This is a genomic window from Paenibacillus sp. GCM10012306 (assembly GCF_042649265.1).
GTDB lineage: Bacteria > Bacillota > Bacilli > Paenibacillales > Paenibacillaceae > Paenibacillus_AQ.
The window spans coordinates 124,801-227,935 of record NZ_JBHRYW010000011.1 but is presented as its reverse complement, the minus strand read 5'-3'; the positions used below and the strand labels follow the sequence as shown (position 1 = coordinate 227,935).

Sequence of the window (103,135 nt, the reverse complement as noted above, 5' to 3'; positions counted from 1 at the left end):
GGTCTTCAGGCTTTTCGAACAGTGTTTGAGTCGTATTCCTTTTTACTGTAATTTTTTTCTATTGCAGTGATACAGGATTAGCTCTGGAGTCCGTTATCTTCCTGAATGGCTGAATTTAAAGGCAATAAGGCCTCTGGAGTCCGTCTTGAAGAAGTGAGTACTAATTTTAAGGTAGGTCCGAGTATATTCGTTTTTATTTTTCGCATGTGATAAATGTCATCGAAAAGATATAATTAAAATTTGAATAATAAAGGAGAGAGAAATATATTTAGAGGATCACTTGCAGAAGGGGTGTGGGATCGTTGGCAGCCAGCCGCGAATCTGTGGAACAGGATTTTATGATTGAACAATTGAAAGAGGTATTTCAAGTTACGGTATTATGGTCCGAAGGGCGTGCATGTCTGGAGTATGACACCGAGGAGCAATTGCAGAAAGTATCAGACTATGTCAGAGAACATTTTGACAGAGATCTCCTAGATGTATTCTTTACAGCTGTGGAGAGCCTTCCTGAGGATGAATAATAAGATTGAAGGAATATACTCCATATGGAGTTTAATGAAGCTTAATGGCTTACAAGAGTAGCTTTTTACGGGATAGCTGGGTGGTTTTTTGGATGCCAGTAAGGTCGAATAATGATTGATTCCTACTATGTAAGTAGCAAAAGAAAAGACACCCGGCAAGGTGTCTTTTTCAATTCCATTTAAGCGTATTTCACCACTGTTGCATGTCTAACGATTCAAAGGCTACTTTGCATGCTCGTCCGGCTGATGAATACCAAAAGTATTTCCTTCAGTGTCTATATAATACCCTTGCCACGCCATTCCAGGCAGTGCATACTTGGGCAACGCTAACTTGCCACCAAGACTAAGAATTTTGGATTCAGTGGAATCGTAATCTCCCACCCCAATAGTACAGGCATATCCATTTATAGGTTGACCAGGCTGGGGTGAAGCCCCTTGACGTTGCATCAAGGCCCCATTAATGCCGAGTTCATTTGCATCTCCTGTCGTAGCTCCCCAATAAGGCATGCCAGCATAATTACTCCAATCCTCAAAGGTCCATCCAAATACCTCGCCATAAAACTTTTTAGCACGTTCCATGTCATCTACATGAATTTCGAAATGAACTAGTCGACCCATAATCTCCTCCTATTTTTTGACTTCCTGTATTTCCCTCTTATTATACTTTCCTATTTCGCTAAAAATATAAAATTGAATGGAAAATCGATGGCTAGGCCTTGCGTGAGTGTCGTTATTCTCGTTAGGATAATGCTATATGTTTAAATCGGAGAGGAGCTGAATGGATTGAAACTTAACCAAATAAATATCGCTGTTGAATTGTCCAAGCTTAGCAAAGACGAACTGGTAACCTTACTTGTCAACTTTTCTGAAGATATTGATGAGGTGAAGCGGTCGCTTTCCTTGAGGTTTATGGATGACGATGATAAGAGCAGTTTTAATGAATATAAAAAAATTATTCGCTCCTCTATCAAACAAAATTCTGATCGCTATGGCTTCGTCGCGTATCGTTATGTTAGTTACGCTGTAGTTGGTGCCGAACAAGTAATGGTCAAAGCAGAGGATGCTTTGGAGGGCGGAAAAGCTATCCGTGCTGCTGAAATTTCGTTTTGCATTATGCACGAGATGGGGAATTTGCTGCAGAAGTGCGATGATTCCGGTGGTATTGTCGGAGATATGATACAGGCGTGCCTGCGCTTAGTTCGTAGTGTGACTACCGATATTGAAGAGAACGACCCGAAGGTAAAGTCGAAACTGTTTAAATTGCTTTTAAAAGAGGCAGGCCATTCAAGTATTAAAGGGTGGAGTGATTGGCAACTGTCACTTTTGGAAAGTGCTGTTCATGTGATGACAAGCTCTGCGGAAAAGGATTTATGGAATGATACCATTAAAAAATTAGTGAGCGAGGAAGATAATCACTTATCGAAAAACAGCTATTTTCTTGAACACTCAGCTTGGCTGTGGTATCAAATCATTGAAAGGTTCGACGGCGTAATCCAAGCACAACATTATTTACAAAGTCATCTTGAATATACGGTTTTTCGGAAAAAAGCGATTGAACAAGCAATCCAGAATCAAGACCTTGATAAAGCGCTACAACTAGCTAAGCAAGGAGAAAAAAAGGATAGAGCAAACAGATTTCATGGTTTAGTGGACGAGTGGAAGGCTTATCAATATGAGATCTATGGACTTACTAATCAATTAGAAAAGCAAATCGAAATTGCCGAGGAGTTTGTGTTAGACGGCGAATATCTGTATTACTCGCGTTTGAAAGGATTATACAGTGCGGATGACTGGAAAATTGCCTACGAGAGACTTTTGAACGAGCTGGACAAGAGCGACAGAAGTTGGAGTGCAGACTCATTATATAGACGTGTACTTGTTGAAGAGAACGAGACGCAGAGATTGCTGAATTATGTTAAAAAGAATAAGCGTGCTGTGTTAGAGTATTACCCGCATCTTGTTTCTAAGTATGCTGATGATGTTTTCGCATTGTTTACACAACTTATTTCGGAGGAAATTGCCGTATCATCGAATCGGAAAGAGTATCAAAAAGTATGTGGAATGATTCGCCATCTAATCAAAGCCGGTGGGAAACTTCAGGCCCAAATGATAATTGAACAGTTATGTAATGATTATCCGAAAAGATCCGCTATGATAGATGAGTTGCGAAAGATAAAGGTTTAGACTATATTTTGAGGAATGTTCCTTTGAGCAGATCACGTGTATTCTTTGGGAGCATTCAGCACACAATAATCAGTAAAGACACCCTTTAAAGGAACCTATTTCCTTTTAGCAGGCTGTGTGACTATAAGTGGTTAGATGTTCTGCTACAACCCTACAACGGCGAGGGTTTAGCACCTTTTTTTGGGATTTAATTTTGTTTGACAGAAGGGGCACATTCATACATAATCTATTCATACTAAGCGCATATGTTTTACTGCATAAGAGGGGGATTGACATGTCAAAGTTTAATGCATTTCAAAGAAAGAAGTCGTTCTGGGTTGGATCTTTAGTGGTTCTGTTAATGGTTGTTCTGGCAGGATGCTCCGGATCGAATAATGAAGCGGCTCAAAATACAGGTGCTAATCAAAGCACGAACCAAGGCGCGGATACAAGCAAAAACACAGAACCGCCCGCAACTGGTGGAACGTTCACTTACGGACGTCCGGCTTCAGTTACCTCGTTTGACCTGCACAATCAGATTACTGCAAATAACGCTTTTGCAATAGATAAAGTTTTTGAGCCACTGGTTGCGTTTGATAGTGAAGGAAAGATTGTGGATTGGCTAGCCAAGTCACATAGTATTAGCCCAGATGGCTTGACCTATACTTTTGTTCTGCGTGATGGGTTGAAATTCTCTAACGGAACTGAAGTGACTGCAGAGGATGCAGTGTTCTCCATTCAGCGGCATTTGACTGTGGGTGGCCCTCTGGCTATCGCGGCACAGGTTGCTTCTCTTAAGGCCGAAGATGCCAAAACGTTAGTAATTACACTAAAAGAGCCGTACACGCCATTTATTTCCGAGCTGACGAATTTCTCCAACGGTATTCTGCCTAACAAATTTGGCGGTGTAACTGAAGAAGAATTCTTTAAGAACCCTATAGGTACTGGTCCGTTTGTCGTTGAAAAATGGGACCCAGCGGGTGATCTGACGTTCAGCAAAAACCCTAACTACTGGCAGGAAGGCAAGCCATACATCGATAAGCTTGTCTACAAGCTGATTGAAGATGATAGCCAAGCAATCAACCAGCTTAAAGCGGGTGAGGTAGATGGTATTGAGACGCTTGCGCTTGGAAATGCCAATGAAGTGAAGCAAGGTGCTGATACGACAGTAGCGACTAACGGCAGTTGGGTAACGGAGCAGTTGTTCTTCAATACACTCGATAAACATTTCTCTGATGTCCATGTTCGTCGTGCCCTGGCGTTGGCCCTGGACCGTGATGGATTGACCAAGGCGCTTACCTTCGGTTATGCGCAGGTAGCGAATTCGCTATTGCCACCAGCCATCCCTTATAACACTAACGATACGATTAAAGCACTCAACCATGATGAGGCCGCAGCTAAAGCAGAGCTTGCCAAGTCGAAGTTCCCTGATGGCTTCACTACGAAGTTGTTGGTTGCTTCCGGAAACAGTACAAGAGCGCAAGAGGCACAGATCATTCAGGCTGCTGCTAAAACCATCGGTATCAATATTGAGATTGAATCGGTTGAGCTAGCTTCATTCCGTGAGCGTTTCTTTGCTTATGATTTCTCGGCTATGCTTAACAGTGGTCAGGCGGATTCTCCTGAAGCTAACTCGATCCTTGCCTTCCAGACCGATCCGAACGGTTTCAGCAAGTCTTATTGGACACATTACACGAATGATGAAGTGACCAAACTTCTGATCCAAGGCCAAAAAACACTTGATGGGGCAGAACGTGGAGATATTTACGCCAAGCTTCAGCAGATTCTTGCGGATGAAGTGCCTTACATTCCACTGTACTATCCAGATATTATTACTGGTGTACGTTCTTCCGTAGAAGGTCTGGTTGTGCTTCCTAACGGCAGTCTTCGCTTTGAAGATGTTCGTATTAAAAAATGATTAAATCTAACCGTTTATTCAAAAAATTTGCCGACAACGATTCACCGCGCAGGTGGCTCGTGCTTGCTCTCATAAGAGCGGCAGCCGTTATCACCTGTGTGGTGGCGGCTGTCTTTTTCCTTATACGGATTGTGCCGGGAGATCCTGCCAAAATGATCCTCGGGGAACACAGCACGCCTGAAGCTATCCAAGCCTTGCACCATTCACTTGGGCTGGATCTCCCGCTATGGGAGCAGTTCACCCGATTTGTACAAAATCTTTTCACACACGGCGATACCGGGGCTTCCATTGCTTGGGGAACGTCGACTAGAGAACTGATTGCGGAGCGCGCTCCGGTTACACTCTTGTTGATTGTGATGGCCAGTGTATTGGCAATAATAGTGGCGCTTGTGCTAGCTACGCTTGCAGCGACGAATAAAGACAAACTGCTGGATCATCTGATACGTATCTTTCCAACGATCACGCTCGGTATGCCGGTCTTTTGGGTAGGCTTATTGTTGATTTTGTTCCTGAGCGTTCGCCTGGGCTGGTTCCCGGTAGGGGGAGTTGGGGAAGGCGTGGCTGGAACCTTATACAGTCTCACACTTCCTGCGATTACCGTTGCCTTCTCACAAATTCCTACCCTTGTGCGGTCCTTAAGAGCACAGATGCTGGAAGTGTTGGAATCGGATTTTGTAGTCACCTTGAAGGCGGCGGGAATTCCTAACCGGGTGATCCTGACCAAGCATGTGCTGCGCAATTCTGCGCTGCCTACATTGATGCTGCTTGGCGTAAATATTTCTTATCTGATCGGCGGTACCTTGGTCGTTGAACAGGTGTTTGGTATCAAGGGGATAGGCAGTCTGCTATTCTCAGCAATCTCCAAACGGGATTTTCCGGTCATCCAAGGAATAGCTCTGTACTGTGCGATATCTGTGGTCATCATCAGTCTTCTGGTCGAGATATCCTCCTGGCTGCTTGATCCCAGAACGAAAGGAAAACAATGAACACTACACTACTGGACCTACAGCAAGAGAATCAAAGTGTCCTGAAAAAAATACTGAACACGCCCTCTCTGCTTGTCGGGAGTATTATGTTTTTACTCCTCATAGGCATAGCTGTATTTGCGCCGTTCATTACTCCCTTTGAGCCTTCCGAGCAGAATCTGTACGCGATTTTGCAGCCTCCTTCCTCGGAGCATTGGCTGGGGACAGACCAGCTAGGACGCGACTTGTTCACGAGACTGATCTATGCGGCACGGACGGATTTGAAAATCATGGTGCTGGCGGAGATCATCCCTTTTTGCACAGGTATCTTTCTGGGAATGCTGGCGGGGTATTACGGCAAATGGGTGGATACCGTTATTTCACTAGTGACCGATACTTTTATTGCGTTTCCCTTCTATTTAATTGTTATTATCGTGGCCTTCGCTAGTGGCGCAGGTCAAAAAGGTATATACATCACCTTTATCTTGGTGGGCTGGATCGTCTTTGCCCGTGTAACGAGAGGCCTAAGCGCATCGTTTCGCAAGCAGGAATGGGTTGCTTCTGCCCAAACGATGGGAATTCCAGGGGTGAAGATCATTCTGCGGCATCTTTTGCCCAATGTATTGCCTCAGGCCGTGGTCGTGTTAATGACCGATATGGTTGGCTTGCTTGTGGCGATCGTCACATTAGGTTATCTGGGTATCGGTATTGCACCGCCAACTCCGGATTGGGGAACGATGATTTCAGACGGACAATCCTTCATAACTACAGCCTGGTGGCTATCAGCTGTTCCAGGAATTGCGGTTGTATACACAGGGATCGCGTTATCCCTTGTGGGTGATGGCCTGGCAGACCTATGGAGGAGAAAATAATGGCTACAAATCCCATTTTGGAAATAGAAAATCTCTCGCTCGCTACGTCCTCAGGCAAACCATTGGTCACCAATGTGAGCTTCTCTCTTGGAAAGGGCGAAAGCTTGGGACTTGTCGGTGAATCTGGCTCAGGCAAATCGCTCACTTTGCGTTCCATCTTAGGGTTACTTCCGCGTGGGGTTGAGCAAGTGGATGGAGCCATCCGGAGTGATGTGAGAAGCGCCATGATCTTTCAAGATCCCAGAGGTGCTCTGGACCCGCTTTGTCCGGTGGTTAGGCAGCTTGCCGAGGTAGTTTACTACAGACAGAACGTGAGTCGGAAAGCTTCACGCACCATTGCTCTGGAGTTACTGGAGATGCTCGGACTTCCCGATTCCCTGAAACAGAAGGATCGGTATCCGAGCCAATTGTCGGGCGGTCAATGCCAGCGTATTGTCATTGCTATAGCTCTAGCATGCAAGCCAGGTATCCTCTTGTGTGATGAGCCGACGACTGCGCTTGATGTTACTGTACAGAAGCAAATTATTGACACGATTACGCGTCTGCAACAGGAACTGGGCTTTGCCATGGTTTTTGTTACGCATAATCTGGCGATTGCTTCTTCGATGTGTTCTACGCTATGCGTGATGAAAGAGGGGCAGATCATCGAACGCGGCGAATCTTTGCCTCTTCTGCAAAACCCGCAACATCCGTATACGCAGATGCTGATCAATTCGGTGCTACCTTTGCCGGAGCTTGAAAGGGGTGCGGGTGCATGAAGACAGCCTTGCAGATAGAAGACCTAACAGTGAAGTATGGTGAGTTCACCGCACTGGATAAAGTAAGCTTAGAAATACAACCGCATACTACACTTGGTCTCGTAGGCGAATCAGGTTCAGGCAAATCTACGCTCGCGCGGGTCATTGCGGGGCTGATTGCTCCTAGTAGCGGACAAGTTTCGCTGGGTTCCCAAGTGTTAGGGAAGAAACGCAGTCGGGAGCAGCATAAGGACATCCAAATGATTTTTCAGAACCCGGATTCCTCGCTGAATCCGAAGCATACGATCCGGCAAATTCTTGCCGAAGGGCTGCTTTTTCACAAAATTGTGGATCGTGCCGGTGTGGAACAACGTTGTAAGGAGCTTCTGAACCGTGTTCATCTTGACGAAAGAGCCCTCGGTCGATATCCGCACCAATTCTCTGGCGGTCAGCGTCAGCGGATCGCGATCGCCCGTGCCTTAAGCGTGGAGCCAAGTGTGATTATCGCTGATGAACCTACGAGTGCGCTTGATGTTTCGGTACAACGTAGTATGCTTGAACTCTTTAATACGCTCAAATCGGAGCTTAATCTTACAATGCTATTCATCTCTCATGACCTGGGAGTTATACATGCGATAAGCGATATTGTGGCTGTTATGCGTAAGGGGAAGCTTGTGGAGATCAATCCCAAGGATCAATTCTTTTCACGCCCTGAAACGTCATATAGCCACGAGTTATTGTCCGCTGTCCCCAAAATGCCAATATCCAATACAGCAGGAGGTTTGTCATGAATCAAGTTCATAAAGGATATTCGCCACTTACGATCTCGGAGTTCGAAACGCTCACTCAGTTGCTCTCTAGGCTCCTATCCACAGAAGAATCCCCGGTTATCATACCGGGCGAGGCCATCTTGGGCATTGAGGCTATCGCAGCAGGTATCTCTGCTCCCGGCCGTAAAATTCTGAATGTTGTGACCGGTCCCTATGGGGATATTTTCGGAAAATGGCTGGAGCGCGGTGGCGCAGAAGTGATTGAGGTTAAAGTACCTTTTGATGAAGTAGCCACTGTAAATGAAGTTGCTGCCGCAATCGAACACCATAAACCTGGCGCAATTTCTTTTGTTCAGGGAGAAGCGGTCACAGGGGGTTCTAATCCAACCAAAGAAATACTGGAGCTCGCGCGCCGTTCTAACCTAATCACCGTGATCGATTCCGTGTCGGCCGTCGGGGCTGAACCGGTGCTTATGGACGAGTGGGGCATTGATTTTGTAGCCATTGGTGCGCAGAAAGGGCTGGCTGGACCCAACGGGGTCAGCGCCGTAGGTGTGTCCCAGCGTGGCTGGGCGTTCCTGGAGTCCAACGAACAAGCGCCGCGCAATTCTATTCTATCGTTGCTTGATCTTAAGCGTCCAGATAACAGTACAGCTCCTGTGCGTGTTCCGGCTAACATTCCTACGTTAGAAGCCAGAGACCTTATTGTATCTCTAGAGCTTATTGAGCAAGAGGGCTTGGCCGCGGTCAACCGCCGCCATCAGTTAGCAGCATCAGCTATGATTGCTGGCGTAGAGGCTTTGGGGCTCGAACCGTGGCAAAGAAATAGCACTGGGTACTCCTCGCTAACCACAACGGTACGGGTTCCTGAAGGCAGTAATCTCCATATCGACAAGCCGATTGGGATTGTTGCTCCTGGAGATGGAGTATTGCATGATAAACTCTGGCGCATCAATCATTTTGGTGCGAATGCCAGTCAGCAGGGCGTTGAACAAGCGCTTGTGACGCTGGCAGGATTTGTGCAAAAGGATCCTTCCAAGGCCATTGCCGCCCAAAAAGCAATTTGGGAGAATGCAAAATGACCAATGGAACTCAACAAGACCAGATTTTTAATAATATTTTTATTGCCGGGACTCAAGGAAAACGATTCGATATCACGATACGTGCCGGCCGGTTCTCATCCATTGTCGAGTCTAATTCGCCGGATGCCCGGGATGCTAGCTCAGGCAGCGATTTATGGATCAGTCCTGGTGTGATTGATCTCCATACGCACTTGGCATGGACCGATTTCGATCATGATGACCAATTGAAGCGTGATGCCTTGGAGGTAGAGGTGCTGCAAGCCCAAGCCTTTGAGGCAACGCTCCGTACCGGGGTGACTACAGCACGTGATGCGGGCGGACTTCTGCCGAGTGTAGTGAAGCATATTGCGCAGCAATATAATCAGCCTTTAAGCGTACACACCTGTGGCGATATGCTGGGTGCCGGAGATGCAAGGGGGATTAAGCATCTGGAGCAGCGGGTAAGTGATATTATCCGTTCCGGGGCAACCTGGATTAAGATCCTGGCCACGGGCGGACTGGGAGCAGCGCCGGATACAGTGCTGAACCCAGCGTTTTCGGAGGAAGAATTCGCTTATATTGTGCGTACTGCCCATGCGCAGGGCGCCAAAGTATTGGTTCATACCTGGGGTGGACCGACAGTCGACTGGTCTATTGATGCAGGCGTCGAGTCTGTTGAGCATGGAATGTATTTGACTGAGGCACAAGCTTATCGGTTGGCTCAGTCTAAGACAGCGTTCGTACCTACGGCCTCTATCTATCGGATTGCCGCAGACCCTTCCGGCGTGCTTGGCCTGCCTGAAGTCATTCGGGATCGGGCCGCACGCGCTGCCGCAGCTCACCCGCAGGCGATCAGCTATGCCAAAAAAGCAGGCGTACGCATTGGTTTTGGTACCGATTATGCTACACCTGCACTCCACGGACACAACCTCGATGAATTGGATGTATTAATCGACTGTGGACTAACACGTGAGGAGGCATGGCAGGCAGCCACGTCGTCCGCCGCCGACATTTTGGGATATGGTGACAGCTTGGGACGTGTCCAAGAAGGCTTCACTGCCGATGCTATTCTTTTTAATGCAGATCCGTATCAGGCATCAAGCGCAGCAGACTTACAGAGAAGTATTGTATCCGTCATTAAGGGAGCTGCGAGGCTGGAATAGTCAGGCACTCTTGAAAATAGACAAAGAAGAAGCTCCTTGGGAATCTCCAAGGAGCTTCTTCTTGCATCACGCATTCGTGTCCAGCATGGCTGGCATATGAATCTCCTTCACACATGACGCTTTAGATAGAGTGATCACACATTTTACGAGCGAAACAATATCTTGAACTGGAATCCTGGCGCCATCATACAATGAAATTGCTTTGTCCGCGCCTTCCTCGTAAGGAATTTCTGCGGCAATTTCTCCGGGATTGATACAGGTGACGGCGATACCGTATTTCCTGGTGTGTTCACGTAAAGCACTGCCAATCCCGCGTAATCCGAATTTGGACGCTACAAAAGTCACTTGGTCATTATTCGTATGATCGAGTCCAGCTGTGGAACCGATGAGGATGATTTTCCCGTTGTCCGATTGCATCAAATGGGGTAGCAGCTTCTGGATGCAGGTAATGGGTGAGGAGAGATTGACCTGAATCATCTTTAGGATCTCCGTTGGATCATCTTGCTCAAAATTGTACTGCTCTGTAAAGCCTTCCTTTTCCCAAAGCCCCACATTGTAGATCAATACATCAAGCGGAGTTCCTTCCATCTCAGCGGCTATCTTCTCAGTTGAAGAGGGTAAGGATAAATCAGCCTCAATCCAATAACGGTGAATGCTGTCGTTCAAATCTACGCTTGGCGGACGAGTTCTGGAGACGATCCAGACACGGTCACCGTTCTCTGGCAAGCCTTTTACGAAGGCGTCTCCCAAACCTTGGCTCGCGCCGAAAATTATATAATTTTTCATATGTCCTCCTGAATTGAAAATAATCGAACACACTTATCCGCTGGAAAGTTGTTTATAAAATACTTCATAGACGGAACTTTGTAAACAAAAATGTTTATAAAGTTTAATAATTAACAAAAAAAAGCGGCCCAAATGGGTCGCTTTGCTATTTCTATAAATCGCCTATGGCAGAGTCCAAAGGCGATTTATATCGTAGGCTGGGAAGGGTAGAGACGTTTTCTTTTGCGTTGCTCCTCCAATAGAGACATCATGATTTGTTGAACCTCTTTGGTTTGCTGTGTGGCAAGTGTGGGGTGTGCGAGGTTATTTGCCTCCAGAGGGTCTTCTGTCAGATTGTATAATTCATATTCATCAGGAACTGGCTCGGTTTTGGTTGATAGAACCCATTGTTCGGGGTTGCCGCCCTCACCGGGCTGTACAGTAACATCCTGAACCCCCGGCTGGCTCCAGAATTGACTATTATCAAAATAGCGGGAGAACTTCCAGATATGCCGTTGTTTCCCCTTATAAAGAGGGGCGATGACGGTCTCGATGTGGTTAGGCTGTATAACCGAGGCATACGGTTCGCCTAATAGATTGACCTGATGCTGTCCGCGTGTAACATCGTCGTCAGTCATGAAATAGAGCGGCTCATCGGTAGGGGAGATTGCCTTATTTTCTAAAATTAAAGGGGTAAGGTTGCGTCCGACTAAGGGGCGGGTTTCGCTAAATTTGTGCTGTAGATCCCGCTGAATGTCAGTCAGGTTCACATTCGCTAATCCCAGCATGGTCGGCAGCAGATCTAAATGACTGGTCAGCGTGTGGACATTTTTCTGCTCCGGGAATAGATGCTTGTTATGAATAAGAAAAGGAACATGAAGGAATTCTTCATAGGCGCTGTACCATTTTTGATGGAGATTGCCGTGAGACCCCAGTAGATCACCGTGATCCGATGTGAAAATAACAATGGTATTGTCATAAAAAGAGGAGTGAGTCAGCGCCTTGAATACTTTGAACATTTGCCGATCGGCATTTTTTTGCAGCTGATAATATAACTGACGGTAGAACGGACCATCGCTAATAGGTTGGAGTGCCTTCGGGTATAAATCTCTGTAGCTAGCTTGGCAGCCCGGTTTTGTGTTTAGTTGTTCGTTTAGCGTCGGAGGAGGGGGAACGTCCGGTATGTTATCGATCTCAAATTTAAAATTAGGAAGTCTTGCGGAAATATCTCCATAGAGCACAATGTCGTGCGGGTTCACAAAGGAAGAAACGATTAACCAGGGGGAGTCATTATGGTGCGGTCCGCAGTTTTGGTCTAACACTTTGATTAGTTCAACAGTCTCTTCTGCGTAGACTACATCTCGCCCACTTAATCCAATAGCAGCGGAAGAGGCGGAGTTGCGAGGGTTTTTGCCTACAGGATCAGGGCCAACCCAACTGGAAAAGCCGAAGTCATCTAAGCGGTTGGCATTCAGATAGAGCTCTGTCCATCCCTGGTCGGGTACTCCGGTTAATGGATCATAGCTGGGCAGACTGTTATGGGTACCGGGAGCAATGATATCCTCATTGGATATATGCCATTTTCCTTTATAGTAAGTCTGATAGCCGGCAGCCCGGAAGTAATGCCCCATTGTAGGTACGGTGTTACGGTTCAACCAGAACATGTCGGAGTCAAAGGATTCTTTGGCTATGCCGACCGTTTGGCTGACCCCATGCAGGGATGGATACTGTCCTGTGAACAATGTTGCTCGGCTAGGGCAGCAGGCGGTGCTCCCGATATAATGCCTATGAAATTCCAGGCTATGAGCCTTCAGAAGTTCCTGGGTAACGAGATTCTGCTTGCGCCATTCTTGGATTTCTTGACTCTCATAAACAGGAGGATAACGCTCTTCATCCACTAGGAATACAAGGAAGTTAGGTTTTTTCATAGGTAGGGATGACACTGGGTTAATGTTCATGGGTTACACTCACCTTTGGTTAGGATTTACATTTTTCTTATATGGAACATCCTATGTGTGGCTTGTTTCGAATATCCTTGGAACATAAAGATTAGTTAGTGAAGGAATTCTTGCTCAACTAGGAACAATGATTGTGAAAGTAGGAATGTTTGAATGATATTATGCTAATTTTCGCCTAAAATTAAGGATGAAGTATTTTATTTTATAAACTATTGAGGGATATATTGACAAAATGCGAGTAATTTTATAGGGTAAACTAAGAATTTAGTTCTTTTATTAGGATAATTAGGAAGGGAGTCCTGTTATTAGGTAGTAATGTACAGATCATGGGTTATAAATATTCGAATAATGTAGGAGATGAAAGAATGCGTTCGAGAGAGTTTGCGAGATTTAGGAGAATGGTTTCAGTAGTATTGATATTGATATTATCTTTGCTGAGTGTGCTGGAGGTCTCGGCTGCTCCATTGAAGGTAGATGTGATTTCTGCCGACCGCGCTGTGGATAGTACACAGAAAATAGTGGTTAGTAGTGTGTTAGATGTGACCTACACAGATATTCCTACACTTCAGGATATAGAGTTTTCTCTATTTAAAGATGGAATAAAAGTTGGCAGTCAAATCAAGAATAAAGAAGATGTAAAACGGCGTACAATAACGGATACCGTATATTCTATGGAATTTACCAATCTTTCTTTTGAAGGATTAAAAGTTGGGGAGGCTTACTCTCTTCAGGCTCAATACATGGGTAAGGATGGCCTGGTGACGACCGAACCGCAGACCATTCGTGTTCCGGCTACAACCAAAATCAATCTGACTGTAGAACGGATGCCCAAGAATTCTAATACATATATAGCTGCTTCCACTGGGGAAATTCGCAGTGATGACCAGAAGCTCAGACTTACAGTTACGAGTGAAGGTGTTCCTCTAGTGCGTAGTAAAATCGTTGTGGATAGTTACTACTCAGAATACCGCTACGCGATTACAGATACGAACGGTCAGGTGGAATTGAATAAATCGGAGTTTAATGCAAACCGGCCTGTTCTATTTGTATTCATTAATCAGGGTACAGAACATTATGAGGCTTGGCCATTATATGTCACCGATCTCCAGCCAGCAGGCACGCATACTGTAGCGATACGTTACCTGGATGAGACAGGAAAACTTGCACAGTCACCGGCCAACAATATCAGCCTACCTTATGGGGCTTCAGACAGGGTTGCTGTTCCAGGTTATGATGTACTTACACTAAGTACAGGTTCCATCTCTGGTAGTTACAGTTCTTACATATGGCAGATCCGAAACCAAACCCTCCTGTTCCAGACTAGCCAAGCTGCACTGTTCTCTGCTGAGTCCGGAACGCATAAGGAAATCATACAGGATGCTAGTGATTTCAGTTGGTTAAGCTTTGATTACACCTGGAATGGAAAACCGTTGACGGTAGAGTCTTATTCCATTGTCTTTAACGATCAGTATAAGCAGATCACTAGAACAGCTGGAGCTTTTGAAATGAGAACAGCCGGAGTATATGTTCCGAAAAATAAAGAGTACGATATTACAGCGCTCGCAAGCCTTCCAGGAACGAAGGATAAAATTATCATCCGGAGTCAGGTCAGACCTGTCGATTCGGAGACAATACTGCATTCTGATGCTGTGTCTGCAGACTACAGCGCTTTGAAACTACAAATTCCAGATTTGTCCACGTCAGGTTTAGGAAAGGTCGAGTTTACGTACTTGAACAACAAGTATAATGTCAATCGGATCAGTACATATTTCCCGATACAAGCTACCTCTTTGTATGTTGAAAAAGGTGAAGAGATTCATAGACTGACAGCGACTGCTGTATCAAGTATTCCTAATAACAGCACTTGGGATGTCGATCAAGTGGTTATAGCATCTTTTTTCAGCCCAACCGATAGTGAATATGCATTAACGGCTGGAAGCACTTATGATACGAACATTGTTACAAGCGTGTCAGGATCAAATTATTATGATGGAGTGGAGACTCGCAACGAAATTGTATTAGGTGAGACCGTTGATTACCAAGTAGTCATGGAGGATGAATACAAGAATAGTTTGGATATGAGCAGCAATTATAGAGTTCGCATCGTGGATGAATCCGGAACGGTGATTGAAGATAATTCAATTTACTGGTCGATGGACGAAAAAGACGGGCAGCTTCGCCGTGCAGACAAACGCCAATGGAAGCCTGCCAAATCAGGAACGTATAAGATCCAGCTATTACCTTACTATTACTCTAGTGGAAAGTATGTTTATGGAGAGCTACTCCATGAAACAGTGCTGAAGGTTACATCAAAGCAGGAGCTCGATATTGAGATTAGAGGTAAAGATGGAAAATTGGTTGATTTGGTAGACGAACCATATTTGAATACAGATCAGTCAGAGAATATGACGGTCACAGTACGTCAGCACGTGACAGGAGCCCAAGGCCCGTTGCTGGCCGGAGTTGAGATTAGTCGATTTGGCGAGTTGATCGGTGTAACGGATAGCCAGGGGCATCTGACCCTTCCTCAAGGGGATGCAGGTTACTTTAGCGAATTTATTTTTAAGAAACAGGGGTATTTATCTAAAGTTGTCTCCCTAGCAATTATTGACCCTCAAACCCAGGCTGTTGTTCGTGTGCAAGGGTTGGACAAACCTGAAGGTGACAGCTACGCAGGCGGCGTTCCGCTAGACAACGCCTATGTAATGGCTAAGATCAAGAAGGAAGATGGAACTTTCAATACACAAAGTCGGTATATCGATGTAGGCAAACAGCAAGCATTCCTTGTTACGCAATCCCCTTCGGTGGTGGACATAGACTTTATTCGATACAGTCGCACCTATATGGGCGTTCAAGCTAAGTATGGTTACTATATGTATGGTTCGATAGTGACTGAACCTGGTAAAGAATATTCGATGGTACTCGATGCCAGACAGCCTCTTCAACAGGTTAGCAAAGTGAAACTGACTCAGGTTATGAATCAATTATCGCTTGTGCGAAAAGATATGGTGGGATCGAAATATGTCCCTTATGTCATCAATAACAATACACCGGCAGAAAACTATTTCTATGCTACAGAGGGAACTTATAGTGTACTGTCCCAACCCCAAAGTGACACATTTATATATCGTGATGATGTAATCATTGGAGCAGGAGATCATACACTTGTGATTGACGATTCTCTTTCTACATTGGCTACGCTGGTGGCGCCGGCAGCGGGGGCTATTTATAGTGTTGAATATGCTACACAGGCGGGTTCAACTATTGTGGGTTATGCATATGACGCTGCCCAGGTTCAATTGACTCCGGGAGAAGTTACTGTGCAGGTAGGGCAGTCCGTCGGTGGTAGGGAGTATCAATATGATATTCATTTCTCAGCTGGAATATTAAAGGCAGGCACCACTACGCAGCTTGCCCTACAAACTATTAGCGGCTTGGATATTTTTGATCTGAAGGATGGGAAGTTGGTTCTTCCTACCGGGGATAGCTGGTTTAAGATAGGGTTAATGGATACAGCCGGGAACCGTATTGGACAAATAAGAAAGCCATTGGTTCTAGTGTCCGGTAGGGGTTCTTCATCTGGCTCAACAGGTCTGAACCCGACTGCTGCATCGTATGAAATCCAGGATGTAACAGGAAAAACGCTATTTAAATCAACCGCAGATAACTACTATCCGCTATCCATTAGCGCCATTCAGGAAATTAATGATTCTTTTCAAGTTCTCCCTTCCGGGAATTATGTGCTTAAAGCCCAGATGACAATTGATGGGCAGACCTATACTTTGAATAAAACATTTGAGCTGGAGTCCAGCGGCGGAACGGTGGTCGATCCGGGAGGAAATAACCCGGGCAACGGCGGAGGAAACGGACCGGGTCCAGGAACTGAGCCAGGTCCAGGAAATAACCCGGGGCCAGGGACCAATCCAGGCCCGGGACCAGCCGGAGGAGGAGGCAATCCAGGTGCAATCCCTGCTGCTCCCACAGTAACTGTTAACGACAGTGTAGCTAAACAGAATGCCAAGCTTCAGGAACTGCTTAAGGACGGAGCAGCTACTGCAGCGGAGCGGGCTTCAGCAGCCCAAAGCGCGTTGGCAAGTATTGCTGAGTCTCTTAAGGCAGCCGCAACCTCTGAGGAGGCTGAGCAGAACAGCAAGAGTCTCTCACAGGCACTGGAGAGTGCAACTCAATTGCTCGGATCGATACAAGATGCTGCAGCGAAGCAAAAAATCGTTACTGCGGTTAGCGAATTGGTAGGCAGTGCACCTTACCTGCTGAACAAATTAGATACTGCAGACAAGGCTGTGAGCTTCGCCCAGACGCTGATCCAGAATGCGGCGGCTGTTCTGAAAAATGCTAGCGGCGTTCCTGCAGAAGAAATTCTGCAGTTGAAGAACGGTGTCATCTCTTCCAGTCAAGCGGCATTGAATAAAGCCGGAGAAGTGACTATTGCTAAGGAAGATGTATCAGTTACGGGAAGTACAGTTACTTCCCAATTGAGCAAGGACTTGATCAATAAGCAGATCGTCTCTGCGAAGCAGGCGCTGACTACCGTTACTGGTGAGCTTAATACCAAACTGGGTGCAGGGTCGGCTCAGGAGCTTAAACTGTCTCTGACAGTCAAGGTACCACCGATGGGCGAAGGTCTGCATAAGTTGAACACCACTTTACCAGCAGAAGTATTAACCTTGGTAAAAGAGAACGGTATCGACGGATTGAAGCTACAGATGGATCATACCGCATTTACCATTGCTCCAGATACCTTCGGGGCTGTAGAAGCGGGACAAAACATCACTTTAGCGGCTGAAGTTGTACAGAACGCTATAGTGAATAAACCAAATCAGGCAGAGCCATTAGCTAAGATTCCTGTGATGGAGTTTAGTGCCTCGATTGGAGGCAAGACGGTAGAGGCGTTTGCCAAACCGATGAAGGTTACCTTCGATGTATCTTCTATAGATCCGGCGAAATACTCAGGAGCTGATCTGGAGAAGCTGACCTTGTATGTCTTGAACGATAAGAGCCTGACGTGGGAAGCGGTTGGGGGTAAATATGATCCGATAACACAAACGGTAAGTACGCTGCGAGGACATTTTAGCCGGTATACCGTTATGCTGGGCAAGGCAGTTTCCTTCACAGATGTGCCGGCGACTCATTGGGCAACGAAAGAGATCCACGACCTGTTGACCAAGGGCATCGTAGACCAGGCCGGAGAGTTCCATCCATCCAAGCAGGTAACACGTATAGAATTCGCGAGCTGGATCGCAAGAGCTTATGGTTTGGAGGGTAAGGGGATTACCTTGCCATTCAAAGACATCGCTCCGAATAACGACCATTACAACGAACTGGCGGCCGTTTATGCTGCAGGGATCATCAGCGGAAAATCAACGGCTGTCTTTGATCCTGAAGCTAGCATTACCCGTCAGGAAATGGCGACCATGCTGGCCCGAGCACTAAAGACTTACAACGGAGTGAAATCCGTTGCTCAGCCGGACGTGGTGAACGGGGCCTTTACGGATGGGGCCAAGATATCCAAATGGGCAGCGGATAGTGTTGCTCTTACCAAGAGTACACAGCTGTTCGGAGGGTTCGAGGATAAGACCTTCCGTCCTAATCAGACTGCTAGCAAGGCAGAGGCTGCAGCCCTGATTTACCGTTTATATCGATTGAAATAGAGAGTATAAGATACACCTAAAAGGAGCCGCAGATCTGAAATGATCTGCGGCTCCTTTTTTGCGATATAAGAGAAAACAGCCCTGGGGAAACTGTTGCAGTGAAGCATACGAATCGGCGACGATTTACTTTCCGATCTTCAACGAAATTTCAAACTTCGCACCCGCGTCACCCACGAATACAATGGTACCGTTCTTCGGTAATACAACCGTATTTTTACCGCTGACTGCTGAATCGTTCACACACATGCCGGCTTCGTCATATACGACAACTGCGCTGTTTGCAGGTAGTTTGACGGACAGAGTCTTTTCTTTGGCAGCGGCAGGAACGCTGAACCATCTGGCAAGCCCGTCCGCTTGGATGGTGGCTGTGGATTGTTTACCAGTATAGAGCGGCTTTAAGATCTCTTCACCAGCATACAAGTAACCGCCTGTTGTTTTGACATACTCAATGCCATCCTTCGTAAAGAAATTGAATTCCATGCTATCTCTACCTGCTATAGTGGGAATTTGCAGCTGGCTGATCGCTTTGTTTGCATCAACGATTTTATTATTAACGATATAGCCAGGAGCTTCTTTGCTCGTCACAATTGGAAAAGCAGGCAAACCCGAGAAGTAGGATATCGATGAGTATTTCTCGTTCATCATGTAATATGTTTTGCCCTCACGTTTGTCCCATGCGGCAGCTACATCTTTGGATAATGGATTAGCTTCAAGCTTTTCGGCGGAGTATTCAGAGAATACGGTCTGCCCAAGTCCAGGTACGGATACATATGCGCTGGACCACAAGTAGGTGCGTCCATTTTTTTCGACAACAAATTTGAACTTTTCCGTGCCATCCGCACTCTTAAAAGAACCATCGGTAGTGTACACATACTTTTGACCAGGATCGCCTGGGAACAGAAGTGAGGTTAGTACCATTTCACCTGATGGGTTGATTGCTATCTTCATCAATGAATTGGAAGCGCCATAGATGCCTGCATAACGGGACATCTCTTGCGGCATTTTTGCCTTCACTGGGAGGCCGTGCGACTTCTCTGCCTTCTGCTCTTTAATTACACCCTTCGCTTGCAATGCGCTAAGCAGCAGTTCATTCGCGAGCAATTGATCGGTTGTGCTGGAGCCACCAGATGAAGTCACAGCAGCAGCCAGATTATACTCTGGGAGCACGACTAACGATGAATGGAACAGTGTCGTGTCTCCTCCTTTGGTAAGCGCCTGAATACCATAATTATTGAATGGGAAGAGATCTACGCTATCCCAGCCTAGTCCGTAGGCAAAGGTCGCATCGGTATTGTTCGGCCACATGCCTTTTTTATATTCTGCTTCGGTCATTGCCTTGACGGATTGTTTGGAAAGAATGCCGTCTACTTGTCCCGTGAAGATCTGTGAGAATTTCACCAAATCCTCAGCTGTGGAGCGAAGCCCTCCAGTTCCGATGACATTATAATTTTCTAAAGGAAGTGGAGCCTGAGAAGAAGGAATAAAGGTCCCGGCTATTTTGGCTTTGTCTATTTGATCTATAGGGGTCTTGGTATTCTTCATCCCTAAAGGCTCTGTGAAATTCTTGTGGATAAACGTCGTAAAGTCCAACCCACTGACTCTTTCCAGCAGGATTTCAGCTAGTGTAAAGCCGTCGTTAGAATAGACCGAGAATGCTCCCGGGTCTGCCTTCAAGCTTTGAGTTGCTAATTGCTCTAACAGATGATCGTGGGCATAGGTATCGTTATCATTGAACAATAGCGCACGGTTAAAGGAAGAACCTTCAATACCTGCAGAATGATTTAGCAGCATACGCGGCGTAATCTGTTCGTAACGGGCATCTTTCATTGTAAAGTCAGGAATATATCTCGTAAGCGGCAGGTCCAGATCCAGCTTGCCTTCATCCACTAGTTTCATAACAGCGGATGCTACAAACATTTTGCTGGTCGACCCTATGCCGTAGATTGTATCAGAGGTTAACGGCACATTCTTCGTCAGTTGGTTCTTGCCAGAATGCCCGGAGATGACAATGTTCCCTTGGTCTATCAGAGCGTATTGCAGGCTTGTAGTACCGTAGGTATCGGTTAGTAGTGCCGCCTTCTCTGCAGCTGTTTTTTGGGAAGATACATAGTTAGTCTTATTGCTGCTGCTGTCGGCCATCACACTCAGCGGAGCTAGCAGTGTTAGCGCGAGTGTCGTGCTTAAGATCACAAATCGTTTTGCTCTCATCTCATTACCCTCTCTCATTCATTTCTGTATGCCTTAGTTTTCGGTGTTGTGTCAGCATAATGGAGTGAGATGAATTCTACATAAACGTAACTTTAACAGAATCTTAACAGGTACAATTGCGCTTCCATTTTTTTATTGGGTTTAGCCAGGTTTACTACTATAATTGAAACTAACTGAATTCGTAAGCATGTCTCATTCCACTATGCAGGAACTAAGGAGATAGTCCAACGTGCCAGATCATCGAAACAAGCTTGGGAAATGGAAATTCCCTCTCGTTATCACCCTGTTCATCCTCCTCCTCACCGGCTCACGTCTGTTGTGGATGACATCGTTTAACAGCGTAGATCATGCAAAATCTGTGCGTGGAGTGATGGATTTGCGCGATTGGAACGCGCGACAGGGCGGCACCATTCTGCTGGATGGAGATTGGGAATTCTATCCCCATGAATGGTTATTCGGGCAAACATCTTATGAACGTCCCCTAAGCGATAATTCCCAATTTATACAAGTTCCGGGGAGTTGGAATCAAGCGCTGCAGCCGGGGAAAGATAGCCCCTTTGGCTATGGAACCTACCGTTTGACAGTTCTTGTGAATCCCGACCATGATTTAAATTACAGCATTCGCACTGCCAGTATCCGAAGTGCGTACACGCTATATATTGACGGCCGAAAGTTGGCTCAGTCAGGAGAGACAGGGGAGAACGGAAAGAATTATGTAGCCAGAAATGTACCTTTCACAGCAACCTTTGCTGCTAGCAGCAGTGGGGTCATCGAGGTCGTAATTCAAGTGGCTAATCATGTGGATGTTCGGAAGAGTGGGATTGTCCACTCTCTTACCTTTGGATCGGAATTGGCAATTGAACAGAAACAAATGTTAGCTATATCCATGCAGATGCTGGATGTCGTTGTATTTTCGATGCAAGCTATTTATGCGATTATTTTGTACCTGGTAGGCAACAGAGACAAGAGACCACTGTACTTTGCCCTACTTGCGGTTAGCATCATGCTGAACAATCTGCTTGTGAATGATGACAAATTTTTACAACATCTATTACATTTCAATTATGACTGGAGCTTTAGACTTGCCCATTTGTCTACTATGGGTATCATTTACGGGTTACTGCGAAGCGGGAAGCAACAGATGCAGTTCTACTGGCCCAGAGCCTACCAATGGTACACTTCGTTTTGTACAGTTGACGTCATAGTGGCGCTATTCCTCCCTCTACGGTATCTCCTGATCTATCATCCTATTGTTCTAGTATTAATGGCTTCTTCTGTATTTCTTACACTCACATCCATAATTCGGGCATCTCTCAAAAATCTGAAAGAGAACATTCCCCTTGTGTTGTCGTTAATCGCGTTGATGAATCATTTCGTCTGGCTGATCCTTTCATTCGCAGTTGGCTTCAAAATGGACTTTTATCCGTTTGATTTGATCATCGCCACGACCTACTTTGCTTCCCTCTGGTTCCGGCAATATTTCAAGATCTATGCGGAAACGGGGATGCTTGCGGCCAAGCTGCAGAGAACAGACAAGCTCAAGGATGAGTTTCTGGCGAATACTTCGCATGAGCTGCGCAATCCGCTGCACGGTATCCTCAACATCTCACAATCCATTTTGGAGCGGGAGCAGCATGTACTTACAGAAAAAAGCATCAAGGATCTGGGGACGGTGTTGTCTGTAGGACGCCGAATGTCACTTATGCTGCGCGATTTGATCGATGCCAAAAGACTGCAGGAAGGAACTCCCCAGCTGAATCTTCGGAACGTTTCTTTACATGCAGTAACCACAGGTGTATTGGATATGCTCGTTTTCATGACAGCAGGGAAGTCCGTTCGATTGGTGAACGATATCCCCGAGTTTTTTCCAGATGTGCATGCCGACGAGAATCGGGTGATACAGATTGTGTTCAATCTGCTTCATAATGCGGTAAAGTTTACGAATGAAGGAGAAATTGTCATTTCCGTAAGTGTGAGAGAAGGGTGGGCACACATTGTCATCTCGGATTCAGGCATTGGCATGGATGAAGAGACGATGCGCCGTGTTCTGGAGCCTTATGAGCAGGGAGAGCTTGGAAAAACAATGGTTGAGGGTGGGTTTGGACTGGGTCTCAGCATCACCAAACAACTAATTGAGCTCCATGGTGGGACGCTGCAAATCAGCTCGAAGCCCGATCAAGGTTCGGAATTTGTCTTTACGCTGCCGCTGAGTCAAGGGGCCACTCCAATAGGGGATAAAGCAGCAGAAATTTTTGCATCAGAGGCCCTAATCAATGCGACAGTGCCAGATGCTCGCACTCTACCTGCCCAAGTTTCTGTCCAGCCACTGAAGAAATATATGGATAGACCTCGGATATTAATTGTGGATGATGATCCGGTAAATCTGCAGGTTCTGGAGGCCATTCTTTCGTTGGAGCAATACGACATCGTGACGGTTACAAGCGGTAAACAAGCACTAGCGTTATTAAAGACTAGGGAATGGGATTTGGTTATTTCTGATGTCATGATGCCTCAAATGTCAGGGTATGAGCTAGCCCGCAGCATCCGCCAGCATTTTACACTGACCGAACTGCCAATCCTTCTGCTCACCGCAAGAAGCTATCCCAAAGATATTGAGAACGGCTTCCTTTCCGGTGCCAACGACTATGTAACGAAACCCGTGGAGTCTTTGGAAATAAGGTCACGGGTAAGAGCGTTAACCGAAGTAAGGCAGTCTGTACGCCAGCGGCTAGAGATGGAAGCAGCCTGGCTGCAGGCGCAGATTCAGCCCCATTTTCTGTTCAATACGCTAAATGCTATTTCAGCCTTAAGTGAAATTGATTTGGTGAGGATGCGCAATCTGCTCGAAGCACTCAGCAGCTTCCTAAGGGATAAATTCAAATTGCAAAATATGAATCAGCTTGTCCCAATTGAAGAGGAGCTAAGCATCGTCCGGTCCTATCTGTTTATTGAACAGGAACGGTTCGAAGAACGTCTGCATGTGGTGTGGGAGCTTGGTGAATGCAAGGAACTGCGAATTCCGATGCTGACCATTCAACCGTTGGTGGAGAATGCCATAAGACATGGCCTTATGAAGCGCGCTCGCGGAGGGAGTATCTGTATTCGGGTGCTGAATGAAGAGAGTTATGCAGAGATCACGGTTCAAGACGATGGCGTCGGGATGGATGAAGACATGCTGCGCCAATTATCGGGGGGACATCCTGGTGACAGGCCGGGCGTTGGTCTGTATAATACGGATCTCCGGTTAAAGCGCCAGTATGGGGAAGGGCTGCGGATTCAAAGCAAGCTAGGTCACGGAACTTCAGTTTCATTTATTATTCACAAATAGAAGTGAGACGAGAGGTTCCGTCTTTGTTTTTTGCGAGCGGGACTTGTATATTATTATGATAGCCACTATTCTTTATAGGAGCTTTACATAGAGACAGGTCTAGGAAATGAAGATCAGGAGGAAAGAAATTGAGTACACAGAATGTGGGAATTCCATTAGAGGGTTTTGCAGAATTTAGCCGGACGGTGGCCGCAGAAGGTGCGGTACTACTGAAGAATGATCATCAAGTTCTTCCGTTGCGCAGCGGTGACAATGTTGCGATTTTTGGTAGAACACAAGTGAATTACTATCGCAGTGGTACAGGTTCTGGCGGTAGCGTTCACGTTGCTTATACAACGAATCTGTTGAATGGTCTTCGCAGTAAAAACGATTTTATTGTGAACGAAGAGTTGGCAGCTGTCTATGAACAGTGGATTGAGCAGAATCCGTTTGATGATGGTGGAAAGGTCTGGGCTGCAGAACCTTGGCACCAGAAGGAAATGCCTGTAACTGCTGAGCTTGTAGCAGGGGCAAGAAGCAAGTCCAACAAAGCCATCGTAGTGATTGGACGTACGGCGGGAGAAGATCAGGACAATGCTGACGCTCCAGGCAGTTACCAGTTAACCGCGGATGAGAAGGATCTGCTGAAGCAGGTTACAACTTATTTTGAACAAACCGTTGTCGTGCTGAACGTATCCAACATCATTGATATGAGCTGGATTAACGATGAGAGCTATGTACATCCGATTGCGGGTGTGATCTATTCTTGGCATGGCGGTATGGAAGGCGGAAACGCGATTGCCGACGTGCTGAGCGGAGAGGTAACACCGAGCGGTAAACTAACCGATACCATCGCCTATTCGATCAATGATTACCCATCCACAAGCAACTACGGTAATGAGTTCAAGAACTTTTATCAAGAAGATATCTATGTGGGCTATCGTTATTTCGAGACGTTTTGTCCAGAGAAGGTTCAATATGAATTTGGTTACGGGATTTCGTATACCTCCTTCCAAGTGGAGCCAGGGGAAGCCAAGCTGTCAGTCAAAGACGGCCAAGAGCATATTGAGATTGATGTACTTGTAGCTAACACAGGAAACCACTATGCTGGTAAAGAGGTTGTACAGGTCTATTACGAAGCGCCGCAAGGAAAGCTGGGTCAACCGGCTAAAGTGCTGGCAGCATTCGGCAAGACCCGTGTCCTTCAGCCGGGTGAATCAGAGCGTCTTACCGTAAGCTTCCCAGTGGATATTATGGCCTCCTATGACGACGCCGGAGTAACAGGGCAATCTTCTGCCTATGTACTGGAAGCTGGAACGTACCACATTTATGCCGGAACCAGTGTCAAAATGCTAGCGGAAGTAGCTGTCCAAGGCCAAAACGGTTACGTTGTGGAAGCTCTGCGAGTTGTGGAGCAACTGCAAGAGGCGATGGCTCCTACAGAGGGCTTCTCAAGAATGATGCCAGGTGCCCGGAAGGCTGACGGTTCATACGAGATCGTCTACGTAGAAGTGCCTACGCGAAAGATTGACATGGCGGATCGTATCGAGAAGAATCTACCGGGGGCCTTGGAGCAGACTGGAAATAAAGGACATATCCTAAGAGATGTTTTGGATCAGAAAATCACTATGGAAGCCTTTATCGCCCAGCTCAGCGACGAGGATCTAGCCACCATCGTTAGAGGCGAAGGCATGAGCAGTCCGTTGGTTACACCGGGTACAGCTTCAGCTTTCGGCGGTGTAAGCGATCAGTTGTTCAATTACGGCATTCCTGTTGCTTGTACGGCAGATGGCCCGTCCGGCATTCGGATGGACAGTGGGGCAAAGGCAACCCAGGTTGCTATCGGAACCTTGCTCGCAGCCACTTGGAACGCAGAACTGGTTGAAGAGCTGTACGTCATGGAAGGCCGGGAGCTGCTGGGTAACAATGTAGATACTCTGCTCGGACCTGGTCTGAATATTCGCCGTAGCCCGCTGAATGGGCGTAACTTCGAGTATTTCTCTGAAGATCCGCTGATTTCCGGTGTCTTTGCGGCAGCATGCACCCGCGGTATTATGAAAGGTGGCTCTAACGCCACACTGAAGCACTTTGCTTGCAACAACCAGGAGAAACACCGCAGTAAGGTAGACGCGATTGTGTCTGAACGCGCCCTGCGGGAGATCTACCTGAAAGGCTTTGAAATCGCAGTGAAGCAGGCTGGCGCAAATTCGATTATGACTTCCTACAATCCTATCAACGGACATTGGGCAGCGTCTAACTATGACCTGAACACCACCATTTTGCGTGGCGAATGGGGCTTCAAGGGCATTGTGATGACTGACTGGTGGGCGATCATGAATAATGTTGTAGATGGCGGACCTGCGGATCGGAAGTACACGAACTGGATGGTTCGTGCCCAAAACGATTTGTACATGGTCGTTCCTAACTATGGTGCAGAAATCAACGGCTGGGAAGACAACACCATGGAATCTCTGGAGAATGGATCGGTTACCCGTGGTGAGCTGCAACGTTCAGCTATGAATATTTGCGAATTCATTATGCACGCACCGGTGTTCTCCAGAAAACATGAGATTGTAGAGACGGTTGTTGCCTTCACAGGTAATCCATCGCTGTCTTCCGAAGGGGCACATGTGCTGTCCGACAATGCGCAGGTTACACCAGCGACCACTGGTTCAACTTTTGTAAAAGTGGACGCGGCTGGCCAGTACCGGATTATTGTTCATATCATGTCTCCAGAGCCTGAACTGGCGCAAACCGCTTGCAACGTCACACTGAACGACCAATTGGTGACAACCATTCAGACGAATGGTACGGAAGGCAAGTGGATTAAGCAAAAGCTGGTTAAGATCGAACTGGAAGCAGGTCTGTATGAATTGAAATTGGACTTCGTTAAGCCAGGTCTGCAAATCGACTGGATTGAATTCAAGCAAGCCTAAGAGCAGGTGCCGAAGAACAGGTAGTTCTGATTTGTGAAAAAAAGGTCAGGAGTGTTGCAGGGATGAGAGGATATAACATCTGGCGTCCGCTGATGCTGATTTTGGTCGCGCTGGTGACGAGAAGCTTGGTTACCAACCTGGGCATTATGTTTGGTATGTCGCCCGATTCAGCAAGCAGCATCGCTGTACTTGCCATGATGATCGTGGCATTTACCATGTACAACCGAATGATGAAGAAACGTCGCAAATAAGGCAGAAGCCGACCCTTGGCTCCGTTATGGAACTAGGGAGAGTGCCTGTTTCAACCAGGCACTTTTCCATTGCCCGAGAAACCCGGATCATTTAAAGATCTAGGGTTTCTCTTCATATTCGACATTTATTTTAAAAAGAGCATTGTAATGAAAACGGTTTTATGTTAGTTTATATTTATAAAAACGTTTTTAGCGAGGTGAATCCTTATGGGGAAAATAACCATTAAAGACGTAGCGCGAGAGGCAGGCGTCTCCATATCTACGGTGTCTAACGCGCTTAATGATGTGGATGTGCTCAATCCGGAGACCAAGCAGCATGTACTGAAGGTGGCGCAGCGGCTCAATTATGTTCCGAATCTCAACGGTAAGCAGTTGAAGTCAGGAAAGACGAAAATGCTGGGTTTTTTCACCACAAGCGTGTCGGGTCCTTATTTCTATAAGCTGGTTGAGTCCATGGCCCGGGAGTGCGACCATATGGGGTATGGTCTGAATGTCTTTGTTACCAAGGACAAGCAAGTTATCATGAGCAATATCATGGGCCGCCGCGTTGACGGCGCCATTATCTATGAAGAGCTGAAGATTGATGATAATGATATCGCCATGATGCAGAAGGACCGAATCAAGGCTGTGTTCTTGGATCGGGAGATTCAGAATGAGACGATGGGCAGTGTTATTTTTGACTCCTATGTTGCAGGTTATGAAACAACCAAATACTTAATCAGTTTGGGTCATAAGAAAATTGCGTACATATCCGGTGTCGATACGATGTTTGACAGTGTCCAGCGGAAGGAAGGCTATCTGGCTGCGCTTCGGGAGTACAAGCTTCCGATCAAAGAGGAGTACGTGTTGCAAGGCTTTTTCGAAGAAGAAGGTACCTACAACGTTGTGAAATCATTCATAAACTCCCATTCCGACATTTTGCCGGATGCGTTCCTCGCAGGTAATGACATCAGTGCCATCGGCTGTATGCAGGCTCTGAAAGCCCATGGGTATGAAGTGCCTACTGATGTTAGTGTCGTAGGATTTGACGATATTGATATTGCTCAATATATCTCGCCCTCCCTGACGACAGTGCGCAACCAAATTGCGCGGCAAGGGATTCTCGCCATTGATCATCTGGTTCGAATGATCAAGGAGAGGGAACAGGGCAACATTCAGAAGTTGGCGGGAGAACTGGTGGTTAGAAAATCGAGCCAGGTAAAGATTGATCGAAAAGATTAGTGGTAATGCGGTGTTACAAGCTTCTTCGTTTTTTTCATAGTGAATCAAACAAGAGGATTTTATTGGCAAAAATAAAAACGTTTTTATGAAAGCGTAAGTCAGAGGGGAGAAAAAACGTGGCTAAACCATTAGCAATGCCATCATCTGGCAAGAGACCTATGGGAGAAAGAGTCAAAGAGTTTTTTGCAGGCTACTGGAGACAGAAGGAACTGCAATCGATGGTTCTGCCGGGGATTATTTTCATGATTATCTTTTGTTACATTCCCATTTACGGACTGACCATTGCGTTCAAGAACTACACGGTCATTGATACGTTGAGTTCAGCACCATGGGTGGGCTTTGATAACTTCAAAATCATCTGGTCTGACAAATATTTTTGGGACGCGGTCGTGAATACGCTGGGCATCAGCTTCCTGAAGCTGGGCATCGGATTTGTAATCCCGATTATACTGGCCATCATGATCTATGAAGTCAGCCTGACCCGATTCAAGAAGTTCGTTCAAACGATTTCGTATCTGCCACACTTTCTGTCATGGATCGTACTAGGCGGGATGTTGATTAACTGGTTCTCCACCACAGGCCTTTTTAATCAGATTCTGCTGGATCTAGGTCTGATCTCGAAACCGTCGAACATCCTGCTGGACCCGAGTAAATATTGGTGGATCGCCACCCTCTCTGATATTTGGAAAGAGGCGGGCTGGGGAACGATCCTGTATCTGGCCATTATGTCTAAGATTGACCCGACGTTCTATGAAGCAGCCAAGATTGACGGGGCAGGTCGTCTTCGTCAAATTTGGAACATTACCCTTCCCAACATGAAGCCTATCATCAGCTTGAATCTGATCCTTACTGTAAGCGGTTTGTTTGGCTCCAATCTGGACCAGACGCTGGTGCTGATGAACACGCAGAACCGTGAAAAGGCCGAAGTCATTAACTCCTACGTGTATCGTATGGGGATGACCCAAGGAGATTTCTCCTATGCAACGGCTGTAGGTCTCGGCGTATCCATCGTTTCTGTCATCTTGCTGGTGATTGCTAATAAAGTGACCACTAAGCTGAATGATAACCAATCCGTTTTATAAGAGGAGGCATTTTCCATGAATCGAAAGGCGATAAAGGGAGATCTGGACAGTCGGATCTTTAATGCCTTCAACATTGCAGTGCTTGTAATTGTTTCACTGGTCATTATGATCCCGTTATGGAATGTTATTATCTCCTCGCTCAGCTCCGGACGAGCGTTGGCAGAGGGTGGCTTTATTTTCTGGAGTAAAGAGTTCTCGTTCGAGAATTATCGTGCTGTGTTTCGGGACAGCAGCATTTGGCAGGCCTTCTTTATTTCCGTGGCCAAAACAACGATTGGTGTAGCCACTCACGTCTTCTTCTGTGCGATGGTCGGTTACGCGCTTAGTAAAAGGCATCTTCGCGGCCGTAAGTTGTATGTTGCCATGGGTGTCATCACCATGTTCTTCTCTGGCGGTATGATTCCTACTTACTTGCTGATCAAATCTTTGGGTCTATTGAATAGCTTCTGGGTGTACATTATCCCGGCGCTCTTCAGTTACTACGATGTTGTCATCCTGATGAACTTCTTCCGAAATGTACCGGACGCCCTTGAAGAATCCGCCAAAATCGACGGTGCGGGCGAATGGCGGGTGTTCCTGAAGATCTTCATTCCACTGTCCATGCCGGCTATGGCAACCATCGCCTTGTTCAACGGGGTGGGACAATGGAACGACTTTATGACAACAAAGTTATATATCACGGACCAAGCCTTGTATCCGCTGCAGATGAAGCTGTATGAGGTTATCGTGCAGTCTCAGACACAGTCCATGCAGAATATTGGCTCAGTCATGATTGAAACCACTACCAAAGGGGTTCAACTCGCGACCATTGTCATTACCACCCTGCCGATTGTGATCATGTATCCATTGCTGCAGAGATACTTTATCTCCGGTATGATGCTCGGCGCTGTTAAAGAGTAAGCTTTCTAGCTATATAAGATGAATAAGAGAAAGTAACAAAAAGCGAGAAGGAACGAAGGGGAAAGTTTGGAACTGTAGGAGCGATAGCGATCGCCTTTGTCTCCGGATTTCAACCGCTAGAGGCGGTTAACAAATAAGAAATCTGGGGACAACAGCGACCGGAAGTCCAAACATTCACCGTAGTAACGACCGAGCCTTACGTTGGTTTCTTAAATTCATCTTACATAGGCAAGACATGTGTATTTACCAAAATGGAGGTTACTAACATGAAGAGATTTGCAAAAGGAATTAAACTGGGTTCGGCTCTTCTGGCCGTTGCCCTGACCGTTAGCGCATGTGGTGGTTCAGGTGGATCAAACTCGGCAAGCAGCGAATTGCCAGCACTAGGTGATCGTTACACGCCAAATGCAGATACCCCGGCATGGCAGTTGGATACGAAAAAAGAGACCACTGACCTAACCTGGTATGTGAACGCAGAATGGTGGAATACCGATTTTGGCAAGGATTTGGTGACGAAGAAGATTAAAGAAGATTTGAACATCAACATTAAATTTATTACCGGTGATGATTCCAAGCTGAACACCTTCTTTGCCGGAGGCGACATGCCGGACGTGATTACAGTGTTCGATTCTAACTCGGCGGTAGCGCAGAAGGCATCCACTTGGGCTTGGCCTTTGAACGACCTGGCTGAGCAATATGATCCATACTTCAATAAAGTAGCCGCTCAAGATACCATCAAATGGTTCCAGCAAAAAGACGGCAAAACATACGGATATCCAGACTACTCCAATACACAGGCTGATTACGACAGCGGCGATATTCCTGCTAAACAAGCCTTCATTATCCGGAAGGATGTATATGAAGGAATCGGCAAGCCTAGCATGAAGACACCTGAAGAATTTGTCGCAGCTATGAATAAAATCAAAGTCCAATTCCCTTCGTTGGTGCCATTCGGCTTCAATGCTATCGGCAACGGCACTGGCTCATTGGGCGATGGATTCCAGGATTACCTGGGCGTACCGCTGGAAGATAAGGACGGCAAGTTCTATAACCGCAACCTGGACGAAAGCTATTTGACTTGGCTGAAAACGCTTAATACCATCTATCGTGATGGTGATATTAGTGACGATAGCTTTGCAGACGACGGTACTGCTTTTGATGAGAAAGTAAAATCCGGTAAATACGCTGCTATATACTTAGATGGTACACCACAACAAGGTGGTAACCTGCAAGTATTCATGAGTGCTAACCCGGGTAAAGAGTACATCGCTATCGATGGTCCTCAGAGCACCATTGGCAACCAGCCGCTCCTTAACCAGACTGGTATTACCGGCTGGATGATCAGTTACATCACCAAGAAGGCTAAAGATCCGGCGAAAGTAATGCAAATCTTCACCTACCTGCTTAGTGACGAAGGTCAAATGCTGATGAACTTCGGTATCGAAGGCGAGACGTATAAGAAGAATGCCGATGGTAAGGTGGAGTTCCTGCCAGCAATCAAAGATCTTCAGGAAAACAATGCAGATAAGTATAAAAAAGAGTACCGGATCGGCGAGTTTATCTTCTTCGGTCATGACCGTTACAAGGCCCTTAGCGATGATTCCTTCCCAGAATCTATCCGTCAGATGCAAGAGTGGGGTAAAGGCAAGCTGACACCACACTTCATTTTGGAAAATATCAATCCGGACCCAGGTACACCGGAAGCACGTTCTTTGACAGCGATCGACACGACTTGGTATTCCACAATGGTCAGCCTGATCCGCTCTAAGAGCGATGATGATTTCAACAAAACATTGGATGCCTACAAGAAGGTCCTTGACGACAATAATTGGTCTAAAATCGTAGAGATTCGCAGCGAGAAAATGCAGAGTAACAAAGAAAAGCTGGGAATGAAATAAGTTTGATCTAACGAAGGTGCCCCTATTGAAGGGGCCCTCCTTCGTTACCGGCAGGGTTGTCAACAAACTGTACACTAGTCTGGAGGGATAATGATGACTGAACTTATCATTTATGAGTCCAAGGGAGAAGGAGATCTGTTCGTTGAACGGACCGTGGAGACCTTGACTCCAGTTGTAGAGGAAGCGGGACATACGGAAATTAACCTGGACAGGAACCAAACCTATCAAGAGATGGACGGCTTTGGCGCCTCCTTCACCGATTCATCTGCCTATCTGATTCACCAGGTACTGAGTGCGGAGCAGCGTTCAGAAGCTATGACTCGTTTGTTCGATGCCCAGGAAGGGATTGGACTCTCCGTTCTGAGAAACCCGATGGGTGCTTCGGATTATGCCAGAATGTTCTATAGCTATGACGACAGGCCGGAAGGGGAGATTGATCCGTCACTGGAGCATTTCACCATTGCTCATGATGAGGAGGATGTCATTCCGCTAGTAAAAGAGGCTTTGAAGCTGAATCCAGCGATTAAGCTGTTTGCTTCACCTTGGAGTGCGCCAGCATGGATGAAGACAAGTGGCTCCATGAAGACCGGGGAACTGAAACAAGAGTTCTATTCTTCTTATGCCGATTATTTTGTGCGGTTTATTCAGGCCTATAAGGATAAAGGTCTTCATATTTATGCGGTAACCCCGCAGAACGAGCCTTTATATGAGCCGGCTCACTATCCAAGCATGCTGATGCTGCCAGAGGCACAGGCTGATTTCGTGAAGAATCACCTGAAACCGAGCTTCATCAAGAGTGGACTGGATACTAAAATTCTTAGTTACGATCACAATTGGGACCGGCCGGATTATCCGCTGACCGTAATGGAGCAAGCCAAGGATAGTGTGGATGGGGTGGCCTGGCATTGGTACGGCGGTAAGGCATCCGCTCAAAGTGAAGTGCTCGAAGCCTTCCCGGACAAGGAAGTACACTTCAGTGAAGGCTCCGGTGGAGAGTGGATTCCGCCATTTGAGGAAGCATTCTCTAACGTAATGCGCACGGGAATTGAAATTCTCCGCAATCACAGCAAGTCTTTTATTCTATGGAACATGGCGCTTGATGAGAAGAATGGTCCGACAGTACCGGGCTTTGGCAAAAGCACCTGCCGCGGCATCCTGCTAATTAATCAGCAGACCGGTGAACTGGAGTACACCTTGGATTACTATGCGCTGGCGCATTTCAGTAAGGTTATCCGTCCAGGCGCTAAGCGTATTGCATCGACTGCCAGCGCAGAGCATGTCCGTTCGGTGGCTTTCACCAACCCGGACAAGTCCGTTGGTATCGTCTTGTTCAATGACAGCGACGAAGCTCAAAATGTCAGCATCAAGCTGCAAGGACAAGAAGTTCTGTCCTGCAATCTCATTGGTAAGAGTGCCATTTCGGTTCTTGTACCACAGCAATAATTGACTTATTCGACTGTTGCTATGCTATGGCGAAACACCCTCGCAACCACTGATAAAGTGGGGACGAGGGTGTTTTTGTTTTAATGTGTACTTTTTATGGAATTAAAATTATTATATATAAAAATTTTAAAAAATACTGAGTCTTATTTACTAATTTTGCTAAAAAAATAATATTGAGGAAAAATACTTGTAAAGGTGTCTTTAAATCAGAAAATTACAGCCAATCCTAATCCTTCACTTCATAAAGGATTTTAGTTCCCCAAGGAAAGGTTGGATTGTTTTGATCATATTATAGCCCGTCTTCATCAGTGGCATGGTGCGTTGAATCATGCCGAATAAGCCCATCTGGCCGAAGCCTCCTCCTGCTGCTGTTGCCGCCTCTGTTCCGGCTTCAGCGGCCGTGGCAATGCTGGCGGCGTTAGGCGGACCAGTAAAGGGATCGAATATGGGGAAGAAGCCTGAGACTCCAGCTTTTTTACGGGGGGATGTCTTCTTGTAAGTTTGTCTTCTTGAAGCAGGTCTGCTTGGTCTGGAGAGAATCAAGGCTTCTTTCTCAAGTCCGGTTATCCATCCTACATATGAACGTCCATTGTGCAGGGTAATGCAGACAGGCCGGCCCTGAAGCTTCTGTGCCTGCTTACGGATCTTGGTTGAACTACCCATAGTGAATCACCTCCATTTATTTGATTTACTTTATAGTACTCAATTCATGACAGGTTGCCTGTGCAGACAACTATTTTTGGCTTGTTACATCAGTACTATGTTTACAGGGCATCTATGGTTCATAATTAATGGGTTAATAATCCAAAAAAATGGGATTCAGGAAGAAAGTGAAGAAAAAAATTTATTAATCAGTACAGTTCTCCTTCTATTTGTAATAGCGGGGTGTTCGGAGAAAAAAACGATGCAGCCCTGTATCCCGGCTGTCCCTGCAAGAACTGCAGCAATGAGTCCATATTCATATCCTGACATTAACATCGCTTTCGATGAAAGTAGTGGTGAACAGCCCAACAATTCATGGGAAATTACCCATTTCTCCACTATAATAAATGTATATAACCCATAGAAATGAGGCGGCAATATGTCAGCTAAGGCGGTTTGGAGCGGAGATACCAATCAGGCGATTTGCGCGTTTACGTTTGACGATGGGCCTTCCCGGCTTCCACTTGAATTGTGGCTGGATGTTCTGGAGGAAGAGGGCGCAGTAGGCACCTTTTTCTTCACAGGAGAATGGATGGATCGTCACCCGGACAAGGCGCGGGAGATTCTGTTCAGAGGGCATGTGCTCGCTCCCCATACCTACCATCACCGGCGGATGGCTCAGGTTCCGAAACCAGTGTTTCTGGAGCAGTTAAAACTGACCGAGCTGGCATATCAGGATGCAACCGGTCTGGCGTGTCCCAGCTTCATGCGTTTTCCGTACTGTTCGTTCCGTGAGGAGAATCTGGATTGGCTAGCCGATTGGGGCGGGTATCTGGATATTGAAGGTGTGGATTCGGGCGATTGGGCCGGGATTTCTGCAGAGGAGATTGTGGCACGTGTCGAGCCGGAGCTGAAGAATGGCACGATTGTAGTCATGCATAGCAATGATATCGCGACAGGATCACCAGAGGGTCTGAGACAGCTTATCCGTATCGCCAAGCAAAAAGGGCTTCAGGCCGTAGGCGTTCCTGAAATTCTGGACTCCATTGGTGCTGAGACCGAGTATAGACCATGGAAGATCACAGTGAAGGTTCCAGATGAGCTGGATCATCCGGTGGAGAAGTGGGTGCCGCTTCAGAATGATAGTCAGCTTACTGATCTGGCGACCCAGACGATCCAATGGAACACTCCACAGTACACCCTTCAATTCTCCTCGGAGAGTGAGTGGCTGGAACACCTGAAGACACCACTGGAGGAGTTTGGTGTGATAGAGGATCGAGAAATGTTCACCCTCAGGGAGTTCGATGGCAGCTATTGGGGATATCTGCGTGCTGGAGTCCGTGGCGATACGTTGGTATTACTAGACTTTGCGGCTAAGGAGGCACAGGCCGACACACTGGTGTATGTACTTCGTCTGGCAGCTGAAAAGGCGATGTCGCTCGGATTGACACATATTGAGGCCAGACAGGATCTTCGCAAGATGCACGAGATGTGCAGACAGCTCGGCTGGAGTGCAGAAATCGAAGAAGATCGTTAAGAAAGAGGAGCAGTGTCATTCGTGAGGACATTATCAAGCTATTATTTTTTATATTACCTGGCCATGTCTGTTCTGATGCCGTATACAAGTCTGTATTTCAGTGAGAGAGGCTTCAGCTTCACTGCCGTAGGCTTGATTCTGTCCTTATGGGCACTGGTAAGTGTGGTTGCTCAGCCGGTTATGGGGCTCATTAACGACCGGTTGGGCAATCCCAAACGAATCATGCTGATCTCTTCGATCCTTGCCGCAGTGCTGGGCTTTGGGTTTAACTTGATGGAAGGATTGACCGGGATCATTATCCTGTCTTTGTTCTTTGCCTGGTTTCAATCCTCTGTTGGTCCGGTGGGCGATGCGCTCGCGGTGGAAATTGCCAGCCGTGACGGCTTTTCTTTCGGTAACGTGAGGCTGTTCGGAGCTTTGAGTTATGCCATAGGTACATTCACTACAGGAATTCTGTATGAGCGATTCGGTTACAGTCATATTTTTGTCTATTATTTAGTCATTAGTTTGATCGTTTGCGTGACGATTCTGTTTCTGCCCACAACGAAAGTGTCCCGCAGCAGAAAGGTGACGCTCTTCGGACAAATGGGTGAGGTTGTTCGTAATAAGCCGTTTATGATATTTGTAGTCACCAGTACGTTAATGATGATGTCAGCTTCTATTAATTTGAACTTTCTACCACTGTACTTCAAGGAAATGGGCTTCAATAAAAGCTGGATCGGCAGCGCCTTCGCCATCGCGGCCATTATTGAAGTGCCGATGTTCTGGGTAGCCACTCGGCTTAGCAAGGCTATCGGAAGATACCCACTGCTGTGCCTGGCCGCTGCGATCTATGGCAGTCAATATCTTGTCATGTTCCTGTTCTCTAATGTATCGCTTACGCTCGCGGTTCAACTGCTGAATGGTGTTGCCTTTGCTTTTGCCGCAGGGACAGCTGTAGAGGTGGTTCAGAGTTATGCCGCAGAAGGGACCAAAGCAACATTGCAGACGGTCTATGCAGCAGTAACCTGGGGCCTCGGTGGCATTGTCGGAAATGCGGTCGGAGGTGTCGTCACGGACCATCTTGGTGCAAAGTTTCTGTACCTAATCCTCTTCTGCCTGTGCGCCACAGCTTCATTATTATTTATTGTGAACAGGCATCATCAGCCTTCGGTGGGTCAGGAGATTGGCTTGTAACAGAGGTTAGAGAACGAATGTTGAACAGAGGGGTTGTTGAGTGATTAAACAATCGCGAAGATAAGTTCCACAATGCTCACCCTTGATTTATCAAGAGTCTTTACTAGCACATGTGAAAAAAAGCTGCCCCATCACTCGCGGATTTGACCGCGTTGGGGCAGCTTTTTCTATCGGATCAAGTTCATTTATTGTTTGGAGGATACGGCCTCATTAGCGAAAAAATTAGGCAGATACTCCCTGTTGGCTTCCAGCATTTCATCCAACATCTTAATGGCCACTTCCACGGATGGAACCAGTGGATGATGGGCCAGTGCTTGAATGGCCAGCTCACGGCTGCCAGTCACAGCGGCTTCAATTGCCAGCTGCTCGTAGGTTTTAACTGCATGAATGAGTCCCTTAGCCATTGGCGGAACGGCTGTCAGTGGAAGTGGCAGTGGTCCGTTCTTCGTGACGACACAGTTCACTTCAATGCTGGCATCATCGGGCAGAAAATCCAGAATACCGTTATTGGCGACATTCAGCGTCTGGATATCATTCGCACCGTTATACAATGAGCGCATCAGGTTGACAGCTGCTTCTGAATAAAAAGCGCCGCCGCGTTGTTCGAGCTGCTTCGGCTTTTCTTTCAGCTCCACGTTGCTGTAGATTTCGAACAGCTCTTCTTCCACACGCTTTACGACCTCGGCACGGTTGCCGCCCTGCTTAAAGGATTCCAACTGTTCTTCCAGCATAGCATCGGTCATGTAGAAGTACTTCAGGTAATAGGAAGGCAAAGCATGAAGAGAGTGCAGGAATTCTGGATTCCATTCTCGGGCAGGCACATTCTTGGCACTGTACGCAGTTGTATCGGCTAGCATTTCATCAAGCTTGTTCTCGCCCTCAACATCAATGCGGGTAATCCAGTGCAGGTGGTTGAGACCCACAAATTCGGCGTATACCCGATTTGGGGCTACGTTGTATTTGGAGGAGACTTGCTTGATCAGGCCGATAGGAGCGTTGCATAGGCCGATGCTTTTGACATTGGAGTATTTCAGGACAGCTTCTGTGACCATTCCCGCCGGGTTGGTGAAGTTGAGCAGCCATGCGTTCGGAGCCAGTTCCTCAATATCGCGGCAGACGTCAAGAATCACAGGAATCGTGCGCAGAGCTTTCAACATGCCTCCGGGACCGGTGGTCTCCTGACCAATAACCCCATACTTGAGCGGGATGGATTCATCGCGGGCACGGGCATCCAGCATACCGACACGCATCTGTGTGCTGACAAAATCAGCACCTGCGATGGCTGCGCGGCGATCTGTCGTCAGATGGACTTCGATCGGGAGTCCGGATTCCTCAACCATCCGTTTGGCGAGGTTGCCGACAATGTTCAGCTTGCGCAGTCCTGGTTCAATGTCCACCAGCCATAGCTCACGAATAGGTAGTTCCTTGTGATGAAGAATGAATCCTTCTACGAGTTCCGGTGTGTACGATGAGCCTCCGCCGATGACGGCGATTTTCAGTCCTTGATTAGCTGTCATAATAATCACTCCTGTCTGGTAGTTTGTTTAATGGATTCGAATTCCTGAAAAACCTTCATCTTGTCATAGACTTCACTACTGATCGTCATCCCGTCACTTTCCATGGCTGACCATACTGCACCAACCACCGGTTCGGTAGTTAGGGTGACCACGGTTGCCTGTGGGGCCGCAATAGCTACGGCTTGTTCAATGGGATTGCGAATCCAGCCCCGGTCTCCGCGAGTCAACAGGCTTCCGGCTAGCACGACATCGAAGATGTCCTTTTCCATGCCTAGCCGGTGGATGACAGCGGCAGCCGATTTGCCCAGCTCGACACCTTGCCGATGCAGGATTTCCAGAGCAACAGCATCGCCCTCCGCTGCGGCCTCGAACAGCAGGCGGGCAGCATCTGTAGGCACGTGCTTCCCGTGGTCTAGAAAATCATTGAACATGCGCTCTACACTCTCATACCCTAGCATTTTTAGCAGCGGGGCAGTCAGGAGAGTCGGTTGTTCCCGCCCGTCCCAAGCCCGGATGACAGATCGGAACACTTCAATGTTAAGCGAGCCTCCGCCGCCAAAATCACCATACATATAGTCGAAGCCACCACACTGATAATGCTGTCCATGCAGATTTCGGCCAGCAGAATTGGTACCTGTACCGCAGATGAGGGAAACACCATATGGACGGTTAGTGCCTGCTCGTAGCCCAATCATGGTGTCACAATTGATGGTGTATCTGGTAAAACCGATATCGCGGATGATCGGGTGCAAAATCTCATAATCGGCATCACGGTCGGCACCCGCCAATCCCAGATAGGCGTGCTGAATGTCGTCCAAGCTGAGCCCGGCATCCGCCAAAGCGCCGAACGTAGCTTCACGAATACTACTAGCTGCCCGGGCGGCATCCACCTGATGATTGCCGTTGCCACTCTTGCCTTTCCCTAGTACATTGCCCTGTTCATCGCTGAGCAGGGCGTAGGTTTTGGTTCCTCCCCCATCGAGTCCCAAGTAGTAAGTCAATGGTCTTCACTCCTAAGTGAATATATATTATAGAAAAAAGACTGCGGCCGATCAGCGAATGGATGTCAGCCTAGCTGGAGATTGTAGATTCGCGAATGATCAGCTCAGGATCTATCCGTACCCCGGACCCGCGCTTCATCTTGCCAGAGATACGCCGCAGCAGCATATCTGCTGCAGCCTGCGCGATTTTGTCCGCAGGCTGCCGAAGGGTCGACAGATGCGGACGAAGCTGTGAGGCAATGTAATGATCATCATAGCCGACAACGGCTACCTGCTCCGGTACTGAGATCCCCGCCTCCATCAGCGCGTTGATAACCCCAAGGGCGATATTGTCGTCACCGGTGAATACGGCGGTAGGCAATTTTCCTTCGCTTAACCAGCGTTTACAAGTGTCATAGCCAAATTCGATTTCGAAATCACCCTGTACGATTTCAAAAGGAGTGATTCCCTTTTCCTGAAGCGCCAGTACAAATCCGTTGCGCCGTTCCCGTGTACTGCGGAACATCTCATGTCCGCACAGGTGCGCGATAGACGTATGCCCGAGCTCCAACAGATGGCTTGCTGCCGCGTAGCCACCCTTGAAATTGTCGATTGTGATCGAATAGGTATCATTCTCTGGCTCCTGATTATCAATCAGTACATATGGGATGCCGCGTCGTTTCAACTGCATGATATAATTCTCTTCTCCGATCGGCGAGAGCAGAATCATACCGTCTACCCGGTCTTCCTGAATGAGATAGTGATCCTCATCAGATTCAATACCTCTGGAGATGGCGATTGCCAGGAAATAGCCATGCAGCGCCAGTACCTCATTCAGTTCCTTAACAACAGCGTCAAAGAACGAGTCGTGCAGGGTGGTTACTACGAGGCCGATAATCCCCGTTTTTCCGCTAGCCAGGCTGCGTGCAGCCGCATTGGGGCGGTAATCCAGCTCCTTGATCGCATCCAGCACTTTCTGCCGATTCTTCTCGCGTACCGAGTCAGCGCCGTTCAACACCCGTGATACCGTCACGACAGACAGACCGGATTTTTTGGCTACATCAAATATGCTCACTTTCATGTCTTGTGCTCCTTGCAGCAGATTTTCCGAATGTATTATCTACCATTAGTATACAGGGTGGAGAGTCGGTCCGCTAAACAATAAGATTCCAAGCAAGGATACCGCCCCTTCCGGGACGGTATGCGGGCTATTAACGTTTGATGATCTCGGTCACTTTTTTCTGAATGGTGCCCATAACCTCTTCAAGCGTCTTATGTCCAGTCTCCACAGGCTGCATTTCATTGATGAACATGTCATTGATTTGCGAGTAGTGGGTGATCAGATGGTTGTAGGATTCATAGCCGTACTTCACAGCCCCTTCGTACACCTTCTTCACATCTTCAGGATCAATGCCGTCAAAATGCTTGTAGTAGGCTTCAGCCGCTTCTGTATTGACCGGCGGGTTGCCGCCGCTCAGCTCAATAGATTTTTCCTGGATTTCGGTACCCAGCAGGAATTTAATCCATTCAAAAGCTTCTTTAGGATGCTTGGAATCCTTCAGAATCAGCAGTGGGTCAACAAACAGGGTGCTGCGTACCTTGTCATTGCCACCCCATGGCACTGCAGCTACGCCGACTTTAAACGGAAAATCGTTGGAACCGGCAAGGTTCCACGAACCGCCCACAGACATGCCGATCTTGCCTGCTACGAACGGATCACCATTCTGTCCGGCCACACTTTTGCTCCATTCAGAGGTAGGGGAGACCTTATCCTTGAACACGAGATCGAACAGCTTTTGATAGGCTGCAATGACTTTTGGGGAGTCAAAATGAGTCTCAGAGGGAACACCGCCATTGGTCCAAGTATCCTCGGAATACGGCTCAGCTCCGAAATAGAGCGGACGCATATCACGTTCAGACCAAGTGAAGTCTACGCCGTACTGTGTTTTGGAGATGTCGCTGGAGACGACAGTCATCTTCTTGGCGTCCTCGACCATTTTGTCAAACGTCCAGCTCTTGTCCTCGTAGTCGCTTGGCGGATATTCCAGCTTCGCTGCATCGAACATGTCCTTGTTGTACAGCATGAGAGTCACATACATATTCACCGGAATGCCGTAGGTGCGGTCTTTAACCTTGTAGATCTTCATCAGGTTCTCAGGGATATGATAATCGTTGGCGTTGAAGCCTTCTTCTTTAATCAGATCAGTCAGATCAAGTAGCATGCCTTTATTGTAGTATTCGGCGAACCCGCCGTAACCGTAGTGGCTTGTAACGTCTGGCGACTTGCCTCCGGCAATCAGCGTTTGCAGCTTGCTGTCAAACTGCTCATAAGGCGCTTTTTCCACTTTCACCTTAATGTTCGGATGCTCTTTCTCGAAGTCGGGGATCAATTTCTCAACAAAAGTGCGGTCCTCTGAATCAATAGTGTAATAGGTAATCGTCACGGGTTCACCCTTGCCGCCGGAACCGTTATCGGGCCCTGATGCTACATTTCCTGCCGATTTTCCGCCGCTACAGCCTGATAGTGTCGTAAGGAGCAGCAAGCTTGCCGTGAGTAGAGATACAACGTTGTTCCTGTTCTTCTTCATGAGCTAATCCCTCCAGGATTCAGTGTATGATTCCGCCAGAGTAGGCGGTTTATTACTTAATGCCTGTAAGTACAATCCCTTCCACGAACTGCTTCTGTGCTACTGCAAATAGTGTCACGATAGGAACCATAGCCAGCACAGAGGCTACCATCAACAGATGCCAAGGCGGAATGCGGAACCGCGATGAAGTCAGAGAGGCCATGCCGACGGGAAGTGTGAATTTCTCAGATGAGCTTAAATAAAGTACAGGTGTGAGCAGATCATTCCAGCTATAGATGAAGGCGAAGATCGCCACGGTTGCCAGTGCCGGCGCAGAGAGTGGAAGGGCAATCTGGCGCCACATTCGCAGTTCCCCGCAGCCGTCGATTCGACCTGCATCGAACATTTCTTCCGGGAGCGTGGTGAAGAATTGGCGAAGCAGGAAGATGTTATACGCCGAGCCGAAGAATGCAGGGACAATCAATGGCAGGAAGGTGTCGATCCAGTTCATTTTGGAAAATAGGATAAACTGCGGGATCATGATCGCCGGATAAGGCAGCATCATTGTACTGAGCAGCATCATGAACCAGAACTGATTGCTCTTTCCTCTATATCTGGCGAATCCGTAAGCTACCAGGGCTGAGGAGATCAGGGTACCGATGACACTAAGGACGCCGATAATGAGACTGTTCTTGTAGAGTGTTCCGAATTGCAGGGTGTCAAAAATCTCCGTATAGTTGCTCCACTGCCAGCTCTCCGGCAGGAAGGTAGGTGGAAACTTCAGCATCTCCTTCTTGGACTTGAGCGAAGTGGAGACCATGAAGAACAGGGGAAGCAGCATCAGGAATGTTGTGATGACCAAAGTAATGAAGCTGATAATCTTGACTGGCCCAGCCTTTCGGCGTGAACGTGAACCCGATGATCGGGGCGTAATGCTTGGGATGGTGCTCATTTGCGTACGCCTCCTTCATAGTGAACATAACGGTTGGACAGCTTCATAATTAGGGCTGTGCACAGCATGACTACGATCAGCAGTACCCAGGCCAGGGCCGAGGAGTAACCGGCACGATATTCTTTAAAGGCGCTGGTATAGAGGTTATAGACGTAAAACCAGGTGGAGTAGTTCGGACCGCCCTGAGTCATAACAAAGGCTTGAGTGAATACCTGGAAAGAATCGATCAGACCCATAATCAATTGGAAGAGTATTACTGGTGAGATCATTGGCAGTGTGATGTGCCAGAAGATCCGGTGACGTCCCGCGCCATCCAGCTTTGCAGCTTCAATGAGGCTTGAAGGTACACCCTGCAGTCCTGCAAGGAAGAGGATCATCCCGGAACCGGCGGTCCAGAAGGACATAATAATCAGTGCGTACAGTGCGGTGTCCGGATTCATTAGCCAGGCTGGACCTTGAATACCGAACCAGGAAAGAATGTAGTTGAACAATCCGATCTGCGGGTTAAAGATCCAGTACCACAGGAGGGACATCGCTACACCGGATACCATGCTGGGGAAATACATTGCTGTTCGGAAGAAGCCACGGAGCGGAATCGTTTGGTGGAGCAGTAGTGCAAAACCGAGCGAGAGCAGCAGTTGAATCGGTACACCAATGAAAGTGTATTTGAGAGTGACTACTACTGATTTCCAGAACAGTTCATTGTGAAACATCTCTTTGTAATTGGCGAGACCGACGAACACAGGTGGATGAATAATGTCATAATCAGTGAAGCTGTAGTAAAACGATGACAGAATAGGATACAGAGCGAAAATAAAGAAGCCGATTAACCAAGGAGAAATAAACAAATACATAAAGAATGTCTGCCGCCGGCTCTCGCTATTGATCACGACCACACCAACCTTCCTGGTTTAAAAGTATAAGCGCTTTAACTTTAATTCGTAAATTAGCTGTGAAAATTAAGAATTAGGAGTGTTATCGGTACAAAAGTTAAAGTGCTTTAACTTTTGGTTCCTCCAATGTCATTATCATAGAGGATTAAATCGAAATAATCAATACCTATTTTCAAAAATAAAGCGCTACCAGTTATGTTATATGACATATAATATGATCTATTTTTATTATCAGGGCCATAATTGATGATATTCTTCGATATATATGTAATATTTTATTACGTAATAGGGCGATTTTTTATTTATATCTTGCTGTTAGAATGGTTTTTTCGAAAATATGTCAGGTTTTATGTGATGAGGGGATCGAAAAAAGTTCGGGAAACTGGGCGAAGCCCTATCCAAGGGACGAAAAGGTGTGAAGTATGGGGGGTGTCCGGTTATAATTATCGTGTGGCAAGGGGCCATAGTTCAAACTGGGTTTACCCCGGTTAGGAGGTGTGATCGGTCTGATTTATCTAATTAAATTTGTCTATAGCTTCGTACTCCCACCGGGACTGTTCGTGCTGCTGCTTCTGGTGCCGATTATCTGGTTGTGGAAACGTGAACGAAGGGTCTCGTTATTCCTACTCGTCGTTACCTTGTTATTCTATTTATCCTCTACATCACTTGTCAGCGATCTATTCATACGCGGGCTGGAGCGGCAATATGCGCAGCCAGAGGCTGCACAGGGAGATGTTATCGTTGTTCTTGGCGGTGGGGCCACACTTACAACGCCTGATCTGAATGGCAAGGGTAATATGCTGGGTTCAGCAGCGAACCGATTGCTGACCGCCGTACGGCTGCATAGGGCCACTGGCTTGCCAATTCTGTTTTCCGGAGGTCAGGTCTTCGCCGATAGCGGCAATGAAGCGAACATTGCAAAACGGCAACTACTCGGCCTTGGAGTGGCGGAGAGCGACATTCTTGTCGAAAATAGCTCACTGAATACCAAACAGAACGCGGTTAATACGGCGCTCATCCTGAAGGAACACGGATTTAACCACCCAGTACTCGTGACCTCTGCATTCCACATGCCACGGGCGGTGGTAGAGTTTGGCCAAGCTGGGCTCTCGGTGCAGCCTTTTCCAACCGATTATGTATCAGATAGCAAGTTCGTTTTTTACCCTGCCAAACTATCACCCAATGCCGGGGCGGTTAGCACTACAGGGCTGGCTTTGAAAGAGTATTTGGGTCTTTTTGTAGCCAAGATTCGTTGATCTACTAGATCTGAGAGGAGCAATAAAGTTCATGCAAGAGAAGCTGTCATTAGCAGAAGCCTTTAAAGAAGCTGCCTTTCAATTGCCGGCTCACGGTAAACGGAATGTGCAGGTGCTGAAAGAAGTTTTCGAGCAGATGGAGGGTCACCTCGATTCCGATATATATGGAACTGGAAAGATCATTGAGGATTTTCAAACGGATATGGCAGAAGTGCTGGGGAAGGAAGCGGCGGTGTTTTTTCCAAGTGGGACCATGGCACAACAGATTGCCTTAAGAATATGGTGTGACCGCAAAGGTTTGAGCAAGGTGGCCTATCATCCGCTCTGTCACTTGGAGATTCATGAACAAGATGGTTTGAAGAAACTGCATCATATCGAACCTGTGCTGCTCGCTGATAAGAATCGCTTAATTACGCTTGAAGATGTTCAGGGGATGCCGGAGGAGGTTGCTTGTCTGCTATTGGAATTGCCTCAACGTGAGATCGGTGGGCAGTTGCCGGATTATAGAGAGCTTGAAGCCATTTCTGCCTATTGCCGGGAAAAGGGAATTCATCTTCATCTGGATGGCGCAAGATTGTTCGAGATTTTACCGTATTATCAGAAGAGTGCTGCTGAGGTTTGTGCGCTGTTCGATAGTGTGTACATCTCTGTCTATAAAGGGATCGGTGGGATTGCCGGAGCTGTTCTGGCTGGCGCAGCGAGTTTCACAGCGGAAGCGAAGGTATGGAAGCGGCGGCATGGCGGGGACTTGATCAGCTTGTACCCTTATATCATCCCTGCCAATTTTTATTTTAAACAAAGAGTTCATAAGATGGAGAAGTATTATGAAGAGGCTAAGGAGCTGGCCGTTTTATACAATCAATGCCATGCGATCACTACGCTTCCGGTAGTGCCAGTGTCGAATATGTTCCATGTACATGTATCCCTGCCCAAAACGGTAGTTGAGGATGTATTAATCGATCTTTATCAGGCCACGGGGATTGGACTCACCTCTTATGTAAGGGAAGTAGATGAGTTCTCTTCGTATTATGAAGTGAGTATCGGAGACAATTATAGTGAGGTTCCCCAAGACAAGCTGCAATCATTATTCGCTATGCTGAACGAAAGGCTGCAACAAGCTTCTTCCTAAGGAACGGAGTGGAAGGTAGTTGTTTGTTCAGGGGAATAGCCATATATCTTTGTCTGTGAAAAAGAAACGCCCGTCCAAATCCCTATTGGGAAGTGGACGGGCGTTTAATGTCTGACTTGGCCTGGATTAGTCGATCAGGCCAGTTTTGCTCAGCAATTGATGCAAGGTAGCTGCAACTGTCTCGCGAGTAGCTGCTGCTGTCGGATTGAAGCTTGATCCGACTTCGCTGCTAATAACACCAGCAGTAGACAAGGATTGCACGCTATCCTTAGCGTATGGAGCAATCTTGGTGCTATCGGCATAAGTCGTGAATGATGGATTGGAGGCTTTCAGCTCCACACCTGTCAGTTTCACGGCTCTTGCCAGGATAACAGCAAGTTCTTGACGCGTAACTTGGGCACTCGGGGCAAATTTGCCATTGCCGATTCCCAGAATCAGTCCTGCCTCGGAAGCAGCAGCAACATCATTTGCATACCAGTCAGAGGACTTCACATCTGTAAAGGTAGAAGCCGAGCTAGAACGTAGTCCGAGCGAGCGGGACAGCAGCGCTGTGAACTCGGCACGGGTCAAGTTGCTCTTCGGCGAGAATGTTGTTGCCGAAGTGCCTTCAATGATCAGTTTGTTAGCCAGTGCTGTAATATCGGCAGCAGCTGGGGAGTTGGCGATGTCACTGAAAGTAACAGGGCGGCTCACCGCAGCGTAGACCGAGAACCCAGGGCGGCTAACCGTAACGAGAGTCGTGCCGTCTGCTTGTACTTTGAACACGGAAGATACCGGAGTAATCTTACCGTTCGCTTCGAACAGTACGCCAGCTGTGTTAGGTTCAACTTTGCCTGGAATTGTGAAGGATCTCTTAATGAAGACATTATTAGGTACCTTCAGAGTTGTGCTTCCGGAAGCTGTAGTCCAATTAGCTTCAAAGGCTACCGGAGCGCCAATAACTGTTGATCCAGCGCTTGTCGAGAATTTGGAGGATTGGTCATCCGCTTTCTTGATGATCAGATCCAGATTGGCATCGGCTGCACCGCCAGTCAGCAGGCTTACTGGCAAGGCGAATGCAGAACCTGCTGCATTTACAATAATTGTACTCTTCGCTGGTGCACCAGTGAGCAGCTTCACTTGCTCAGCAGTCAGAGCTACTTTAGCAGTTGCATCGGCGGTTACCGGAACATTGATCACAATCGCTGCCGGAGAAGCCGAAGCAGAGGCGATGGCTGCCTTCAGATCATCGTTAGTTACCGTAACGGTTGCTACGCCATTGCTGGAGGCTACAGCAGCCTTCACAGGCGCTTGCTTCAAGCTTTGGTCAATGACTGCATTGGCAGCGCCGCTAGCTGGAGCAGGTGCTGCAGATGGTGCTGGTGTGGCAACTGGGCCGCCTCCACCGCCGCCTCCATTGCTACCACCGGTGTTGGACTCAGGTGTGGCTGTCGGAGAAGGAGAAGGAGAAGGAGAAGGAGTTCCACCGCTCTCTCCGCCGCCTTCTCCACTGCCATCGTTAGGTGTAGGTGTTGTTGTTGGAGAAGGAGAAGGAGAAGGAGAAGGAGTTCCGCCTCCATTATCCGTGCCTGGGGTATTATCCACTCGGAAAGATGTATAGGCTTTGTACAAAATAGGATTGCCTTGTGCATCATTAACGACTCTATTGTTCTTCAATTGAGCGGCTACAATGTTGATTTTATATACGCCATCGTCCAGTTTCTTAATAACAAGGTCACCATTCTCGTCTTCGAGAGGTACGCCGTCTTCATCAACTGCAACATAAGTTCCGTCAATGCCCTTCAGACTGTAGAGTCCAGGTGCAAATAGTTGATTGGCTCCTACTGGAGTCCGTGCATCAAGAATACCGATCTGTTGGTCTTCCAGATTGATAAGATCCACTTCATAATAATTTGTATTTTTAGCTGACAATCTAAATGAAAGATCAGTAGTTTGTTTGCTGGTAGCATTAGGAGTAATCTTAGGGTTGGTCAACTTCACTTCCTGAATGCCAAATGGATTGGCTGGAAGATCATCTACTACATACAGACTGAATGGTAAATGCAAGGTAGGAACACCATCGGCAGTCAGGTTAACCTGTCCTTCATAGAACTTCCCTTTGACTGGATTTGTTAAGTCTAGATTTAGGTTAAAGGTCGTTGTTTTACCCCCGGCGGCAGTGATATCACTGCTGCTCAGAGAGGCAGTAATTCCGTCATGATCAGCATTGTGCCACTCAACAGAAGCGGAGTAGGTCAGGGACTCACTGCCTGTATTTTTGAGTTGCAGATTTTTGGAGACGGATTGTCCGGATAGAACTGTCCCGAAGCTGGCGGAAGAATTATAGTTGATAATATTTTGTGGATTGTAGTCCTTGTCCAGAATGGTGATCGGCTCAAGGGCTTGTAGCAGTGCTTTAGTCGAAATAGCATCTTCTACATTTACACGTCCGGCACCTTGTTGGAAAACATCGTACTCTTCGTTAGGCTCAGCGGTATTAGCCAGAGCTGCGCGAATATCAAATGGTGACCAGTCGGGATGAGCCTGCTTGATCAGCAACGCCAGTCCGGCAACGTGTGGCGTGGCCATACTTGTACCATTTAGACGCTCATATGCTCTGGCGTAAGAGACGTTAGGATCATCTTTGCCGTAGGCGGGATATGTGGATAGGATGCTCACTCCCGGTGCGGTAACATCTGGTTTGATACTCAGTTTGTCATCAGCGTTTGGACCCCAAGATGTGAAGCTAGCAAGCACATCGCCTTTGTCTTCTTGGGGATGGTAATCGGAATCAAATTTGAATTGAACCTTTGTACCTGGGTGACTGAGGATTCCACGCGCTAGAGCGCGACCTTCTTTACCTTTGATATCGAAGGTTGGGATGTTATCAAAACCGTCTCCAAGAAGGGAATTGATATAATCATCACGGTTAGCAATGCTTTCGCGCAAATCGACAGCTCCGTTTGCATCAGCGTTGCCGTTAAAGATCACGATCGCTTTAGCGTTGCGCTCTTTAGCGTTGGCGATCTTATCTGTGAACGCCAGCTGTCCACGAGATAACAAGACAATTGCTCCGTTCAGATCAGTTACACCGTGGTAATCTGCTTCAGCGCCTAGACCTGCGTATACTACATCAACTGGATCGGTGCCGATAATGTCTGCGAAGTTTTCTTTGCCAAGCTCCCAAGCCATCACTTTAAAGTCACCATAAGTGCTGTAAGTGGCAGTTGAAACCGTATCTCCTACGAATTCAGGAGTGAAATGTCCGGAATACTGCTTGCTTGGACTAGTTACTGCTCCGACAGAAATGCCCAATTGGGAAGTGGCAGGCGAGCCGAGGGTATATTGACCTGGCCCAGCATTACCATTAGCAATTACCGCTGTAACGCCCGAAAGCACAGCGTTGTTAATAGCGATGGCATCTGGAGAATTTACATCCTTCTCTTCATCGGAGCCAAGCGATAGGTTAATAACGTCCATATGATCTTTGACAGCGCGTTCGATGCCATCAATAACCTGTGCGGATGAGCCTGAAGCGGAAGAAGGGTTGGCTGGATTGTATCCGAGAACCTTGTACACATAGAGATCGGCATCGTACGCTACACCCTTCTGGGCAACTTCCCCTTGGGTATTAGCGAATTGTCCGATGATAGTACCGGAAACGTGTGTGCCATGAGAGGTGCCGGGGAAATTCTTGCTGGGATTCGGCAGCTCTTCATAAGGATCGTCATCATTGTAGAATGAGTCATATCCGCCTTTGTATGCATCTTTGATGTCAGGGTGGGTGTAATCTACGCCTGTATCAATTACGCCGACTTTTAGACCCTCACCGGTAAAGCCATGATCCCATGCCCAGTCTGCGTGGATCTGCTTCAGAGGGCCTTTGTCGTTTTTCGGAACGATTGCATCCTGAATGGCTGCATCAGCCTGCTCAACAGGCACTGGATACCAGGTGCTGTTCTTATGGATGGAAATAACGCCTGGAATTTTAGCCAGCTCAGGGATTTCATTCGCAGGAATTGTGACTTCAAAACCGTTCAGTACCGTGTTGTACTTGTAATTGACTTCAAGGTCCAGTCCAGCCTTAGACGCTTTGTTCAGGACATCGGTTTGTTGGCTGTTAACTGCGGCTTCGGTGGCTGTGGAAGCTAGCGAGGAGATACCTTGCTTCGCTGCATATTTGCCGACGGCTGCCGGCTGCCCGCTAAGTTGTACGATGACGCGAATGTCATCTGTGGATTTTGTATTGATCTGAGGCGAGATGAATGTTTTCTGAGAACTTTGAACCAATGAGAGTACGCTTTGGCCGATTTTAGGTTGCGCTGCTCCTGCTGCGGAAACTCCTCCGGGAATCGTGCTGATCGTCACTCCCGCGGCAAGTGCCAGCAGTGATAGTTTACGAGATAATTTGCCCCACTCCAAAAAAATCCCCTCTTTCATAATGATTTTTCAAAATATACTTTTTCCGGCTTCTCGGCGAAATCGCGGCAGACTCTCCTTTCCTATGAATTCAAAAAAATAATTCCACCCAAGTTAGTAGGAAAAAATGTTAAGAAGATTTTACCACTGGTAAAATGTAAAATCTATATGAAAATAAAAAATATTTTAGTAGATTTTCAACCCTTATATTGGAATATAAAGATTATGATGGGCAAAAAACGTTGGAAATGGCTCTGTAAAAGGGATTTTTGTTAACAAATGGTGTTATGTTAATACATACTCTTTTAATAGGAAATGAGGTTCACATCTCCGACAAATGACCCAATTTCTCGCACGAAACCAACTATTAAAACACATCATAAGACACAAAGTGAGTCGCCAAGCAACACGATTGTAACAAACATTGAATCGGAAATAGGGATAATTTCGTAGATATAAAGCAACGGTAAAATGCTGTTTTTAAGAACAGGAGAACAGATGCAATCACAGCTCGCAACCTATTAGGATTAGAAAAGGAAAAGCCTCGGAACCCTATGAAAAAGGGTCCAGAGGCTTTTTTAGAGGATAAAGAGCGGGGTGGGCACTACTTGGAAAGGAGATTAAACAGTACCTGTGCTACTTCTGCTCTTGTAGATACACTACCAGGGTTAAGCTTGCCGTTGTTTCCTGCAATGACTCCAGAGGCTGTAAGAGCCTGCAGGGCTTCTTTGGCGTAGTCTGCGATCTGGCTGGCATCGCTATAGCTGGACAGAGCAGGGCCATTCTTAGACGCTGGGAGCTCTCCCAAGACATCCAGAGAACGATACAGTAGCGTGAATAGCTCCTGGCGTGTGATTTTGCTGTCAGGCTTGAATTGATTCTCGCCGACACCTGTGGTAATACCTAGGCGTTTGGCAGCAGCCAGATAGCCGGTGTAATACGTGTTTCCGGCGTCAGCGAAGTTATCGGCAGCATTCTCGTCGGCATCAATGCCATAGGCTTTCAGCAGCAGAACAGTGAACTGTCCGCGGGTGACCGAGGCGTTCGGGCTGTAGTGGCTGTCGTCCGTTCCAGACGTGATGCTACGGGCAGCCAGGAAGCTAACGGCATCGTTGTACCATGCAGTTGCTGCAACATCGGCGAAGTCAACTTTGTTGTAAGCGACGATGTATTGGGAGAAGTGAGTAGTGACAAAATCCACAGTTCCCGCAGCATATTTGCCACGTACATTGTCGAGACTTCCCGACTCATTGATATGGTAGATGATGATAGAATTCGGCTCTTCACCGGCTTGCAGTTTGTAAGGAACGCTGATCTGCACTTTACCTCCACCGAAGCTGGCAACAGCAAGCTCGCCTGCTTTGACAGACAGATCGTAGACGGGTCTGTCACCAAGGACAGCTTTACCTTCGTCGGTGAGTGAAACCTTGGCGATCCGAATATGGATATCGCCCTCATCTTTAGCTCCGCTGATATTAGCGATTGCTTTGGCATCCAAAGTGATCGTTCCCACGTTGGCATAGTTAATCTTAACCTGAGCTTTTGTGCCGGAAGCAACTGCATTGAACGCACTTCTTGGAATGGTTAGCTCAGCGGTTTGAGTCTTAGCAGTAGTCTCAACCTTGATTTCTAGCAGTGCCGATTTTCCATCGGCTTCTGCTTTTTTAGCACTCTCTACAAGTTCCGTTACATCAGCTGCTGTAATGGAAGCTGTCGTAACACCCGTAGATTCATCAGTAGTAGCAACCGCTGTTTTAGAAGCGATGATTGTATTTCCTTGAGCACTAGTAACTGGTGCCGCACTGGCAGTAGGTGCCGGACTGCTAACTGGAGTCGGTGCAGGTGAGTTGCTGCCAGTTGATGGACCGGTATCTCCGCCACCGGTTGGTGCTTTGTACTCCGGTACGACTACATCAGTTACAGGGCTTTCTTTGTAGCCTTCTTTGGCAGCATATCGCACGTTATAAGTACCAGGCACAAGTCCTGTAATTTCGACATCTGTGGCGTATACATAATTAGTAACAGTGGACAGTTTATATTCCAGTGCTGGCGTTGTGCCGGTGATACGTCCGTCATTATTGGCAGATGAAGTAGGGGCGATACCGGTGAGGCCGGTCGGCGCTGCTTGCTCTGCGGTATAGGCTGGCACAATTACATCGGCTGCTCTGCCCGCTTTGAAGCCTTCCTTGGCTGCGTATCTAACGTTATAAGTACCAGGCACAAGCCCTGTAATTTGGACATCTGTAGCATAGACATAATCGGTTACGCCCGCCAGTTTGTATTCCAGTGCAGGTGTAGTTCCGGTGATACGTCCGTCATTATTGGCAGGTGAAGTAGGAGCAATGCCTACCAGTCCGGTTGGTGCCGCCTGCTCGCCGTATGCAGGTACCTCAACGCGAGTTACAGGGCTGGCACTGTAGCCTTCCTTGGCGGCATAGCGAACTTCGTAGAAGCCAGGCACGAGCCCTGTGATAGCTTCGCCAGTCACTGGAATGTAATCAGCAGCAGCGGCTGGCTTGTATTCCAGAGCTGAATTGGTTCCTGTAATTTGCCCGTCATTATTGGCAGGTGTTGTAGGAGCTACGCCGATCAGTTCAGTTGGTGCTGCTTGCTGGTGTGTAAAAGCTGGTACGACGATTTCGATGGCTTGACCCGGTTTATACGGGATTGCAGTTGCTCCTGCTGCATTAGTTGGACCTTGATAACCCGGTTTGGAGGCATATCTTACCTGATAGGTGCCTGGTGCCAGCCCAGTAATGGCTTCACCGGATACTGGTTTGTAGTCAGCCTCATCGGCGCGTTTGTACTCCAGGGATTTGTTCAGAACGCCTGTAATCTGTCCGTCGTTCGCGGTGGTCGAAGTTGGCGCTACCGCTGACAGTTCGGTTGGGATGGCTTCCAGTCTGGAGAAAATTTTATCTAACGCGTTCAGGTAGAAGCCATATCTTGCACCGATAGCGTAACCGTTGCTGATGTTATCGGGCTGGATATTTGTCCAGCTGTACATCAATTCGATGTGTCCAAGAATGGGAGCTGGTTGCCCGTTGTCATCCTTATTGTTTTTGCTGTAGGTAAAGAAATAAGGAACTTGCAGACGATCTCCATAGATTTGCGTACCATTTTGATCCACATAACTAATTGTGTTAGGTGGAGTTGCTGTGTTGTCTTGTGTCTTGATATTGGTCAAATAATTGTTTACGAGATCAACATACAGTTTAGCATAAGAATGCTTGGTGTCCCGGACTTGCAGCTCATTATTGGTGTGTGGATTTCCATCTTTGGAGGAATTGCCGCTATTGTTGTTCGGCACTCCTACCGTCACACCGGAATCAAGCTTTGTATCCCACAGGTATATTTTCTTGATGTTGTTCTTCTTGGCTTGCTCGTTAATGTATTTAATGACGGCCTGGGTATTCGGGCACCAGGAACCCCCGAACAGGAAGGCATAGTTGCCGTCGCTGGACAAGATTTCTTTTAATTGATGATAGGTAACATGTTCGTAGACGAGATCGCCGTCAGCCTGGGTAAAGATCGTTGGCTTGCCCGGATTCTCTCCTTCATAGTTCTTGTTAAATGCAGCTTTGATATACTCCGATTCATTGATCGTATCGTATTTCACAGCTTTGGCGAATACGGATCGAACCTGGTCCTTATAGGCGTTGACCTTGGTTTGATCAAGGGTTCCGTTAGTTTGGAACTGTGACCAGGATTTACTGTCATTAAGGTAAGAGACAATTGGAGCACTGTTGCCTTGGGCATCCTTGTTGTCCTTGTTGTAGACAAACAGGAACGGTGCTTCGATTTTGTTCGCCGAGACTGTGCTGCCGTTCTTGGCTGTATAGCTCACATTGTGCGCCGGGTCGTTTTTATCGTAAACATTCAGGTTCGTCAAATACTTGTTAACCAGATCTACGTACTTGTACGCGAATTTGTTATTGGTATCTGCGATTTGTAGTGTATCGCCATCCAGCTTGGTATCAAAATTATAAATAGTAGAAATGCCGTAATCCTTGGCAACTTCATTGATAAAGCCGATATCTGCTTGTGTATTCTCATCCCATGAACCGCCTACCAGAACGGCATAGGTGCCTTGGGTTTCAAACAAATGAACGATGTCCTCGTAAGTTGCTGTTTTATAGACATGGTTCGGATCGTTCAACTTCGGGTATACCTTGCTGAAATAATCAAAAGTAGATAGAGGAGTAGCAGCTGTAGAAACGGTTGTTTCAGCAGCCGCTGCCCGGCCTGCCTGAAGAGGCAGGACCGCCAGGGAGGCTGCCAGCAGCAGACTCACGATTTTTTTTGGCTTGAACTTGATGGCCATTGAATTTGCACCTCGATTTCTGTCGTTTTCTGAAAATATAGTTGGCTGGAGCTTAGCTCAGCGGCGATGATGCAGTAATCAAGGGCATACTTCTTCATCAGATGACGAAGCAGGTGCAGGTGCTGGTGCCTGATCAGAGGCAGGTGCCGGAGCTTGCACACTCTCTGTTGGGGCAGAAGCGCTTGATTTGGAATGAACGGGTTCCGCAGCTGGAGCAGCGGTAGCCTTGGCTTTCACCACTTCGGTCGTGGAGAAGGTGATTTTCTTGGCTGGAGCAGCTGTAGGCTCCGGTGCAGCAGTGGCTTTAGCTTTAGCTTCAACAGCTGGAGCTTGTGCTGGTGCTGCCGTCGGTTGGGCGGCTTTCACTGCTGGAGCAGTGGTAGCTGCCGGTGTGGTCTTGGAGACCACGGGCGCTACTGCGGCTGCAGGTGCAGTGGTTGCTTGCGGCTGTGCCGGTGCAGTTTGTGCGGCAGGTGCAGCAGTGGCTTGTGCTGGCGCAGCTACTTTGACAGCGGCGGTGGTCACGATTGCTGCTTCGGCAGCTGGTGCAGAAGCTGTCTTCACCTGTGCGGCTTGTGCTGGCGCAGGTGCTTCAGTTGCTTGTGGCTGTTGGGTATTAGCCACAGCGGTTTGGTCGGTAGTTGCGGTAGCGGCCTGTTCGGCAGGCGCGGCAGTGGCCTCAGCCTGCACAGTTTCAGCGACTGGCGCAGGAGTCGCTTCCGGTTGAACGGTCTCGGCTACAGTCTGCACAGCTGTCTGTGTGCCTGCAGCGGAGGCGGTATCAGTGGTTGCAGCGGTGGTATTGTTTTGGACAGGCGCAGCTTCCGGTTTTTTCTGATTGGCCGATACGGCGGCATAAGTCAAAGCGGAGAAGACTACAGCAGCAGTAACGATCGAAATAGTGAGCTTTTTCATAAGAGTAATCATCCTTTTCTTTGCGCCCTGGGCCAGGCAGACAAGACGGTTAAGCCTGTCGCCTCCGGGCTTATTTTTAGTGCGTTTTGCGAAAAACAATTTGGCTTCGAAAACATGTCTTGAGCAGTACGTGTATATCCATTCCTTCAAGCTGGGTTCCAGCGGAAACAGCAAAAAGACTCAGGCAGGTGGTGCTATGACATCACCTGCTGAATCTCTGGCTGTCCAGTAGACTCATTACTCCGCTAGTTATGTATGCTCATGCTGGATTGATCGGCTAAAGTTCCATCCCCCCTTTTTTACGCCAATAAAAAAACCAGAGACTCAAGAGAACGCATACCTAGCGCTCTAACTCGAATCTCTGGCTGTCCAGTTGATTCTATCCCTTTGGTGATCCAGCAAATGATGCATGCATCGTGTGATGTTTTTAATATTATTCAATGCCGAAAGTAGTTGTCAATCAATATTTATTTTTCATACCGAAATTATCGGAATTAAATAGGATTAACATATTATTACATTGACTTTCATAGATTTTGAATATACATTATTTTCATTATTCATATCAAATAAGTGGGGTATGGGAGGGTTTTAGAAAGAATGAAGAATATAGACAATAATCTACTCTCGGCGATTCAAACAAACTGGTACGGATTTGTAGTTTCCATCGTTGTTTTTGGAATTTTATTTCTTCTGGCACGCAAGCGGGTAGGTTTTGGTACCCGGGTTATCATCGGTTTGGTAATTGGACTTGTGGTCGGGATTCTCTTTCAAAAGCTGGAGTTTGAGACTAAGGCCATCAGCACCTTCGGCAGTATTTATGTAAGTCTGATCCGCATGCTTGTTATTCCTCTTGTATTCATTCTTGTATTGAACAGTATCGCATCTCTGACCAATCTGGAGTATTTGCGTAAAGTTGGTATCAAGACCTTTGCTTGGTTCCTGGGGACAACGGGAATCGCTTCTATTATAGGGCTGACGGTAGCCCTACTTTTCAACCCTGGTCAAGGTATCCAGCAGGAAGTGCCAGCAGACTTCACTGCACGTGAGATTCCAACCTTCTCGCAGGTCATTCTCGACCTCGTACCTTCTAACCCGGTGAATGAAGCAGCGACTGGCAAGGTGGTTCCACTGCTCATCTTCGCAGTCTTCCTGGCGGTAGCAATTATCAAGATTGGTGCTAAAAAGCCGGAGGCAGTAAAGCCTGTACGTGATCTGATCGAATCCCTGACCCTGGTTCTGCACCAGGTCGTCAAATTCATTATCCGCTTAACACCATATGGCGTGTTCGCACTCATTGCCGCGATTACGGCGCGTTACGGATGGGAGACGTTGCAAGAGCTCGGAAGTGTTATTGTTACCTCCTATGTAGCCTTGATTATCCATTTTGTACTGATCTTCGGTGGCTTGGTCTTCTTCGTAGCCAAGGTTAATCCGATTAAGTTCTTCCGCAAAATCTATCCGACCATCGCTGTAGCCTTCACCACTCGCAGCAGCTATGCTACGCTTCCGGTCAACTTGGAAGTTATCACTAAGCGCTTGCATATCTCGCCGCGTATTGCGAGCTTTATCGCTCCGCTTGGCGCATCTGTGAACTTCAATGCCTGCGGCGGTATCTGGCCAGCAATTGTAGCGGTGTTCACTGCTCAGGTATTTGGTATCAACTTGACCGTAACGGACTACATAGTTCTAGTGCTTGTTAGTATTATTTCTTCTATTGGTGTAGCCGGAGTTCCTGGTCCTGCGGTAATTTCTACTACAGTTGTATTAACTGCACTGGGACTGCCACTTGAAGGGATCGCGATTGTGGCAGGCGTAGAAGCACTTATCGATATGGGACGTACTGCCGTGAATGCGACAGGGACTACCGTTACAGCTCTGTTGGTTGCTAATTCGGAAGGTGAATTTGACCGTGAGGCCTTCAATTCGGATAACGACGACGATGAGATCGTGCTTGGTACGGCATAATTTAACCTAACATTAAAAACAACACTACAACCCTCCAGTTCCTGCACGTGCGCAGTGCTACTGGAGGGTTGTTTTGCACATCCATGGAAGTTGCAACGTACAATAACCTATATTTTAGAGAATACAGAGTCATGGGAGGTACAGCAGTGATTACGTTCTTGAGTGGCGATATCAACGACATTAACATGCCCGGTTTGTCCGGGGTAGAGCGGGAGATTGTGGCGGAGAAACAGAGAAGTCCGGAGAACTATGTGTACGAAAATCCGGCGGCACTGGAATTCGAGTTGAAGACAAGAAAGCACATTGTGGATGCAGCAAGGGCGCTGGATGCTAGCGGAGCGGAGTTTGCCTCCTTCGAGACGACTCGGGGCAACCCGAATTACTGGACCCGAACCAGCAAAGGCGGGCTACAGCTGAGAAAAGGGGTTCAGCCATCCGATGGGATCAACGACATTTTCCGTCACGGTTATCTTTATGCATTTGAATGCGCAACAGCTACAGTAGTGATTCTATACAAGGGCGTCCTTGATGCGCTGGGTCCCGCTGTATTTAACGCCTATTTCAATGATTTGCTCTTGTATGACTGGCATTATGATAACGATTTGCAGCTCACTACTATTAATAACAATCTGGAGGCCTATCCTGGCGATGTGCAATATTTCAAGAACCCCGATCATGATCCGAATAAACCTGAGTGGCAGGGTGAGAACGTTATCGTCCTGGGCAATGGAAAATATTTTGGTCATGGCATCGGGATCAGCTCCGGGCAGGGCATCATTGCTGCGCTGAATGAGGAAAGGGTACCGGGAAGCACAACGTCTGCGTATCTCTTAGATGAGACTTTTCATCCCGACTTTGAGTATTTGCGGAAATTATCCGAGGGGCAAAGCCGTTCGTCTTCTGGAGTCAGAGGTCCAGACCGGGCGGTTATCGCCAGAATTGGGGGTCATCAGTATATTTATATGTATAAAAAGGCAGACCTCCCTACCACATCGGTATAAACCAGCGAGTTTTAAACTATGAACAAGATCGCAAAGCATCAAAAAACCGGCGCTACGCTACGTCATGAACGTGTGCAGGCCGGTACATCCACCTTTCAGGAGGTCTCAGAAAGACAAGCATTCCCCCCAACCTATCAGAGATTGGAGGGCTGTCTTGTCTTTCTGACTTTTAAAGTTGGACAAAATCGTTACGGTACTTCTCAAAGTCTGCAATTTTACACTCCAGCGTCATCCGGGTACCATTTTCTTCATAGCTGACGGCTTGGACATGAGCGTTCTCGTTGAAGTAAGAGACTAAACGTCCCTGGTCAAAAGGCACGAGAATCTCGCATTGCATATAGTCATTGAACACATGACTGCGGATCAGCTCTGTCAATTCTGAGATGCCTTTATTCTGCTTCACGGACAAGTACAGGTTATCCCCTTCAACCAGCGGGTAGGACAGCTCTGTCAAATCTGCCTTGTTGTAGGCGTAGAGGACCGGAATCTCATTTGCGCCAAGCGCCTTCAGGGTCTCCTCCGTCACAGCCATATGCTGCTTGTGCTGCGAATCAGCGATATCAACGACATGAATTAGCAGATCCGCTTCGGTCACTTCTTCAAGCGTGGAGCGGAAGGCTTTGACCAGATGGTGAGGTAGCTGGCTTACGAATCCTACTGTATCCGTCAAGAGAAAGGTTTTGTGATCCGGTAAATCGATACTGCGTACCGATGTTTCCAGGGTGGCGAACAGCATATCCTTCGCGAATACCTGTTTGTTGGAACCTGGGTGGTAAGTCTCAACCATAGCGTTCATCAAGCTGGATTTGCCGGTATTGGTATATCCAACGAGACAGACCACAGGTATTTCATTCTTGTGGCGTTGCTTGCGTTGAATCTGGCGCCGGGCTACCTGCTGTGTAAGCTCAGTCTGGAGAGCGGTGATGCGCTCCTCGATTCTCCGCCGGTCGAGTTCAAGCTTCGTCTCCCCGGTACCTTTGTTCTTCATGCCGGCACCACCGCCCTGGCGTCCCAGAGATTCACGCAGACCCGATAGGCGGGGGAGCATATATTGCAGCTGAGCTACTTCCACCTGGAGCTGGGCTTCCTTGGTCTTGGCCCGTTCGGCGAAGATGTTGAGGATCAGAATTGTCCGGTCAATAACCTGTCGGTCCAGTGTGGATTCCAGATTGCGGATTTGGGAAGGGGATAATTCATCGTTAAAAATAACAAGTTCAGTATCCGCTGCTTCCATTAAAGCTCTCAGCTCTCCGATTTTACCAGTCCCGAGATAATGGGAAGGGTTGATCCGGCTGGTCTTTTGGCTTAATTCCCCAACAACCTCGATATTGCATGCGGCTGCGAGATTGCGCAGCTCTTCCATGGAATAGGCGAAGTTATGGTCTTGTTGAAGCTGGACTCCAACAATGATTGCGGTCTGCTGTGTAGGTTCCATCATATATAATCATCCTCCGTTATTTAGCAAAAAGTGAAAATCGAAATTCAGCAAAAATAAAAATCAAAAAAAGCACAGGCCATCTGCCTGTGCTTACAGTATCTGTAGAGGACTTCAGAACAAGGAACCAAGGGAAGACGTGCTTCCGCTGCGAGACCTGGTCTTCCATAGGATGCAGGACACAAATAACCTTCCGCATGAGGGTGGATGCGTGAAATCTCCCCTGCGATAGCAGGCTATGCTTGTGTTCATGGGTTACTATGGAGGTTCCTAAAGGCGGAATGCCGAAGAGCGTGAAGCTTCTTCGGACAGTCCATAGCTGTGGGTTACCTTTAAAAATGGCAGACCTATCCTGAGTCCTCTGCACATGGGCAGAGCTTGAGCGCTATTCAATTAGCCGCGCAACGTACGAACTCGGATAAAGTCTATCACACGTAACCCTCCGTTCAATCAAAGTTAAGTCGATTCTAACACATGCACTAATTTATGGCAAACCCGGTATGATCCCGGGTTCACTTCAAAGCTCTACATAATGAAAGAGAGCCTCCATGTCTGTAGCGTACAAGAAGATAAAACCTCACGGGCTTACGGATAGGCACACCACTTTACGCCATCCACTCCCTGCGCAGGGTAAACAAGTCCTTGAGCGCGTCTGTAGACAACTCGGTAATCCAGCCTTCTGAGCTGGAGATGACATTGTCGCTAAGCTGCTGCTTACTCTCCAGCATCTCATCAATACGCTCTTCGAGCGTGCCGAGGGAGATGAATTTGTGGACCTGAACATCCCGGGTCTGACCCATCCGGTAGGCCCGGTCGGTCGCCTGATTCTCAACGGCAGGGTTCCACCAGCGGTCGAAGTGGAACACATGGTTGGCCGCGGTCAAGTTGAGGCCAACCCCGCCGGCCTTCAGAGAAAGGATAAAGACGTTAGGCTGATCGGACGCTGCATCGGTCGAACCTGTTCGCGCAGGAGCTTGGAAACGCTCGATCATACGATCGCGTGACGTTTTGGAGGTGCTACCATTGAGATACAGCACCGGCTCTCCCAGCTCCTGCTGGAGCACAGCCTGCAGCATTTGGCCCATGCCGACATACTGCGTGAAGATGAGGCAGCGCTCATCCTCCTCGCGCAGCTCCCGTACCATGGCCATCAAGCGCTCCAGTTTGGCTGAACGCCCGATCAGGGCCGGGGCGTTCAACGGTGCCATCTCTCCTGAATCGGCGTCCATCTCCTGCAAGGCTTCCTTCGATAGCAGTGCTGGGTGATCACATAGCTGCTTGAGCCGGGTAAGTGCCGAAAGAATAGCACCCTTGCGCTCGATGCCTTCAAGCTTCTGCACACGTTCCAGTAGTTCGTTGACGGTCTGGTCATACAGTGCAGCCTGTTCTGCCGTCAGGTGAATATAGGTCTTCATTTCGTTCTTATCCGGCAGATCCAGCTGGATTGCCGGATCTTTCTTCTTGCGCCGCAGCATGAACGGCTTGACGAGTCGTTGCAGCTCACCTGTACGGCGCTCGTCATGCTCCTTCTCGATGGCATTGCTGAAGCGGTCCTGGAACGACTTGGAGCTGCCAAGGTAACCCGGCGAGATAAAGTCGTAGATCGACCACAGCTCGGAGAGACGGTTTTCGATCGGTGTGCCTGTCAGCGCAATCCGGTGCAGCGCCGGGAAGCTGCGCACGGCGACCGATTGCTTCGTCTGGGCGTTCTTAATATTCTGCGCCTCATCCAGGCAAATGCACCCCCAGGTGAACTGCTTCAGCAGTTCCTGGTCCAGCGAAGCCGTGGCATAAGATGTCAGTACCACATCGGCCTGCGAAGCGGCTCCATAGAAGTAGCCGGCTTCCAGACGTTTGCTGCCGTAATGCAGCATAACGTTCAGGGACGGGGCGAAGCGGGCCAGTTCTTTCTGCCAGTTGCCGAGTACCGAGGTCGGGCAAATAATGAGCGATGGCCAATCCGCAGGGGCCGCATGGGGGTCCCGTTTGACAGCCGCGTCCTGTTTGGAGGCGGCGGTATAGTGTTCTTTAAGGTGGAGCAGATAGGTGATCAGCTGCACCGTTTTGCCCAGGCCCATATCGTCGGCCAGGCAGGCGCCAAGCCCGAAGCGACGCAGGAAAGCCAGCCAGGCGAAGCCGTCGTGCTGGTAGCTGCGAAGCTCGGCCTTAAGGCCGGCCGGCACCTCGGGCTTCGGCCACTGGGCCTGTTGCCCGAGCTGGCCGATCAGGCCGAGCAAGTGCTCGTTCAGCTCCACCTCCAAGCGGAGCCGTGAGGCCTCTTCCTGAAGCTGCTCTTCAGCGGCTTCAGCGTTCTCGGCTTCATCACCTGCATTCAGGAGATGAAGCTGCAGAACATCCTGGAAGGACAAGCCCTGCGACTTGTCCATGCCAGCCATGGCCCGCTGAATCTGGGCCAGGAGGGTGGGGTCGAGCGAAATCCACTGGCCGCGGAAGCGGACCAGACGCTCGCCCCGGGCGACCAGCTCGGCGAACTCGGACTCCGAGAGGTCCGCGTCGCCGATGGAGATTCGCCAATCGAAGTCGATCAGCGAATCCAGCCCGAATAGCGACTGGCCGTTGCGCTCGCCCTCGCCGGAGCTGACCTTGGCGCGCAGTCGCGGCTTCTTCCGGCTGGCGGCTTCCCACCACGCCGGGAGCAGCACCTGCCAGCCCGCTTCCAGCAGCCGGCGGCTGTCCGCCGTCAAGAAGCGCCAGGCCAGCTCATTGCTAAGCGGCGCGCCTAGCACATCGGCGCCGTCCAAGAGCTGCTCGCCTGGCAGGCTGGCGCGCAGGCGGGTGAGCCAGCCTGCGGCGCGTTCGCGGACATGGGGCGTCCACGTCGCAGGCCACTTCCCGGCGGCTTCGCCCACGCCGCTCAGCTGTATCGGTACCAGCACGGACTCGTCAAACTTGTCCTGCAGGACAAGCCTCAGCACCCAGTGCGGATCATCCCTTTTCGGCTCCAGCAATTGCAGTGCTGGGCGGAATGGGGCGGTGTCGGTCTTCCAGCCGATGGAGATCAGCCAGGAGGCCTCATCCATCCCTGCCGCGCCTGAGCCGCTTTTATCGAACAGCAGTGGGTATTCGCTGCGCAAATCGCCAGCCGCAGCTTCAGTTCCGTAATATCGCTGAAACACCGCTGCTGAGAAGGCTGCACGTAGTCCTTCCGTGAACTCGGAATTCTCAGTAAGCATCTGGCGTAGAGTAGACGATTCGTTTCGGTCTGTGGCGATGCGTACAAGCGCGGCGTCTTCCCAGGTCCATTGCAACTGCCCTTTCCGATAGGCGGACAGACTTGGAATATACTTTTTCCCGTTCAGGCAGTCCGTCAGTAGGGGGGCCAGTACATTAAGCCGGGCAGCGCTGCCTTCCCAGACCCAATGTACATGGCTCAGAAGCTTAAGCTCTGCGAAGAACGGGATTACCTGCTCTGCAGGAAGAATCACCAGTTCCACATCCTCCACCTGCCGCACCGCCAGCTCTGTACCATAGAAGGAAGGTTCATGCCAGGCGAACAATCGCTGTTTGAGGGTCAGACCAGGAACATAATCATCCCGTTCGTTAATCCCAAATATTAAGGCATCGCCGTACTCGCTCAAGGCAAGCTTCACGGTGATCGCATTCAAATGCATATTGATGCTCATGTGATTAGCTTTCCTTTCCGAAGCTCTTCCTGCAAGGCGCGCAGCCTGCTATTCCGGACGGAGAACGAATGCATGTACAGCTCCCAGCGCTCCTCCTGCTTCATTTTCTTGTATAGCTTGGATAGCCGCTTCAATAACTTAACTGCGGCTTTATAACTTTGCCTGTTCTTGTCCAGTACGAATCGTTCTACAGCCTGATGGTAGAAGGGGAGCAGCGTTTCCGGTGCGTGCTTCTCCAGCGGCTGAAGGTCCCGAACACGGAAGTCCGCAGGCTCTTTACCGTTTGCAAGCTGGTAGTCCATCCAGGCTTGCCATTTCTCATAGATGATCAGTTTCTCGCTATAGATCTCACCGGCCAAAGGCAGCATTTCGCTCAGGGTGCTCCACATCAATGGCTCGCTTTCCGGTCGCTGGGCAACGGCCGCATCCCAGTAGGTCGAATAATCCTTCAAATTACCGTAGATTCGGCTACCGAGCAGCGGACCGGTCTGGGTTAGCCAGTTCACCAGTCGTTCCCAATCCCCGGTGTTGTATAAGGGCTCTAGGAAGCCGAGCAAGTCTTCTGGTTGTAGAGCCGGGGTATCCGCAGCGGTGCGAAGATGATCCCAAGCGGGAGGATCATCCCCGAGGTAGAAATACATCCGGCTCTGCGCCAGCAGCCAGGCATGTCGCGAGAGAGAAGTGCCGAGCTCTGTCTCTGCTGCACGTAGCTGAGCAATCTCCTCTTCGTATAGCTTGTTGTCGCTGAGGTTGGGTTCGAGCCAATATTTCCAGTACAGCTCATAAGCTATACGGAAATAAGGCTGCTCACGGGAACGGCCGCGTGGCTCTGATAGCATTTGCATCCGTAGATAGGCCAGAATTTCCGTCGCACGAGGCCATTGCTGTGATTCGACCTTCAGCGGCAGGCCGCTGGTCAGGAGCTGCCCGATGGAATCCTGCAGCTCCGTGACAGTCAGATGGGCGAAGTAGCCCATGGAGGAAGCGAACGCACCTTGCGCCGCACCCTGGGGTTTAGTTATCGTTTCCAGCACAAAGAGGTGGGCATGAAGTAAGAACAGCTTCTCTGTAGCCGGAGACATCGATGGTTTGTATTTCAGAATGGCAGCGATGGCTTTCTCGGCATAACCCGGCGTCCGGCTCGTGTGAGCCAGTGGTGCGATGCAGCTTACACAGTACTCGCGCCACTCCGCAACTCCGGCATCGGGCATCCGGTCTGCCTGTTCTTTAAGCAGATCTTGCCGTGCTAGCATTGAGGCGGCCCCGGGAGGAAGCTTGGGACTGGCTGGGGGATGCAGGGAGGCGGCGGCCTTGGCGTTCGCTAGCATCTGCACGGAACGATTTTGCATGTCTGCATAATGCATCAGCACAGCAGCCATATGCTTGCAGGGGCCTTTGACAGGACATTCGCAGCGGCTGTGGCCGAGATTGTCCAGATCGATGGTCACGGAGTAGTCATCGTTCCCTTCAACGAGCGTGATGATTTTGTGGTCATCGGTCACCGCAAACGGCCGGACACGTTTTTGCTTATAATATTGAAATCCACGTTTGAGCGTCAGATCATCAAAAAGATACGCCACATCCTGAATGAGCTTGTCCCACTGCTCATCATCCATGGCATCTATAGTAGATTGCATCGCTTTGTTCTCCCGTAATATATAGTTGTTGCGTTATCTTCTTCTATTATATCACTTATTGTCTGCTGTTCTCTTCATCGTCAAATGGTGGTTTCGGATAGCATGAATGATATAGATTTGCCGGGGTTATTGACTTATACTTACAGAAAAATGAAAAAGAAGGGTGTGACCCGTTTGGCTGTGCTTAGACAACCCCGGCATTGGCTGGACTATGTGGTCCTTGGAATTCGTTTGGTGTGGGGAGGGCTGGGCATCTCGGGCCTTCACTTCAGTATCGGGAGCCACGGTGTGCTTTTTTGGTTGGGGGCGGCGGGATATTTGCTGTCGAGCTGCGTTCCCTTTGGTCTCTATATGCTTCGAAACGTGCCCCGTTATCTCCCGGTTGCAGCGGAGCTGCTTATTACAGGCGGACTGTTTCTGATTCTTCCAGAAATGAGAGAGACGGTCTTTGCTTTTTTTCAGGTACCTTTTTTAACACTCGGCTATTTATGTATGGGCTGGCCCACAGCGGGGGCGCTCCTGGCCGCCTTCTTCCTCCCGGTCCTGCTGTCTGGCGGGGTGCGGGAGATGCCGCGTGCCGAATTTATCGATGCTACAGCCAATCTGTTGGTCCTTCTCGGCATCGGATTTTGTTTTCAGAAGCTGGTCCATTCCTATCATAAAATAAACGGGATGTACGATATCATTCAAGAACAGAACGCAACCCTTGAGGTTTATGCTAGTCAGATTGAATCGCTTACCCTGGCAGAGGAACGGAACCGTCTGTCGCGTGACTTGCATGACACGGTGGGTCATACCTTTACTGCGACCATAATGGGGATGGATGCTGTTCGCTATCTGATAGATGTGGACCCTGAAGAGGCCAAGAAGAATTTGGCCGAGCTGCTGCAGATGACGAGAACCGGACTGGACGAGATCAGGCAGCATATTCACGGGATTGCGCCGGAGGCGCAAATTCACTCTCTCTCGGATGTGCTGAGCCAGGTGGCCCGGCAATTCGAGCAGCATACGGGAATGAAGGTGACACTGGAGACTGACGGTACCACAGTAGAGACATCGGAGCAGGTGCGGCTGGTTCTGATTCGCTGTCTTCAGGAATCACTGACCAATGCCAAGAGACATGGGGCAGCTTCCGAAGTGTCTTTAAAGCTCATTACCCGGGCTGATTTTATCACTCTAAGGATCGAGGACAATGGGAGAGGGATTGAAGGGACTGGTGAGCTGATCCATGGATTCGGATTGAAAGCCATGGAACAACGGGTGGCGAATCTGAATGGCAGACTGGAGATTGCTGTAAGAGACGTTGGAGGAGTATTGGTAGACTGTACAGTACCGGTTCGGCCTCGTAGGGTGCCGGAGATTGGAAGGGAGGGAGCATAATCTATGGGAGCTATTCAACTGCTGATTGCAGAGGATCAGGATTTGATCCGCAAAAGCCTAGGAATTGTCCTCGGTATGACTCCGGGAATTGAAGTTGTAGGCATGGCCGAGAACGGGCAGACGGCGATTGCGCAAGCGGGAAGTCTTTAGCCAGATGTGATTTTGATGGATATTCATATGCCGGTTATGGATGGGGTAGAGGCTACGGCAATCATTAAGAAACGGTGGCCCCAGATCAGGATCATCATCCTGACGACCTTTCAGGAGGTTGACTATGTGGTGGCCGCGCTAAATGCCGGTGCAGAGGGATATATCCTGAAGGCCATTGATCCGATGGATCTGGCGAATGCGATTGAGCTCGTTCATCGGGGCGAGACGATGATTACCCAGGAGGTGGCCCGCGCCTTGTTCTCACAGCATATCTCTGGTAGTCGAGAGACCAAGACCTCCGAGCCTACCAAGGATTCACTTCATGGACTGACAGAACGCGAGCTCCAGGTCTTGCAATACATTTCGGAAGGGCTGGTGAACCGCTTCATTGCTGAGCGCATGTTCTTGTCCGAAGGAACCGTCAAGAATTACATCTCCAGCATCTACTCCAAGCTGGGGGTTCAAAACCGGGCTTCGGCCATGCGTAAGGCAGCTGAGGAAGGGCTTTTGTAAAAGAACACAATGTATACCTGTGATCTCATAACAATTTATGAGCCGGTCATCCGCCGGCTTTTTATATGCGCATTACTTTTTATAGCCGAACGTCACTAACCGAGTATTACTTTTCAAGGGTATTCTGAATTCATAAGAGAGGAATGAAGCAGTCCACTACTATATGAAGGAAGATGACGCCCATGTTTACTGATTTAAAGGATTCCACTAAAGCTGTCGTGTTCACAATCATGGTTCTGGTACTGGCCGTTGGATTCAGCCTTGTGCCGGGAATGAACGGATTTTTGTATATGATGACCCCTGCGTTCTCTGTGCTGCTGATGATGCTGGTCGTTACCCGGGACGGATATTCACGAGCGGGTTGGGGCAGTCTCGGTCTGAACAAATTGGGGAGAAAAGGGTGGGCTTTCGCATTGCTCGTACCGGTGATCCCAGTTGTGCTCGGTTATGGAATAGTCTTGCTGACAGGACTATCGAAGCTGTTTATTCCAGCAGATTTTCAAGGGATTAGTTGGAAGGTGTTCCCGATTGTGCTTGTGGTTCTCTATGTGAAGGCTACGATTATGGAATCTATGGGCGAAGAGCTGGGATGGAGAGGATATTTGCTTCCGCGCATGTTGGGTCTGGGGAAGAAAAAAGCCATGCTGCTGAATGGTCTGGTGCATGGGATATGGCATTTCCCCATCATTATAAATACTGCGCAGTACCATGCCGGGGAGAAACTGTGGATCATCCTTCCCTTTACAGTAGCCAGTACAGTATTCCTTGCCCCGGTCATTGGCACCTTGCGGCTGCGCACGGGAAGCGTATGGACGGCGTCCATGCTTCATACGAGCCACAATCTGTTTTGCCTGATCATGACTTCGTTGTTTGTCAGCCAATCTGCAGCTTCCTCGGTGATTGCAGGGGATATGGGACTTGTCGTTGTCATCTTCTATGCCGCCTTGACCTTCTATTTGTGGAGAAAGAAATCACGGAAGTCTGTGGTACCTAACAATCCCCAGACCGTTTGAACTGAAAAGCTTGCTATGAGGGAAGCAGCATGGCGGGGGTTATGCAAAAAGAAGCAGCTCAGGATATCTGAGCTGCTTCTTTTTTTGATCGTTAAGGCGCTTTGATATAGGTGCCTTGTTCGTAATCATCGGCGTCCTTCCAGTTTACGCGCAGGGACTTCGTAGTGTACAGCTCCGCACTGTTGGCTACCTCGAAATGCAGATGCGCTTCACTGGAGTTACCTGAGTTGCCGCATTTACCTAGCAGATCTCCAGCCTTCACCTGGTCGCCGACTTTGACGCTGACCGAACCCTTTTGCAGATGAGCATAATAGCTGAATTCTCCATTGCCATGATCGATAATAACATGATTTCCAGCAATCTCCTTCGTATTCTCCGTTCCGACAGGGGTGTTGTCATGAATGTTATTGACTACTTTCACTACCTTGCCTGCTGCGGCAGCATAAATAGGTTTACCGAAAGCGTAGTAGCTTTCATTTTTGGTAGGATCACCTTTATAGCTGAAGCCATTGTTAACGACAATCAGGTCATACGCATATCGCTGCTGCTCAGCTCCATAGTGGTAGTTGATCAGTTCATTGGGTCCTCCCCAGAAGACAAACCAATTCCCTTTAAAGGGGAGCTGAAAAGTCGTCTGCGTAAGCTTAGCATCGGTCTCAGGATACAGTTTCAATGTATCGAAGATCAGGAACTCGAGCTGATTTTTGCTGTTAAACATCGCTTGGATCGTTTTTTCGTCTTTAGGGTCCGTCCAGGCATAGTAGTTGGTACTGTTCAAGGATACATGACTCTTCAATTTATAGGATGTGACGTTACTGTGATACAAGCGGGCTATTTGCTTGAATTCCTGAAGCGGGAACGCCTGCTTGAATGCGTCGATCGTCTGCCCATAGATACGTTCATATTTCTCTTGCTGCAGCAGTTGCAGTAGTTGGTCCGGTTTGAAATAAGAAGCCTGGAGCTGTGATTTCGAACTCACTGCAGCTACTTTCGTGGCAGAACTTACGGGTGCGGTGTCAGGCTTGACGGAATCTGCCGAAGCTGAGGCGACAAGTGAACCTACACTTAATGAGCTAACAAAACTTAACAGCAGCAGGCTTTTTTTACTAATAAAATCGTTCATCGGTTCCTCTCCTTTATCGCTGGTTTCATAAGTGAGTCTATCCGATGAGTGTTAACACGTGCGTAACTGAATCTTATCATTATATTAATCCCGGGGCTTTGAGTTAAGGTGCTGTTAAGGTAAGATCGCGACCCTTTTGTCTGATTGAAAAAGGGAGGGCTTAAAGGTGGTTATACTACTGCTATTGCCGTTTGGTGAAAATTTGAAAGGATACGCCGAACTTATCCTTAACCATCCCGTAAGCCGGACTGAAATAAGCCTCTTCCAGCGGCAAAATAACCTGCCCCCCTTGTTGTAAGGTCTGGTAAAATTGCTTGGCCTGATGGCTATCATCGGTGGTGAGGCAGATCGTCAAGAGGTTGCCCTCTTGGAGTGTTAACCCTGGAATGCAATCGGCCACAAAAATTTGCGTGTCGCCGATCTTCAGAATGGCGTGCGCGACGAGTGCTGCTTCCTCTGCCTTCAGCGGAGAATCGGGGTTCTGCGGGCCTTCACCAAAAGTTTGTTTGAACAGCAGTTTGGCGCCTAAAGTTTGTTCATAGAATTGGATGGCTTCCTCCGCCTGACCGTCAAGCATAATGTAGGGAATTAATTGAAAAGACATTCTTATACATCTCCTTAGGTTGAATTATGGTGTGTTGGACTTCTTGTTCTGGCTGTAATCTTATTGTAGAGTCTAATAGTGACAACTCTTGTCACTAATAAAAAATTATTGGAGTCGGTCATATGCCAAAATCAAAACGGCTACTGGAGCTAATGATGACCGTCAACCGGAAACGGAGATTTACCGTCAAGGAACTCGCCGAGGAATTCCAAGTCTCTACAAGGACCATCCTGCGGGATCTGCAGGAGCTTAGCGAGCTGGGTGTTCCTCTGTATTCAGAAGTGGGGCCACACGGTGGTTATCAAGTGTTGAGAGAAAGCATTCTTCCGCCCATTGCCTTTACGGAGGAGGAAGCAGTTGCCCTGTTTTTTGCCAGCCATGCCTTGCGTCACTATACTTCGTTACCCTTTAAGGAGGAGTCTGCGTCAGCGCTTCAGAAGTTCTACCACCACATGTCCAGCGAGGTGCGAGACCGTATTGACCAGGTGAAGAATCGCTTCGATCTTGTGACCCCTGTGCGGCAAACAGAGTCCCCTTATCTATCTATGCTGCTGGAAGGAGCGATCAGGCAGCGGGTGATGACCATTGAATATGAAGCGAAGGGAGAACATTCGCAGCGGCAGATCCAGCCCATAGGAGTCTATGCCCATAATGGCTTATGGTACTGTCCCGCGTATTGTTTTCTCCGTGAGGGCATTAGGGTCTTCCGCTGCGATAGAATGTACTCCGTGGATTTGGATACTTCTGGCCTTGCACCGATGGATTTGCGGGATGTCCATTTGGGCAACCGGAAGGAAGTATTGCACAAGGAGACGGAGACCATACCACTGTTTGTCGAGCTGGGTAAGGCAGGGGTTCAGAGATGTGAAGCGGAACTATGGCTGGTCTCCAAGCTGCATATCCGTGACGATGACACCGGGTGGCTGGAAGGAGAGGTTCCGAAGCATGACCTTGCTTTCCTGGCTGACTTTATGATCGGCCTGGGCCATGAGGCAACCGTCCAACAACCAGCAGAATTGGTGAGTGAGATGGTAACAAAGCTCTCTCGAATGATGTCCAAATACGAATAGAAAGATACTGTCAGGATGTACCGGTGCGCCGGATATGAGCCGATAGGTGTTATCACTTTTCCGTTCCGTAAAGCTCCATATCTATGTTGTGAGAAAATCCTTTCATGGACATAATGAGCAGCAGCCCGTTCCACTTTTCATGGAGCGGGCTGCTTTATTTGGATTTGGAGTGGAAAGAATGACGTTATTCCAGGTTCAGGACTGGACTTAACGTAATTTCAAAGGCACGGCCCCAGATAAAGTCCGGGTTCTCGTATGGGAGTATCGCGCAGGCATATTCAGCATAAGTCCAGTCGGAGCCGCAGATTTGGAGAATCGCTGAGTTGCTGGCTTGAAAAGCCGCTTTATCAGCAAGAGTGGCGGTATGGATCTGCATCTGCTCCCGCAGGACAGTTTGCATATGGGTATAATCGGCAGGTGAGTTGAACAGCAGCATATTCTGATCGGCAAGTGTTGAAGTATTGGTATATAAGGAATGATCTCTGGAATAGGTTCGGATCAGAACGATGGCGACGGTTTTATAGTAATAGTCTTTCAAAAAGCGTTTGAATAGCAATGACCCGTGAGCATTCATGGCTGCCTTAAGGGCGGTTTCATTCGTTTCTGTCACCAGGTAGGCATACCTGGCTTGACCCATGCCGAGGGCGATCCCCATTTTGTTACCGGCAGTATTCCAGGCACAGTATCCCAGAAGACGGCCTGTGTGTTCATTGCCCAGTAGGGCTTCTGTCACTGCAGGATTGCCTTTGCCCAAGTCGACGAAATCAATGACGATGGTCGGAATACACTGCTCACTGTTGGCGGTGATTCTGTTCAGAGCTGCGGGGAGTTGATCTGCTGCAGTAATCGCGACGATTTCCACTGCAGGGTCGTCCGATACCATGTAGCCGCCGATGATGTCCACGTGGCGCTCTAAATTTTGATGCACATCCATATATTCATAAGCGCTGGTAATAGTAGAGCCATGGGGGCCGAAATAGTGTACAGCATAACCAGGCTTTGCCCCGCCGCGATATAGCAGGTTCGCCATACGAGCTACCAGCGCTTGCCCCAATCCATCCGCATCTGGAAGAATGATGGCTCGATCCGGATTTTGACCGTTACTTCCGCCCCCTAGCCAAGCCTGAATGCGTCCTTCCACGTATTTGATCTCATTGATCTGCACCCCTTGGGTATTGGCGTCGTCCACACCAATCGCCAGGAAATCAATATAGCCCTCTTTCGCCAGAGACTCCAGAATATAGCGGTTGGATTTGAATTTGTGCTGGCGAGTGTTATAGTACTGCTCTTTATCAAAATGAATGGTATTTCCATAGGAGGAATCCGGGGACAGGTTATACCCCTCCAAAATATCATCGAACGCCGTCAAAGTTCTTCTTGGCTGTAGCATAAGCCCACGCGATTCATTATAGGCGTCTAAAGTGAGCCCCTCAGTAAACACTGTTGTCGCCAGTCGCATAATCGTATCCAGCACAAACACCGGTTTGTCCGGGTAATCTTGCTTAACAAGGCGAATAACATCTAACAGATTTGTTGTTGAGTCATCATAGTCCGGGTAAGCCCCGCCAGCGTTTGTACGAAGACGTCTGCTACCGATCAGGCCCCCGTAGGCCAGCATATCACTCGAAATAATAAAGCCATCCACCGATGCGGCATGGCTCAGAATGAAATGGCGGATATGCGCCGGATGACCATAGGTTGGTGAAGAGGTACTATCCAGTGTGGTGCCGGAGGAAGTTTTCTCGGAATCCGGCCGGTTCCTGATATCGTCAAGTTTCGGTGTAATGATATGGATGCCGGCAGATCTTCCTTGGACAATGACATCATCCAGGTTCACCGGGCGATCATCCAGTGGTACATACAGCACTTTTTTCATCATAGCAGCTCCCTTAGGTTGGATAGGCTGTCATAGCCTTCACTTATATAGGTGCTCCCGTATAGAGAATAACAACCGGAAATCTATTTTTTTTGAAAAAGCACTCAACCAGTGCATTTGAAACAGAGAATTCCCAGATCATTTCACAATGTAGTTAAATAATGGTACTATAAACAAGAACAAATGTTCCTGTTTTAGTTGTAATAAATTCTCTTGAATTTCCCTACTATAGACAACACCAGAGAGGAGAGTCTTAATTGTGGACAAGCAGACGTCGGTTTATGAATTATGTAAAAGCGAGATTTATCGCATTGGATGGAGAGTTCAGTATCGAGCCAGAAAAATCAGGAGCCGGGAGTGCTCCTTATATGATAATCCCTCTGTCGGTAAAAGCTTTGCGGTTTCCTCAGAAGAGAAAGTTTGGGTCCGGCAGCTTATCGACACGTTGCCTCCGCAGGGAAAGATCATTATAGATAAACTTTACTTTCAGGATTTGACGGAAGCCGAGGTCGCCCGGCAGCTGAATATCAGTCAACAGGGGGTGAATAAATGGAAACAAAAGATGATCCGGGAATTATCCCGGACCGTGAAATCCTAGAATTGCTGCGTGCTGCTAAGCAAAGGAATACCGAGGCCATGCTGCGGCTTATAAATTTATATGAAGAGGATATTCTGCGGATCAGCAAATTCATTCATTTGCCAGAGGAGGATGCGGTCTCTACGATTATTCTGGAGTTCCTGGAGTTTATTCAGGGTGAGAATGAGACCTTTGGCGGGTAATCTTGAGCATGCTAGATCATGAATAACTTGAAAGATATGTAGGTGAATATTAGCTAAGGAGAACGAAGACATGTGAAAAGGCCAACCCAGATCGGCTGGCCTTTGTTTTTGCAGTGAGTTTGTACCCAGCGTAACCATCATCCAAAGTTAGCTGCCTCGTTTATTCCACCCAAGGTACCAGATGAGGCTGCTCGTCGAGGATGGAGACATACTGTTCCTTCCACCCATATTGACCTTCAGGGTCAAGGTGCATGTATCTTGCGAATTTTTGGAGACGGAATTCCTGCCGGGACCATCCGAGATGCTTAATACGTAGCAGGCTCAATTGATGGGGCACTTCGAACACGTTCTCCGGCAGACGGCCACAGTGCTGCGGTGAATTCTTCCAAGTGTAGTTCAAATCCTTGTTGTATCGAAGCAGAAATGGTCGGAAGCTGTGGTGGGAACTCCAATACTGGTCATCTCTATAGTGATTCTCATCCCAGAAATCATAGAGCCGGAAGCAGATCAGATCAGACGTTGTCGCTCGTAGCAATTCGTCGACCTCTTGGGGAAATCTATTCTCGAACACTTCATCGGCATCTAGGGTGAGGATCCATTCCGGCTCAGTTTGGACTACTTCCTGCCATAGCTGTGTGCGCAGTTCATATTCATTGCTGAATCTGGACTCCGTATTGCGTACAAGAGTGACAGGAAGGCCTGCCAGTACCTCCAGGCAGATATCTGCCGTATCGTCCGTGCTGCCATCATCGATAATTACGGCTTCGTCGATATACTTACGGTGTTCTTCCAGCACCTGTCGTAGAAATCGGTTCGCCTCATTCTTAACAATCATAGCTAAGGTCAGCTTGGGCCGCTTCACGGGGGCTGGAATAGAGGGTTCTTGCTCAATAAGTTGGGATTCTTCTGGCGCGGTAGAGCCTAACGGTCCATCGGAATGATCCGGGCTTGTGGAGCTTTCCGATCCTGCGGAGTCTCCAGGTTCAGTGGGATCCTCCTGCGGAGAGGGAGCCTCTGGGTCGCTAACTGGTAGTGTGCCTGCCTCACCCGATGTGCTCTGCACAAATTCATCAACTTTGCTGAGATCACTATCCCTGTAGAGGTGCAGCGCAGGATAGTGCGTGTCTACGAACAGCGGAATGCCAAGCGCTGCGGCGCGAATACAGAAGTGACGATCCTCTCCCCAGAAAGAGATGTTCTTAACAGGATCATAGCTGACGCCTCTGATGACGGCTGCTTTACTGATGAGCGTGCAGGCTCCGAGACCACCAACTTCATAGACTCCGGGAACCTGCAGTCTGCCAATGAATTCGTAGAATCTGCGATTGGTCTCTTCAGGTGATAACTGCTCGCCTGGTAGAAGATCCCACTGGTTGTATTCATCGTGCATCCAGACCTGGGGCTGGAACATCGTGCCCGGCTGCCATTGCGTCCAGAAGACCTCAGAGATAATATCTTTCTCCGTGCTGATGAGATGACTCAGCGTATCGGGATGGAGGATTAGATCTGAGTCCAGCAAGAATAAATAATCATAGCCCAGGATCTGAGCCCGCTGGATCATAAGGTTCTTGAAGGTGGCTACTTTCCAGACCAGGTTAGAATTCCAGAAATGGGTGGTATCGTTTCGGATATAAGCATCATTGTAGCCAGAGGGTTGAATCAGAACATTGTCTGTACTGCCCTGGAACATCTTGAGTAATTCAGTGGACTGCTCATCCTGATTGTCATCGATAAAAAAGAAATCAAGCTGGATTCCTTCTGACTTCAAGCGGCCGAGTGACTCCAGAAATTGCTGCAATACAGGCGCTTTCTGATGAATGGGGCTGCCAAGCAGCACACGGGTAGGTTGGTTGTCGCTCATATGTCATCTCCTTGGGTGTTTTCCGGCTCCGCTTGTGGCTGCGGATTCAGGACGCCCTCCAGATAAGCCTTGTTCAACAGTATACGTTCGTCACTGGGACGGTAGGTCCGAGCCGCCTCGTTATGGGCGTAAGCCAGCTGATGCTGGCCGATTCTGTCATAGCAGACGCAGAGCTGAAGGTGGGGCAGCCAGGTAGAGCAGGCCAGGTTGCGCAGTCCCCATTGCTCGCCAGAAGGCTGATCTGCAGCGGCTGCCTTATACCAGAAGATGGCCGCGTTGATATTATTTTTATTGAGAAAATGGTATCCAATCCGGCAGCAGAATTCCGCGCGCGGCTGATCATACCGGAAGGACAGAAGTGCGGCTTGCAGCGCCCGGTCCTCATCTTTCAGCCCGTGGTAGCAGTCCGCCAACTTGCCGCAGGCGGCGATGTTATCCTCAATCCAGCCAAGCTCCGTCGCGAGGAACTGCCCATAGTAGCTGATGGCCCGCTCATACTGGCTGTGGTCCAGTAGCTCATTGGCAAAGTAATATAAGTCCCGGGGCGAGAATTGTTCCCCACCAGCCAGCCTCTGTTCATAAATATTCAGATTTCGATCGCTGTCATGATGAATGCTGCTATGGGTAACGGCGATATCGCTGTTGATGATGTTCCCGTTAACCTCCAGATATTCATGGACAGCGCCGATCCAGCGAAAGCCATTGCTTCTCTTGACCAGCCGGTTGCGCCGCAGGCTGGACACTACATTTCCTTGTTCATCAAAGGCGAGGTGATAATTCATGGTTACGGAATCGACCGCTGGGTCCAGCGACTTCTTGAGAGCGCGGAGGCGTTCACGGTCCACATCCTTGAAGACATCGTCGGCATCCAGCCACAGGATATATTCCTTCGTCGCTTGTGCGAAGGCATGGTTGCGGGCGGCAGCAAAATCATGAATCCATTCAAAATCAAACACTTTTTCCGTATACTTGTGGGCAATCTCTTGTGTGGCGTCTGTCGACCCTGTATCGACAATGATGATCTCATCGACCACATCGGCCACGGAGCTCAGGCAGCGACCCAAGGTATCCTCTTCATTTTTTACGATCATACACAAACTGATTGTGATCATAAGGTCCTCCCGTTCTCTAAATACATTTTTGCGTTTGGTTTAATATATTTAGAAAACGTGAACGTTGACCCTTTTTTTTCATGAGGCGCTTTTTTCTTTAATTAAAACCTGAATAATGGAGCAATATAGGGTTGTGGTGTGGTCAGCGTATTTTAAAATTGATGCAAATGATGTACAATAACCTAAGGGTGTCGTTACAAAAGGTAAGGTTAGTACACTTAGTTACTAATTTCCTTCTTGTTACATTTATGTGAAAATACATCCATTGTAATCCCTAGTATTCCGATGTATAATTAAAAAAACATCTTGAGGATTCAATAGAGAGATATGGGGGAAAGAAACATGCGTAAACGACTAACTGGTTTTATCGGTGTAATATTATTGACACTCCTGGTGAGTGCATGCTCCGGCGGAAATAACGCAGCACCTGCTGCAAGTAATGCACCTGCGGAAACGCAGCAGCCTGCTGATAATGGTGCACCAAAAGACGGCGGTAATCTAATTATTGGAGTGGCTGCCGATCCGGTCATCCTGAACCCGAACTATGCGGGCGACCGTGTCAGCCTGACTATCGACCAAGCGCTGTATGCACCATTGTTCCAAGTGAATGACGGGAAGAAAACTTTTTATCTGGCGGACAGCCTGACACCATCCGCAGATAACCTTACTTATACATTGAAGCTGAAGAGCGGACTGACTTGGCATGACGGAGAGAAGCTTACAGCTGACGACGTTGTGTTCACCATCAACAGCATTTTGGACGAGAAGCAGAACAGCCTTTTGAGATCCAACCTGATTATCGGTGGCAAGCCGATTGAAGCAGTTAAGGTGGACGATCTGACTGTTGAGTTCAAGCTTCCACAAGTTGCACCGGCTTTTGAAGCTACATTGGTACAAATCAGCCCGATTCCAAAGCATATCTTTGAGAACGAGGCTGACATCGAGAAGAGCCCTAAAAACGCCGCTCCAGTCGGCTCCGGTCCATTCAAATTCAAAGAATACAAAACCGGTGAGTACCTGACATTGGAACGCTTCGATAATTACTTTGGCGGTAAACCACATTTGGATTCCGTAACGTATCGGATTGCTAAAGACACTAACAGTGCGAACCTTGCGCTGCAAAACGGCGAGATCAACGTGAAGTATCTTGATCCGCAAGACGTAGCTACATTCCAAGCGACAAATAACTTTGAAATTCTGCCTTACAGCGAAGGACGTCTGGCATACCTGCTATTCAACGCCAACAGCGACAGAGGTGCTCTTGCTAAGAAAGAAGTACGCGAAGCTCTATCCCTGGCACTGAGCCGCGATGAGTTGATCCAGACAGCCTATACATCTACTGATTATGCTGAACCGGCAAAATCGTTCCTGACACCGGATGGCCTGTTCTTCACGAATGACGTCACTTCGTACGATAATGACGCAGCCAAAGCCAAAGAATTGCTGGACAAAGCTGGTGTAAGCAACTTGAAGCTAAGATTTATGACAACGAGCGGTAACAAGGTACAAGAAGCAGTTTCCTTGTATGTGCAACAAAAGCTGAAAGCGATCGGTGTGGATGTGGAATTGCAAAGCATTGATGCTTCCGCATACTCCAAACGATTCATCGATAAGGACGCTAAAGACTTTGAACTTGCTCTGGCTGGATATATCATGGGTTATGACCCGGATGCATACAGTATTCTGTACACCTCTACCGGGAATTCCAATTACTCGCATTATAACAATCCTGAAGTAGACAAATTGTTTGAAGCAGGTGCTGGTGAAGCTGACGCTGCTAAGCGCGGAGAGATTTACAAAAAAGCACAGGAGATCGTAGCTGAAGATGCGCCGATCTACCCTATTGCGTATACCAAGACCATCGTAGCTGTCTCTAAACAATATGGTGGCATTGAAGAAGCAGTATTGAAGCCTGTCGTTATTTTTGAAGATTTGTCTAAAATCTACCTTAAATAAGAACGGGAAAAAATAAGCTGGTTAATCCAGCTTATTTTTTTGCCGATATGAGCTGGGAGAGTTTACGTATGAGACAACTCATCGTCCGTAGATTGCTGCAAACTGTACCGCTATTGTTCTTCGTATCAGTGGTATGCTTTTTCATGATCAAGCTGGCGCCGGGAGACCCGGTGCTTTCCTTCGTCACCCCGAATATGCATGCTGAGGACATTGAGCGTGTCCGGCATAATTTGGGACTGGACAAGCCGGCCTACATTCAATATTTCATCTGGCTTAAAGAATTACTGCGAGGTAATCTTGGTTATTCACTGATCAACCACCAACCGGTGCTGGACCAGATTTTGGAGCGCCTGCCGGCTACAGCCGGTTTGATGGGAAGCGCCATTGCTCTGGCCGTGCTGCTCGCAATTCCGCTCGGCCTTCTGGCCGGAGCGAACCGTAACCGCTGGGTGGATAAGCTGATTAACTTTATTTCGTATATCGGGATTTCCGTGCCGCTCTTCTGGCTGGCTATTCTGATGATTTATTTATTCGCGATCAAGCTTCATTGGCTTCCTAGTATGGGGATGCGTACTATTGGCGTGGAGTCGGCGGCAGATGTCTTTAAGCATGGAATTCTGCCTTGTACGGTGCTGGCTTTTGGATTCCTGACCAGTTACGTGCGGTATATTCGTTCTAGTACAATTGGTCAGCTAAAAGAAGAGTACGTGCAGATTCAATATGCCTTCGGAGCTTCGAAGACTACAGTGCTGTTCCGCCATGTCATGAAGCATGTACTGCTACCCGTAATTACGCTGCTCGGGATGTCTATGGGTGATCTTGTAGCCGGAGCGATTGTTACGGAGACGGTATTCTCCTGGCCCGGCATTGGCTCTCTAGGTATGACTGCAGTACGAGGGATGGATTATCCTGTTATTATGGGTATCACTTTATTCTCTTCTCTGATGCTGATTATAGGCAATCTGGCGGCGGATATCCTGTACAGCTTCGTGGATCCGCGAATTAAACTAACGAGGTGACCTCATGAATCGCAGTAAATGGAAAAATGTCGGAAGTGAGCTGCTGGGAAACGGTATGGGTGTCGCTGCCCTTATCCTTCTGATCCTGTTCACGCTTGCCTCGATCTTCGCGTTCTTATCCGGTCATGATCCGAATGCGCTGAATGTAATGGCACGTTTGACCCCACCCGGTGCAGAGCATTGGTTCGGAACCGATGATTTCGGGCGTGATTATTTCGCCAGAGCACTGTACGGGGGCCGTGTATCCTTGTTAGTTGGCTTCACTGCCATGATTATCGCGACTGGCATTGGCGTCACGGTAGGTGTAATCAGCGGTTACTTCGGCGGTTGGCTGGATAACCTCCTGATGCGCATGCTGGATGTAATATTGTCGATACCGACCTTTCTAATCCTGTTGCTGCTCAGCGTATTTTTGAAGCCGAGCGTCGGCAATATTATTGTCATTATAGCTTTACTGATGTGGATGCATATCGCCCGGGTCATCCGGGCAGAGACGATGACCCTGAAGGAACGGGAATTTGTACTTTACGCCAAGGCCTCGGGTCAAAGTGCATTCGGCATCATCTTGAAGCATATTATGCCGGGCTTGATCCCGGTCATCATTGTAGGGGCTACGAATAACATCGCTTCGGCGATTATGATGGAGTCTTCCTTAAGCTTTTTGGGCTTTGGGGTACAGCCTCCGAATGCCACATGGGGCAGCATGCTGAACAATGCGCAGGGGTATATCGCGCAGGCGCCATATTTGGCGGTGTTCCCGGGTCTGCTGATCCTTTTGACCGTACTGAGCTTTAATATACTGGGCGATATTTTGCGGGTTGGCTTTGAACCGAAGCTGATCAAGAGATAGGAGTGTGGAGACATCATGACGGAACGTCTACTGTCTATTGAAGATTTGAAGGTTTCGTTCTCCACGCGGGATGGAGAGAATCAGGCCGTGCGCGGTGTTAGCTTTCATATTGATGCCGGGGAGACCGTGGGTATTGTCGGCGAGTCCGGCAGCGGCAAGAGCGTGACAGCCAAGGCAATTATGTCTTTGATCACACCACCTGGCAAAATCACCTCGGGGAATATCAACTTCCGCGGTGAGAACCTCCTGAAGCTGCCCGAGAAGCAGTGGAGAAAACTGCGCGGCAATCAGATCGCGATGGTCTTTCAAGACCCGATGACCTCGCTGAATCCGGTCAAAAGAATCGGTCAGCAATTGACGGAAGTGATCCGCAGACACCGCGGATTAAATAAAGAAGCAGCGCTGGCGGAAGCGGCTAATATGCTGCGTCAGGTCGGGATCAGTCAGCCCGAGCAGCGCTTACAGCAATATCCGCATGAGTTCAGCGGCGGGATGCGGCAACGGGTGATGATTGCGATGGCGCTTTCCTGCCAGCCAGAGCTTTTGATTGCGGATGAGCCGACAACGGCGCTGGATGCGACCATCCAGGCGCAAATTCTAGATCTGTTCAAGGAACTGAAGGGTAATTCGCATACCGCAGTCGCGCTAATAACCCATGATTTGGGCGTAGTGGCCCAAGTCTGCACCCGGGTCATTGTCATGTATGGCGGACTGATCATGGAAGAGGGCACGGTGGAGGACATCTTTTACCGTCCGCAGCATCCTTACACCAAAGGCTTACTGCGCTCTATTCCGAAGAATGGGGGCAAGTCAAAGGAACGCCTGGTGCCGATCGAAGGCTCACCGCCGGATCTGCTGAATCCTCCGCCCGGCTGCCCGTTCATGGACCGTTGCCCGCATGCGTTCGCTCGCTGCGCGGAGCGGCCACCGGTATTCGAACTGTCTCCTGGACATCGCTCGATGTGTTGGCTGGCTGATGGTGAGGTATCCGTAGGTGTGGAAGGAGGGACGTTCGCTTGAGTGAGAGCAAAATATTGGTCGACGTGAAGAATCTCAAGAAGCATTTCTCCAAAGGTAAAGACATCTGGGGACGCGATACGGATGTGCTGAAGGCGGTGGATGGCGTCAGCTTCCAGATCCGTAAGGGTGAGACCTTTGGTCTTGTTGGCGAATCGGGAAGCGGCAAGTCGACAGTAGGGCGCTGTCTACTTCGTCTGTACGATTATACGGACGGAGAAGTGTCCTTTGATGGTCAGCTAATCGGTGGACTGGGCGAGAAGAAGCTGAAGCCGTTTCGCAGACGCATCCAGTCGATTTTCCAAGACCCGTATTCTTCGCTGAATCCCGGTTTGAATGTACTGGATCTGATCAGCGAGCCGATGAAGATTCACGGCATCCACCAGGGCGAAGATCGCAAGGAAATCATTGCGGCATTGCTGGAGAAGGTAGGACTTAAGCGAGAGCATTTGTACCGCTTCCCGCATGAGTTCAGCGGCGGGCAACGTCAGCGGATCTCCATTGCCAGAGCTTTGTCAGTAAGGCCGGAATTTGTCGTCTGCGACGAGCCGATCTCCGCGCTGGACGTTTCCGTTCAGGCCCAGGTTGTGAACATGCTGGAGGATTTGCAGGCTGAGTTCGGACTGACCTATCTCTTCATCGCGCACGATCTGTCGATGGTGCGGCATATTTCTGATCGCATCGGAGTGATGTACGCCGGCCGTTTGGTCGAGGTTGCCGAAAGTGATGAATTGTACGAGAATCCGCTTCATCCATATACACAAGCGCTATTGTCTTCCATCTTGGAGCCAGATCCGAAGAAGGCCGGTCAACGACTGAGCCAGAACAGTTATACGGCAAAGCGCGGCGGTGAGGGGAATCCCGAGCTCCGTGAAGTAAGTCCTGGCCATTTCTTGGCTGATTTCTAAACCGTTGTACCTGAGAATGGGAGGAATGAAAGATGTCGGAGAATCTGAACAAAGTGAAGCTGTCCCAGTGGGATGCCCTAATCCTGGAATCGCTGCGTACCTTGGGCTGGTCTGATGATGAGCTATTGAGCAAAGTCGCTGCAGGTGAGCTGCCTGTGGACGAGAGTGAGTTCCACTTTGATTATAAGCGGCTTACAGCGCTGCAGGCTGAGCAACCCGAATTCTTCGAGCGGGCGGTACGGGAAGGTTATCAGATTAAATACAATACCCTTCGCGGTGTTCGCAGCTGGATTTTCGTTGCCCTGGGCAAAGAGCCTGTGCTGGAACTTGAGCCTGGTAAGGAATATGTAGAGGTATCGTTGACGGCAGCCGAGAAAGATCGGCTGGAAGGGGTTCTATCCTTCGGTTGGGAGATTCATGAAGGAAATGGAGCTGCGAATGGCGAGACTGCCAGCTATCGAGTTGAGCCTGTGCAGCGTTAAGATATAACTAAGGGTTAGGATTAGCTAAAAAGACTTCAAAAAAACGATTGCTCTGCAAGGCTTTACGTCCTGCTAGCAATCGTTTTTTTTGTATGATCATATTTGAATTAGAGGGACAGTAGAGTGCTACACTCTCACAGCAGGCAAGGCTACCTCGTATTGTGCCGAGAGAATCCAGGTTCCGTTCTTGAAGTCGCGGCCCCGTACCAGCACTTTATCGCTGTAGATTTCCACATAGAAGCCTTGGCTTCCCTCTTTGCGCTCATCTTCGTTCGTCCAGAGGTAGGCAACCGATGCAGCATTGAACATCGTCGCGGTCTCCCCATGGCCTGGATACATCGTATTGTCCACTTCCAGTTCCCAATGGGTATGCCCTGTGAACAGCAGGGTCTGCGGATGTTTGGAAAGAATGTCCCGTAATTCCTGATCCTGAGTCACACCGTACCACTCCTGGGACTCTAGTGAGCCGGCCACAGTATCTTTAAGTGGCTGATGGAGGAATAGGAAGACCGGCTTATCCGGTGCAGCTTCTTCGCCGAGTTTCAGATCCAGCCATTGAAGCTGCTCCTTGGAAAGTTCGCAGAAGAGCGGTAGATTCTCTTCCGTACCGATAAAGATAAAGTGGTAGCCGTCTATCCAGTGATCGTGATAGGGGCCAGGCATTCCTGTCCGGGAGGCATACATCGCCAGGCGTGAATGCCAGTCACCCAGACCGACATCATGGTTACCAAGGGTGAAGCGGACAGTTGGCAGTCCTGCTTGGTGCAAGTTCAGGATGCGGCGTACTTCCTCATACTCCTCAGGGAATCCGTGGTCTGTGACATCCCCGATATGCATGATGCCGCTGCTGCCCTCAGAATGGGCGGCAATATCGAGCAAAGCCTGTCCGAAGTTAAGATTATACTCATGATTAGGATCGGCAGTGACGTGTGTATCTGTAATGATCTGAAAGCTGGCAAGAGGTTTTGCCACTTCTGCAGAATTCATGTTCATGTGGAACAGGCACCTCCTGGAATAATATGAAGGGGACGCGGAAGCACTTAGTGGCTTTTGTCGCTAAGATTAAGTCCGACGATCCCCACAACGATGACGGCAATCCAGAGCAGGGAAGACATGGGCATCCGTTCTTTGAAGAGGAAGATGCCTGCTACGGAGATCAGTATGATTCCGGCTCCCGACCATATGGCGTATGCCATCCCCACCTTGATAGAGGTAAGGGCGTAATTAAGTGATGTAAAGCTGATCGCATAGAACAGAAACATAAGCACAGAAGGCAACAAACGGGAGAACCCCTGAGAGGCTTTCATCGAAATGGTGCCGGATAGCTCGAAGACAATGGCCATGGCCAAAAAGATCCAGGCCCATGTTCCTTCCGGCTTCATTTCCCGTGTCTTCCGATACTCAGTTCTTCGTAGGTACGTACGATGACATCGGCATCAGGCAGCAGGATGGTTGCCTCATCATCCGAAGCTGAACCCGGGAGCCCGATAGCCAGGGCGGCTCCCGCCGCCTTGGCCATTCTCATATCGCCGTTCGTATCTCCGATCACCACTACCCCGGAAGGGTCAATACCAAGCTTGCTACAAGCCAGCTGAACCATATCCGGGAATGGCTTCCCGCGCTCTACCTGATCGGTTCCGATCACCTCGGAGAAGTAATCACGGATGCCGAGCCAGCGCAGATGCTTCTCTGCCGCATCGGTCTCATCGGCGGTGACCACGGCCATAGGCAAACCATGGCTGCGGACCTCCTCCAGAAAGCGTTCCAGCCCCGGCAGGGAAACCACTGGCCGCATCTCGTCCATCATGGCGTCCGCTTCCTTCCGGCACAGATCAACGATCTCCATCGTCTCAGCCCAGGATAGACCCTGCAGGTAGCCCTGCCAGGCGAGGATGGCGTAGAGGTCAGCCATCGTGCCCATGGCGAGCGGTCCATTGCGATCATAATCCGTGATGCTTCCGCCCTCATTGTAGACGGTACCGAACAGGGATGGGATAGTCTCCGGCTTGAGCATGAGCTGGCGGCTGCCCAGATGTGCGTCAAAACGCTCCAGCAGGCACTTGGCCCAGACTCCCCAGAGAGATACGAATTCCAGCAAGGTCCCGTCCTTGTCGAACAGGATAGCAGTTACAGCTTGACGCCCTTGCGGAGTAATAAGCTCAGACATTACGATTAGCCACCTTTATTTCAATTTATCCAAAGCCGCTTGAGCGGTTTTCTTAGCTTCTTGAAGTGCCTCTGCAGCAGGAATGTTCTGGATTTCTACCTTGTCAGCTGCAATTTTCAGCGCATCCGTGATCTTGCCGCCAGTTGGGTCCTGGAATGGTGCGGAACCATGTGCTGCTTGCATAAGCGGAATCTTGATCTGTGGATTGCTCTCGCTGAACTTCACGAATTCTGGATCTTGGAGTGCGGATTGACGAACAGAGATGTATCCAGTCTGGATTGACCAGAACGCTGTGTTCTCGGAATTAGTGAAGTAAGCCAGCCATTTCATCGCTGCTTGCTTTTGCTCGTCGCTGGCTTTGGCAGGAATACCGGCCATCAAGGCTTGAGCGACAGGTTTGCCTTCGCCAACGCCGGCCCAGCCTGGTTGTTCCATAGCAGCTACGACACCAAAGTCCAGATCTCCTTGGTCACCGCTGGAACCGGTGTAGCCTGCAGCTTGGCCCTTCATAACATCGTCAATTGTTTTGTACCAGTACTCCCAGCCTTGACCGCCGGAGTGAATGCGCATGATTTTATCTTCATGAATCCATTTGCGGAAAGAATCCCAAGTCTCTACCCATTCCGGAGAATCGACTGTTACTGTTTTTCCATCTTCACTAAGGACACTTCCACCCTTGCTCAGCACCGCATCATACATATTTTCGTAACCCCACATTGGCTCCCAGCCATAGAAGGAAGTTTTGCCACCGTCTTTGACAGCCATTTTCTCAGCTGCTGCTGCGAGGTCTTCCCAAGTCTTCAGTTTATCGGCCTCAATCCCGTTCTTCTCGAAAGCATCCTTACGGTAGTACATCACTTGTGTAGTTCCGTACATTGGCAGGAAATACTGCTTGCCGTCCACTTGTCCTTGAGAAAGGAAAGTCTGTACAAAATCCTCTTTGTTGAAGTCAGGCAGTTGCGCAATCAAATCATCCATTGGAGCGAAGTAGCCTTTACGCGCCCAGTCTACATTGGAGGATAGAACAGCAGCTGGTACCTGTCCGGTTGCAATGGCGGCCTGTAGCTTTTGTCCGGTCTCCGTGTAGTCGCCCTGTACAATTCCCTTAACGATAACTTCCTTCTGTGAGGCGTTGAATTTTTGAATCAGCTTGTCCATGTTCTCGCCCAGCTTGCCGCCGAGTCCGTACCAGAATTCAATCGTTACCGGAGCGCTAGGTGCGGAAGAAGCCGGAGCGGCCGTTTCAGTAGCAGCTTCGTTTGTTTTGCCAGCGGTGTTTGCAGAGTTCGCAGTGTTTCCATTGTTTCCACCACAGGCGGTGAGCAGAGCAAAGCTGGCAACCAGGGATACGGCAGATACTTTTTTCAAAACGTTCATCATCATTCTCCTTCAAATTAAGTATTATGGTGATAAGAATATTAACCTTTGCTGGACCCGGCGGTCATGTTGACGCTGGACATAATAGTTTTTTGCGCCACCAGGAAGACAAGCAGCAATGGAGCGATTGTAAAGGCGCTAGCGGCCATGATCAGCGGCCATTTTAATCCGTATGCACCTCCTTCAACGAAGAAGCTACGAAGTCCGGCAGATACTAACTGGAGGTTAGGGTCTTTGGTGATCAGCGTCGGCCAGAAATAGTTGTTGTATTGATCAATGAACGTGATGAGGGCTAGCACCGCAAAGGAAGAGCGGGCAATCGGAACGATAATGGTCCATAGAATTCGCATATGCGAGGCACCATCCACTTCGCCAGCCTCTACCAGTTCATGGGGAACTTGCAAGAATGCTTGTCTAATCAGGAAAATCGAGAACACGCTGACACAGTTGGACAGAATCAGCCCGGCATAGGAATTGAGCAGGCCAAGCTCGGACAGAACCAGATAGCTTGGAAGATAAACGGCTGTGGCAGGAACCATGTAACCGAAAAGGATGATTCCAGAGAACAATCCTTTGAGCCGGAATTTCATATGGGTAAGTGCGTAAGCCATCATGCCGGAATTGAACATTTGGATCAGGACGATGGAAGTAGCTACGATAATACTGTTGCCCATATACCGGGAGAACGGTGCTGCATGCCAGGCATCTGCAAAGTTGCCCCATAATGGTGTCTGTGGCCATAGCGTTGGCGGTGATTGCCAGATCTCATCATTGGTTTTGAGCGCATTTGTAATCATCCAGTAGAATGGAAAAGCCATGATTAAAGCAAGTGCAGCGAAGAACAAATGGCGTGTCAGCTTGCCTATGTTTGAAAGAATACTCATAAAGCCCTCCTAGATGGCTAGTTTCGTTATTTAGTAGTGAGTGTTCCGGCTGCTGAAAATAACGGACAGCAAGGATAGCAGCATACATATAAAGACAAGCGTCATGGCTATAGAGGAGGCTTCCCCGATCTGGAACGATTCGAAAGCGGACTGGTAATACATGTATAGCAGGGTACGCGTGGAACCAGACGGTCCACCTTGTGTCAGTACGTTAATCTGGTCGTAAGCCTGCAACGCCTGAATAAGTTGAACGATAAACAGGAACAGGGTAGTCGGCGAGATCAGCGGGAGCGTAATGCGGATGAACTTATGAACAGGATTTGCTCCGTCCAGATCAGCTGCCTCCATAAGATCGTTAGGTACATTGCGCAAAGCTACCAGATAAAAGATCATCGCCCAGCCGACAGATTTCCAGATGGTGACGAGCATTACGCCGAAAAGCGCCCAGGTTGGATCTTGTAACCAGCCGAGCTTTTCGAATCCCAGAAAGCTTAGGATTGTATTGGCGAGGCCGATCTCCGGTTCATAGATCCACGACCAGACGATGGATACGGCCACCGTTGGAGTCACCCAAGGCGAGAACAACAGAACCTGATAAATTGCGGAACCCTTCAGCTTCTTGTTCATTAGAAGAGCCAGCCCAAGGCCGATCGCGATGACCGGAAGCACGGTGCCTGCACAGAACAACGCGGTAACCCGTAGTGCTTGGTAAAAAGCAGGGTTGGTCAGCAGGCTGATGTAGTTATCGAGCCCGACAAAGGTTTTCTCCGGACTCATGAAGTCCCATTCAGTAAAGCTTAGATATAAGACGTACAACAGCGGCGCAAGCCAGAACACGGTGAACGGAATCATGGCCGGCAGTGTGAATAACACTGGCTTTAAGCCGCCGATAAACTTCGAACGAATCATTGTGTATATACCCCATTCCATCTTTTCAATTTCACTGTATAATTTGGAGTAAAGCTCCTCTGTTCAAAAAAAATTGTACACTCAATATCGGCAAGTGTGGTAAAGACGACGTAAAACGGAAGCTAGATTTATGTAAAATTCTTAAAAAACGCGATAAAAGTTTTAGTTTTGTGTAATGTAGAGGATAGATTCCACAGGAAGTGAAGGTGTGCATGATGAAACGTGAAGGCATTGGAGAGCTAGATTTAGAGCTGACGCCGCGAGAGCAACTGCAGCGCAGAATGATCGATGCCATCGCTCAGACGATGGATCTATATGGAGCTAATTATTCATTCGGGCAGTTGTACGGGATCATGTTCTTTGAGGATCGGCCGATGACGCTTGAAGAAATGAAGCATATGATGAGCATGAGTAAGAGTAATATGAGCTATGGGGTCCGTTCTCTAATCTCTTCGGGCATGGTTACGAAGCTCACAGAGAAGCAGGAGCGCAAAGATCTGTATATGGCGGAGACGGATTTCTTCCGGGCGTTCAGAAGCTTCTTTACAATGAAGCTGCAGCGGGAGATTGATGTGATGAATGAAGCGCTGGAGTACGTGCTGCCAGGTCTGCAGGAACTGCTTGAGGAGGTAGAGCTGTCTGAGGATGAGCGCGAGCGCTGCCAGCTAGACTACGCCAAGATACAGCATGCGGTGGAATTCTATCAATCGCTGCAGCAGTTTGTAGATGATTTGCGCGAAGGGGATATTTTACCATATAAAGGGGGAGCCTAAACGAATAGCAGGACAAAGAGGAAGGGTACGGATGCATATTTCTGCAACATCTCTTAATTTTTTCTAAAAAAGCACAAAAACCGCGGAAATACGACCGAATTCGGGACCGTTATTTGCTATAATTGTTTCCATTAATGTAGACTATAATAAGGTGCCAATTGTAAGCGAATGGAGAGGAAGCATGGAAGTGTTCAAGCGTTTTTTAGAGAATTTGACGATTCGGCGTTTCGGAATATTATTTCTGATCTGCCTGCTGTTGTTCAGTATCAGAGATATGCTCAATCTGGTGCTGCTGACCTTTCTGATTGCTTATGTCATGAACAGCTTTCAGGTGATGCTAACCAAACGACTTGACAAATATGTCCGGATTAACAGCAAGGTTATCATTGTTTTTCTGTACCTGGCTTTGATTGCCACGATTGCTTTTGCACTCGTCAATTACCTTCCGAAAGTATTTGTCCAGATCAAGCAATTAACGTATTTTCTAACCAACCTTACTCCTGAAGATATTCCCCAGAATGAAATCACCCAGTATATATTTAGAACCTTGAAGGATTTGAATTACCAGTCCTACATGACTCAAGGGATCGAATACGTTCTGAGAATCAGCAATTGGGGTACAACCTTTGTGTTATCCACGATCCTGAGCTTTGTGTTCATCTTGGAGAAGAACCGGATTGTCGCCTTCACATCCAGACTACGCACTAGCAAGATTGCTTGGTTCTACAAGGAACTGGAGTATTTTGGCCAAAAATTCATTTCTTCCTTCGGCAAAGTTATTGAAGCGCAACTTCTGATTGCGATGTTCAATACCCTGTTTACGGTGGTTGGCCTGTGGATTCTGGGCTTTCCGTATCTGTTCGCGTTATCCATTATGATTTTCCTGCTTAGCTTGATCCCGGTCGTAGGCTTTGTAATCTCGTTGATCCCGCTGTGCATCATTGGTTACAACATCGGCGGTCTGATGATGATCATCTATGTAGTAGCAATGATCGCTATACTACACTTTATTGAGGGGTATTTCCTCAATCCGAAGCTGATGTCTTCCAAAATGAATCTACCTATGTTCTACACCTTTATCGTCCTGTTGTTCTCTGAACACTATATGGGCGTGTGGGGCCTGATTCTGGGTATTCCGATCTTTGTCTTCTTCCTAGATATTCTGGAGATTAACCGGGAGAATGAGATTAAAGAATAACTTCTATTCACATACACACAAGAAAGCCCGGCCACCAGGCCGGGTTTTTTAGTTCTGCTTACGCTAAGAATATCCGTTCCAGCCAATTATAAAAGGACTTCCCCCTACAGAACGCTGGCGTGTTAGCCCAGACTGATCTGATGGGGGAAGTCCTTATTCACGCCTTAAGCGGCGTAGTCTGAAGGAAATCGGTTCGTTTCCTATGTAATCCTGTTAACCGAATGAAGTGAGGACACTCTGCTCAACAATTTCTTTGATCTCTGCCTTGTGCGCAGCATATTGCTCGGCTGTGATGCTTCCGCTGTGTAGGCGGTCATCCAACTGCTTTGTAAGCTGTGTCAATTGCAGCTCGATTACATTCGCAATATCTCCGCCCTGATCAGCGGCAATGTCATGCAGTGACTTCCCGTCATACAACGATTCATACAGCTCCTCATCGGATGATTGATTGAGTGCTTCCAGAAGGTCATCCTTATCTGCAACACCAGTGGCAGTCCACTTCGCTACCGGACTTGCGCTTGTGATGGAGCTGCCCCAGGCGGTGCCTCCGAAAGACATGGCTACTACCATCGTTCCGACAATCATCACTCGCTTTATGTTCATGGTTAGAAATCCTCTTTTCTTGTTTTTTGGTGCCTGTTATATACGTAGGGTTATGGGTGTGAGAGTTTCAGCCTTGCGTTCTTCCTAATGTTATTGTAAACAGCGAACCTGAGATGAACCTTAATTGTTCTTTAAGATAATCTAAAGATTGCAGGCAGTAGCCAACCTTTAGATTGGGTGTATATAACCAACGAAAGAGCACCAGTGACGGTGCTCTTTTATTTTGCCGCTTGGACTTTAGATTATAGAATTAAACACTAATCGCACTAATCTTCCATCTTGGGCGGAACGCGATGCCCGCTGGCCTGTTCATAGGCATAGGCCAACCCCAGCAGCACCGGCTCGCTGAAGGCGGTCCCTACAAAAGTAATCCCTTGATGTCCTTTGGTGCTGTATCCTCCCGGGGCAATGACTCCTGTTGCGGCGAATCCTCCGGGAACAGTGATGGACGGATAACCTGCCCTAGCGGCAATGTCGGCTCCTCCTTCGTCGTCCAGAAACAGAAGGGCATCTAACTGATGGCTTTGCAGTGCATGGTCAATCCCCTGCTCCCGGGACATGTACAGGTCCTTTCTTCTGCCCTCCAGATAGACCTCCTCGGTCAGTGTGCCGCTGGTTTCTTCGGACCAAACCAAGGTATCCTGACCATATTTAAGCGCGGCCTCTCCATGCTGATTATTATAGGCAATGACCTCTGTAAGCGAATGGACAGGCACGTCATTCGGCAATTTCCCAAGATAACTGTTAAGCGCGGCCTTGAATTCGTAGCGCATTACATTGCCATCCCACTCCATATCTTGGCAGGGCAGATATACAGGATCTATGATCACAGCCCCCTGTGCCTCGAGCTGAGAGATGGCTTCTTCAATAATCGCCAGTCTGGCCTCGTCCAAGTCCTGATAGTAAAATCGCGGAATCCCTATTCGCGTCTGCTGCAAAGCCTCCCGTTTCAGATAGGGCCGGTAATCCTGCGGCTTGCCCTCTACGGCGAGTGCGCCGAGCAGAATCGCTGTATCGGTCACGGTTCGGGTCATTGGACCGGCGCAGTCTTGGCTATAAGTAATAGGGATAATGCCGGTTGATGGAATTAAGCCTGCCGTAGGCTTTAATCCGACCAGGCAATTGCGTCCTGCCGGTCCAATAATGGAGCCAGAGGTCTCCGTTCCAATGGCCACAGCGCCCAGATTAGCTGCAACAGCTGCTGCGGAACCGGAGCTGGAGCCGCCAATGAACAGCTCACCCGGACCATAGGGGTTCAGGACAAGGCCCCCTCTGGCGCTATATCCTGCCCACATCGTTGGCGACATGAAATTGGCCCATTCAGTCATATTTGTTTTGCCCAGAAGGACCGCCCCTGCTGCACGCAGCCGGGCAGCCACATAGGAATCCTCAGGTGCGATGCTAGCTGCCAACGCCAACGAGCCTGCGCTGGTATGCATGGCATCATGGGTGTCAATATTATCTTTTAATAGTACTGGAATACCATGCAGCGGACCACGAGGTCCTTTATCCTTTCGCTCCTGATCCAGAGTTCTTGCAATATCTACAGCCTCCGGGTTGATCTCCAATACAGAACGGAGCACAGAATCATACTTGCGGATACGCTCCAGATAGAGGTTGACCAGATCCTCTGCGGTCACTTTCCCAGCGGCCATTTCCGCCTGCATGCCTGTAATATCTGCTTCAATAATCCAATCGTCAAGATGGTTATCCATAGCGCTTCACCTCTCTCAGCTCAATGATGTCTTAATGTAGAACAATTCCCTAAGGCGCGGTGAAGTTCCTTTGAGGAGAGAGGGGGGACTTTAGCTATATCCATTCTTTACAGAAAAATAGCGCCATTTCGGCGCCATCTTGTTCCAATTATTTGGGGGCGGATTTTTCTAAATCGGAAAATCACCGCTGCCGGCAGCTCATACCAATCAAATCGGGATTTCGCGGATTCATCCAGTTCGAAGCTGGGCTCCTCCAGGCAATCCAGCACAAAACCAGACTGCATGAACGTATGGATGTAATAGGACAGGGGTCTATGAAAAATAAGATGGGCCACCGGCTGCCCCTTTATGCCTATGGAGTACATAGGCTCTGGAGTCAGGTAGCTGCTGACCTGCACGCTGTTGCGGTGAATGATCTCCCCGTTGCGCTCCTCGGTCTCATGGATTTTTCGTGTGCCAGGAGCCTGAAAACACGGATGTGGAATCGAAAAGACGACCACACCATTGTCTCTCAGTATCTGCCCCAGCGCTTGTACCAGAGGAACAATGTCGGCAATATCCATAAATGCCATATTAGCGACAGCAGCATCATATTGAGCGATACCCAAGTTCAGCAGAGAGTCGTAGTCTGTGGCGTCGATCACCCGGTAATCAATATTCGGTGCAACCTGTTCGGATCGTGAGATTGCTCGCTGAACCATGTTGGGGCTGTAGTCAAAGGCAGTCACGACAGCACCAAGTTCAGTTAGCCTTCTGGAGAAATTCCCGTTGCCGCAAGCGATATCCAGCACGGCTTGACCCGTTTTGACACTCAATAACTCCTCGGTTTTGGGCCTTATAATCTCCCGATGAAACTGGTTGCTGAGGTCGCCCATATAGCTATCCCAGAACTCTGCATTTTCCTCCCATTTGGCCTTGGATTCTTCCGTCAACTCTTTCCATTCGTTCATGTAAAGCCCTCCCTTAATAAGTTATCTGCCTAACTGAATAACGGTCTCCTTCTATCTTAAGGTACAAAATGAACCCTTGGTTCGCAATTATTTCACGCATTCAGGACATTAGAGGTTTAAAGTTCACATTATATAAATTGCCTTATGTTTCATTTTGGTGTGAACAGGATCAGAGGGTATACTGGATGAAAGACAGACTTAAATTATGTTGAAAAGGTGAAACGCCTATGAATAAAAAAGTGCTGGTCGTCGATGACGAACCGGGTATCGTGAGCGCCATTGCTTACGCGCTGCGCCGTGAGGGCTACGAAGTGGATACGGCTGGGGATGGTGAAGAGGCGCTTAGTAAGGTGAGTACCTTTCAGCCGGACGCCCTGGTGCTGGACGTGATGATGCCGCGAATGAGCGGATATGATGTGTGCCGGAAGCTGGAGAACCGGAGCGACATTGGAATTATACTACTAACTGTCAAAAATGATATTGTCGATAAAATCATCGGCCTGGAGCTTGGTGCAGACGATTATATGACCAAGCCGTTCGAAATTCGCGAACTGCTGGCCCGTGTAAAGGCGCTGCTGCGCAGATTGGACAAGAAGGCCGGTGATGCAAAGCCAGAACTGATCCAGTACGGCACGCTAAGGGTGCAGCCGGATCACCGGAGTGTGCAGATTGCGGGGGAGCAGCTGGACCTGACACCCAAAGAGTTCGACCTTCTGCTCCTCCTACTGTCCCATCCGCAGCGGGTCTATATGAGAGAAGAGCTGCTGGAGCAGGTATGGGAGATGGACTATGCAGGCGGCACGCGCACGGTGGATATTCACATCCAGCGTCTGCGCAAGAAGCTGGGCGAGCCCTACCAGAATATGCTGCAAACCGTATATGGAGTTGGATATAAGGCGGTCCCTGCGGGAGACTACTCATGAAGATCAGCATCAAGCTGAAGTTCAGTTTTTTTCTGGCGCTGCTGCTAATTCTGGCTATCGGGGTGCTGAGTTTTTTTGTGTTGCGTGGTGTGGAGAACAACCAGCAGGCTCAGGTGGAGAATTATCTGGCTCAACATGTTAAAACCGTTAATCTGCGAGTGAAGCAGACGTATTATACGGGAACGGGCGACCGCCCGGAGCCGCAGGCTTTCCTTCGGCTGCGGGGTCGAGGAATGGCTGCTGAGTTGGCCGGGTTCACAGGTATGGAAGTTACACTGTATGACGGGGAGGGGTCCATGGTTGGCTCCTCGGCCCAGGGCAGCCCGACGCCTGTAAAGCCGGATGTCAGCACGGCCCTATCCTATGCGTTGAATAATAAAATCGCCTATCAAAGTGCAGGTGATACCCTGCTCTACCTGGCCCCGCTGCAAGGCCCGGAGGGGCAGATGGGAGTGGTTCAGCTGCGCTATTCGCTGAAAAGCAACAACGATTTTCAGCATACGCTCCAGAACCTATTCCTGACCACAGGCGGAATCGTCTTGTTATTGAGCTTTTTACTGGGATATCTGTATTTCAACACCGCAGCTGCTGCCATAGGTCGGTTGAAGCAGGCTGCAGAGAAGATCCGCCGTGCGGAGTATCTCGCTGAGCCTCCGCTTCGCCGAAAGGACGAGCTGGGAGAACTGGCGCAGGGTATCTTTTACATGAGTCAGGAGATTGAGACGAGTATTGCGGCTAAGGATGAGGAGCAGCGCAAGCTCCAACTGGCCGTCGAGAAACTTCAGGCGCTAGAGCAACAGCAGAAGCAGTACATCGGGAACATCAGTCATGAATTCAAGACCCCACTAACCTCGATCAAAGCCTATGTGGATCTGCTCAATATGTATGACGATGATCCTCGGCTCCTGGCGGATGCCAAGCAGAATATCGCCAAGGAAACACAGCGGCTCTATGAGATGGTGGAGAAGGTGCTGCAGTTGACCGCACTGGAGAAGTATGATTTTGAATCCCAGAGTGAGCTGCTGGAGGTCGCGGCGGAGCTCAGGGAAATTTGCAGCCGGATGAATGGCAAGGCGGAGCGATTCGGCCTCACGATCAGCCTGGATGTACACCCTGCCCATGTCTGGATGGACCGCGAAAGCTTTATGCATATTTTTATCAACCTGCTCGACAATGCGATCAAATATAACGTTTCCGGTGGAAGTATTAACATCTTCTGTGCGCAGCAAGAGAGCCGGGTTCGTGTTATTGTTCGTGACTCTGGAATCGGCATTCCCCAGGATGCCAGGGAGAAGATTTTCGAACCGTTCTACACCGTCAATCGTGACCGTTCCAGGCAATCCGGGGGTACAGGTCTCGGCCTCTCACTGGTACAAAATCTGGTGGAGAAGCATCACGGTACGATTGAGCTTCTGGATACCGAAGAGCCCGGCTCTGTCTTCGTCTTGTCTTTCCCGGCGGTATCGTGAAGACCCATCCGATTAAGTTTACATCATGGAAACATTCTGCAATGGTTTGGAAATATGGCTCTACTATGCTGAGAGCAACAATGTTCTAGGAGGATTTCTGCATGGAAGATCAGAAAGGCGGTAATGAAGGCAAGTCTAAGTCCACTCTCCGATTGGTCAAAGCAGGAAGTCTTCTGCTGGGGTGTGCCTTTCTTCTAACCATGACCGCATGCGGGACGACGGGCACCGAAGCCCGGCATGTTGTGGAGAAGTCAGGGCAGAAGGTCACGGTGATGGACAATACAACAGATTCCGTCTATACCAAGCTCAAACTTGATAGCATCGACAAGTTCGAAGGCATTCGCGGGATGGATTGGTTAAGTGAGAACACGATCGCTGTCGACAAGGAGAATCGAAAGCTGACTCCTGAAACAATCGAGGGTCAGGAACGGTATCCCCATAACTTCTATATCCGCGATCTCGCGAGCGGTCAGGACCAGCCCCTCAAGGAGGGGAAGGAGAGTCTGGGCAATGCTATAGTGTCCCCGGATAACAAGTATATTTTTTATAAAGAAGTGTATGAAGCTACCGGCATCGGCTACTTAATGAATCTGGAGAACCGTGAGACGGTTCAACTCGGAAAAGATGAATTCATGGCGACTGAAGGGGAGTGGGCGGACAGCGGACATGTGATCTACCCGGACATGAAAGGCGATATTATCAAAGCTGATGTGCAGGGCAAGAGTGAGGTTGTGCTGGAGACGGGGGCAGGTTTTATCCATAATGTAGTGCAGTCAGGCAGTATCATCTATTATGTTGCCCATGAGGATAGCCAATTGTTCGCCTATGACACAGAGACCAAGAAATCTAAGGTGATCAAAAAGAATGTAGCTTGGGTCATCCCTTCCCCTGACGGTTCTCGGTTGGCCATTGTGAAGCGGGAGGGTCCCGGGGATATGAGGCTTGTTCTCTGCGATCCTGCAGGCAATGAGCAGTCTGTGATCGACAGCGGGACGCAGATTTTTGGTACCAATTGGTCCCCGGACGGCAGCAAGCTGGCCTACAATGTTAGCTCCGACAACGGCAATGTAAATCGTTTGTTTATCACCGAGGTGGAGACCGGAGAACAGACCCCCATTTCTGACGAAATGCAGGCTTCTGACAAGCTGCGCTGGAGTCCCTCCGGGAAGAAGCTGCTCGTTTCAACGTCTGTGTTAAAGGACAATAAATATCAGTTTGTCACTTATGTAATTACGTTCTCTTAAGGGATATTAATTACTTAAATGCATCATTTTATGAAGCCAAGGGCACCCATTGGGTGTCTTTTTTAGTCCATTAAAATGGAAATTTACGTATCTATTTTACAATCGACTCCATCATCCTTAATCTCCGGCAAATAATCGGCTCCTATACTGCAAGTGGGTGAAGAACTGCTTGGACCTTAGAGAAGAGCCCACAAATAGGAAATGGGAGTGAAGGGGAAATCATGACAATGCGATTCAGAAAACAATGGTTCATCGGTCTTACACTGTCTTTGCTCGTCCTGTTGCTTGCTGCTTGTGGAAATTCGGAAAACAAGGCGAATGCGCCGGAAGGTAATGCCGCTGCACCAGAGCTCAGCTTGAGCGACATTGAGAGCAAAGCTAAAGAAGAAGGCAGTGTAATGAGTGTCGGCATGCCTGATTCATGGGCGAACTGGAAAGACACTTGGGCAGATATGAACAGTGTATATGGATTGAAGCATGAAGATACAGATATGTCGAGCGGTGAGGAAATTGCCAAGTTCGAAGCTGAAAAAGATAAACCGACAGCAGACATCGGCGATGTAGGTATTGCGTTTGGACCCGTTGCTGTAGCAAAGGGCGTAACTCAACCGTACAAAACGTCGTATTGGGATGAGATTCCTGACTGGGCGAAAGACAAGGACGGCAACTGGGTCGTTGGTTACCAAGGCAGTATCTCGTTCCTGACGAACACCAAGCTTGTACCGAACCCGCCGAAGAGCTGGGAAGACCTCAAGAACGGCAATTATAAAATCATTGTTGGTGATGTGACCAAAGCAGCGCAGGCGCAAATGGCGGTACTGGCCGCAGCGATTGCCTTTGGCGGTAACGAGTCGAACATTGAGCCGGGGATTGCTTTCTTCGAAGATCTGGCTAAGAAAGGCCGTCTCTCGAACGCAGAAGCTTCTGTAGCTAATATCGAAAAGGGTGAAGTTGAAGTAACCTTGCTGTGGGATTTCAACGCTCTTAACTACAGAGATCAAATCAATAAAGATGGTTTTGACGTTGCCATTCCGAAGGAAGGTAGTGTGGTTAGTGGTTATGCCACTATCATCAACAAATGGGCTCCGCATCCGAATGCAGCCAAACTGACACGCGAGTACATCCTGAGTGATAAAGGGCAGATCAATTTGGCTAATGGTTACGCTCGTCCGATCCGTGACAGCGTTAAGCTACCTGAAGAGGCTGCAGCGAAGTTGCTGCCGAAGGAAGAGTACGCTAACGTCAAACCGGTAGGTGACTACAAGGTGTGGGAAGAAACAGCCAAGAGCATTCCGCAATTATGGCAAGAACGCGTTCTTGTGCATTTGAACTAATCGATCCCGGGAACAAGGGAGCAATACTTTAATTAGAGGGCGTCTTCGTCATGTATCATGCCGAAGCGCCCGCTTTTTTGAATGGAGCAGAGAGGTGGCTTGTAAAGAATGAAACAGAACAGACGCGGCGGTGTCATTCTGGCGTTGATTCCATTCGTACTGATGGTACTGGCGTTCCAGCTTGTGCCTGTATTGTCTATGATCAGCAACAGTTTTCATAATGGAGACAGTCAGGGCATTACCTTTGGCAACTATGTGCATGCGCTGCAAAGTGCCTATTATATGCAGGCGATTAAGAACAGCTTGTTCATCTCCATCGCTTCTAGTGTGGCTGGAATCATCATTGGACTGGTGTGCGCCTATTGCATCACCCGTTTCACGCCAGCCGTACGCGACCGGGTGTTGATGGTCTCGAATATGACGTCTAACTTTGCCGGTGTACCGCTGGCTTTTGCGTATATCATCTTGCTGGGTAACAACGGAATATTCACCCTGCTGTTCAAGGATTGGGGCTGGGATGTATTCGCGGGATTCAATCTATACAGCTGGACCGGTCTGGCGCTAGTCTACGTTTATTTCCAGGTGCCGCTGTCTTTGCTGCTGCTGTATCCGTCTTTTTACGGTATTCGGGAGCAGTGGAGAGAAGCGGCGGCGCTGCTTGGTGCGGGTCGTTGGCAGTTCTGGAAGACGATCGGTCTGCCGATGCTGGCCCCAGCGATCTTTGGGACGCTAGGGATCCTTTTCGCTAATGCCATGGGTGCATATGCTACAGCCTACGCGCTGGTCGGCGGTAATTATAATCTGCTTGCTGTACGTATCGGTTCACTGGTCGCGGGTAATGTAGTTACCCAGCCGGAGATGGGAAGTACACTGGCCGTCCTACTGGCACTGACAACGTTGCTGGCGGTCTATCTCAACCATGTTATGGTCCGGCGAGCCGGACGTTTCGTGGCGAGGCCTGCGGATAAGCCCCAGCCTAAAGCCAATGTGGTACGACGCTTTCTGCCAAGGGCAAGGGAGGAGCTGGGACAATGAATACCCGCAAAGCGGGGCTTACCCCCCGTGTACTAATCTTGCTGCTGATGGTGTATCTGCTCGTGCCGCTGCTGGCTACCGGATTGTATGCTTTTGCACAGGACTGGCAGAACACCCTGCTGCCTCGCGTCTGGACCTTTGACTGGTTCATACAGATGTTCCAGGATCTCCGCTTTATGGAGGCGCTGTGGACTTCACTGTACCTCTGCCTCATCAGCGTAGTGGTGAGTCTGGTTGTTATGCTGCCGGCTGTGTTTGTCATTACGATGTATTTTCCGCGCTGGGAGAGTTTGATGAAAGGTATTGTTGTTCTACCGTATGCGGTTCCCGGTGTTGTGGCGGCGGTGGGTCTCATTCGCACTTATTCTTCCGGACCGATTAATATCGCGGGTACTTCCTACTTGCTGGTCGGTGCTTATTTCGTGGTTATTCTTCCGTACATGTATCAGGGTATCCGCAACAGTCTGCTGACTGTCTCCGCTGCGGAGCTGCTGCAGGCCGCCGAATTGCTTGGTGCCCGCCGCCGTGAGGCTTTTATGAATGTGATTCTCCCTAATATCTGGCCGGGCATAATGGTCTCTGCATTGTTATCCTTCTCTGTGCTGTTCGGTGAGTTTGTACTGACAAATATGCTGGTAGGCGGACATATCCAGACGATCCAGATTTACTTATACAAGCGGGTTGGCGAGAGCGGGCATTTGGCTAGCGCGATTGCGATTTCATACTTTGTGTTTATTTTGGCGCTGTCCATGGTGCTAATGAAGCTGGGTAAAAAGATGGGAGGCGTTCGCGGATGAACGATTATTTGAAGCTGCAAGGTGTGCGCAAATTATTCGGGGACGCCTGTGTCCTGGACAATGTGGATCTGGAGATCAGGGAGGGGGAGCTTGTGACCTTGCTTGGACCTTCCGGCTGTGGAAAAAGCACGCTGCTGCGCTGTATAGCCGGCCTGACGGAGCTGGATGGCGGCAGCATTATGCTGGCGCAAAAGGACGTCACCCGGCAGCCGCCCCGCAACCGGGAGGTGGGCATGGTGTTTCAGTCATATGCGCTATTTCCTAACCTGACCGTAGGCCAAAATGTTGAATATGGGATGAAAATGCGCGGGATGTCCAAGGCGGCCCAGCGCAGCCGCAGCGAAGAGCTCCTGGCCCTGGTCGACCTTGAAGAGAAACGGGATGTATATCCGCAGTCGCTGTCCGGCGGACAGCAGCAACGGGTCGCTCTGGCTCGCTCACTGGCTGTGCAGCCCAAGATGCTGCTGCTGGACGAACCGCTCAGTGCGCTGGATGCCAAGATCCGCAAGAATCTGCGGACCGAAATCCGCGAGATCCAGAAGCGTCTTGGCATGACGACCCTATTCGTCACCCATGATCAGGAGGAGGCGCTGATTGTCTCCGACCGAGTGTGCGTCATGAAGGGTGGACGGATTATTCAGGATGATTCACCTGAAGGGCTGTACACGGCGCCGCGCACCGAGTTTGTAGCACGGTTTATGGGCAGCTACAACGTGTTCACCCGGGCGGAGGCGCTGGCGCTATTCGGTCGGGTGAACAGCTCGGCGGACAGCTTCGCCCTACGCCCTGAAGCGATCACGCTGCTTCAGGCGGGGGAGGCTGGTGCGGCTGAGGGAGATGGCCGGATCCTGCTGGACGCCAGCATTCATTCGGTATCGATGCTGGGGAATATCATTCGCTGCACAGCCGAAGCCGCCGGTATTCGCCTGACGGTAGACGTGCTGAACGATGGAAGCTGGCTGCGACTGCGGGAACAGGACCAGGTTACGCTGGTGCTGGACCCGGCACAGCTTAGACATTTGGAACGGGAAGGCGCATAACATCATCCATTCTCTGATTCAGGAAGGGCGGGGACAAAAATGAGTGAGATAACAAACAAGCTGATTGTGGTGGTATTGGATGGACTTCGGTATGATGCGGCTCGAAAGTATTTGGGCTACATGGAGCATCTGGTAGAGCAAGGAGTTATGTCTTGCTACCGGGTACAGTCGGAATTACCCAGTTTGTCGCGGCCGCTTTATGAGGTGCTGCTTACTGGCACGCCTGTGGTCAAAAACGGCATCACGGCCAACCATATCAACAGACCCAGCAAGGAGCAGAGTGTCTTCCATTTGGCCGTAGCTGCGAATCTTCGTACAGCTGCAGCCGCCTATCACTGGGTCAGTGAGCTGTACAGCTCATCCCCGTTCAATCCCGTTACAGACCGCCACCAGCACAATGTGCTGCGCCCGATCCAGCATGGCAGCTTCTACTTCGAGGATCACTATCCCGACAGCCATGTGTTTGCAGATGCTGAATACTTACGCGAGGCGTTTGATCCCCATTTTCTCTACGTTCACTCTATGAATATTGATGATGCTGGCCACCGCTATGGCGGGGAGAGCAAAGAATACGAATTAGCTGTGCGCCAAGCCGACGGTTTGCTGGCTACGATGCTGCCGCTCTGGATGAACGAGGGCTACAAAATCCTGGTCACTGCCGACCACGGCATGAACGCGAATGGCTTCCACGGTGGCGTCTCGCCTGCGGAGCGTCATGTCCCTCTGTACACTTTTGGCGAAACCGTATTATCTCCGGAAAAAGAGGTCCAAGCGCTGCCCCAGCTTCGCCTTGCACCTTTAATGTGCCACTGCCTGGGCCTTATGCCTGCGGCTGCTATGAGCACTGAGGGCCTGCCACCCCTGGTTCCGGCTGCAGTAACCCGTGAAGCGGAAGAGGTTGTGTGAGCACAGGTGATGCCTGTGAGAGTTGAGAGAATGGGGAAGGACTGCGGGTGTAGGGAAGTCTAGCCAGTCTAGCCTCACTGCTTTCCTGCATTTCCTACATTCGCAGTCTTCCTTCTAGCCCCTTGCAGAGGGCAAGGTTACGTTGGATGAGAACTGCCTTTCCGTTAAAAGAGCTTACCTGGCAGTCGGAAATGGATTAACACCACCTCAATATTTAGCACTTTATAACTGTCGTTCACTCTATCCCCCCAGCTTCGGACCCTTTGTCCGGACCGGGGGATTTGTGTGTTATAATGAACGCGCACAGAATAATGGAGT

78 protein-coding genes are annotated in these 103,135 nt (G+C 48.8%); 47 read left to right on the top strand and 31 right to left on the bottom strand.

What is annotated here, in order from left to right; translation table 11 throughout:
- The first annotated feature begins 293 nt into the window (after positions 1-293).
- Positions 294-521: a hypothetical protein gene (locus tag ACFORK_RS22420; RefSeq protein ID WP_379203187.1), complete on the top strand. Its 228-nt coding sequence runs from the start codon at positions 294-296 to the stop codon at positions 519-521.
- 222 nt (positions 522-743) lie between these two features.
- Here the strand turns inward: ACFORK_RS22420 and ACFORK_RS22415 are convergent, their stop codons facing one another.
- Positions 744-1,139: a VOC family protein gene (locus ACFORK_RS22415; RefSeq protein ID WP_379203185.1), complete on the bottom strand. Its 396-nt coding sequence runs from the start codon at positions 1,137-1,139 to the stop codon at positions 744-746.
- 165 nt (positions 1,140-1,304) lie between these two features.
- Here ACFORK_RS22415 and ACFORK_RS22410 point away from each other — a divergent pair, with 165 nt between their 5' ends.
- From ACFORK_RS22410 to ACFORK_RS22375, 8 genes are all read left to right on the top strand, one after another.
- On the top strand, positions 1,305-2,705 hold the full coding sequence (locus ACFORK_RS22410; protein WP_379203183.1) for a hypothetical protein: 1,401 nt from the start codon (positions 1,305-1,307) through the stop codon (positions 2,703-2,705).
- Positions 2,706-2,979: 274 nt separating this feature from the next.
- Entirely contained in the window at positions 2,980-4,602 is a 1,623-nt protein-coding gene (locus tag ACFORK_RS22405; RefSeq protein ID WP_379203181.1) for an ABC transporter substrate-binding protein, read from the top strand.
- Positions 4,599-5,588, top strand: a complete 990-nt coding sequence (locus ACFORK_RS22400; RefSeq protein ID WP_379203179.1) for an ABC transporter permease — start codon at positions 4,599-4,601, stop codon at positions 5,586-5,588. Before ACFORK_RS22405 ends, ACFORK_RS22400 begins: the two co-directional genes overlap by 4 nt.
- Positions 5,585-6,439, top strand: coding sequence for an ABC transporter permease (locus ACFORK_RS22395; protein ID WP_379203177.1), 855 nt, complete (start codon positions 5,585-5,587; stop codon positions 6,437-6,439). The genes ACFORK_RS22400 and ACFORK_RS22395 overlap by 4 nt, the downstream gene beginning before the upstream one ends.
- On the top strand, positions 6,439-7,197 hold the full coding sequence (locus ACFORK_RS22390) for an ABC transporter ATP-binding protein (protein WP_379203175.1): 759 nt from the start codon (positions 6,439-6,441) through the stop codon (positions 7,195-7,197). Before ACFORK_RS22395 ends, ACFORK_RS22390 begins: the two co-directional genes overlap by 1 nt.
- On the top strand, positions 7,194-7,967 hold the full coding sequence (locus ACFORK_RS22385; RefSeq protein ID WP_379203173.1) for an ABC transporter ATP-binding protein: 774 nt from the start codon (positions 7,194-7,196) through the stop codon (positions 7,965-7,967). Before ACFORK_RS22390 ends, ACFORK_RS22385 begins: the two co-directional genes overlap by 4 nt.
- Positions 7,964-9,028 (top strand): pyridoxal-phosphate-dependent aminotransferase family protein, encoded by a 1,065-nt coding sequence (locus ACFORK_RS22380; RefSeq protein ID WP_379203171.1) that lies wholly within the window; start codon positions 7,964-7,966, stop codon positions 9,026-9,028. The genes ACFORK_RS22385 and ACFORK_RS22380 overlap by 4 nt, the downstream gene beginning before the upstream one ends.
- A complete protein-coding gene (locus ACFORK_RS22375; RefSeq protein ID WP_379203169.1) occupies positions 9,025-10,170 on the top strand; it encodes an amidohydrolase family protein in 1,146 nt (381 codons plus the stop codon). Before ACFORK_RS22380 ends, ACFORK_RS22375 begins: the two co-directional genes overlap by 4 nt.
- Positions 10,171-10,236: 66 nt before the next feature.
- Here the strand turns inward: ACFORK_RS22375 and ACFORK_RS22370 are convergent, their stop codons facing one another.
- Both ACFORK_RS22370 and ACFORK_RS22365 read right to left on the bottom strand, forming a co-directional pair.
- Positions 10,237-10,956 carry an SDR family NAD(P)-dependent oxidoreductase gene (locus ACFORK_RS22370; protein ID WP_379203167.1) on the bottom strand — a complete coding sequence of 240 codons (720 nt, stop codon included), beginning with the start codon at positions 10,954-10,956 and terminating at the stop codon, positions 10,237-10,239.
- A 185-nt stretch (positions 10,957-11,141) separates the two neighbouring features.
- Entirely contained in the window at positions 11,142-12,893 is a 1,752-nt protein-coding gene (locus tag ACFORK_RS22365) for a sulfatase family protein (protein WP_379203165.1), read from the bottom strand.
- A 398-nt stretch (positions 12,894-13,291) separates the two neighbouring features.
- Between ACFORK_RS22365 and ACFORK_RS22360 the strand changes: the two genes are divergently transcribed.
- A complete protein-coding gene (locus ACFORK_RS22360) occupies positions 13,292-18,562 on the top strand; it encodes an S-layer homology domain-containing protein (protein WP_379203163.1) in 5,271 nt (1,756 codons plus the stop codon).
- A 123-nt stretch (positions 18,563-18,685) separates the two neighbouring features.
- Here the strand turns inward: ACFORK_RS22360 and ACFORK_RS22355 are convergent, their stop codons facing one another.
- Positions 18,686-20,770: a serine hydrolase domain-containing protein gene (locus tag ACFORK_RS22355; protein ID WP_379203161.1), complete on the bottom strand. Its 2,085-nt coding sequence runs from the start codon at positions 20,768-20,770 to the stop codon at positions 18,686-18,688.
- A gap of 229 nt (positions 20,771-20,999) precedes the next feature.
- Between ACFORK_RS22355 and ACFORK_RS22350 the strand changes: the two genes are divergently transcribed.
- From ACFORK_RS22350 to ACFORK_RS22315, 8 genes are all read left to right on the top strand, one after another.
- Positions 21,000-24,098: a hybrid sensor histidine kinase/response regulator gene (locus ACFORK_RS22350; protein ID WP_379203159.1), complete on the top strand. Its 3,099-nt coding sequence runs from the start codon at positions 21,000-21,002 to the stop codon at positions 24,096-24,098.
- 128 nt (positions 24,099-24,226) lie between these two features.
- Positions 24,227-27,013 carry a glycoside hydrolase family 3 C-terminal domain-containing protein gene (locus ACFORK_RS22345; protein ID WP_379203157.1) on the top strand — a complete coding sequence of 929 codons (2,787 nt, stop codon included), beginning with the start codon at positions 24,227-24,229 and terminating at the stop codon, positions 27,011-27,013.
- Between the two features lie 62 nt (positions 27,014-27,075).
- Complete coding sequence (locus tag ACFORK_RS22340) at positions 27,076-27,264, top strand: hypothetical protein (RefSeq protein ID WP_379203155.1); 189 nt, start codon at positions 27,076-27,078, stop codon at positions 27,262-27,264.
- A gap of 207 nt (positions 27,265-27,471) precedes the next feature.
- Entirely contained in the window at positions 27,472-28,485 is a 1,014-nt protein-coding gene (locus ACFORK_RS22335; protein WP_379203153.1) for a LacI family DNA-binding transcriptional regulator, read from the top strand.
- 134 nt (positions 28,486-28,619) lie between these two features.
- On the top strand, positions 28,620-29,567 hold the full coding sequence (locus tag ACFORK_RS22330) for an ABC transporter permease (protein ID WP_379203205.1): 948 nt from the start codon (positions 28,620-28,622) through the stop codon (positions 29,565-29,567).
- 15 nt (positions 29,568-29,582) lie between these two features.
- Complete coding sequence (locus ACFORK_RS22325) at positions 29,583-30,467, top strand: carbohydrate ABC transporter permease (protein ID WP_379203151.1); 885 nt, start codon at positions 29,583-29,585, stop codon at positions 30,465-30,467.
- Between the two features lie 266 nt (positions 30,468-30,733).
- Entirely contained in the window at positions 30,734-32,365 is a 1,632-nt protein-coding gene (locus tag ACFORK_RS22320; RefSeq protein ID WP_379203149.1) for a type 2 periplasmic-binding domain-containing protein, read from the top strand.
- A 93-nt stretch (positions 32,366-32,458) separates the two neighbouring features.
- Entirely contained in the window at positions 32,459-33,808 is a 1,350-nt protein-coding gene (locus tag ACFORK_RS22315; RefSeq protein ID WP_379203147.1) for a glycoside hydrolase family 30 protein, read from the top strand.
- A gap of 234 nt (positions 33,809-34,042) precedes the next feature.
- Here ACFORK_RS22315 and ACFORK_RS22310 read toward each other — a convergent pair whose 3' ends face one another.
- Positions 34,043-34,471: a hypothetical protein gene (locus ACFORK_RS22310; RefSeq protein ID WP_379203145.1), complete on the bottom strand. Its 429-nt coding sequence runs from the start codon at positions 34,469-34,471 to the stop codon at positions 34,043-34,045.
- 418 nt (positions 34,472-34,889) lie between these two features.
- Here ACFORK_RS22310 and ACFORK_RS22305 point away from each other — a divergent pair, with 418 nt between their 5' ends.
- On the top strand, positions 34,890-35,987 hold the full coding sequence (locus ACFORK_RS22305; RefSeq protein ID WP_379203143.1) for a polysaccharide deacetylase family protein: 1,098 nt from the start codon (positions 34,890-34,892) through the stop codon (positions 35,985-35,987).
- Positions 35,988-36,008: 21 nt separating this feature from the next.
- A complete protein-coding gene (locus ACFORK_RS22300) occupies positions 36,009-37,163 on the top strand; it encodes an MFS transporter (protein ID WP_379203141.1) in 1,155 nt (384 codons plus the stop codon).
- A 185-nt stretch (positions 37,164-37,348) separates the two neighbouring features.
- Here ACFORK_RS22300 and ACFORK_RS22295 read toward each other — a convergent pair whose 3' ends face one another.
- From ACFORK_RS22295 to ACFORK_RS22270, 6 genes are all read right to left on the bottom strand, one after another.
- Positions 37,349-38,680, bottom strand: a complete 1,332-nt coding sequence (locus ACFORK_RS22295) for a 6-phospho-beta-glucosidase (protein ID WP_379203139.1) — start codon at positions 38,678-38,680, stop codon at positions 37,349-37,351.
- A 5-nt stretch (positions 38,681-38,685) separates the two neighbouring features.
- The gene (locus ACFORK_RS22290) at positions 38,686-39,681 is read right to left on the bottom strand and encodes an N-acetylglucosamine kinase (RefSeq protein ID WP_379203137.1); all 996 of its coding nucleotides are present in this window, start codon (positions 39,679-39,681) and stop codon (positions 38,686-38,688) included.
- 70 nt (positions 39,682-39,751) lie between these two features.
- The gene (locus ACFORK_RS22285; RefSeq protein WP_379203135.1) at positions 39,752-40,741 is read right to left on the bottom strand and encodes a LacI family DNA-binding transcriptional regulator; all 990 of its coding nucleotides are present in this window, start codon (positions 40,739-40,741) and stop codon (positions 39,752-39,754) included.
- A gap of 130 nt (positions 40,742-40,871) precedes the next feature.
- Positions 40,872-42,248, bottom strand: a complete 1,377-nt coding sequence (locus ACFORK_RS22280; RefSeq protein WP_379203133.1) for an ABC transporter substrate-binding protein — start codon at positions 42,246-42,248, stop codon at positions 40,872-40,874.
- A gap of 52 nt (positions 42,249-42,300) precedes the next feature.
- The gene (locus ACFORK_RS22275; protein WP_379203131.1) at positions 42,301-43,179 is read right to left on the bottom strand and encodes a carbohydrate ABC transporter permease; all 879 of its coding nucleotides are present in this window, start codon (positions 43,177-43,179) and stop codon (positions 42,301-42,303) included.
- Positions 43,176-44,033, bottom strand: coding sequence for a carbohydrate ABC transporter permease (locus ACFORK_RS22270; protein WP_379203203.1), 858 nt, complete (start codon positions 44,031-44,033; stop codon positions 43,176-43,178). The genes ACFORK_RS22275 and ACFORK_RS22270 overlap by 4 nt, the downstream gene beginning before the upstream one ends.
- Positions 44,034-44,578: 545 nt before the next feature.
- Between ACFORK_RS22270 and ACFORK_RS22265 the strand changes: the two genes are divergently transcribed.
- On the top strand, positions 44,579-45,328 hold the full coding sequence (locus tag ACFORK_RS22265; protein ID WP_379203201.1) for a YdcF family protein: 750 nt from the start codon (positions 44,579-44,581) through the stop codon (positions 45,326-45,328).
- Between the two features lie 31 nt (positions 45,329-45,359).
- Positions 45,360-46,457, top strand: a complete 1,098-nt coding sequence (locus ACFORK_RS22260) for a threonine aldolase family protein (protein WP_379203129.1) — start codon at positions 45,360-45,362, stop codon at positions 46,455-46,457.
- Positions 46,458-46,583: 126 nt separating this feature from the next.
- Here ACFORK_RS22260 and ACFORK_RS22255 read toward each other — a convergent pair whose 3' ends face one another.
- The 3 genes from ACFORK_RS22255 to ACFORK_RS22245 form a co-directional block, all read right to left on the bottom strand.
- Complete coding sequence (locus tag ACFORK_RS22255) at positions 46,584-50,858, bottom strand: S8 family serine peptidase (protein WP_379203127.1); 4,275 nt, start codon at positions 50,856-50,858, stop codon at positions 46,584-46,586.
- A gap of 601 nt (positions 50,859-51,459) precedes the next feature.
- On the bottom strand, positions 51,460-55,179 hold the full coding sequence (locus ACFORK_RS22250) for an S-layer homology domain-containing protein (protein WP_379203125.1): 3,720 nt from the start codon (positions 55,177-55,179) through the stop codon (positions 51,460-51,462).
- Positions 55,180-55,257: 78 nt separating this feature from the next.
- On the bottom strand, positions 55,258-56,094 hold the full coding sequence (locus ACFORK_RS22245; protein ID WP_379203123.1) for a hypothetical protein: 837 nt from the start codon (positions 56,092-56,094) through the stop codon (positions 55,258-55,260).
- 600 nt (positions 56,095-56,694) lie between these two features.
- Between ACFORK_RS22245 and ACFORK_RS22240 the strand changes: the two genes are divergently transcribed.
- Positions 56,695-58,062: a dicarboxylate/amino acid:cation symporter gene (locus tag ACFORK_RS22240; RefSeq protein WP_379203121.1), complete on the top strand. Its 1,368-nt coding sequence runs from the start codon at positions 56,695-56,697 to the stop codon at positions 58,060-58,062.
- 146 nt (positions 58,063-58,208) lie between these two features.
- Complete coding sequence (locus ACFORK_RS22235; protein WP_379203119.1) at positions 58,209-59,063, top strand: protein-glutamine gamma-glutamyltransferase; 855 nt, start codon at positions 58,209-58,211, stop codon at positions 59,061-59,063.
- A gap of 169 nt (positions 59,064-59,232) precedes the next feature.
- Here the strand turns inward: ACFORK_RS22235 and hflX are convergent, their stop codons facing one another.
- The 3 genes from hflX to ACFORK_RS22220 form a co-directional block, all read right to left on the bottom strand.
- Positions 59,233-60,498, bottom strand: coding sequence for a GTPase HflX (gene hflX, locus ACFORK_RS22230; protein WP_379203199.1), 1,266 nt, complete (start codon positions 60,496-60,498; stop codon positions 59,233-59,235).
- 605 nt (positions 60,499-61,103) lie between these two features.
- Complete coding sequence (locus tag ACFORK_RS22225) at positions 61,104-64,136, bottom strand: DEAD/DEAH box helicase (RefSeq protein ID WP_379203196.1); 3,033 nt, start codon at positions 64,134-64,136, stop codon at positions 61,104-61,106.
- A gap of 2 nt (positions 64,137-64,138) precedes the next feature.
- Positions 64,139-65,779, bottom strand: coding sequence for an SWIM zinc finger family protein (locus ACFORK_RS22220; RefSeq protein ID WP_379203117.1), 1,641 nt, complete (start codon positions 65,777-65,779; stop codon positions 64,139-64,141).
- A gap of 102 nt (positions 65,780-65,881) precedes the next feature.
- Here ACFORK_RS22220 and ACFORK_RS22215 point away from each other — a divergent pair, with 102 nt between their 5' ends.
- The 4 genes from ACFORK_RS22215 (at position 65,882) to ACFORK_RS22200 (ending at position 68,835) form a co-directional block, all read left to right on the top strand.
- Positions 65,882-67,159 (top strand): sensor histidine kinase, encoded by a 1,278-nt coding sequence (locus ACFORK_RS22215; protein WP_379203115.1) that lies wholly within the window; start codon positions 65,882-65,884, stop codon positions 67,157-67,159.
- A gap of 3 nt (positions 67,160-67,162) precedes the next feature.
- A complete protein-coding gene (locus ACFORK_RS22210) occupies positions 67,163-67,309 on the top strand; it encodes a helix-turn-helix domain-containing protein (protein ID WP_379203113.1) in 147 nt (48 codons plus the stop codon).
- A gap of 6 nt (positions 67,310-67,315) precedes the next feature.
- The gene (locus ACFORK_RS22205) at positions 67,316-67,822 is read left to right on the top strand and encodes a LuxR C-terminal-related transcriptional regulator (protein ID WP_379203111.1); all 507 of its coding nucleotides are present in this window, start codon (positions 67,316-67,318) and stop codon (positions 67,820-67,822) included.
- Positions 67,823-68,004: 182 nt separating this feature from the next.
- Positions 68,005-68,835, top strand: coding sequence for a CPBP family glutamic-type intramembrane protease (locus tag ACFORK_RS22200; RefSeq protein ID WP_379203109.1), 831 nt, complete (start codon positions 68,005-68,007; stop codon positions 68,833-68,835).
- A gap of 91 nt (positions 68,836-68,926) precedes the next feature.
- Here ACFORK_RS22200 and ACFORK_RS22195 read toward each other — a convergent pair whose 3' ends face one another.
- Positions 68,927-69,958 (bottom strand): M23 family metallopeptidase, encoded by a 1,032-nt coding sequence (locus tag ACFORK_RS22195; RefSeq protein WP_379203107.1) that lies wholly within the window; start codon positions 69,956-69,958, stop codon positions 68,927-68,929.
- Between the two features lie 181 nt (positions 69,959-70,139).
- Positions 70,140-70,562: a VOC family protein gene (locus tag ACFORK_RS22190; protein ID WP_379203105.1), complete on the bottom strand. Its 423-nt coding sequence runs from the start codon at positions 70,560-70,562 to the stop codon at positions 70,140-70,142.
- Between the two features lie 122 nt (positions 70,563-70,684).
- Between ACFORK_RS22190 and ACFORK_RS22185 the strand changes: the two genes are divergently transcribed.
- Entirely contained in the window at positions 70,685-71,632 is a 948-nt protein-coding gene (locus ACFORK_RS22185) for a helix-turn-helix transcriptional regulator (protein WP_379203103.1), read from the top strand.
- 184 nt (positions 71,633-71,816) lie between these two features.
- Here the strand turns inward: ACFORK_RS22185 and ACFORK_RS22180 are convergent, their stop codons facing one another.
- The gene (locus ACFORK_RS22180) at positions 71,817-73,508 is read right to left on the bottom strand and encodes a DUF4127 family protein (RefSeq protein WP_379203101.1); all 1,692 of its coding nucleotides are present in this window, start codon (positions 73,506-73,508) and stop codon (positions 71,817-71,819) included.
- A gap of 259 nt (positions 73,509-73,767) precedes the next feature.
- Here ACFORK_RS22180 and ACFORK_RS22175 point away from each other — a divergent pair, with 259 nt between their 5' ends.
- On the top strand, positions 73,768-74,106 hold the full coding sequence (locus ACFORK_RS22175) for a sigma-70 family RNA polymerase sigma factor (protein WP_379203099.1): 339 nt from the start codon (positions 73,768-73,770) through the stop codon (positions 74,104-74,106).
- Positions 74,058-74,288, top strand: coding sequence for a hypothetical protein (locus ACFORK_RS22170; protein ID WP_379203097.1), 231 nt, complete (start codon positions 74,058-74,060; stop codon positions 74,286-74,288). Before ACFORK_RS22175 ends, ACFORK_RS22170 begins: the two co-directional genes overlap by 49 nt.
- Before the next feature lie 160 nt (positions 74,289-74,448).
- Here ACFORK_RS22170 and ACFORK_RS22165 read toward each other — a convergent pair whose 3' ends face one another.
- Together ACFORK_RS22165 and ACFORK_RS22160 are read right to left on the bottom strand one after the other, a co-directional pair.
- Entirely contained in the window at positions 74,449-76,149 is a 1,701-nt protein-coding gene (locus tag ACFORK_RS22165; protein ID WP_379203095.1) for a glycosyltransferase family 2 protein, read from the bottom strand.
- Positions 76,146-77,261, bottom strand: a complete 1,116-nt coding sequence (locus ACFORK_RS22160) for a tetratricopeptide repeat-containing glycosyltransferase family 2 protein (RefSeq protein WP_379203093.1) — start codon at positions 77,259-77,261, stop codon at positions 76,146-76,148. Before ACFORK_RS22160 ends, ACFORK_RS22165 begins: the two co-directional genes overlap by 4 nt.
- Before the next feature lie 342 nt (positions 77,262-77,603).
- Here ACFORK_RS22160 and ACFORK_RS22155 point away from each other — a divergent pair, with 342 nt between their 5' ends.
- From ACFORK_RS22155 to ACFORK_RS22130, 6 genes are all read left to right on the top strand, one after another.
- A complete protein-coding gene (locus ACFORK_RS22155; RefSeq protein ID WP_379203091.1) occupies positions 77,604-79,217 on the top strand; it encodes an ABC transporter substrate-binding protein in 1,614 nt (537 codons plus the stop codon).
- A 68-nt stretch (positions 79,218-79,285) separates the two neighbouring features.
- Positions 79,286-80,236 carry an ABC transporter permease gene (locus tag ACFORK_RS22150; RefSeq protein ID WP_379203089.1) on the top strand — a complete coding sequence of 317 codons (951 nt, stop codon included), beginning with the start codon at positions 79,286-79,288 and terminating at the stop codon, positions 80,234-80,236.
- A 4-nt stretch (positions 80,237-80,240) separates the two neighbouring features.
- Positions 80,241-81,086 (top strand): ABC transporter permease, encoded by an 846-nt coding sequence (locus ACFORK_RS22145; protein WP_379203087.1) that lies wholly within the window; start codon positions 80,241-80,243, stop codon positions 81,084-81,086.
- Between the two features lie 15 nt (positions 81,087-81,101).
- Entirely contained in the window at positions 81,102-82,106 is a 1,005-nt protein-coding gene (locus tag ACFORK_RS22140) for an ABC transporter ATP-binding protein (RefSeq protein WP_379203085.1), read from the top strand.
- The gene (locus tag ACFORK_RS22135) at positions 82,103-83,011 is read left to right on the top strand and encodes an ABC transporter ATP-binding protein (RefSeq protein ID WP_379203083.1); all 909 of its coding nucleotides are present in this window, start codon (positions 82,103-82,105) and stop codon (positions 83,009-83,011) included. Before ACFORK_RS22140 ends, ACFORK_RS22135 begins: the two co-directional genes overlap by 4 nt.
- Positions 83,012-83,043: 32 nt before the next feature.
- A complete protein-coding gene (locus ACFORK_RS22130; protein WP_379203081.1) occupies positions 83,044-83,493 on the top strand; it encodes a hypothetical protein in 450 nt (149 codons plus the stop codon).
- Between the two features lie 126 nt (positions 83,494-83,619).
- On the opposite strand, the gene ACFORK_RS22125 is transcribed toward ACFORK_RS22130, so the two are convergent.
- Genes ACFORK_RS22125 through ACFORK_RS22100 form a run of 6 tightly spaced genes read right to left on the bottom strand, consistent with a single transcriptional unit; the run spans position 83,620 to position 88,851 of the window.
- Entirely contained in the window at positions 83,620-84,486 is an 867-nt protein-coding gene (locus tag ACFORK_RS22125; protein ID WP_379203079.1) for a metallophosphoesterase family protein, read from the bottom strand.
- A gap of 47 nt (positions 84,487-84,533) precedes the next feature.
- Positions 84,534-84,875: a DMT family transporter gene (locus tag ACFORK_RS22120; protein ID WP_379203077.1), complete on the bottom strand. Its 342-nt coding sequence runs from the start codon at positions 84,873-84,875 to the stop codon at positions 84,534-84,536.
- Positions 84,872-85,660, bottom strand: coding sequence for an HAD family hydrolase (locus tag ACFORK_RS22115; protein WP_379203075.1), 789 nt, complete (start codon positions 85,658-85,660; stop codon positions 84,872-84,874). Before ACFORK_RS22115 ends, ACFORK_RS22120 begins: the two co-directional genes overlap by 4 nt.
- A 15-nt stretch (positions 85,661-85,675) precedes the next feature.
- Positions 85,676-87,037 (bottom strand): ABC transporter substrate-binding protein, encoded by a 1,362-nt coding sequence (locus ACFORK_RS22110; RefSeq protein ID WP_379203073.1) that lies wholly within the window; start codon positions 87,035-87,037, stop codon positions 85,676-85,678.
- 41 nt (positions 87,038-87,078) lie between these two features.
- Complete coding sequence (locus ACFORK_RS22105; protein ID WP_379203071.1) at positions 87,079-87,921, bottom strand: carbohydrate ABC transporter permease; 843 nt, start codon at positions 87,919-87,921, stop codon at positions 87,079-87,081.
- A 30-nt stretch (positions 87,922-87,951) separates the two neighbouring features.
- Entirely contained in the window at positions 87,952-88,851 is a 900-nt protein-coding gene (locus tag ACFORK_RS22100; protein WP_379203069.1) for a carbohydrate ABC transporter permease, read from the bottom strand.
- Positions 88,852-89,042: 191 nt separating this feature from the next.
- On the opposite strand from ACFORK_RS22100, the gene ACFORK_RS22095 reads away from it, so the two are divergent.
- Both ACFORK_RS22095 and ACFORK_RS22090 read left to right on the top strand, forming a co-directional pair.
- Positions 89,043-89,603, top strand: coding sequence for a GbsR/MarR family transcriptional regulator (locus ACFORK_RS22095; RefSeq protein WP_379203067.1), 561 nt, complete (start codon positions 89,043-89,045; stop codon positions 89,601-89,603).
- Positions 89,604-89,784: 181 nt separating this feature from the next.
- A complete protein-coding gene (locus tag ACFORK_RS22090) occupies positions 89,785-90,801 on the top strand; it encodes an AI-2E family transporter (RefSeq protein WP_379203065.1) in 1,017 nt (338 codons plus the stop codon).
- Between the two features lie 213 nt (positions 90,802-91,014).
- On the opposite strand, the gene ACFORK_RS22085 is transcribed toward ACFORK_RS22090, so the two are convergent.
- From ACFORK_RS22085 to ACFORK_RS22075, 3 genes are all read right to left on the bottom strand, one after another.
- Complete coding sequence (locus ACFORK_RS22085) at positions 91,015-91,404, bottom strand: hypothetical protein (protein WP_379203063.1); 390 nt, start codon at positions 91,402-91,404, stop codon at positions 91,015-91,017.
- A gap of 266 nt (positions 91,405-91,670) precedes the next feature.
- Positions 91,671-93,119, bottom strand: a complete 1,449-nt coding sequence (locus ACFORK_RS22080) for an amidase family protein (RefSeq protein ID WP_379203061.1) — start codon at positions 93,117-93,119, stop codon at positions 91,671-91,673.
- Positions 93,120-93,226: 107 nt separating this feature from the next.
- Positions 93,227-94,069 (bottom strand): class I SAM-dependent methyltransferase, encoded by an 843-nt coding sequence (locus ACFORK_RS22075; RefSeq protein ID WP_379203059.1) that lies wholly within the window; start codon positions 94,067-94,069, stop codon positions 93,227-93,229.
- Between the two features lie 227 nt (positions 94,070-94,296).
- Here ACFORK_RS22075 and ACFORK_RS22070 point away from each other — a divergent pair, with 227 nt between their 5' ends.
- The 8 genes from ACFORK_RS22070 to ACFORK_RS22035 all read left to right on the top strand — a co-directional run bounded on the left by ACFORK_RS22070 (position 94,297) and on the right by ACFORK_RS22035 (position 102,817).
- Positions 94,297-94,992 carry a response regulator transcription factor gene (locus ACFORK_RS22070; RefSeq protein WP_379203057.1) on the top strand — a complete coding sequence of 232 codons (696 nt, stop codon included), beginning with the start codon at positions 94,297-94,299 and terminating at the stop codon, positions 94,990-94,992.
- Positions 94,989-96,461, top strand: a complete 1,473-nt coding sequence (locus ACFORK_RS22065; RefSeq protein ID WP_379203055.1) for a sensor histidine kinase — start codon at positions 94,989-94,991, stop codon at positions 96,459-96,461. The genes ACFORK_RS22070 and ACFORK_RS22065 overlap by 4 nt, the downstream gene beginning before the upstream one ends.
- A 101-nt stretch (positions 96,462-96,562) precedes the next feature.
- The gene (locus ACFORK_RS22060) at positions 96,563-97,705 is read left to right on the top strand and encodes a TolB family protein (protein WP_379203050.1); all 1,143 of its coding nucleotides are present in this window, start codon (positions 96,563-96,565) and stop codon (positions 97,703-97,705) included.
- Between the two features lie 227 nt (positions 97,706-97,932).
- Positions 97,933-99,039: an ABC transporter substrate-binding protein gene (locus ACFORK_RS22055; protein WP_379203048.1), complete on the top strand. Its 1,107-nt coding sequence runs from the start codon at positions 97,933-97,935 to the stop codon at positions 99,037-99,039.
- Between the two features lie 108 nt (positions 99,040-99,147).
- Entirely contained in the window at positions 99,148-100,074 is a 927-nt protein-coding gene (locus tag ACFORK_RS22050; protein ID WP_379203046.1) for an ABC transporter permease, read from the top strand.
- Positions 100,071-100,871 (top strand): ABC transporter permease, encoded by an 801-nt coding sequence (locus ACFORK_RS22045; RefSeq protein ID WP_379203044.1) that lies wholly within the window; start codon positions 100,071-100,073, stop codon positions 100,869-100,871. The genes ACFORK_RS22050 and ACFORK_RS22045 overlap by 4 nt, the downstream gene beginning before the upstream one ends.
- Positions 100,868-101,911 (top strand): ABC transporter ATP-binding protein, encoded by a 1,044-nt coding sequence (locus ACFORK_RS22040; RefSeq protein WP_379203042.1) that lies wholly within the window; start codon positions 100,868-100,870, stop codon positions 101,909-101,911. The genes ACFORK_RS22045 and ACFORK_RS22040 overlap by 4 nt, the downstream gene beginning before the upstream one ends.
- Positions 101,912-101,950: 39 nt before the next feature.
- Positions 101,951-102,817: an alkaline phosphatase family protein gene (locus ACFORK_RS22035; protein WP_379203040.1), complete on the top strand. Its 867-nt coding sequence runs from the start codon at positions 101,951-101,953 to the stop codon at positions 102,815-102,817.
- Positions 102,818-103,135 lie beyond the last annotated feature (318 nt).

Coding starts and splice junctions, on each gene's coding strand:
- ACFORK_RS22415 (WP_379203185.1), bottom strand. CDS start 1,139: ATGGGTCGACTAGTTCATTTCGAAATTCATGTAGATGACATGGAACGT.
- ACFORK_RS22405 (WP_379203181.1), top strand. CDS start 2,980: ATGTCAAAGTTTAATGCATTTCAAAGAAAGAAGTCGTTCTGGGTTGGA.
- ACFORK_RS22400 (WP_379203179.1), top strand. CDS start 4,599: ATGATTAAATCTAACCGTTTATTCAAAAAATTTGCCGACAACGATTCA.
- ACFORK_RS22395 (WP_379203177.1), top strand. CDS start 5,585: ATGAACACTACACTACTGGACCTACAGCAAGAGAATCAAAGTGTCCTG.
- ACFORK_RS22390 (WP_379203175.1), top strand. CDS start 6,439: ATGGCTACAAATCCCATTTTGGAAATAGAAAATCTCTCGCTCGCTACG.
- ACFORK_RS22385 (WP_379203173.1), top strand. CDS start 7,194: ATGAAGACAGCCTTGCAGATAGAAGACCTAACAGTGAAGTATGGTGAG.
- ACFORK_RS22380 (WP_379203171.1), top strand. CDS start 7,964: ATGAATCAAGTTCATAAAGGATATTCGCCACTTACGATCTCGGAGTTC.
- ACFORK_RS22375 (WP_379203169.1), top strand. CDS start 9,025: ATGACCAATGGAACTCAACAAGACCAGATTTTTAATAATATTTTTATT.
- ACFORK_RS22370 (WP_379203167.1), bottom strand. CDS start 10,956: ATGAAAAATTATATAATTTTCGGCGCGAGCCAAGGTTTGGGAGACGCC.
- ACFORK_RS22365 (WP_379203165.1), bottom strand. CDS start 12,893: ATGAACATTAACCCAGTGTCATCCCTACCTATGAAAAAACCTAACTTC.
- ACFORK_RS22360 (WP_379203163.1), top strand. CDS start 13,292: ATGGTTTCAGTAGTATTGATATTGATATTATCTTTGCTGAGTGTGCTG.
- ACFORK_RS22355 (WP_379203161.1), bottom strand. CDS start 20,770: ATGAGAGCAAAACGATTTGTGATCTTAAGCACGACACTCGCGCTAACA.
- ACFORK_RS22340 (WP_379203155.1), top strand. CDS start 27,076: ATGAGAGGATATAACATCTGGCGTCCGCTGATGCTGATTTTGGTCGCG.
- ACFORK_RS22335 (WP_379203153.1), top strand. CDS start 27,472: ATGGGGAAAATAACCATTAAAGACGTAGCGCGAGAGGCAGGCGTCTCC.
- ACFORK_RS22330 (WP_379203205.1), top strand. CDS start 28,620: ATGCCATCATCTGGCAAGAGACCTATGGGAGAAAGAGTCAAAGAGTTT.
- ACFORK_RS22325 (WP_379203151.1), top strand. CDS start 29,583: ATGAATCGAAAGGCGATAAAGGGAGATCTGGACAGTCGGATCTTTAAT.
- ACFORK_RS22320 (WP_379203149.1), top strand. CDS start 30,734: ATGAAGAGATTTGCAAAAGGAATTAAACTGGGTTCGGCTCTTCTGGCC.
- ACFORK_RS22315 (WP_379203147.1), top strand. CDS start 32,459: ATGACTGAACTTATCATTTATGAGTCCAAGGGAGAAGGAGATCTGTTC.
- ACFORK_RS22310 (WP_379203145.1), bottom strand. CDS start 34,471: ATGGGTAGTTCAACCAAGATCCGTAAGCAGGCACAGAAGCTTCAGGGC.
- ACFORK_RS22305 (WP_379203143.1), top strand. CDS start 34,890: ATGTCAGCTAAGGCGGTTTGGAGCGGAGATACCAATCAGGCGATTTGC.
- ACFORK_RS22295 (WP_379203139.1), bottom strand. CDS start 38,680: ATGACAGCTAATCAAGGACTGAAAATCGCCGTCATCGGCGGAGGCTCA.
- ACFORK_RS22285 (WP_379203135.1), bottom strand. CDS start 40,741: ATGAAAGTGAGCATATTTGATGTAGCCAAAAAATCCGGTCTGTCTGTC.
- ACFORK_RS22280 (WP_379203133.1), bottom strand. CDS start 42,248: ATGAAGAAGAACAGGAACAACGTTGTATCTCTACTCACGGCAAGCTTG.
- ACFORK_RS22275 (WP_379203131.1), bottom strand. CDS start 43,179: ATGAGCACCATCCCAAGCATTACGCCCCGATCATCGGGTTCACGTTCA.
- ACFORK_RS22270 (WP_379203203.1), bottom strand. CDS start 44,033: ATGTATTTGTTTATTTCTCCTTGGTTAATCGGCTTCTTTATTTTCGCT.
- ACFORK_RS22260 (WP_379203129.1), top strand. CDS start 45,360: ATGCAAGAGAAGCTGTCATTAGCAGAAGCCTTTAAAGAAGCTGCCTTT.
- ACFORK_RS22250 (WP_379203125.1), bottom strand. CDS start 55,179: ATGGCCATCAAGTTCAAGCCAAAAAAAATCGTGAGTCTGCTGCTGGCA.
- ACFORK_RS22245 (WP_379203123.1), bottom strand. CDS start 56,094: ATGAAAAAGCTCACTATTTCGATCGTTACTGCTGCTGTAGTCTTCTCC.
- ACFORK_RS22240 (WP_379203121.1), top strand. CDS start 56,695: ATGAAGAATATAGACAATAATCTACTCTCGGCGATTCAAACAAACTGG.
- hflX (WP_379203199.1), bottom strand. CDS start 60,498: ATGGAACCTACACAGCAGACCGCAATCATTGTTGGAGTCCAGCTTCAA.
- ACFORK_RS22220 (WP_379203117.1), bottom strand. CDS start 65,779: ATGCAATCTACTATAGATGCCATGGATGATGAGCAGTGGGACAAGCTC.
- ACFORK_RS22215 (WP_379203115.1), top strand. CDS start 65,882: ATGAATGATATAGATTTGCCGGGGTTATTGACTTATACTTACAGAAAA.
- ACFORK_RS22210 (WP_379203113.1), top strand. CDS start 67,163: ATGGGAGCTATTCAACTGCTGATTGCAGAGGATCAGGATTTGATCCGC.
- ACFORK_RS22200 (WP_379203109.1), top strand. CDS start 68,005: ATGTTTACTGATTTAAAGGATTCCACTAAAGCTGTCGTGTTCACAATC.
- ACFORK_RS22195 (WP_379203107.1), bottom strand. CDS start 69,958: ATGAACGATTTTATTAGTAAAAAAAGCCTGCTGCTGTTAAGTTTTGTT.
- ACFORK_RS22190 (WP_379203105.1), bottom strand. CDS start 70,562: ATGTCTTTTCAATTAATTCCCTACATTATGCTTGACGGTCAGGCGGAG.
- ACFORK_RS22185 (WP_379203103.1), top strand. CDS start 70,685: ATGCCAAAATCAAAACGGCTACTGGAGCTAATGATGACCGTCAACCGG.
- ACFORK_RS22180 (WP_379203101.1), bottom strand. CDS start 73,508: ATGAAAAAAGTGCTGTATGTACCACTGGATGATCGCCCGGTGAACCTG.
- ACFORK_RS22170 (WP_379203097.1), top strand. CDS start 74,058: ATGGAAACAAAAGATGATCCGGGAATTATCCCGGACCGTGAAATCCTA.
- ACFORK_RS22165 (WP_379203095.1), bottom strand. CDS start 76,149: ATGAGCGACAACCAACCTACCCGTGTGCTGCTTGGCAGCCCCATTCAT.
- ACFORK_RS22160 (WP_379203093.1), bottom strand. CDS start 77,261: ATGATCACAATCAGTTTGTGTATGATCGTAAAAAATGAAGAGGATACC.
- ACFORK_RS22155 (WP_379203091.1), top strand. CDS start 77,604: ATGCGTAAACGACTAACTGGTTTTATCGGTGTAATATTATTGACACTC.
- ACFORK_RS22150 (WP_379203089.1), top strand. CDS start 79,286: ATGAGACAACTCATCGTCCGTAGATTGCTGCAAACTGTACCGCTATTG.
- ACFORK_RS22145 (WP_379203087.1), top strand. CDS start 80,241: ATGAATCGCAGTAAATGGAAAAATGTCGGAAGTGAGCTGCTGGGAAAC.
- ACFORK_RS22140 (WP_379203085.1), top strand. CDS start 81,102: ATGACGGAACGTCTACTGTCTATTGAAGATTTGAAGGTTTCGTTCTCC.
- ACFORK_RS22130 (WP_379203081.1), top strand. CDS start 83,044: ATGTCGGAGAATCTGAACAAAGTGAAGCTGTCCCAGTGGGATGCCCTA.
- ACFORK_RS22125 (WP_379203079.1), bottom strand. CDS start 84,486: ATGAACATGAATTCTGCAGAAGTGGCAAAACCTCTTGCCAGCTTTCAG.
- ACFORK_RS22120 (WP_379203077.1), bottom strand. CDS start 84,875: ATGAAGCCGGAAGGAACATGGGCCTGGATCTTTTTGGCCATGGCCATT.
- ACFORK_RS22115 (WP_379203075.1), bottom strand. CDS start 85,660: ATGTCTGAGCTTATTACTCCGCAAGGGCGTCAAGCTGTAACTGCTATC.
- ACFORK_RS22110 (WP_379203073.1), bottom strand. CDS start 87,037: ATGAACGTTTTGAAAAAAGTATCTGCCGTATCCCTGGTTGCCAGCTTT.
- ACFORK_RS22105 (WP_379203071.1), bottom strand. CDS start 87,921: ATGAGTATTCTTTCAAACATAGGCAAGCTGACACGCCATTTGTTCTTC.
- ACFORK_RS22100 (WP_379203069.1), bottom strand. CDS start 88,851: ATGGAATGGGGTATATACACAATGATTCGTTCGAAGTTTATCGGCGGC.
- ACFORK_RS22095 (WP_379203067.1), top strand. CDS start 89,043: ATGATGAAACGTGAAGGCATTGGAGAGCTAGATTTAGAGCTGACGCCG.
- ACFORK_RS22090 (WP_379203065.1), top strand. CDS start 89,785: ATGGAAGTGTTCAAGCGTTTTTTAGAGAATTTGACGATTCGGCGTTTC.
- ACFORK_RS22085 (WP_379203063.1), bottom strand. CDS start 91,404: ATGAACATAAAGCGAGTGATGATTGTCGGAACGATGGTAGTAGCCATG.
- ACFORK_RS22080 (WP_379203061.1), bottom strand. CDS start 93,119: ATGGATAACCATCTTGACGATTGGATTATTGAAGCAGATATTACAGGC.
- ACFORK_RS22075 (WP_379203059.1), bottom strand. CDS start 94,069: ATGAACGAATGGAAAGAGTTGACGGAAGAATCCAAGGCCAAATGGGAG.
- ACFORK_RS22070 (WP_379203057.1), top strand. CDS start 94,297: ATGAATAAAAAAGTGCTGGTCGTCGATGACGAACCGGGTATCGTGAGC.
- ACFORK_RS22065 (WP_379203055.1), top strand. CDS start 94,989: ATGAAGATCAGCATCAAGCTGAAGTTCAGTTTTTTTCTGGCGCTGCTG.
- ACFORK_RS22060 (WP_379203050.1), top strand. CDS start 96,563: ATGGAAGATCAGAAAGGCGGTAATGAAGGCAAGTCTAAGTCCACTCTC.
- ACFORK_RS22055 (WP_379203048.1), top strand. CDS start 97,933: ATGCGATTCAGAAAACAATGGTTCATCGGTCTTACACTGTCTTTGCTC.
- ACFORK_RS22050 (WP_379203046.1), top strand. CDS start 99,148: ATGAAACAGAACAGACGCGGCGGTGTCATTCTGGCGTTGATTCCATTC.
- ACFORK_RS22045 (WP_379203044.1), top strand. CDS start 100,071: ATGAATACCCGCAAAGCGGGGCTTACCCCCCGTGTACTAATCTTGCTG.
- ACFORK_RS22040 (WP_379203042.1), top strand. CDS start 100,868: ATGAACGATTATTTGAAGCTGCAAGGTGTGCGCAAATTATTCGGGGAC.
- ACFORK_RS22035 (WP_379203040.1), top strand. CDS start 101,951: ATGAGTGAGATAACAAACAAGCTGATTGTGGTGGTATTGGATGGACTT.